Consider the following 97,330-nt stretch of genomic DNA (forward strand, 5'->3'; position numbering starts at 1 on the left):
GAGGCTTGCAGCGCTTGCTCGACATCTCCAACACTTGGCAACTTCTTCAACCCCACCCATCAACGTCAGATCAGTTGGAATTTGTGGGTAATGGATAGCTTGGGGGAGAGGGGTTGGGGTGAGGGCTGTTCTTGTCGGCCTTTTGCGCACCGAAATCATGCGCAGCGTGATAGCTCGCCCGTAGAATCGCGCACCCTGACCCCTTGGAGCTTTGCACCATGCCTCTGTTCTGGAAGCCCTACCAATCCGAAGCCACCCAGTTCATCGAATCGCTCAAAAAGCAAGATCCGACGCTGGAATCCCGCCAGATCGCGGGCCGTGCGTTGCTGTGGGAACAACCCGTGAGCCGGGAAGAGGTGCGTGAAGTGACCGCCGCACGTGTGGCTCAACAGCCCTACGTCTATCAAACCCACGCCTGAATCCACAGGACCGGACGCTGATCCGGCAGGGGCAGATCCCGTCGCCAAGGCCCGCCTCTACGGCGAGCCGATGTTTGCGCTGCCCCAGGACCTGTACATCCCGCCCGAAGCCTTGGAGGTGTTTCTCGAAACCTTCCAAGGTCCGCTCGACTTGCTGCTGTACCTGATTCGGCGGCAGAACTTCAACATCCTCGACATCCCGATGGCGGATGTGACGCGTCAGTACTTGGCCTACATCGACCAATTACGCGCGCACAACTTGGAGCTGGCCGGCGAGTACTTGCTCATGGCCGCCATGCTCATCGAGATCAAGTCGCGCATGCTGCTGCCGGTGCGCCGCGCCGATGAAGGCGCCGAAGCCGAAGACCCACGCGCGGAGCTGGTGCGTCGCTTGCTCGAATACGAGCAAATGAAGCAAGCTGCCCTCGAGATCGACGCCTTGCCGCAGCTCGGGCGCGACTTTTTGCCCACCGGCTTGTCCATCGAAACCGTGGCCTTGCCGCGCCTGCCCGAGGTTCGCAGTGAAGACTTGCAAGAGGCTTGGGCGGCGATCTTGGCGCGCGCCAAGCTGGTGGAGCACCACCACATCGCCCGCGAGGAGCTTTCGGTGCGCGACCACATGGGCCAAGTGCTACGCCGTTTGCAGCATTGCCGCTTTGCCGAGTTCAACACCCTGTTTGACCTGAGTCACGGCGTGCAAGGCTTGGTGGTGACCTTCATCGCCGTGCTGGAGTTGGCCCGCGAACAGCTGATCGAACTCACCCAAGCCGAAGCTTTCGCGCCGATCTATCTGCGGCTGGCGTTCCGCAGTTCCGCAGACTGAACCAGAACTGAACAAAAAGTCACAAAGCAGGTTCAGGCTGCGCCGGCTTAAGGCCCACAACATATCAGGAAAAACTTATATTTGCGCCCTTCAAACACGCCAACGTACCCGCCTTGGAGGAAGTCCCTTGACATCGCGCCTGCACTTTTCCGTTTGCCCCCATGACACCGCTAAAAACGTGGCGGGTTGGTTCCTGATCAATACCTACTTGCAACGACGTTTAGATCTGGCCATCCATTTCGAACCGTGTGACAACGTCAACGACGAGCGTGAACAGGTCTTGGCCGGGGGTTACGAGCTGGTGTATGCCAACCCGTATTCAGCGCTGCGCTACTGCGAACAACGCCAGTTCGTGCCCATTGCTCGTCCCACAGGTCTCTACGATGAAACCTTGCTGATTGCCCGCGCTGGCGAAGCCCTGCCCACCACACGTCCGGTGCAGATCGCTTCGGCCTCAGATCGGCTGATCGTGCATTTTCTGGGACTGACCTTGCTGGAGAAAGTCGGCCTGCGGGTTTCGGATTGCGAGTCCAAATTCGTCGGCAACCACCTCAAGGTGCTGCAAGCAGTCGTCAGCGGTCAGTGCGAGCTGGGTTTTTTGTTCAATGAAACGTGGCAAGGCTTGTCCGCCAAAACCCAATCGGGCCTTCAAATCTTGGAACAAACCCGCAATCAGCAAGCGTTCCACTGTTTCTGCGTGGGCCCGGCGTTGGCCGATCGGGCCGAAGAGGTGCAAGCCATTCTTTGCAGCATGAAAGACGACCCCCAAGGGCGCCGCATTCTGGAAGATCTACGCTTTGCGGGTTTTGAGCCCGTCACCATGGACGGACTGCATCATCTCAACACCTTGGTGGGCATGTCGGCATAGAACCTAGAATCGCGCGTCAGCCCGCCCTCAAGGACTTCTGGACTTCACGCGCTCATGAGCAGTCACGCCGAACCCGCTTCCCCCATCCCGGGCACCCGCCGTCCCCTGACCTTGCACCGCCTCCACGAGATGCACGCCCAGGGCGAGAAGATCACCATGCTCACGGCCTACGACGCCACTTTGGCGCGTTTGGCCGATGAAGCCGGTTGCGACACCCTCTTGGTGGGCGACTCGCTGGGCATGCTGATCCAAGGCCGCGACAGCACCTTGGGCGTGAGCTTGGACGACATGGTCTATCACACCCGCTGCGTCGCTCGGGGCCTGGCCGCTGGCGGCGGCACGGCGTGGTTGGTGGCCGATTTACCCTTTGGCAGCTATCACGAAAGCCGCGATCAGGCCATGCGCTCAAGTGCCGCCTTGATGCAAGCGGGCGCGCAGATGGTCAAGCTCGAAGGCGGCGGCTGGACGGCGGAGGTAGTGCGCTTCATCACCGAACGCGGGGTGCCGATCTGCGCGCACTTGGGCCTGACGCCGCAAAGCGTGCACGCCTTGGGCGGCTACCGCATTCAAGGCCGCGACGCTGAAGCGGCCAGCCGCTTGCGCCAGCACGCCCGCGAGCTGCACGAGGCCGGGGCCGGCATGATGGTGCTGGAGCTGATGCCATCGAGCGTGGCAGCCGATGTCCAAGCCGACAACCCGCAGCTCATCACCATCGGCATCGGCGCAGGCCCGGCCACCGCCGGTCAAGTGCTGGTGGTCCACGACATGCTGGGGCTGACACGCGGCAAGCTGCCGCGCTTTGTGCAGAACTTTCTGGCCGAGGTGGCCCAAGAAGGGGGCGATGTCGCCGCCGCCTTGCGCGCCTACGTCCAAGCGGTCAAAGACGGCCGCTTCCCCGACCCCACCCGCCACGCTTACTGAACAACGCAACCCTCTCATGGACATCTTCCAGACCCTGCCTGAACTGCGCGCGGCCTTGTCTCAACCCGGCCAAGAGCGGCCGGCTTTTGTGCCCACCATGGGCAACTTGCACGACGGCCATCTGGCGCTGATCCGTCAAGCGCGCCGCAGTGGGCGCACGGTGGTGGCCAGCATCTTTGTGAACCGGCTGCAATTCGGTCCGAACGAGGACTTTGATCGCTACCCGCGCACCTTGGCCCAAGACAGCGCCTTGCTGGCCGAAGCGGGCTGCGATGTGCTTTTTGCGCCCGACGAAACCGTGCTCTACCCCACGCCGCAGACCTACAAGGTGCAGCCCGATCCAGCCTTGGCCGACATCCTGGAAGGTCACTTCCGCCCGGGCTTTTTTATCGGCGTTTGCACCGTGGTGCAAAAGCTCTTTCAGTGCGTGCAGCCGGGCATGGCGCTGTTTGGCAAAAAGGACTACCAGCAATGGCTGGTGCTGCGCCAGATGGTCGAGCAGTTCGCCATGCCGATCACCATGGTGGCGGGCGAGACCGAACGCGCAGCCGACGGCTTGGCGCTGTCCTCGCGCAACGGCTACCTGAGTGCGCAGGAGCGCGCCGAAGCCCCGGAGCTCTACCGCGCCTTGCAACGCCTGGGTCAAGCGGCCCGCCAAGCCAGCCACCCAAGCGGGGCACACGCTGATCTGGCCGCCCTCGAAGCCCAAGCCATGGCCGATCTGGCCGCACGCGGCTGGCAACCGGATTACCTCACCCTGCGCCGCCGCAGCGATCTGCTCGCCCCCACGCCTGAAGATCAAGCCCAAGCCAGCCCGTGGGTGGTGCTGGGCGCCGCCCGTTTGGGCCGGACCCGATTGATCGACAACCTCGAAATCTGATGCGAGCTCGCCTCGGCGCCGTACCCACCATCGCCGCTGCGTTGACGACGGTGATGGGTTTAGCGGCCTTGGTGAGCTGTGGGGGTGGCAACGGCCCGCACATAACTGGCATCACGACGACCACGATCTGCGGCTTGGCCGAGCAAAAAAGCTGGCTGCTGGCCGATATGCAGGACGTGTATCTCTTTGCCGACCGCCTGCCCAGCGTCGATCCCGCGCCTTTTGGCACCATCGAAAGCTACTTCGACGCCTTGCTGGTCAAGAAGGATCTGGACGGCATCACGCCGCTGGATCAGTGGAGCTACGTTCAAGACAGCGCCAGCTACAACCTGAGCTTCTCGGCGGGCCAGACCTTGAACTACGGCGTGACGGTGGCCGGGCGACCCGAAGACCCGAGCCCCATCCGCATCCGCTACATCGCGCCCCACTCCCCCGCCGAGGCCGCTGGCTTGCAGCGCGGCATGGTGCTGGAAAGCATCAACGGCGTCCCCACCAGCACGATGCAAGCCGCCGGGGCTTTTCCACTGCTCACCCCCAGCGTCGTGGGCCAAAGCATCAACCTCAGTGTGCGCGACAGCGTCACCAGCCTCACCCCACGCAGCGTCCGGCTGACAGCGGCGGTCTATGACCTCTCGCCGGTCGATACGCGCTACAGCCGCGTTCTGCATCTGCCCCATCCAGCCAACCCCAGCGCCGCGCCGACCGCTGTGGGGTATGTGTTCTACAAGGATTTTCTCAACGGCTACAACCCCGACGGCAGCCTGCGGCCCGATCTGACGACGCAGCTGGCGCAGTTCAAAGCCCAAGGCGTGACCGAGCTGGTGCTGGACCTGCGCTACAACGGTGGCGGCTACATCAACTTGGCCCAAGAGTTGGCCTCGGCCATCGGCGGCAGCGCCCTCGACAACCGCATCTTTGGCAGCCTGCACTACAACGCCCGCCACAGCACCAGCAACGGCAACTACCTCTTCCAAGCCAGCGCCAGCACCGCGCTCAACCTGAGCCGCGTCTATGTCCTCACCGGCCGACGCACCTGCTCGGCCAGCGAATTGGTGATCAACGGCCTCAGCCCACACATCCAAGTCATCCAGATTGGCAACAGCAGCTGCGGCAAGCCCTTTGGTTTTCAGCCGCAAAGCTACTGCCAAAAAACCTACAGCGCCCTGCGCTTTGAAGTCTTCAACAGCGCCGCCCAAGGCCGCTACTACAACGGCCTCGCCCCCACCCCGGGCTGCACCGTGGCCGACAACTTCGATCTGCCCTTGGGCACCGACACCGAAGCCCTCACCCACGCTGCCCTCACCCACATCCAAACCGGCACCTGCCCCGCCGTCGCCAGCGCCAACCCAACCCCGCTCGGCCGCCGTACCCGCTCACAAACTCCGTCCACCTCACCGACCTTGCTTGAAGGTGATGGCACGCCGGGTGGGATGCGGTAAACATCCACCACCGTGGTTGCGAGGGTGCGGCGCTTGGTGGCTACGAATCAACCAACCCGCCTTCGTGAAAACCGAGGAGATCCGGGTTGAACCGCAGGTTAGCCATCGCGAATTTCGAATTACTTTGAATCCAACTCTGGACAAACCACTTCCTTTGCCGCTGCAACAAGTGGCTTCGCACGGTGTCCGAAGAATTCGGCATAGTTATCGATCATCATTCTTTCGGGCACACCTTGCTTCATCGCCTGACATGCACCGACCGCAAATTGGTAGTAGCTCCTCGCAAGGTTATCCGCACCTTCGCGAGAAACATACGCATCCCACTGGGTCCGTTCGGCGGTCCCAATTTTTCGATCAAAGGCTTGGAAAAATTCCTTTTCTTTTCCCGGTTCTTGAGATGAGGCAGTCAGCGGTACTGCAAGAAAAATGACAGCGCCGAGAGATGCGATCTTCATTTGCCCGCTCCCTTCAACACCACCCACTGACTCGCAGGAATCAGCTCGAACGGTGGTTGTGTTCCGGTCCTTCGATAGGCTCATGGCGCACGGACCAACGTGTGCTCCCCTCGCCCGATACATGCGGGAGAGTGGCTGGGGGTGAGGGCTATTCGCTTGATGCTTCGATCACCGCTGCTTGTGCTGCGGCCAGACGGGCGATGGGGACGCGGAAGGGCGAGCAGCTGACGTAGTCGAGGCCGGCGCGGTGGAAGAAGGTGATGGAGGCGGGGTCGCCGCCGTGTTCGCCGCAGACACCCAGCGAGAGATCGGGCCGGGTGGCGCGGCCTTGGCGGGCGGCCAGGGCAACGAGTTGGCCGACGCCTTCTTGGTCGATAGAGCGGAAGGGGTCGTGCTCGTAGATGCCGTGGTGCAAATAGGCCGGCAAGAAGCTGCCAGCGTCATCGCGTGAGAAACCCAGCGTCATCTGCGTCAGATCGTTGGTGCCAAAGGAGAAAAACTCGGCCCCTTGGGCGATGCGGTCGGCCACCAAAGCGGCCCGTGGGGTCTCGATCATGGAGCCGACGCGATACGCCACTTTGGCCCCTTGTTCGGCAAACACCTGTGCGGCCACGCGGTGGACGAGATCGGCTTGCAGGCTGAACTCGCGCAAAGTGCCCACCAGCGGAATCATCACCTCGGGTTCCACGGCCAACCCCTCAGCTTGGACGTTGAGCGCCGCTTCAAAAACGGCGCGGGCTTGCATCTCGGTGATCTCGGGAAAGCTGATGCCCAAGCGACAGCCCCGGTGGCCGAGCATGGGATTGAATTCATGCAGCGCCTCGACCCGCTGGCGGATCTGGGCGATGGGCAGACGCATCTGGCGCGCCATGGCTTGTTGACCGGCTTCGTCGTGCGGTAGGAATTCGTGCAGCGGCGGGTCCAGCAGGCGGATCGTCACCGGCAGACCGGCCATGGCGCGAAAGAGCCCGTCAAAATCACTGCGCTGCATGGGCAGCAACTGCGCCAACGCTTTACGCCGCCCGGCTTCGTCGTCGGCCAAGATCATTTCGCGCACCGCCCGGATGCGATCACCTTGGAAAAACATGTGCTCGGTGCGGCACAGGCCGATGCCCGTGGCCCCGAGGCGGCGGGCGACCAGCGCGTCTTGGGGGGTGTCAGCGTTGGCGCGCACGGCCAAGCGACGATGACGATCGGCCAGCGCCATCAGGGCGGCGAGATCGCCGCTCAAATCGCTCTCAAACACCGCCCGCGTGGGAATGCGCCCGTCAAAGACTTCGCCGGTGGAGCCGTTGAGCGAGATCCAGTCGCCCTCATGCCACGTCAGCGCGCCGATGCGCATGGTGCGAGCCTTCAGATCGACCTGCACCGCCCCGGCCCCCGAGATGCAGCACTTGCCCATGCCACGCGCCACCACGGCGGCGTGCGAGGTCATGCCGCCGCGCGCAGTCAGGATGCCTTGGGCCACGCTCATGCCGCGCAAGTCCTCGGGCGAGGTCTCTTGGCGCACCAAAATCACCGCCCGGCCGTCAGCCCGACCATCACCACGCTCGCCCTTGGCCCAAGCTTCGGCCTCGTCGGCAAAAAACACCACCTGTCCGGTGGCAGCGCCGGGCGACGCCGGCAACCCCCGGGCGATGGGCCGAGCGGCTTGCAGCGCTGCGGGCTCAAAGACTGGGTGCAGCAGATCGTTGAGTCGATCCGGCGTGACCCGCAACAGCGCGGTGGGCTCATCGATCAGGCCTTGGGCGAGCATCTCCATGGCGATGCGCACCATGGCCGCGCCGGTGCGCTTGCCATTGCGGGTTTGGAGCATCCAGAGCTTGCCTTCTTGGATGGTGAACTCCATGTCCTGCATGTCCTTGAAGTGGTTCTCCAGCAAAGTCTCGGCTTGCAAAAGCGCCTGAAAAATCGTCGGCATCAGCTCTTCCAGCGAGGGGTAGCGCGCTTGGCGCTCGACTTCATCCACCTGCGCCAGCTCAGCCCAGCGGCGTGAGCCGATCAACGTGATCTGCTGTGGCGTGCGAATACCGGCCACCACGTCTTCACCCTGGGCGTTGACCAGAAATTCGCCGTTGAACAAGTCTTCACCCGTGCCGGCGTCGCGGCTGAAGGCCACGCCCGTGGCGCTGTGCTCGCCACGGTTGCCAAAGACCATCGCCTGCACGTTCACCGCCGTGCCCCAAGACTCGGGGATGTCGTTGAGTTGGCGGTAAACCACCGCCCGCTCGTTGTGCCAGCTCTCAAACACCGCCAGCACCGCGCCACGCAACTGTTCCCACGGATCGGTCGGAAAGTCGCGACCGATGCGCGCGCGGATCAGCGCCTTGAAGCCCTGCACCAGTTCTTGCAGATCGGTGGTATCCAAGTCGGTATCGAGTTTGACGCCCTTGTGGGCTTTGACCCGGTCGATCACCACTTCAAAAGGATCGCTGTCTTCTTTAGAGGTGGGTTTGAGGCCCATCACCACATCGCCGTACATCTGGATAAAGCGCCGGTACGCATCCCACGCAAAGCGCTCGTTGCCGGCCTTGCGGCCCAACCCGATCACCGCCGCGTCGTTCAGCCCCAAGTTCAAGATGGTGTCCATCATCCCCGGCATCGAAGCGCGCGCGCCTGAGCGCACCGAAAGCAGCAGCGGATCGTTGGCATCGCCAAAGCGCTTGCCCATCTCGGCCTCGATATGCGCCAAGCCCGCGCGCACCTCGGCTTCGATGGCGGCCAGCAACACTCCCGCGCCATCTCGGGTCGAAAGCGCGCAAGCCTCGGTGCTGATCGTGAAGCCCGCCGGCACCGGCAGCCCCAAGCGGCACATCTCCGCCAAATTGGCCCCCTTGCCCCCCAGCACATCCTTCATCCCCGCCCCACCCTCGGTGCCTTGAGCCCCAAAGCGGTAAACGTACTTGGGGACATGCGGGGGTTGCTGGGCGGAAGGCGGCAGAGCGTGGATCGGGGTGTTCATGGGGAAACCTCCGTGTCTGGGAGCAAAGATTCAACAGGTTGAATCTGATCGTAGCCCGAACAGACAACAAAAAAGCACCGAGGTCAAAACCTGGGTGCTTGATTGGCGGAAGTACTGCTTGATGTGTCCTGGTGGGCGGTGCAGGGTTCGAACCTGCGACCCCTGCCGTGTGAAGGCAGTGCTCTACCGCTGAGCTAACCGCCCTTTTATCAACATCGTCACGGACATCGTTGATATCAGGAGAATGCGATTATAGAGCTATTTTTTGCCAAAGAGCTTTGCCCTTTGAAAATTTATCAAGTTCTTCGACCATCGCGCGGTGGGCAACGCGCTCAGCCTCGGTGGGCGGCTGAATGATCAGGGTCAAGGCGCTGAAATCAGCCAAGGCCCCGGCGCCACCCGCATGGCCGCCGTGAGCGTCGTCATCGTCCATGGCGAAGGTTTTTTGGCCGCGCGTCATGCGCAGGTAAACCTCGGCCAGCAACCCGGCGTCGAGCAAGGCGCCGTGCAGCGTGCGGCCGGTGCTATCCACGTCCAAGCGCTTGCACAGGGCGTCGAGCGAGTTGGCCTTGCCGGGGAACTGATCGCGCGCCATCAACAGGCTATCGACCACCGGCCCGGTATGGCTGGCAAACGTCGGCTTGCCCAAACGCTTCAACTCGGCGTTGAGAAAGCCCAGATCGAAAGCCGCGTTGTGGATGATGATCTCGGCGCCAGCGACGAAGTCGAGCAGCTCATCGACCACCGCCGCAAAGAGCGGCTTGTCGGCCAAGAACTCATCGGTCAGGCCGTGGATCTTGACGGCGTCTTCGTGGCTGGCCCGCTCGGGGTTGAGGTAGTGGTGAAAGGTGCGGCCGGTGAGCTGACGATTGTCCATCTCGATGCAACCGATTTCGATGACCCGGTCGCCTCGGTCTGGGTGCAGGCCGGTGGTTTCGGTGTCCAGAAAGACTTGTCGCATCTCAGTGCTTTTCTTTGGCGTGATTGATCGAGTAACGCGGGATCTCGATCACCAAATCGGTCTTGGCGACGATGGCTTGGCAGGCCAAGCGCGAATTGGGCTCCAGCCCCCAGGCACGATCGAGCAGATCTTCCTCGGTCTCTTCCATCTCACCCAGCGAGGCAAAGCCTTCGCGCACGATGACGTGGCAGGTGGTGCACGCGCAGCTCATCTCGCAGGCGTGCTCAAGCGCGATGCCGTTTTCAATCAAGGCTTCGCAGATCGAGGTGCCCACGGGCACCTGCACGCTGGCACCCATGGGGCAATATTCCTGATGCGGCAGGATCCGAATGATGGTCATGCGTCCGTGTTCCTGTTCAAACTTGGTCGATGTTGCGCCCAGCCAAGGCTTGGCGAATACCGCGATTCATACGCTCAGCCGCAAAAGCTTCGGTGCCGAGTGCCAAGGCTTTGGTGGCGATCTCGATCGGCTCGGGCACCTCGCCCTTGGCGGCTTGCTCGGCGCGGTCGATGAGGCGCTCGATGTCTTCACGGGCATCGCCGTCAAGCAAATCGCCGTCAGCGGCCAAGGCCGAACGGGTCGCCAGCACCAGCCGTTCAGCCTCGACGCGCGCTTCACGCAGCACGCGCAAATGCATATCGCTCTCCGCCGAGGCAAAACCGTCTTGCAGCATCTGCGCCACTTGATCATCGGCCAGCCCGTAGCTGGGTTTGACGACGATGGAGGCTTCGACGCCTGAGACCATTTCGCGCGCAAAGACCGAAAGCAACCCGTCGGCATCGACTTGGAAGGTCACGCGGATGCGCGCCACCCCGGCGGCCATCGGCGGGATACCGCGCAGCTCAAAGCGCGCCAGCGAGCGGCAATCGCTCACCAGCTCGCGCTCGCCTTGCACCACATGCACCGCCAACGCGGTTTGACCGTCCTTGAAGGTGGTGAAGTCCTGCGCCTTGGCCACGGGCAAGGTGGCGTTGCGCTCGATGATGCGTTCCACCAAGCCGCCCATGGTTTCCAAGCCAAGGGAGAGCGGAATCACATCCAGCAAGAGCAATTCGCCTTGGACCGAGTTGCCCGCCAACGCGTTGGCTTGGATGGCGGCGCCGATGGCGACCACTTCGTCCGGGTTCAGATTGGTCAGCGGCTCGCGGCCAAAGACCTTGGCCACGGCTTGGCGCACCTGCGGCATGCGGGTCGAGCCCCCCACCATCACCACGCCTTGAACCTCGTCCACCGTGACGCGCGCATCACGCAGCACGCGCTTGAGCAAGCTGACGGTGCGCTGGGTCAACGGAGCGGTCAAGGTTTCAAACGCCGCCCGGCTCACGGAAAGCGCCAAGGTACCGACGCGCAGCGCCAGCTCCACATCAAAGCTCTCGGCCACGGTGAGCCGCTCTTTGCAGGCCCGGGCCGCTGTTTGCAGCCGGCGCTTGTCCGAAGGGCTCAGGGTTTCAAGGGCGGGCAGCCCGGCTTGGGTCAGCAGACCTTGGGCCAAGGCTTCGTCGTAGTCATCGCCACCCAGCGCCGCGTCGCCGCCCACGCCCACCACCTCAAACACCCCGCGCGACAAGCGCAGCAGCGAGATATCGAAGGTGCCGCCGCCCAGATCGAAGACGGCGTAAAGCCCTTCGGACGCATTGTCCAGCCCATAAGCGATGGCGGCGGCGGTGGGCTCGTTGAGCAAGCGCAACACGTTCAGCCCGGCCAGACGCGCCGCATCTTTGGTGGACTGGCGCTGAGCGTCGTCAAAGTAAGCCGGCACGGTCACCACCGCACCGTACAGATCATCGACAAAGGTGTCCTCAGCCCGGTAACGCAGCGTGGCCAAGATCTCGGCCGAGACTTCGACCGGGTTTTTCAGGCCGTCGCGGGTCTCAATGGCCACCATGCCGGGTTGATCGACAAAGCGATAGGGCAACTTGTCGCGCCCAACCACCTCGGCCAAGCTGCGCCCCATGAAGCGCTTGACCGACACCAAGGTGTTTTCCGGGTCGTCGCCCTGCGCCGCCAACGCCGCCGCCCCGATCTCGCGCCGACCTTGGCCCAGATAACGCACCGCCGAGGGCAGGATCACCCGGCCTTCGGCGTCCGGCAAACATTCAGCCACCCCGTGGCGCACACACGCGACCAAGGAATGGGTGGTGCCCAAATCAATGCCCACGGCCACGCGCCGCTGATGGGGGTCCGGCGCCTGTCCCGGCTCGGAGAGTTGCAACAAAGCCATGAAGAATCAGGATTCCAAGAGATCAAGCTGCCGATGCACATCAGCGGCGAATTTGCGCACAAACATCCAAGCGCGCACCTGTGCAGCAGCGGCCGACCAGTCTTGGCGGGTGTCGATCACCTCGGCCAAGGTGGTTTGGAGCTGGCGCTCTTGCTGTGCCACGGCCTCGGCCAAACGGTCGAGCTCGGCGCTGTCACGCGCTTGCACGGCCTCATCCAAGGCTTCGCGCCAAGCCATTTGCTGCATCAAAAAAGCAACCGGCATGGCGGTGTTGGTTTCAGCACCCACCGAGACGCCATGCAGCAAGCACAACTGCGTGGCGCGCTGGATCGGGTCTTTGAGACGCTGATAGGCCTCGTTGACCCGCACCGCCCATTGCATGGCCACGCGCTGCGCGGCAGCCCCTTGGGCGGCAAAACGATCGGGATGGACCTCGGTTTGCAGCGCTTTCCAGCGTGCATCAAGGCTGGCGCGATCTTGGGCGAAGGCCCGAGGCACACCCAACAGATCGAAATCGTTGTCGTCGAGTTTCATCGCGCAGGCGCTCAGACCCGGAAGGATTCACCGCAACCGCAACGATCTTTCTCGCGCGGGTTGTTGAAACGGAAACCTTCGTTCAGGCCTTCGCGGACGAAATCGAGCTCGGTGCCGTCAAGGTACGGCAGGCTCTTCGGGTCGATCAAGATCTTGACGCCGTGATCCTCAAAGACTTTGTCCTCGGGGGCGATGTCATCGGCGTATTCCAGCTTGTAGGCCAGACCGGAACAGCCGGTGGTCTTGACCCCGAGACGCACGCCCACGCCCTTGCCCCGACGGGCGAGGTAACGCGTGACGTGCCGGGCGGCGGCATCGGTGAGCGTGATCATGCGGCGTGCCGAGCCTTGTAGTCGTCCACGGCCGCCTTGATGGCGTCCTCGGCCAAGATCGAGCAATGGATCTTGACCGGGGGCAGCGCCAGCTCTTCAGCGATGGCGGTGTTCTTGATCGTCAAGGCTTGGTCCAAGGTTTTGCCCTTGACCCATTCGGTGACGAGCGAGCTCGAAGCAATCGCTGAGCCACAGCCGTAGGTTTTGAACTTGGCGTCTTCGATCAAGCCGGTGGCCGGATTGACGCGGATTTGCAGCTTCATCACGTCGCCGCAGGCTGGAGCACCCACCATGCCGGTGCCCACGTTTTCATCGGTCTTGTCGAAACCACCCACATTGCGCGGATGTTCATAGTGGTCGAGGACCTTGTCGCTGTATGCCATGTCGTTCTCCTTCGCGGCTTAATGCGCCGCCCACTGGATGGCGCTGATGTCCACGCCGTCCTGATACATCTCCCACAGAGGGGAGAGTTCGCGCAGCCGCGACACCTGATCCTTGAGCACCGAGACCGCGTAATCGATCTCGTCTGGGGTGGTGAAGCGGCCCATCGTCATGCGCAAGCTGGAATGCGCCAATTCATCGCTGCGACCCAAGGCGCGCAGCACGTAGCTGGGCTCCAAGCTGGCCGAGGTGCAGGCCGAGCCGGACGACACCGCCAAACCCTTCACGCCCATGATGAGCGACTCGCCCTCGACGTAATTGAAGGAAATGTTGACGTTGTGCGGCACGCGCTGGGTCAAGTCGCCGTTGATGAAGGTCTGCTCGATGCCGGCCAAACCGTCGAACAAACGCTTTTGCAGCCCACGGATGCGTTCGAGCTCAGCCGCCATCTCAACGCGGGCAATGCGGAAAGCTTCGCCCATACCGACGATTTGATGCACCGGCAACGTGCCCGAGCGCATGCCGCGCTCATGGCCGCCGCCGTGCATTTGCGCTTCCAGCCGCACACGCGGCTTGCGCCGCACGTACAACGCCCCGATGCCCTTGGGCCCGTAGGTCTTGTGCGAGGCCAGGCTCATCAAATCGACCGGCAAGGTGGCCAAGTCGATCGCCATCTTGCCGGTGGCTTGGGCTGCATCGACGTGGAAGACGATACCGCGCTCCCGGCACAGGGTGCCGATGGCTGTCATGTCTTGGATCACACCAATCTCGTTGTTCACCGCCATCACCGAGACCAAGATGGTGTCGGGCCGCAGCGCCGCTTTGAAGGCGTCGAAGTTCAGCAAGCCGTCTTCTTGCACATCAAGGTACGTCACCTCGAAGCCTTGGCGCTCCAGCTCACGCATGGTGTCGAGCACCGCTTTGTGCTCGGTCTTGACCGTGACCAGATGCTTGCCGCGTGTCTTGTAGAACTGCGCTGCACCCTTGATGGCGAGGTTGTTCGATTCGGTCGCGCCCGAGGTCCAGACGATTTCGCGCGGATCAGCACCAATCAACGCCGCAACCTCGTGCCGGGCCTTTTCCACCGCCTCCTCGGCTTCCCAACCCCAAGCGTGACTGCGTGAAGCGGGATTGCCAAAGTGCTCGCGCAGCCAAGGAATCATGGCGTCCACCACACGCGGATCGCAAGGCGTGGTGGCACCGTAGTCGAGATAGATCGGGAAGTGAGGGGTCATGATCGGCAGAAATCGGTATTGCGCATCGCGCGTTGAGATCACTTGTTGAAGACGTTGCCCAAGGCAAAGACCGAATTGGGCGCGGTGATCTTGATCGGTTTGAGCACGGGCTGGCTGGAGATGGCGCGCTTGATCGCCGCCTCTTCCACCGCCACGCCCCGGGCGAGCTGGTCATCGACCAAGCTTTTGAGGGTGATCGAGTTGAGGTAGTCCAGCATGCGGGCGTTGAGGCTGGCCCAGAGGTCATGCGTCATGCAGCGCCCGGTTTCATCGCCCATGCAGTTCTCTTCACCGCCGCAGCCCGTGGCATCGATGGCTTCATCGACGGCCACGATGATGTCCGAGACGGTGATTTCCTCGGCCTTGCGCCCCAAGGAATAGCCACCGCCGGGACCGCGTGTGCTTTCAACCAGTTCGTTGCGACGCAATTTGCCAAACAACTGCTCAAGGTAGGAAAGAGAAATCTGCTGGCGCTGGCTGATGGCGGCCAAAGCCACCGGACCGCTATGCTCGCGCAGGGCCAGATCGATCATCGCCGTGACAGCGAATCGTCCTTTGGTGGTCAGTCGCATGAGAGAACTCCTTGAACCCGAGTGATTTAGTCAATTATAGGCGAGTCCGTCACGGGTTCCGGTTCGCCACCCACTGCGGGCTCACTTGGCTCGACCGGATAAAGCCGAGCGATCAGGCCATCACACGTCACCTCGATCAGATCCAAAACCCGCTCGAAGCCCGCTGCGCCGCCGTAATAGGGGTCAGGCACAGCTTGGGGCAAACCTTCCGGCGCGAAGTCCATGAAGCGATGGATCCGCCCTTGGAGTTCCTCGGGACAGCGCTCCATCAACTCACGCAGATTGTCGTTATCCATCGCCAAAATCAGGTCGAAGGTCTCGAAGTCACCATCGACCACCTTGCGGGCCTGAAGCGTGGACAGGTCATAGCCCCGGCGAGCCGCGTGGGCGATGCTGCGCTCGTCGGGCGATTTACCGACGTGATAAGCCTGCGTGCCGGCGGAATCGAGTTCCACCCGGTCCGCCAGACCATGGCGCAGCAGCCGGTGACGCAGCACAGCCTCAGCGGTGGGCGAGCGGCAGATGTTGCCCATGCACACCATCAAGATGCGCAACTTGACCGCCGAGCGGCGCGGAGAAGAGGAAGCCATAAATCACCTTAGCCTTGGCCCACAGCGGGCCGGGGGGTTGTCGGGGTTGTGAGGGGAAAAACCGTATCGCTGCCCGGCGCGCCAAAGGCCTGCTCACGCAGCAAAGCCAGTTGATCGCGCACCCGGGCGGCTTGTTCAAATTCGAGGTTGCGGGCGTGATCGAGCATCTGCTTTTCCAGCTGTTTGATACGCCGACCCAGATCCTTCTCTGACATCGACCCCACCTCCGCCGCCAACGCCAAGCGCCCGGCTTGCGACTCACCGGCGCTGGGCCGGTCGGCGGCGTAGACCCCGTCGATCAGCTCTTTGACCTCTTTGAGGATGCCGCGTGGCGTGATGCCGTGGGCAGCGTTGTGCAGCACTTGGCGCTCGCGCCGGCGCTCGGTCTCACCGATGGCGCGGCGCATCGACTCGGTCATGCGGTCGGCGTAGAGGATCGCTTGGCCGTTGACGTTGCGCGCCGCCCGACCCATGGTCTGGATCAGGCTGCGCTCGCTGCGCAAAAAGCCCTCCTTGTCGGCGTCCAAGATGGCCACCAGCGACACCTCCGGAATATCCAAGCCTTCGCGCAGCAAGTTGATGCCCACCAGCACATCGAACGCCCCGAGGCGCAGATCGCGCAGGATCTCGACGCGCTCGACGGTGTCGATGTCCGAGTGCAAGTAGCGCACCTTGACGCCGTTTTCATCCAGATATTCGGTGAGCTGCTCGGCCATGCGCTTGGTCAAGGTGGTGATCAGCACCCGCTCGCCGACCTTGACGCGCAGGCGGATCTCTTGGAGCACATCGTCTACTTGGTGCAAGGCCGGGCGCACTTCAACCAAGGGGTCCACCAAGCCGGTGGGCCGCACCAATTGCTCGACCACCGCGCCGGCGTGGGTCTTTTCGTAATCAGCCGGCGTGGCCGAGACAAACACCGCTTGGCGCATCTTGCGTTCGAACTCGTCGAACTTAAGCGGCCGGTTGTCGAGCGCGCTCGGTAGGCGAAAGCCGTATTCCACCAACGTGCTCTTGCGCGAGCGGTCGCCGTTGTACATGCCGCCAAACTGGCCGATCAGCACATGGCTTTCGTCCAAGAACATCAGCGCATCGGCGGGCATGTAATCGACCAAGGTCGGCGGTGGATCGCCCGGCTTCGCACCGGAGAGGTGGCGGGTGTAGTTCTCGATGCCTTTGCAGTGCCCCACTTCTTGGAGCATCTCAAGGTCAAAGCGGGTGCGCTGCTCGATGCGCTGCGCCTCCACCAGCTTGCCTTGGGCGACGAACTCGGCCAAGCGCTCGCGCAGCTCCAGCTTGATGCCCTCCATGGCGGCCAGCACCTGCTCGCGCGGCGTCACGTAATGGCTGGCTGGGTAGATGGTGAAGCGCGGGATCTTCTGCCGGATCTGGCCGGTGAGCGGATCAAACAGCGACAAGGTTTCAACCTCGTCGTCGAACATCTCGATGCGGATCGCCAGCTCCGAGTGTTCGGCCGGGAAGACGTCGATGGTGTCGCCACGCACCCGAAAAGCCCCGCGCGTGAACTCAATGTCGTTGCGGCTGTACTGCATACGCACCAGCTGCGCGATCACATCGCGCTGGCCCACACGGTCCCCAACGCGCACGATGAAGCGCATCTGGGTGTAGTCCTCGGGCTTGCCGATGCCGTAGATCGCACTGACCGACGCGACGATCACCGTGTCGCGCCGCTCCAGCACGCTTTTGGTGGCGCTAAGCCGCATCTGCTCAATGTGCTCGTTGATGGCCGAGTCTTTCTCAATGAACAGATCGCGCTGCGGCACGTAGGCTTCGGGCTGGTAGTAGTCGTAGTAGCTGACGAAATACTCGACGGCGTTCTTCGGGAAGAACTCGCGAAACTCAGCGTACAGCTGCGCGGCCAAGGTTTTGTTGGGCGCAAACACAATCGCTGGCCGACCCATGCGGGCGATCACATTGGCCATGGTGAAGGTCTTGCCCGAGCCGGTCACGCCCAGCAAGGTCTGAAAAGTCAGCCCGGCCTCAAGCCCCTCGACCAGCTGATCAATCGCTGCTGGCTGATCCCCTGCTGGTGCGTAAGGTTGAAAGAGCTGGAAAGGCGAGCCTTCAAAGCTGACAAAGCGCCCTTGCGCTTCGCTCACACCGACATCGCTTGTTGCCACGTTGAAACCCTTCTCTTTGTTCGCCATGAAACCGGATCCGCAGCCTACCGCATGGTTGGATCGGTAAAATCCGCGCCCATCCTTCGATCAACCTCGACAAGCATCGTCATGACACTCTTCTCCTCCGTCGAAATGGCCCCGCGCGACCCGATTTTGGGTCTGAATGAACAGTTCAACGCTGATCCGAATCCTGCCAAGGTCAATCTGGGCGTGGGTGTGTATTACGACGACAACGGCAAGCTGCCCCTGCTGGCTTGCGTGGCTGCCGCTGAAAAACAACTCCTCGAAGCGTCCAAGCCGAAGGGCTACTTGCCGATCGACGGTATCGCCGCTTACGACAAGGCCGTGCAAGGCCTGGTGTTCGGCGCCGACAGCGAAGCCGTGACCAGCGGTCGCGTCGCCACCGTGCAAGCCTTGGGCGGCACCGGCGGCCTGAAGATCGGCGCTGACTTTCTGAAGAAGGTCAACCCGAACGCGGAGGTGTTGATCTCCGACCCGTCGTGGGAAAACCACCGCGCGCTGTTCACCAACGCCGGCTTCAAGGTCGGCACCTACGCTTACTACGACGCGGACAACCGGGGCGTCAACTTCGCCGGCATGCTGGCTTCGCTGAACGCCGCTGCCGCTGGCACCGTGCTCGTGCTGCACGCTTGCTGCCACAACCCGACCGGCTACGACATCACGCCCGCACAGTGGGCTGAAGTGATCACCGTCATCAAGGCGCGCGGCTTGGTGCCCTTCCTCGACATGGCTTACCAAGGCTTTGGCGACGGCATCGCCGAAGACGGCAAGGTCATCGCTCAATTCTTGGCCTCAGGCCTGGAATTCTTCGTCTCGACCTCGTTTTCGAAGAGCTTCTCGCTCTACGGCGAGCGCGTCGGCGCGCTGTCGGTGGTCTGCACCAGCAAGGAAGAAACGGGCCGCGTGCTCTCGCAACTCAAGATCGCCATCCGCACCAACTACTCCAACCCGCCGACCTTCGGCGCTCAAGTGGTGGCCAATGTGTTGACCAATCCCGAGCTGCGCGCGCTGTGGGAGTCCGAACTGGCCGCCATGCGCGTGCGCATCAAAGAAATGCGCACCGCCTTGGTCGCCAAGCTGCAAGCCGCTGGTGTGACGCAGGACTTGTCCTTCATCACCCGCCAACAAGGCATGTTCAGCTACTCCGGCCTGAACAAGGACCAGATGGTGCGTCTGCGCGGTGAATTCGGCATCTACGGGGTCGATTCGGGCCGCATCTGCGTGGCTGCGCTCAACAGCAAGAACATCGACGCTGTGGTCGCCGCCATCAAAGCGGTGCTCTGAGCTTTCAGCGTCTGACATCAAAAGGCCCGCTGATGCGGGCCTTTTTCTTGAGCAGCCTTACCCGCTTTACCAGCCGTCGCCGCCACCACCATCGCCGCCCGAGCCACCGCCGTCATCACCCCATTCGTTGCCGGTGCCGAAGTCGATCTCTGGCTCAGCGTAGCCCGGCCCCGAAGGGCTGAAAAAGCCCGGCTCGGCACCCCCGGACAAACCGCTCGACGCGCCAGCCGCATGGCCTTGATCGGTGGCTGATGCGTTGGATGTCGCGCTGGAAGATGAGCCATGCATCATGTGCTCGGCCAACATGCCCAGCGCCACGCCACCGACCACCCCGCCCGCCACCGCCATGCCCGTGCTGATGCCCGAGCCTGAACCCATCGCACCGCCGTGCTGCTGCGGATAGCCGCCAACAGCTGCTCCGCCCGCCACACCGCCCGGCCAGCCCGTGCTGCCCATGTTGCCCGCCACCATGGCCGGTGAGGTCTGGAACGGCACTGCTTGCGGCCGCCGTGTCCAGCGCCAGAGCCCATAGCCCAAACCGGCCAGACCCAGCACCCACACCCAACTGGGGATGCCACCGCCGCTGCTATGCGCGCTGCCGGTATCGGCCGGATTCATGCGCTGCATCGGCTGTTGCATGGGCTGCGGCGATACCGCCACCGCTGGGGATGTGGCAGGGGGACGTTGCACCGGCTCGTTGAGCCGCGCCCGAAAAGCCTTGAACTTATCGGGCTGCGTGAAGCTGAGCGCCGGATCCAGCTGGGCCGCCTGATCGGCATGCCGACGCGCCTCATCCATCCGCCCGTTGTGCGCCAAGATTTCGGCATAAAGGTAATGCGCCCGCGCGCTTTTGGGCTTGGCCTCCAGCACGTCACGCATCATCACTTCGGCCCGGTCGTAATGGCCGGCATGCACTTCAGCCGCCACCTCTTCAACCTTTGGCAAAGCCCAAGCGCCCGTCGCTGCACCCGCCATCGCCGCCGCGATCAAGGCCCCACCCAGCACCGAACGCACGCCAGAACGCCAACCGTGTTTCATCACATTCGTCTCCATCAAAGCCAACCCCTCGGCCGGCTTGAATGCTCAAGATGAGGGCGGTCAGCGGAGAAATCAAGATCAGCCCGAACGGAGGGAGGAATCCTCACCCCCTAAATACGCCGCCTGCACCGCTGGGTCGTTGAGGAGGGTGGAGGCGGAGCCGGTGAGGGTGATGAGGCCGGAGTCCATGACGTAGCCGCGTGAGGCGAGGTGCAAGGCGCGGCTGGCGTTTTGTTCGACGAGGAGGATGGTCACGCCTTCGCGGTGGATCTGGGCGATCAGCTCGAAGATGGCATCGACCATTTGCGGGGCCAGGCCCATGGAGGGCTCGTCGAGCAGGAGCAAGGTGGGGCGGGCCATCAAGGCGCGGCCCATGACCAGCATCTGTTGTTCACCGCCGCTCAAGGTGCCCGCCAGTTGGCTGCGGCGCTCTTTGAGGCGCGGAAAGAGCGTGTAGACGCGCTCAAGATCAGCGTTGATCTGGGCGGTGTCGCGGCGCAGGTACGCGCCCATGGCGAGGTTCTCGGCGATGCTCATGCGCGTCAGGGTGCCACGCCCCTCGGGCACCATCACCAAGCCTTGGCGGGCCAGATCCCAAGCGCCCTGCCCGGCCAGACTGCGACCTTGCCAGCGCACCTCGCCATCCGCCAGCGGGTGCAGCGCGGTGATCGCCTTGAGCGTGCTGCTCTTGCCCGCACCGTTCGCACCGATCAGGCACACCAGCTCACCGGCGTGGACCGTGAACGACACGCCCTTGACGGCTTGGATGCCGCCATACGCCAGCTTGAGATCGCGCACATTCAACAAAGCGGTGGTCATCGGGCGGGCCCCAAGTAAGCGGCGATCACCGCCGGGTCGCGTTGCACCTCTTGCGGGGTGCCTGCGGCGATGCGTCGGCCTTGATCGAGCACCGTGACCCGGTCACACAGGCCCATCACCAGTTTGACGTCGTGCTCGATCAGCAAGACGGTGCAGCCATCGCGGCGGATGGTGTCGATCAACTGGCGCAGCACGACTTTTTCGGTGGCGTTCATGCCTGCGGCGGGCTCGTCCAGCGCCAGCAAAAGCGGCTCGGTGGCCAGAGCGCGGGCAATCTCCAGCCGCCGCTGATCGCCGTAACTCAAGGTGCGGGCTTTGTAATCAGCCAGATGCTCGATGCCCACGTGCGCCAGCAAAGCGCGCGCGCGCTCACGAATAGCGGCTTCCTCGGCGCGAAAAGCCCGGGTGCGCAGCAACGCGCCCCACACGCCGACATGCGTACGGCAGTGGCGCGCCACCGAGACGTTTTCCAGCGCGGTCATCTCGGCAAACAGCCGGATGTTTTGGAACGTGCGCGCCAAACCCGCCTGCGCCACCTGATGCACCGCCGTCGGCTCATAGGGCTTGCCGCCCAACGCAAACTGGCCCGCATCGGGCCGATAAAGCCCGGTGATGACGTTGAAAAAGGTCGTTTTGCCCGCGCCGTTCGGGCCGATCAAGCCATGCACCTCGCCTAGCTGGATGCTCAGATCCACGCCTTCCAAGGCCTGAACCCCGCCAAATCGTTTGGCCGCACCACGGACTTGCAGCACGGGGGGCGTCATCACGAGGGGCGTCATGACAGCACCTGCGGGGCGGCACGACCGTGTTCGGGCGCAGGCCACAGCCCCCGTGGACGCCAGAGCATCACGCCGATCATGGTGGCGGCGATCAGGAGCTGGCGCAGGATGGAGGCGTCGATGCGGCCGTCGGTCCAAGCGCGCAGATCACCGGCCACGTAACGCAGCGCCTCGGGCAAGATCGCCAGCAGCAACGCCCCAAGGATGACGCCCGGCAAGTGGCCGATGCCGCCCAGCACCACCATCGCCACGATCATCACCGACTCCATCAGCGAGAACGACTCGGGCGAGACGAAGCCTTGAAAAGCGCCAAACAGCACCCCCGAAACGCCACCAAAAGTGGCCCCCATGCCAAAGGCCAGCAGCTTGAGGTTGCGGGTGTTCAGGCCCATGGCGCGGGCGGCGATTTCATCTTCACGGATCGCCATCCAAGCCCGGCCGATGCGCGAATGCTCCAGCCGGTGGCACAGGATCACCGCCCCAACCACCAAGAGCAAAAAGGCATACAGATAGAGCGTCACCGGGGCCAAGGTGACCCCGCCCAACGATAGCGATAGAGATAGCGGCTGGCTGAAATCCAGCGGCCCCAAGCGGATCGGATCGATCTGACTGATGCCGCGCGGGCCGTTGGTCAGGTTGATCGGTTGCTCCAAGTTGTTCAAAAAGACCCGAATGATTTCGCCAAAACCCAAGGTGACGATGGCCAAGTAGTCGCCGCGCAGCTTGAGGGTCGGTGCGCCCAGCACGATGCCGGCCAAGGCCGCCAGCGCAGCAGCCAGCGGCAGGATCAGCCAGATCGGCACATGCAGCCCCCCGGGAAAGACGTCGTGGAGCGAGGGCACGTTGTCGCTCAAGTGCGGCGAGGCCAGCAGCGCCGCCACATAAGCCCCGATGGCATAGAAAGCGACGTAGCCCAGATCAAGCAGCCCGGCGTAGCCGACCACGATGTTCAGGCCCAGCGCCAGCAGCACATAGAGCAGCGCCAGCGCCAAGATCCGCACCCAGCCCTGCCCCATCAGTTCGACCAAAAAGGGCACGGCCACCAAACCCGCCGCAGCCAGCAAGGCCACGCCCAAACGTTGAGAAGGTTTCATCGACATCGCCATGGAAAAAACTCCGCCGCCGCCTCAGGCCCGGTCGGCGCTGCGCTCACCCATCAAGCCCGAAGGCCGCAGGGTCAGCACCAAGATCAACACGCTGAAGGCAAAGATATCGACATAGTTGCTGCCCAAAAGCCCCCCGGTCCACTGCCCCAAATAGCCCGCGCCCAAAGCCTCGATCAGCCCAAGCAACACCCCGCCGACCATCGCGCCGGTGAGGTTGCCGATCCCACCCAGCACCGCCGCCGTGAAGGCCTTGAGCCCCGGCAAAAAGCCCATCGAGTGCTGCACCATGCCGTAATTGGCCGCCCACATCACCCCCGCCACCGCCGCCAGCAGCGCGCCCAGCCCGAAGGTGATGGCGATGATCTGGTTGGGCCGCACCCCCATCAAGGCCGCCACCTGCGGGTTCTCAGCGGTAGCGCGCATGGCCCGGCCCAAGCGGGTGCGATGCACCAACCACGACAGCCCGGCCAGCAACAGCAGCGTCACCCCCAAAATGAGGATTTGCGTCGGCGTGATCACCGGGCCATCCACCCACAGGCTCAACGTCTCGTCCGACAGCAATTGCGGATACGGCTTGGGCGAGGGTTTCCAGAGGATCATGGCCAAGGTTTGCAGCGCCATCGACACGCCCATGGCGGTGATGAGCGGGGCCAAGCGCGGTGCATTGCGCAGCGGCCGATACACCAAACGCTCAATGGCCACGTTGAGCAGCGCGCAAACCGCCATCGACACCAGCATCGAGCCGCCCAGCAACACCCACCCAGGCAGATCCCACCCCGCGTCTTGAGCCATCGACACCACCGACCAACTCACCATCGCGCCCACCATCAGCACCTCGCCATGGGCAAAATTGATCAACCCCAAGATGCCATAGACCATGGTGTAGCCCAGCGCCACCAGCGCATACAAGCTGCCAAGCACCAAGCCGTTGATGAGCTGCTGTACAAAAATATCCACGCTGTGAGGCCCCGTTCAAACCGGCGCGGATTGTAGGGCGGTGGAAGCATGAGGTTCCAGCGCCTGTTGTGGGACTCGATAATGCCGCCGTGCCGACACAGGTTGTGCTCAACCTGCCCACCGTACTGGCAACAGCCCGGTGGGCATTCGATGCCTCACATGGTGGCGTGATCGCGTTTTTTGACGCGGGCGTTGAAGGTCATGTCGGGAAGGCTGTCGTGCATTTCAACCACGTCAGAAGAGGAACGCGCTACAGCGCCGTGTTGACGATGGGCGTGGTGCAACCTGAAAACGAAAACGCACGGGTACACCGTGCGTTAAAGCCCAAAGCGTGACGGGTCGCAGCCCGCTCCACACAGGTTTCCCTGTCCGCTCGGCGAATGGGTGAGGGTCTCGCGCCTTGGGAGCCTCAGTGTAAGCCACCTTCACGTGCCACCCGGCTTGCCCCGCCGTGCCGCTGCGTCGCGCTGGCGCAGGTCGGCGAGTTTGTCGCCGATGCGGATTTCCAGACCGCGAGGCACGGGGACGTAGTACTGGGTGGCGGGGTCCATGCGATCGGGGAAATACGCCACCCCAGCGGCGAAGGCGTCGGGCTCGTCGTGGGCGTAGCGATAAGCCTGGCCCGCGCCCAGCGCTTGCATCAGCGCCGTGGGGGCGTTGCGCAAATGCATGGGCACGGGCGCACTGCCCGCTTGTTGGACCGTGCGTTGGGCGGCCTTGAAGGCGTTGTAGACCGCGTTGGACTTGGGGGCCACCGCCAGATAGATCACCGCTTGGGCCAGGCTCAAATCGCCCTCGGGCGAGCCAAGACGCTCGTAGGCTTCCAAGGCGTCGAGCACCAAGCGCAAGGCGCGCGGGTCGGCCAAGCCGATGTCCTCGCTGGCCATGCGCACCAAGCGGCGGCCGATGTAGCGCGGGTCGGCGCCGCCGTCGAGCATGCGCATGAACCAGTAGAGCGCGGCGTCCGGGTTGCTGCCACGCACCGATTTGTGCAGGGCGGAGATGCTGTCAAAGAAGACGTCGCCGCCCTTGTCATAGCGACGCAACTGCGCCCCCAAAGCGCGCTCCAGCAAAGCGGCGTCGATCACCTCCGCCGCCGGGCCGGCCACGCGGGCGACGCTTTCAAACGCGTTGAGCAAGCGCCGCGCATCGCCGTCGGCGTAGGCCACCAACTGCTCAACAGCCTCAGGGCTCAAAGGCGGTGCAGCCAAGGCTTGGCGGCCCCGTTCGAGCAAAGCGGCCAGATCGGTCGCACCAATCGGTTGAAGCACATGCACGGTGGCCCGCGACAGCAAGGCCGAATTAAGCTCGAAGGATGGGTTCTCGGTGGTGGCACCGATGAAGGTAAAAAGCCCCGCTTCGACATGCGGCAAGAAGGCGTCTTGCTGCGACTTGTTGAAGCGATGCACCTCATCGACAAACACGATGCTGCGCCGACCTTGGGCTTGCCAAAGCCGCGCCTGTTCAACCGCTTCGCGGATCTCTTTGACCCCGCCCAGCACGGCGGAGATGGCGATCATCTCGGCCCCACAGGCTTGGGCGGTCAGGCGTGCCAAGGTGGTTTTGCCCACCCCGGGCGGCCCCCAAAGGATCATGGAAGAAAGCTGGCCGGTCTCGAACGCGACCCGTAGGGGCTTGGCCGGCCCGAGCAAATCAGGCTGACCGATCACCTCATCCAGCGACTGCGGCCGCAGCCGCTCGGCCAGCGGCACGCTGCTGCTACCAGCATGGTGACCACCGTGGCTTAGAGGCTGCACCGCCGGGTTCACTGCTTGAGCACGTCCACGCCCTTGGGCGGTGTCCACTGGAAACGCTGCGGGCTGAGCGTCGGATTGGTTTCGACGCGACTGAAATCGAGCCGCGAGTGCTGCCCAAAGGCGTCGGCGATGTCCATGGCCACCAGCGCCCCGGCCTTGAAGCCGATGCGCAGGTTGCGGATCGAGCCTTCGCTCACCTTGGGCGTGGCACGCACCCACTGCACGCCGTCCAGATCGGGCTCGGCTTGCAAGGTGAAATCGCGCTCGATGCCCGAGCCCGCCAGCACCGCCGCCGGGGTGGCCCCCAAAGCGGTGTCAAAAGCGCGCACCGTGACTTGGTTGAGGTCGGCGTCAAAGAGCCAAACCTGCTTGCCGTCGGCCACGATCAGCTGCTCGTAGGGCCGGGTGTAGTCGAAGCGGAAGCGGTTCGGCCGCTGGAACTCGAAGGTGCCGGCGGAGCTTTTCTTCTTGCTGCCGTCCGGCGCGGTCACCACTTGCACAAAGTTGGCGCGCGCGGCATGCACATCACGCCCAAAGGCTTTGAGCGCCTCGACCGCATCACCACCGCCGGCCCATGCGCCAAGGCTACTGAGGCTCAAGCCCAGCGCCCAAACCACCGTTTTGAAGTTCATGCCCATCCCCGTCATCGGCTCAGTCATCGGCTCAATCGTCGGCTTAATCATCAGCCTTGGCCGGCACCAGCAGATCGCGGTTGCCGTTGGTGGCCATGCCGGAGACCAGACCCGATTTTTCCATCTGTTCCAGCAAGCGCGCTGCCCGGTTGTAGCCGATGCGCAAGTGACGCTGCACCAGCGAGATCGACGCACGCCGATGCTGCATGACGATCGCCACCGCTTGGTCGTACATCGGATCGGCCTCGCCGTCACCGCCTTGAGCGCCCTCACCGGCCGAACCACCCCCGGCTTCGTTGTCGAGCGTGCCGCCCTCCAAGATGCCTTCGATGTAGTTCGGCTCGCCTTGGGCGCGCAGGGCGCTCACCACGCGGTGCACCTCTTCGTCACTGACAAACGCGCCGTGGACCCGCACCGGCAAGCCGGTACCGGGCGCGAGGTAAAGCATGTCGCCCTGCCCCAGCAAGGCTTCAGCGCCCATCTGATCAAGGATGGTGCGGCTGTCGATCTTGCTGCTGACTTGGAATGCAATGCGCGTCGGGATGTTGGCCTTGATCAGGCCGGTGATCACGTCCACGCTGGGTCGCTGGGTGGCCAAGATGAGGTGGATCCCCGCAGCGCGGGCCTTTTGGGCCAAGCGGGCGATCAGCTCTTCGATCTTCTTGCCAACCACCATCATCAAGTCGGCCAACTCGTCGATCACCACCACCACATGGGGCAACTCTTCCAAGGGCTCGGGCTGCTCAGGGGTCAGGCTGAAGGGGTTGGCGATCGACTCGCCGCGCTCTTTGGTATCAACGATCTTCTTGTTGTAGCCCGCCAGATTGCGCACGCCCAAACGGCTCATGAGCCGATAGCGACGCTCCATCTCGGCCACACACCAGTTGAGCGCGTTGGCCGCTTGCTTCATGTCGGTCACGACCGGCGCCAGCAAATGACCGATGCCTTCGTAGACACTCATTTCAAGCATCTTCGGGTCGATCAAGATCAGGCGCACTTCGCGCGGGCTCGACTTGTAGAGCAGCGACAAGATCATCGCGTTGATGCCCACCGACTTGCCCGAGCCGGTGGTGCCGGCCACCAGCAAGTGCGGCATGCGCGCCAAGTCAGCCACCACGGGCTGTCCCACGATGTCTTTGCCCAGGACCAAGGTGAGGTGCGAGGCTGATTTGCCGTAGGCCTCAGAGCCCACAATTTCGGACAAGCGGATGGTTTGTCGGCGCAGATTGGGCAACTCCAGCGCCATGCAAATCTTGCCGGGAATGGTCTCCACCACCCGGATCGAGGTGAGGCTCAGTGAGCGTGCCAAATCCTTGGCCAAGCCCACCACTTGGGAGCCTTTGACGCCGGTGGCGGGCTCAATCTCGTAGCGCGTGATCACGGGCCCCGGTTGGGCCAAGGTGACGCGCACCTCGACGCCAAAGTCGCTGAGCTTTTTCTCGATCAGCCTTGAGGTCATGTCGAGCGACTCTTGCGGTACCGACTCCACCTTGTTCGACGGCACGTCCAGCAAATCCAGCTTGGGCAAGGTCGAATGACGTCCCACTTGGTCGGCCATGGGCAGCACCCAGTCCGGCAAGGGCGCGTTGGGGGCCACCGCTGGGGGCGACGTCCAGCTTGGCATCGGCGGCAGCGCACCCGCCGGCATCAGCAGGGTTGCGGGCTCAAGGTCAACGGCCTGATTTGGTGCCTCCAAAATCTCGCCGGTGTGCGGGTCTGGGGAGACGGGAGAAACGAGGGATGCAGGGGATGCGATTTTTTCGTTCGCCAGCGGCTCAAAACTCGGTTCACGGGTGCGCTTGGACTTCAAGGCCAAGGCATCGTCAGGACCGATTCCGGGCTCAATCCGCCCCGACTTGGCTGGATCGGCGGGGCGTGCGGGCACGGCTTGACGCTCTTGATCCACCTCTCGCTCGCGAGCACGGAAGGCCTGCTCACCAATGCGCACATCCTCCGCTTGCTCTTTGCGCAGTTGCTGACGGGTGCGCAGGCGCTCCAGATTGGCACCAATCAGCTCAGCCACCGCCAGCCAAGAAAAACCAAAGGCATAGGCCATACCGGCCATACCCAGTGCGATCCAAAGCACCCCACTGCCCAAAAAGCCGAACCACACCATGCTCCATGGACCCAGGGTTGCACCCAGCGCCCCCCCGGCCTGAGCGCCCGCCAAACTGGGTTCAAACTGGTAAAGCCGCGTCCATTCCAAGGCGGTGCTGGCCAGCAACAAGACCGCCAAGCCCAGCAAGCGCTGGCTGATCGATAAACCCGACTTGAGCAAGGCCGGCGGCGCGGGTTCGGGTTCCAGATCATGCCGAACCAAACGTGCCACTTGGATCAACCAGACCCGCAACACAAACAGCACGATCCACCACGCCGAATAGCCCCACGCCACGTAAGAGAGGTCCGAGAGCCAAGCACCAAGCACACCGGCGCGATTACGCACCAGTGCACCATCACCAGAAGTTGAGAATGCAGCATCGCCCGGGTGGAAACTCAACAGAGCCAACACCCAAACCAGCCAAAACAGCCCCAAACAGAAAACACGCAGCTGGATCTTCCAGCGCCCCTCAGACGGCCGGGCACCGATTTGCGCAAACATCACTGCGTCGTCAACCGCTCAGTCAAAACAACCCAGCCGTTTTCTTGGGTTTCAATCAGACCACGCTCTTCGAGATCCTTCATGACCCGGCTGACCATCTCGCGCGAAGCACCGACCACCTTGGCCAGATCTTGGCGCGAGACCTTGCCACGGATGGTGCGCTGGCCGTTTTCTTCCTGCGCCATGTCAAGAAGTGCGCGAGCCACACGACCGTAGACGTCAAGCAACGCCAGCGATTCGATCTGGCGGTCGGCGTTACGCAGTCGCACCACCATGCCGCGCAGCACCGCATAAGCCAAGCTGGAGGCTTCAGGCAAGCAGATGCTGAATTCGGAGCGCCCCAACACAAGCGCATCGGTTTGAACTTCGGCCCGCACCGTGGCTGAATGCGGCTCGTTGTCGATCAGGCTCATTTCACCAAAATGGTCGCCCGCCTCGAAGACTGCCAAGATGACTTCTCGGCCTCGCGAGTCAGAAGTGACGACCCGAGCCCGACCCGAGAGGAGAATGAACAGCGCATCCGACTTCCTGCCCTGCTCAACGATCAGCTCACCCCGCCGAAACCGACGCTTGACCACCCCATCGGCAATCACTTGTGCCTGCTCGTTGGTCAGCATCGAAAACAGCGGCACTCGCCGGATCAGATCAAGATTGGAAAGCATCGCCATCGTGAACTCCTCTATTTCACCAAGTTATTCGTAAGGAACGGACAACAAAAAAACACCGTTCAAACCAAGGCCCCGTTTCTACAATCACCTGTGGCAAATGAGATCGATTCAGACGATGTTTAGTCATCTGTTACGTCACATTTTCACACTCCTGAGAGCATACGACGCGACGGCACTCTAACCGAAGCATGAGCGCCTTGAACAGGCTTGTATGCTCTCAGACAGCCCTGTTACATCCGAGCACGCCTGATGAGCAACACCACCAAACATTCCAACGTTCTGATTCTGGGCTCCGGCCCAGCTGGATACTCGGCCGCCATCTATGCAGCCCGAGCCAGTCTTAACCCGGTCATCGTCACCGGCATGGCCCAAGGGGGTCAATTGATGACGACCACGGAAGTGGACAATTGGCCGGCCGATGTGCATGGCGTGCAAGGTCCGGATTTGATGCAGCGTTTTCAGCAGCACGCCGAACGTTTCAACACCGAAATGATCGCGGACCACATCAACAAGGTGGATCTGTCGCAACGTCCCTTCCGACTCCAAGGCGATAACGGTAGCTACACCTGCGATGCCTTGATCATTGCCACCGGGGCCTCCGCCAAGTACTTGGGCCTGGCCTCGGAACAAGCCTTCATGGGACGGGGCGTGAGCGGCTGCGCGACATGCGATGGCTTTTTCTATCGGGGTGACGTTGTGGCCGTGGTCGGCGGCGGCAACACGGCCGTGGAAGAAGCGCTCTATCTGTCCAACATCGCCAGCAAGGTGCATCTGATTCACCGCCGGGACAAGTTCCGCGCTGAAGCCATCATGATTGAGAAAGTCATGGAGAAAGTTGCAGCGGGCAAGATTGAACTGCATCTGTTCAACAACCTCGACGAAGTCTTGGGCGATGAATCGGGTGTCACTGGCGTGCGCCTCAAGGACAACGACAGTGTCACCAAGGAGCTGGCCCTGAAGGGTTGCTTCATCGCCATCGGCCATCACCCGAACACCGACATCTTCCAAGGTCAACTGGCCATGAAGGACGGCTACATCGTCACTCGCGGCGGTCAAGACGGCTTTGCCACCATGACCAGCGTTGACGGCGTCTTTGCAGCCGGCGACGTTCAAGACCACATTTACCGTCAGGCCATCACCTCGGCCGGCACCGGTTGCATGGCCGCTTTGGACGCTCAACGCTTCTTGGAACAAAGCGGCAATCACTGATTGCTGTACCACGTTCGCGGCGCAGGCTATAATCTCCGTTTTGCCGTAAATCGGCTCGCCGGGTGAAGGGCGTTCAGCTCTTTGCCCGAGGAGACAGTCATCAAGCAAAAGCCTGACAAAGCGTATTTGTCAGAGTCCTGCTTGCTCTGCCTGTCGTTATGAACCAACCCTGGAGAAGCGTCATGGCACGCGTCTGTCAAGTCACGGGCAAGCGCCCGATGGTGGGCAACAACGTTTCCCACGCCAACAACAAAACGAAGCGTCGTTTTCTGCCGAACTTGCAGTACCGCCGCTTCTTTCTTGAGAACGAAAACCGCTGGATTCGTCTGCGGATCAGCAACGCTGCCCTGCGTCTGATCGACAAGGTCGGTATCGACCAAGTCGTGGCCGACATGCGTGCCCGTGGCGATCTGTGATCGAACGTCAACCACGTTGAACTGAGGAACAGATCATGGCCAAAGGCGCTCGCGAAAAAATCAAGCTCGAATCCACTGCTGGAACCGGGCATTTCTACACCACGACCAAAAACAAGAAGACCACGCCCGGAAAGCTGGAATTCTCGAAGTTTGATCCGAAGGCACGTAAGCACGTGATCTACAAAGAGATCAAGCTGAAGTAAATCGCTTCCGCGCACGAAAACCCGCCACGGTTCCGCTGTTGGCGGGTTTTTCCATGTCTGAATCACTGCTATCCGCCACACATTCACCCGGATAACACACCTGCCCTACAGTGATGTTCAACAAAATGAACGTCGGTGGGGAGGCTACCGTGGCAACCGCTTCTTGGCAGCGCATGGTGACAAGCATGGCCTTGTGCGTGTGCGCATCAACATCGGCTCCAGCCCAGTCGATCGAATTCACCCAAACACATCTCTTCATGGGACAGCCCTTAGCGCTTGAGCTTCGGGTGCGTTTCGGCGACATCCTCCCCCACCAAGCACTGAATTCGGACTGTGTTCAGATCCAGATTTATCAGGGTGAAGCCTCCTTGGCAGAGGAGCTTCATGTTCAACGGGCACAGCTTCAGGGCGTGGCATCAGATGCCGTCATTCAACTACGACTGCAAAGTCGGCACCCTCTCGCCGAGCCTTGGGTGCAAGGTCGCCTCAGCCTGCACTGTGGCTCACCGTTGACACGCGAATTCACGCTGCTGGTCAACCCTCCTTCTGCCGCCGCGCCCCCCATCCCACAACATTCCGTGAGACCTCAGCGGCCCACCAAGCCTGCCCACCGACACGTGGCCCCCAAAGCGCCCACAGCCGCTCTGTCACCACCAACGACCACGCCCACCCCACTGCTCACGGTGGCCGATGTGGCCAATCTTCAGCGCAGCCATCAACACCTGATCCGAGTGGTCGCGGCCCTCGAGGCCCGCCTGGACGAACAGGCTCTTCCTCGTGATCATCCCCCCATGAGCGAGCACGCGCCTGACACCGCAGCCCCACCCACGACTGAACCATCCTCGACAGAAGCATCACCACAGGTCACTGCGCCGCCCCCACAAACATCATGGTGGTGGCTGGGCAGCGTGATGCTGCTGGCCTGTGGCAGCTCATGGTTCCTGTACCGGCCGCGTCACACGCCTCGGCAATCTCACGCCCCCGACCCTGAAGAGATCCCCGCGATCCCCCCCACCACCATCCTCCGCGCCCAAACGCAGCCACCGGCAGAACGGGTCGTCGCATCACCTGAAGCGCCGGCCACCACGCATCTGCTTTGGCCAACGACATACGGTGGCGAGCCCTCCTTGGATGAACCCGAACTGGATGTTCCCATCAGCACCTTGGATCAGGCTGCCGCCGAGGGTTACTTGGGCGCAACGCTGGCCGTTTTGGAAAATACCTTGCAAATCCGTCGCAGTAAATCAGCCGATGTCCTGCTGCGCCTCCTTGATGGCTACGAGGCGCTTCAACAACCCATGAACCGTGCACGGGTTGCTTCACAACTGGAAGCGCTCTACAACGTACGCATCACGGACACAACCAGCGGCGAAGAAGAGATGCCTGCATCGATGGCCCAACAGCTCGTGAGCGCATGGCAACAACCCGACCGACCCTTGGCGCTGGCCAAGCTGCTATTGACCAAGGACGGCTCGGTAGCACCCTTGGACCTGGCCCCATTCCGGGAGGTTTTGTGGCTGCATCACCTCTGCTTGGAGGATGAGAAAGCCATGAAAAAAGGCACCGAAACCGATGCCTTGATTCCTTTGCATGCAAAGGCCGACGACTCTGCGCTGCGCCTAGCTGAGCTGCACTGACTTTAACTGTGCGGCAAAGCGTTGCAAGGCAGCGATACCACTGTCTTCGGCCTTCTTGCACCACACCTGAAGATCCGCCACCAGTTGATCGGCGGAGACATTGGTCTTGGTCCACAGCTGCCGCAACTCTTCGCGCATCGCCACCAACTCGGTCAGGATTTCGCTTTGACTCTTGGCTTTTTCAACCAAGGCGCGTAAATCGGTGGGGATTTTCTCGATATCGCGATGCAACCAACGCTTGGCCATGCGCATCTCAGCCCAGCGCTGCGAATTCACCTCGCCCTGCGCCTTCAACCGCGCCATTTCCGCCGTACAGGCGCGACGCAATTCAGCCGCGTAGCTGGCCATGACTTCGTAGCGATTGGCGATGATGGCTTCCAAGGTCGAGCCATCCGCCACCGGCTTGAGCTCACCCAGCATCATCTGTGGGGCCGTCTTGCGCACCTTCGCCCAACCAAGCAGCTCAAACATGCGGATGTAGCCCCAACCGATGTCGAACTCAAAAGGCTTGACCGACAACTTGGCCGAGGTCGGATAGGTGTGATGGTTGTTGTGCAGCTCTTCACCGCCGATGATGATGCCCCAAGGAAGGACATTCGTCGAAGCGTCCACCGCCTCGAAATTGCGATAGCCCCAATAGTGGCCGATGCCATTGATGATGCCGGCCGCCGTGACCGGAATCCAAAGCATCTGCACCGCCCAGACGGTCACACCCGCTGCGCCAAAGAGCAGCACGTCGATCAGCAACATCAACACCACGCCCATCTTGGAATGCTTGGCGTAGAGATGGCGCTCCAGCCAGTCATTGGGCGTGTTGTGGCCGTACTTCTTGAGCGTTTCTTGGTTCTTGGCCTCGGCACGGTACAACTCACTGCCTTCGAGCAAAACCTTCTTGATGCCACGCGCCACCGGGCTGTGCGGATCGTCCATCGTTTCGCACTTGGCGTGATGCTTACGATGGATCGACACCCACTCCTTGGTCACCATGCCCGAGGTCATCCACAGCCAGAAGCGAAACACATGCGATGGAACCGGGCCCAAATCAAGCGCCCGATGCGCTTGCGCTCGGTGCAAGAAAATCGTCACGGCTGCAATCGTCAGATGCGTAAAAGCAAGGGTGCAAAGGATGATCTGCCAGACGCTGGCATGCAGGAGGCCATGGGCCATCCCATCAAGCAAGGCACCGCCGATCTGAGAAATTTCAGGCATGAAAGGCTTTCAAGGGCGAGGGGAAAACGATTGCATCATTTTAAGGCAGTCACGTTCAGACCAACTTAACGTCGTTCCCACGCTGCGGCAAAGAACCCGTCGGTGCCGTGCCGATGGGGCCACAAGCGCAGGAACTCGTCTTGGCATAGATCAGCCGCCGCCGCCACTTTCTGGCGTGTCAAGATGTCGGCCACCGGCACCACGGTGAATTCATCGTGTTCGGCCGTGAAGGCGCGCGCGACATCCTCGTTTTCAGCAGTCAGTAGGCTGCACGTGGCGTAAACCAAGCGGCCGCCCGGCTTGAGCAGACGTGCCGCGCTGTGCAAAATGGCCTTTTGCTTGAGCACCAGCTCTTCAACCGCTGCCGGGGACTGCCGCCACTTCATGTCGGGATTGCGGCGCAAGGTGCCCAAACCCGAACACGGCGCATCCACCAACACCCGGTCGATCTTGCCGCTCAGGCGTTTGACACGCTCATCGCGCTCGTGCGAAATGCCCGCCGGGTAGACATTCGACAGGCCACTGCGCGCCAGACGCGGCTTCAAGGCATCCAGTCGATAGGCCGACACATCGAAGGCATAGAGCCGCCCAGTGTTGCGCATCATGGCGCCGAGCGCCAAGGTCTTGCCGCCCGCGCCAGCACAGAAATCAACCACCATCTCTGAGCGTTTCGCTTCGGTCAGCAGCGCCAGCAACTGGCTGCCTTCGTCCTGCACTTCGATCTGTCCGGAGACAAAGCAATCCATTTTGTAGAGCGCGGGCTTGCTCACAGTGCGCAAACCCCAAGGCGAATGCGGCGTGGGGTGCGTTTCGATGCCGGCCGCTGCCAGCGTGGCTTGAATGTCTTCGCGCTTGGCTTTTTGGGTGTTGACGCGCAAATCCAGCCCAGCAGGCCGATTCAGACTTTCCACCAGCGGCCAGAAATCGTCGCCCAAGGCGGGTTTAAGCGCTTGGGCCAACCAATCCGGCAGGTTGTGGCGCAGGCGCTCCGGCAAGGTGGAGCGGTCCATATCACGGGTCGATTCAAGCCAACGCAGCTCGTCGGGCGTGAGTGCGGCCCGCAAAAAAGCCTCCTGACCCGCCCAAGCCAAGATCACCAACCGGCGCTCCAACGGGCCAAAGCCCGACTGCGCCATGTTCTGCCACAGCAGGCGTTCACGCAGCAAGGCGTAAACGGTTTCAGCCAGAGCATGACGCTCACGCGAGCCCAACGTGCGGTATTGACGGAAAAAAGCCGACACCACGGCATCGGCCGGGATCTCGAAACGCAAGACCTCGCGCAAGAGATCAACAGCCAGATCAAGCAAGGCTTTCGGGTTCATATTCAGGACTCCAAGGGCGGAAAAATAGCAAAAACAAGGGCGATCATCACTCAGGGTGCGGCCCAGAGCCACTGCGGCTCCCCATGCTGGTGCCGTACGCGGCCCTCCGGCTCAAGGCGGAGTTCATCGGCTAAAAACCAGCGCACGGCACGCGGGTACACCACATGTTCACAGGCCAGCACGCGCGCAGCCAGACGGGCTTCATCATCACCCGGCAAGACAGGCACTGCGGCTTGAATCACCACCGGCCCATGATCGAGCGTTGGCGTCACGAAATGCACCGTGGCCCCCGCCACTTTGCAGCCGGCATCCAAGGCTCTTTGATGGGTATGCAAGCCCGCAAAGGCCGGCAACAACGAGGGGTGGATATTCATCAAACGGCCCTCAAAATGCCGCACAAAACCCTCGGTCAGGATGCGCATAAAGCCGGCCAAAACCACCAGATCGGGATCGTAACGATCGATTTCAGCCGCCAAGGCGGCATCAAAAGCCTCCCGGTTGGCAAAACCGGTGTGGTCGATCACGACGGTATGGAGACCTTGCTCGCGCGCCCAGTCCAGCCCCCCAGCATGTGGGCGATGACTGATCACGGCGGCGATACGCGCTGGCCAGCGCTCGGCAGCAAGGGCCGTGGCGATGGCTTGCATGTTGCTGCCTCGCCCAGAAATGAGCATCACAATTGTTTTCATCGGGCCGCGAGTGTAGCCACTGGGGCCACCCGTCCCCATAAGCAGGTCTTAGCGTCATGTTGCCTACAATGCCGAGCTTCCAAAAAGCACCCTCACGCCTCATGCCCGGCCTGCACATTCAAGATCTTGAAGCTGCCATCAATTGGTGGCGTGAGCGCCGCCCTTCTCAGGATGGCTTGATCGCTTGCGATGAGGTGCTGGCGTTGGCGGAGATCTACGCCGACATGGTCTACCGTCGGCACACCCACCTGCCTCAAACCCGACTGAAGCCCACCGCCTTGTCGGCTTGGCTGGCTTGGTATGCGACCACCCCGGATGCGCCCTGCATCGCCATTTGCTCAACCACGCAAGGCGACGCGGTCTGCAAGGGCTGTGGCCGCAGTTTCGATGAGATCCAAGATTGGACCGTCATGGATCCGTTCGAAAAACGTGCCGTCTGGCACCGGATCATCCACGAACAAACCGCTTGGCGCTTTAACCGTTATGCCGAACGGGCTCGGAGCCCGTCACAGGATGAAGTGGTAGCGTGAGCACAAAGCAGCTGCCGCCGCCCTCACGCGCTTCACAGCACACCGAGCCCTTGTGCCGCTGCGCGATCTGACGCACCAAACTCAAGCCAAGCCCCACGCCGCCAGCGCCTTCTGTGTGACCGGGGAGGCGATAAAAGGATTCGAAGATCCGTTCCCGTTCAGCTTCAGGCACCCCAGGGCCACGGTCACAGATCGCCAGCCGTAACGCTGTGGCGCTGGTTTCGAGATGCAGACTGACCTCGTCACCGCCATAGCGCCGGCCATTCTCCAGCAAGTTACGCAAGGCACGGCGCAATAAACGCTCATCACCATCCAGCTCTGGAGCCGCTGCCTGCGTTGCGCCCACCACCAACTCGGCACCAACACGGGCGCATTCTTCAGCGGCCAAACCGAGCAGATCAACACGCTCCACACTCAAGGCCGTCCGCGCTTCCAAGCGACTGGCCAGCAGCACCTCTTCGACCAAACTGTTCAGTTCATCGATATCGCGATCAATCTCGGCTTGCAAGGCCGGCCGACGGTGCTCTGGCGTGGTCGGCAACATGGCCAAGGCCATCTTCAAACGGGCCAAAGGAGAGCGGAATTCGTGACTCGCATTGGCCAACAACGATTGGTTGGCTCGCACCAGCTCTTCGATGCGCGAGGCGGCCAAGTTGAAGCTCTGGGCCAAGGCGGCAATTTCATCTCGCCCATCCACACTGACCCGCTGCCCCAAATGCCCGGCCCCGAAAGCTTCAACCCCTTTTTGCAGCGCTTCAAGGCGGCGCGTCAGGCGGCGCACGACGGGATAAGAACCCGCCGCGATGGCCAAGAACAGCAGCGCCAAACCACCCAACACCACCGACGCGCGCTCCTCAGGCGGGGGCAAATGCCGAGCACGTCCCCCATACTCACCGGCACCACCATTCAGCGGCCGCAGCCCACCACCGCGCAGAACCCACAAAACCCGTCCATCTGAAAGCACAAATCGGCTGCTCGGGCCCACATCGTCGTTGCTCATCACGTTTTGACGCTGCGCATAGAGCGCCGATGTGGCCAACCGATGGCCCGCAGCGTCATCCAGAGCGATCCCCATGCGCAATCGTTGCGCCCAGGTCAAAAGCGCCTGGGCCTGATCTTCAGACGGTGCCTCAGCGGGCGGCAGGCTGTGCTCCAACAATTCCACCCAAGCCGACATGCGCTCGTGGATCACGGCACGTTCGATCTGACCATGTTGCGCGGCGGTGTGATGGCGCACGATCAACATGGCCACCAAGGCAAACACCATCAGCACCAGCAACACCGTGACATAAATATTCAGGTAAAGGTGGCGTAGACGCATACGACCTCAACCCCCTCGGCCGTCCTGATCTTGATCGCGTGCAAACACATAGCCTGCGCCGCGCACGGTCAGGATGCGTCGGGGCACCTTCGGGTCATCCTCAATGGCTGCACGGATGCGCGACACATGCACATCGATGCTGCGGTCAAACACATCCATGGGATGGCCTTTGAGCGTATCCATGATCTGGTCACGACTCAGGACCCGGCCCGGGCTGCGGGCCAGCACCAAGAGCAGATCGAACTGCCAACTGGTCAGCTCACGAATCTGCGCATCCACCCGCACTTGCCGCGCACTGGGATCAATCTCAAGACGACCAAAGTGCAACACCGCGTCCAGCGCCGGTGGCGTGGCCCGGCGCAGCAAGGCCTTGACGCGGGCCAACAGCTCGCGGGGCTCGAAGGGTTTGGGCAAATAGTCGTCAGCCCCAAGTTCCAGCCCCAAAATACGGTCCATCGGTTCGCCCCGGGCGGTCAGCATCAGCAAAGGCAAGGTGGCCCAGCGCGGATCGGCACGCAGCTCACGCGTCAAGCCGAGCCCATCGCCATCAGGCAACATCAAGTCCAGCAAGAGGAGGTCAAAAGGATGGCGACCCAGCAAGTCACGCCCTTGGGCCAAGTTGGCGGCCAGCGTGACCACGAATCCTGAGGGTGCCAGATAATCGCGCACCATGGCCGCAAGACGAACATCGTCATCAATCAGAAGCAGTCGGTGATTCATAGCTGGCATCATCGCCGAAGCTTGGAGGGCGTGCGTGAAGGCCCTGTGAGCGTTTTGTGACCCCGATGTAAAGCCACCCCACCGATCCCCGCATGAATGACGACGACGAAAGTTCCCCGCCCCTGCCTCAAGGGACGCGCAACTACCTCACCCCGCAGGGCTATGCCCGGCTGCGCGCCGAGCTGATGAGCCTGCTGGACGAAGAACGCCCCAAGGTGGTGGAGATCGTGTCTTGGGCCGCCAAGAACGGTGACCGCTCAGAAAACGGCGACTATCTCTACGGCAAGAAACGCCTGCGGGAAATCGATCGACGTATCCACTTCCTCACGCGCCGACTCGATATCGCTGAGATCACCGACCCCACACGGCATCACGGCAGTGATCAGATCTTTTTTGGGGCCAGCGTCACTTGGTGCAACGCGCGGGGTGAGGAGCGCACCGTCACGATCAAGGGGATGGATGAAGCCGATAGCCTCGCCGGCGAAGTGAGCTGGGTGTCACCGATTGCGCGCGCGCTGCTCAAGGCCCACGAAGGCGATGAGGTCACGGTCATGACCCCCGCAGGACCCGAACGACTGGAGATCGTGCGCGTCAGCTATCCCAAGCCCGTCACGGCTTGACACGCAGGACCCGGACCACCGAGGGGCCGCGCCGCACCACGCGAAGGACATCGGCCAGATGTTGCCGGTCGCGCACAGAGAGCAGCAGCTTGAGCTCACTGGTCTCGTCGGTGGTCACGGGGTCCATATCGATGTGAACGATGTCAGCCTGCGCCGTGCTGACCGCTTGAGCCACCTCGGCCAGCACCCCCTTGCCGTTGCGCACCAGCACCGAAACACCGGTCTCAAAGGCCCGCACCGGCTGATCCGCCCACTCCACCCCCAGCCAGCGTTCGTTGTCACGTTCAAACAGGCGTTTGCCCACGGAACATTCGGCAGTGTGCACCGTCAAACCTTCGCCGCGCCCCAAATACCCGACGATCTCATCGCCCGGAATGGGCCGACAGCACGGGGCAAGCTGCACCGTGGCGTTTTCACTGCCATCAATGACCACAGCACCTTGAGAGAAGGCACTGCCATCGTCGTCAGCGGCAAAGTGGCCCATCGACAAGGTCAAGGCATCCGGTTTATGGCCCTTTTCGACCATCAACCGAGCCAACCGCTTGGCCACGATCGACGGAATCTTGCGGCCGAGCCCCAAGTCGATCAGCAATTCACGCCGATGGCGGTTGCCGCTCCAGCGCACCAAGACTTGCCACAACGCATCGTCAGCGTCCAAGCCTTCGGGGGGCAAGGTCAAGCCTTCGGCACGCAACGCTTGGGTGAGCAACTTGAGGCCGAGTTCATACGACTCATCGGCCTCCATATTCTTCAGGTAATGGCGAATCTTGGAGCGAGCCCGACCGGTGCGCACAAAGTTGAGCCATGCCGGATTGGGCCGAGCGGAGGACGACGTGACGATATCCACCACATCCCCCGAGGACAGCTCATACCGCAGCGGCACTGGCTCGCCATTGACATGGGCTGCCACGCAGTGGTCGCCCACACGCGAGTGAATGGCATAGGCGAAATCCACCGGCGTAGCGCCACGCGGCAGCGCCATGATCTTGCTTTTAGGCGTAAAGACATAGACCGAGTCGGGGAAGAGATCAATCTTGACGTGCTCTAGAAACTCGGCGGAATCGCGCGTTTCGTTTTGAATATCGATCAGAGACTGCAACCACAAGGTCCCGAGGCGCTGTGCATCCGGCACTTCTCCGGCTTCGCGCTCCTTGTACATCCAGTGCGCAGCAATGCCCTCCTCGGCCACCGCTTCCATGGCGTCCGTTCGAATCTGGAATTCAACCGCCGTCCCGACCGGGCTGGCCAAGGTGGTATGCAATGACTGATAGCCATTGGCCTTGGGAATGGCGATGTAATCCTTGAATCGACCGGGAATGGGCTTGTAGAGCTGGTGCAAGACACCCAAGCTCAAATAGCAATCAGGCAAGGACTCGACAACCACTCGAAAACCGAAGATGTCGCTGACTTGGGCAAAACTAAGCCGCTTATCGCGCATCTTGCGGTAAATAGAGTGCACCGTCTTCTCGCGTCCGTAGACTTGCGCCGGCACCCCCGCTTGGATCAATGCTTTTTCGACTTCGGTGCGCACCTGATCGACCACGTCGCGCCGATGTCCGCGTGCCCGCGCCACCGCGCGCGCCACCGCCGCATGCCGCCACGGCTGCATGTGCTGGAAAGACAGATCCAGCAACTCGTGATACGTCGCGTTCAGGCCCAGTCGATGCGCAATCGGGGCGTAAATCTCGGAGGTCTCGCGGGCGATACGAGCACGCTTGTGCTGCGCCATCGAGTCCATCGTGCGCATGTTGTGCAAACGATCGGCCAACTTGATGAGAATGACCCGCACATCGCGTGACATGGCCAAAAGCATCTTGCGAAAGGACTCAGCTTGCGTTTCTTCGCGGGTCGAGAACTGCAATTTATCGAGTTTGGTCAAGCCATCGACCAATTCAGCGGTCGGAGAACCAAAGCGCTCCACCAATTCAGCCTTGGTGACACCACAGTCTTCCATGGCGTCATGCATCAAAGCGGCCATGATGGCTTGGTCGTCCAGCTTCCAGTCGGCACACAAACCAGCCACCGCAATAGGGTGGGTGATGTAGGGCTCACCACTGGCGCGGAACTGCCCCAAGTGGGCTTGATCAGCAAATTTGTAGGCCTCAAGCACCCGCGCAACATCGGCCGGGGTGAGGTAACCCAATTTTCCCGTCAGGGCAGCAAAGGAGGCCGCACTCGGTTCCGGGGAGTTCAGCGCAGCGGCACTTGGCGCAGGGCCAGCCGCAACCCCCTCTTGGGCCAGCAAAGCGGCGGTGTCATGGTGGACGACCGCCTCATCCGATCCGGCAACGACAGGTGGACCCCGCCGCCCCCAAGTCGGGAAAAACATTCGACGCAGAACAGCAGCGGCACGTGAAGACATCCGCGCACTGTACCGCGCCTCAGCTCAGGTCGGAACCTTGCGCAGCATCTCAATACCGACTTCGCCAGCAGCGATCTCGCGCAAAGCGGTCACGCCGGGCTTGTTACGGGTCTCAATCTTGGGGCTGTGGCCTTGGCTGAGCATGCGAGCACGGTAGGTCGCTGCCAACACGAGTTGGAAACGATTGGGGATTTTTTGCAGACAATCTTCGACGGTGATACGGGCCATGACCAAACTCCAGTGCGACCCAAACCATCACGATCAGGTCAAGTCAATTGCAGGGCATCAAACACAACCTTGCGGCTGCGTTGCTGAGCCGAGTATTTTAGTCGTTGTGCATGAACGATGGTCTTGAGATCGAAAAGCGCGGTATCAAACAGCGCGTTCACCACCACAAAATCGAAGTGCCGCGCCTGCGCCACCTCGTGGTGGGCATTGATCATGCGCTGCTCAATCACCTCCGCCGCATCCTCGCCCCGGCGCATCAAGCGCTGGTGCAATTCTTCGTAGCTCGGGGGCAAGATGAAGATCAGCACCGCACGGGGGAACAATTTTTTGATCTGCACCGCCCCTTGCCAGTCAATCTCCAGCACCACGTCTTCGCCGCCTTGCAAACGCGCTTCGATGGCATGACGTGACGTACCGTATAGGTTGCCGTGCACATGGGCCCATTCGACAAAGCCGTCCTGATCGACCATGGCTTGGAACTGCGCCTTGTCGATGAACCAATACTCGCGCCCGTTTTGCTCCTGCCCACGCGGTGCGCGGGTGGTGTGCGAGATCGAGACTTGCAGATGCGCATCAAGTTCCAGCAGCGCTTTGACGAGGCTGGATTTGCCAGCCCCCGAGGGGGCAGCCACCACAAACAGGTTGCCGGGGTAATCGTGATTCATGGCCATTCAACGTCATTCCAAGTTCTGAACCTGCTCACGCATTTGTTCGATCAGCACCTTCATGTCCACCGAGATGCGGGTCAGATCCATCGCTGCCGACTTCGAGCCCAACGTGTTGGCCTCGCGGTGCAGTTCTTGGATCAAGAAATCAAGTCGCTTGCCAACCTCGCCGCCCACGCGCAAAAGTCGATCGATCTCGTCCAGATGCACCCCGAGTCGCGACAGCTCTTCGGCGACGTCGATGCGCAAGGCAAAGGCGGCTGCCTCCGCCATGGCTCTTTCGGCCAAAGTCTGCTGCGAAGCAGGCGCCGCACTGGCACCCCCAGCCGATTGCAAGGCCTGCGCCCAGCGCTCCAAAAAACGCTCCTGTTGCCGCGCCACCACCTGCGGCAACAACGGCGCGGCCTCACGGGTCAAGGCACGCAGCTTGGTCACACAGACTTGCAAGACCTCCGCCAACCGAGCGCCTTCGCGTTCGCGCGCTTCACGCAATTGCACGATGCACTGGCGGGCCACGGTCAGGACTTGCTCATCGGCCACCACCACCGGCTTGGTGCTGCGACACCACTGCAAGACCTCATGCACGCTGAGTGCAGCGGCGTTGGGCATCCAACTTTGGATCGAGGCCTCCATGCGCGCCAGTTCGCTGAGCTGTGCGGCCGGCACGGGCTGAAGCCAACCAGCTCCTGAATCAGCCGATGCAGATCGATCCACCGTGAGCCGCAACTCCACTTTGCCGCGCCGAATACCGCTGCTGAGCACGTCGCGCAGGGCAGGCTCCAAGGCTCGGAACTCGTCGGGAAGCCTAAAAGCGACATCCAAAAAGCGACTGTTGACGGAACGCACGTCGATGCTGATCGCGCCCCCCTTAGCGGCGCCTGATGCGACGCCCGCTTCGACCGATTCGCGAGCTTCGGCCACAGGAACCACGGCTTGGGCGTAGCCGGTCATGCTGTACACTGACATTGCAGATCTCGATAGGCCAAAGTTCGATTATGTCAAAGCCCAAACCGGCACCACTGCCCCCGGGCACCGTGGTAGGGGGCTACCAAGTCGTCCGCAAGCTGGCAGCAGGGGGCTTCGGCGTTGTTTACTTGGCCGAAGACGAAGAGCGGCGTCTGGTGGCTCTGAAAGAATATCTCCCGTCATCGCTCGCTGAGCGTTCGCCGGGCGAAATGATTCCGCGTGTCAAACCGGAAAAACAGCCCCTTTATCGCTTGGGTCTGAAGAGCTTCTTCGAAGAAGGTCGCTCGCTCGCGCAGATCAGTCATCCGAGTGTGGTTTCGGTGCTGAATTTCTTCCGCGAAAACGAAACTGTTTACATGGTGATGAACTACCTTCAAGGCGATACCTTGCAGGATTTCATCGTCACAGCACGGGATCTCAAGCGCGACAAAGTTTTCCGTGAATCGTCGATTCGCTCGCTCTTCGATGAGATCTTGCGGGGCTTGCGCATCGTGCATCAGCACAAGATGCTGCATCTGGACATCAAGCCCGCGAATATCTTCATCACCAACGACAACAAGGCCGTGATGCTCGACTTCGGCGCAGCGCGCGAAGTCCTGAGCAAAGAAGGCAACTTCATCCGGCCGATGTACACCCCCGGCTTTGCCGCGCCAGAGATGTATCGCCGCGACGGCACGCTGGGACCTTGGACCGACATCTACGCCATCGGCGCATGCATCTACGCCTGCATGCAGGGCTATCCACCCAACGACGCTCCGCAGCGGCTCGAAAAGGATCGCCTGAGCTTGTCGTTGTCGCGCCTACGCAACGTCTACTCCGACAATTTGATCGAAGTGACCGAGTGGTGCATGTCCACCGACGCCTTGGCGCGGCCGCAAAGTGTCTTTGCCTTGCAAAAGGAACTGGCTCGCGAAGCCGAGCGGCGCTACACCAAGTTGAGCTTCAGCGAACGCCTCAAACTTCAGATCGAAAATCTGAAAACGGGTGCGGCCAAGGCCTGACCCTGACCCCTTGGGATCCTTTTTCCATGCGTTTTTCGGTATATCAGATCAGCCGCCGGGGTGGCCGCGAGAAGAACGAAGACCGGATGGGCTATTGCTACACCCGGACCTCTGGTTTGTTCGCTTTGGCTGACGGCATGGGCGGACACCCTGAAGGCGAAGTCGCTTCGCAGATGTCCTTGCAAATGCTGGCCACCAGCTTTCAGCGCGAAGCCAAACCCCAATTGCGTGATCCGCGTCGCTTCCTGCATGACGGCATCATGGCCGCGCATCACCAACTGCTGCGCTACGCCACCGAACGCTCCTTGCTCGACACGCCACGCACCACCATGGTGGCCTGCGTCTTGCAACAGCGCGAAGCCTACTGGGCACATTGCGGCGACTCGCGTCTGTACTTGGTGCGCGGCAACAAGCTCATCACCCGCACCCGCGACCACTCCTACGCTGAGCTGCAAGAAACACTCTCAGGCGTGATTCCTTTGGGCGACAAAGTGAACCGCAATGTGCTCTTCACCTGCTTGGGCAGCCCGGGCAAGCCGGTGATCGACATCGTCGGCCCGATGGTGATGCAACCTGGCGACCGCTTTTTGCTCTGTTCAGACGGACTCTGGGGCAGCATCGACGACGAAACCATCGCCAGCTATCTGGCAGGACGACCCATCATTGATGCGGTGCCCGAGCTGGTGGAGCGCGCCTTGCGTGTGGCCGGCGAGAAAAGCGACAACGTCACCGTTTTGTCGGTCGAGTGGGAAGCGGCCGAAGACGATGACATGGCCTCCGACACCGAAGCCGACACCCTCGGCAACGAGATGTTCGCCTCGACCATCCAAGCGGGCGGCGTCAACGACGATGAAGACGTGCTCGACGACGCCGAGATTGAACGCTCCATCCGCGAAATCAACGAAGCCATCCAGCGCAGCGGCTCACAGCGCCGCACCTGAGCCCCTTTTCTCTCTCTTCGAGACCTTCCCCATGAGCTTTGAACGCAGCGCCCAGCGCAGTCCGGATCAGATGCGCCCCGTGCGCATCACCCGCCATTTCACCTGCCACGCCGAGGGTTCGGTGCTGATCGAGTTTGGCGACACCAAGGTGCTCTGTACCGCCTCGGTCGAAGAGAAAGTGCCACCGCATCAAAAGGGCAAGGGCGAAGGCTGGGTCACGGCCGAATACGGCATGCTGCCGCGCTCGACCCACACCCGCAGCGCCCGCGAAGCCGCCAAAGGCAAGCAAAGCGGCCGCACCCAAGAAATCCAACGCCTCATCGGCCGCTCGATGCGCTGCATCTTCGACCTGAAGGCTCTGGGTGAACGCACCATCCACCTCGACTGCGACGTGCTCCAAGCCGACGGCGGCACCCGCACCGCCGCCATCACCGGCGCTTATGTGGCAGCGCACGACGCCGTGAGCTGGCTTTTGGCCAAGGGCCTGATCAGCCAGTCACCGCTGATCGACGCCGTGGCCGCCATTTCGGTCGGCATCGTGCAAGGCACGCCCTTGCTGGATCTGGAATACATCGAAGACTCAGCCTGCGACACCGACATGAATGTGGTCATGACCGGCTCGGGTGGGTTTGTGGAAGTGCAAGGCACCGCTGAAGGCGTGGCTTTTCAGCGCGCCGAGATGGACGCCCTGCTGGCCTTGGCCGACAAAGGCATCAAGGAGCTGATCGCCGCCCAAAACGCCGCGCTCGGCCTGTAACACCGCCCGCTGAATCGTCCGCTGAGATCCCATGGAACTGATCCTTGCCTCCAACAACGCCAAAAAGCTCAAAGAACTCTCGGCCCTGCTGGCACCGCTCTCGATTGAGCTGATCAGCCAAGGCACGCTCGGCATCCCCGAAGCCGAGGAGCCGCACCCGAGCTTTGTCGAGAACGCTTTGGCCAAGGCGCGCCACGCAGCGCTGTTGAGCGGCAAAGCCGCCCTCGCCGACGATTCCGGCCTGTGCGTCGATGCGTTGGGTGGGGCCCCGGGCGTGCATTCAGCGCGCTACGCCCAAACTGCGGCCGAAGCCGTGGAACGCGACATGCCGCGCGAGACACAACGCGAGCACCAAGACGCGGCCAACAACGCTCGCTTGCTCAGCGCCTTGGCGGCCTACCCGCTGCCGGCGCAGCGCAGCGCCCGCTTTGTCTGCGCCTTGGTGGCCGTGCGCCACGCCACCGACCCCGAGCCGCTGATCGCTTTTGGCCGCTGGGAAGGCCGCATCCTTGACCAACTGCAAGGCCAAGGTGGTTTCGGCTACGACCCACTGATGTTCATCCCCACGCTGGGCCACACCGCCGCCGAACTGCCCGCCGAGATCAAAAACGCCCACAGCCACCGCGCCTTGGCCGTGGCGCAGTTGCTGAGCCTGATGCGCACGGTCTGGTCCCTGTGAGCCAAGCCACCCTTGACGCCTTGGCGCGCTACCAGCGCCCCGGCACCCTGAACCTCGCCGGCTTGCCGCCGCTTTCGCTCTACATCCACTTGCCGTGGTGTCTGCGCAAGTGCCCATACTGCGACTTCAACTCGCACGCCAGCCCGAGCCTGCAAGACGGCGGCCTGCCCGAGACGCGCTACCTCGACGCACTCTGCGCGGATCTGGAAGCCGCCTTGCCGCTGATCTGGGGCCGCAGCGTGCAAAGCATTTTCATCGGCGGCGGCACGCCCAGCCTGTTCAGCCCCCAAGGCATCGAGCGCTTACTGCAAGACGTGCGCGCCCGCCTGCGCTTGGTGGCTGATTGCGAAATCACCCTCGAAGCCAATCCCGGCACCTTCGAGCGCGAGCGCTTTCGCGCCTTCCGCTCAGCCGGGGTGACGCGCCTGTCGATTGGTGTACAGAGCTTTCATGACGGCCAGCTCAAAGCCCTGGGCCGGGTGCATGACCGCCAGCAAGCCTTGGCCGCCGCCGAAGAAGCCGCCCAAGCCTTTGACACCTTCAACCTTGACCTGATGTACGCCCTGCCGGGCCAGACCTTGGCCGAGAGCGCCGAGGATCTGCGCACTGCGCTGGCGCTGGGGCCGACGCATCTGTCGCTCTATCACCTGACCATCGAGCCCAACACCGCCTTTGCGCTGCACCCGCCCGAAGTCCCGGGCGATGACGACGCGGCCGCCATGCTCGATCAGCTGATCGAGATCACCGCCGCTGCGGGGCTAGAGCGCTACGAAGTCTCGGCCTACGCCCGCCCCGGCCACCGCAGCCGTCACAACCTCAACTACTGGCAGTTCGGCGACTACCTCGGCATCGGCGCCGGCGCGCACAGCAAGCTGAGCTTTGCGCATCACATCGTGCGCCAAGTACGCTGGCGCGAACCCGCCGCTTACATGACGCAGGCCCTGCAAGGCCAAGCCGTCTCCAACGACGAAGAGATCAGCCGCCGCGCCCTGCCCTTTGAATTCATGCTCAACGCCCTGCGCCTCAAAGCCGGGTTCAGCTTGGACGACTTCTTGGAGCGCACCGGCTTGCCGCCCTCCAGCCTCGAAGCCGGTCTGCAAGAAGCCGTGGCACGCAAGCTTTTAGTGCGCGAAGGCCGCCACATCGCGCCCACCGCTCACGGCTTCGATTTCCTCAACGATCTGCAACAGATCTTCCTTTGACCGTAGACCCGTAACCCCGTAGAGCCATGGCTGCCAGCGACGACGACACCCCCGCCCAACTGGGCCCCACCCCGTTCGACTTGGTCGGCGGCGAAACCCGCGTGCGCGAGATCGTGGACCGTTTTTACGATCTGATGGACTTGGAGCCCAGCTTCAAAGAACTACGCGCTGCCCACGGCAGCACCTTGGACGATGCACGCGACAAGCTGTTCTGGTTCCTCTGCGGCTGGCTCGGCGGCCCCCAGCACTACATCGAACGCTTCGGCCACCCCCGCCTGCGCGCCCGCCACATGCCCTTTGCCATCGGCATCTTGGAACGCAACCAATGGCTGATCTGCATGCACCAAGCCATGGTGGACATCGGCCTCGACACCCCTTTGGTCGATCGCCTCGACCAAAGCTTTTTCACCACGGCGGATTGGATGCGGAATCAGTGATCCGACCTGTGGTCGCCCTCACCCCAACTCCCTGCAACACACCCGTTTCCCTTTTGCCCGTTCGCCCTGAGCTCGGTCGAAGGGCCTAAGCACCACACCCCCGTTCGGGCTGAGCCTGTCGAAGCCCAGCAGCCTGCTTGGCACACCGGCCCTTCGACAAGCTCAGGGCGAACGGGTCATGGGACGCCCCTCGCCCGCGACTTGCGGTAGACCGGAAGATACAAGGGGCCGGGGTGAGGGCTCGTGCCGCCAGCGCAACAGAAGAGCCTCACTCCAACCGCAGCAACACCAACAGCGCGCCCGCGCCGCCTTCGGCAGCGGGGGCTTGGACGAAGGCGCGGACGTGGGGGGATTGGACGAGCCAGCTGGGGACGCGGGCTTTGAGGATGGCGGTGCCGCTGGGGGAGCTCCAGCCTTGGCCGTGGATGATGCGCACGCACCGCCAGTGGCGGTGGTGGGCTTCGGCCAAGAAGGCGACCAGCAGCTCGCGGGCTTGATCGCGGCTCAGGCCGTGCAGATCGACTTGGCCTTGGGGACGCCAAACGCCGTGGCGCAGTTTGACCAGCACATCGGTGCCGACGCCTTCTTGGCCGTAAGCGATGGGCGTGTCGGTGGCGGCGGTGTGATCGCCGCGCCATGCAGGATCAAAGCCGTCTGAGAGCGCTTCTTGCATCGAGCGGGGCTCCGCCAAGCTGCGGAAGGCGGAGGGCGGCAAGGGCGACCATGCGGGCGGCGGCGGGGCGTGGATCACGCGGTGGGCCGTGCCACGCCGCAAGGGCTGCACCGCGCCGATGGCTTGGTGAAACACCTCGCGCTCGCGAGCCGCGGTGTTGCGGGCTGCCGCCCGCTCAGCAGCCAACCGAGCGGCGTGCTCACGCTCCTGCGCCTCGCGCGCTTTGCGCTGCTCACGCAGCAGTTGGCGCAAATCAGCCAACGTACCGGCCAACGTCCCCGCCAAGGGCGCCGCCGAGGGACTCAGCCCATGTTTCTTCTTACCCACAACCCGACTCACAACAAACCTCGCTCCACAAACGACACCACCGTGCCTTGTCCCACCACCAGATGATCCAACACCCGCACATCCACCAAGGCCAAGACCGTCTTGAGTTGCTGGGTCAGAAACTCATCGGCCCTGGAGGGCTCGGCCACGCCCGAGGGGTGGTTGTGCGTCAGGATCACCGCCGCTGCATTCAAACTCAGGGAGCGTTTGAGCACCTCGCGCGGATAGACGCTGGTCTGACTCAAGGTGCCGCGAAACAGCTCCTCAAAGGCGATCAGCCGATGCTGCGTGTCAAGAAACAACACGCCGAAGACCTCGTGCCCCAGGCCACTTAAGTGCAACTGCACATATTGGCGCACCGCCTTGGGTGAATCAAACACCGGGCTCTGTCGCAACTGGACGTGCAAAGCGCGCCGGGCCAATTCAAGCACCGCCAGCAATTCGGCCCGCTTGGCCGAGCCGCCCAAACCCTTGATGGCGGCCAGCGCCTTGGCGTCGGCTTGGAGCAATCCGCCCAGATGGCCAAAGCGATCGAGCAGGTTTTGCGCCATTTGCAGCACCCCCACGCCCGTCACCCCGGTGCGCAAGATGATGGCCAGCAATTCGGCGTCGGCCAGACTCTGGGGCCCATGCGCCAACAGCTTCTCGCGCGGCCGCAACGCAACAGGGATGTCCTTCATGATCTGCCCCCCTAGAATTGCGCCCAGTCTAACGATGACAGGATGTTCCCGTGGCCCAGGTTCGACCGGATTCTTTTTTGACCTTGCATTACCGCTTGAGCGGTCTCGATGGCACGGAGATCGTCAATACCTTCAACGACCAGCCCGCCACGCTCACGCTTGGCCAAGGCGAGTTGGCACCCGCCATTGAAGCGCGCTTGATCGGCCTTGAAGAAGGCTGCCGCACCACCCTCGCCTTGGAGGCGGGTGAAGCCTTTGGTCAGCGCAACCCCGAGCTAGTGCAAAAACTGCGGATGTCGGAGCTGCGCCAAATGGGCGACCCCAACGAGGTCTACAGCGTGGGCGATGTGGTGCAGTTCCCCACCCCCGACGGCCAAGGTGCTTTTGCCGGCATCTTGCGTGAGCTCGGTCCTGTCGAAGAGGACTGGGCGCTGTTTGATTTCAACCACCCACTGGCCGGCCAAGCGCTGAGCTTCGAGATCCAACTGATTGGGGTGCTGTGATGGGGCTCACGGACATCGTGCTGGCGCAGCCCCGGGGCTTTTGTGCCGGGGTGGACCGCGCCATCGACATCGTCGAACAGGCCTTGGCACGCTTTGGCAAGCCCATTTATGTGCGCCACGAGATCGTGCACAACACCTACGTGGTGAACGATCTGCGCACCAAAGGCGCCATCTTCATCGAAGAGCTGAGCGAAGCACCCACCGGCTCAACGGTGATTTTCAGCGCCCACGGCGTGAGCCAAGCGGTGCGCCGTGAGGCCGACGCCTTGGGCCTGCGCGTGTTTGACGCCACCTGCCCGCTGGTCACCAAGGTGCACATCGAGGTGGCCAAACTGCACCGCGAGGGCTACGAATTCGTCATGATCGGCCACAAAGGCCACCCTGAAGTCGAAGGCACGATGGGCCAGTTGAGCGAAGGCATCCATCTGGTCGAATCGGTCGAAGACGTGGCCCGGATCCAGCCCAAGCAGCCGGACCATCTGGCGGTGGTCACCCAAACCACCCTGTCGGTGGACGACGCCCGCGAGATCATGGACGCCCTGCGGGCGCGCTTTCCGGCCTTGCGCGAACCCAAGAAACAAGACATCTGCTACGCCACCCAAAACCGCCAAGACGCCGTCAAAGTCCTCTCGACCGAAGTCGATGTGGTGGTGGTGGTGGGCAGCCCGACCAGCTCGAACAGCAACCGCCTGCGCGAACTCGCTGAGCGCCGAGGCCTACCGGCGTACATGGTGGATCGGGCCGAAGATCTGCGCGCCGAATGGTTCCAAGACCGCTCGCGTGTGGGCCTGACCGCCGGTGCGTCGGCCCCCGAGATCTTGGTGCAGCAAGTCATTACTCGCCTGCGCACCCTCGGTGCCGTGAGTCTGCGCACCCTGCCGGGGATCGAAGAGACGATGCAATTTCCCTTGCCCAAGGGCCTCAAGGACAGCCCGACCCCTCCGAAAGATAGCCATGCTTGATTTGAACCAACTGCGCAAAAACCTCGATGACGTCGTCCAACGTCTGGAAAAGCGCAAGTCCCCCCAGCCTTTCCTCGATATCGAGCGTTTCCAAGGTCTGGAATCCGAGCGCAAGCTGATCCAGACCCGCACCGAAGATCTGCAAGCGCGGCGCAACCAGCTCTCCAAGCAAATCGGCCAACTCAAGGCCAAGGGCCAAGACACCAGCGCCGTGATGGCGGAAGTGGGCGGCCTCGGTGATCACCTCAAAGCCAGCGCCGAGCGGCTGGAGGTGATCCAGGCCGAGTTGGGCGAGATGCTGATGCATGTGCCCAATCTGCCCGCTGACGTCGTGCCCGTGGGCACGGATGAGAGCGCGAATCAGGAAGTGCGCCGCTGGGGCACGCCGCAGAGCTACGACTTCGCGGTCAAGGATCACGTCGATCTGGGCGCGCCGCTGGGCCTCGACTTTGAAACCGGCTCCAAGCTTTCGGGCTCACGCTTCACCTTCATGAAGGGCCCGATCGCCCGCTTGCACCGTGCGCTGGCTCAGTTCATGTTGGACGTGCAAACCAGCGAGCACGGCTACACCGAGTGCTACACGCCCTACATCGTCAACCGCAACGTGCTTGAAGGCACCGGCCAGCTGCCCAAGTTCAAGGACGACATGTTCTGGGTGCTGCGCGGTGGCGACGAAGACCAGCCCGAGCAGTACCTGATCTCGACGGCGGAGATTTCGCTGACCAACAGCGTGCGCGAGCAAGTGCTGAGCATGGATCAACTGCCGATCAAGCTCACCGCCCACAGCCCATGCTTCCGCTCCGAAGCTGGCTCGGCCGGGCGCGACACGCGCGGCATGATCCGCCAGCATCAGTTCGACAAAGTCGAGATGGTGCAAATCGTCCACCCGGATGAAAGCAGCGCCGCCTTGGAAGCGATGGTCGGCCACGCCGAAGCGATCCTGCAAAAGCTGGAACTGCCCTACCGCGTGGTGCTGCTGTGCAGCGGCGACATGGGCTTCGGCGCCACCCAAACCTACGACTTGGAAGTCTGGCTGCCCGCGCAAAACACCTACCGCGAAATCAGCTCTTGCTCGAACTGCGACGCCTTCCAAGCCCGCCGGATGCAAACCCGCTTCAAGAATGCCCAAGGCAAGAACGAGTTCGTCCACACCCTCAACGGCTCCGGCTTGGCCGTGGGCCGGGCCTTGGTGGCCGTGCTGGAGAACCATCAAAACGCCGACGGCAGCATCACCGTGCCCCAAGCCCTGCGCCCCTACTTGGGTGGCGCTGAGCGACTCACCGCCTAACCCTTTGCCCTTTGCCCTTTTCCGCCTGAGAACCTGCCCCCATGGACTACCCCCGCTACAACCCCGATTCGCCCAACGATCCGCTGTCCGAGGAGGAGTTGCAGGCGCTGGATACGTTGTTGCAAGACCTGCCCAGCGAAGCAACCATGCCCATCGACGCCATCGATGGCTTTTTGACCGCTTTGCTGGTCGGCCCAGCCGAGGTGCTCGGCAGCTTGCCGACCGCTGACTGGCTGCCCTTGGTCTGGGGCGGTGACGGCGACAACGGTGCGCCCTTCCCCAGCAACCAAAAGCGCAAGCGCACGACCGTGCTGATCCTGCGTCATCTGCAATCGATCGCCTGCCAACTGCGCGATGCCCCCGAAGCATGGGAGCCGATCTTCAGCGTGGCCGACGACGGTGAGCGCGAATGGGCCGATGCCGGCGACTGGTGCACCGGCTTCCTCCAAGCCACCGACCTCGCCCCGGATGCCTGGGCGCCCTTCTTCGACCACCCCACCCTCGGCCCAGCCCTGCTGCCCATCGCCTTGCTGGGCGGTGACGTCGAAGCCGACGCTGCCACCGACCTCGACAACCCCGAAGTCCGCGACCAACTCAGCCGCGCCGCCGCCGATGCCGTCATGCAACTGATGCAAGACCCGTCGTAAACATCATCCGGCCTTATCCGGTTTGAACCAAGCCTCCGTAGAAGGGGCGGTTTAACGCCAAAAACGGTGCGTGCCAGCGTGCTGTCATCAAGATGCGCTCTAGTTGCACATTCGCGGCACAGATCAGCCCTTTCGGTTCATCATGCTCGGCGGCTTATCAAGCAACATCATGCGGCACCTCTTGTCTCTCCCTCGTCCCCTGGTTCGGCTTTTTGCTGTGGGCGTACTCACTGCGGCGGGCTTGCCTGCTGCCATGGGCGTGGGCATCACGATGGATTGTGATCATGACGAACCCACCGTCCTGAGCGCCCAAGCCCAGCAAGGCCGGGCGCGGGCCGAGCGCACGGCGGACACCTTGCTCGTTCAATGGGAAAAAGGAAAGCAACGCTTCGAGGATCGCATTCCCGTGGTGGAAAAAAACTTCGACGAAGAGCACTACTTCTACTGCGGCTACAACCCCTTGGCTCGGCTGCATTTGGTCCGCAAAGACACGGTCGATCTGTTCACCGGCTTGCTGATCAACGATCACACCGGCCAGATCATCCCGGCCGGCTACACCGTGATCTTCTCCCCCGACCTGAGTCGCTTTCTGGCCATCCGGCAACCCGAGTACACGGAGGGTGAGGTCTGGGTGATTTCTAACTTTGACGGCACACCGCTGTGGGAAGGCCGCGCCGGCATGACGGCTGAGGGGGATGACAGCGAAGATGCCGATCTGATCGCCGAACTCGATAACCCCTACTGGCTGCCCAGCGGTGAACTGCAAGCCACACATACGTGCTTGGGCACCGATGAGGTCAAATCCACCCGCGTGACTTTGAAGCGCGTTCGCATCCCCGGCAAACCCAAAGGAGCAACCTATCAGTGGTTGCCCAAGGTAAGTTGCCCAACACTGCCATGAATCCACGGCTCAACGCATGGGGAACCATGGCCTTGGCGGCCATGATCGGGATGTTGGGCTGCACGCCCACGTGGGCGGATGTACTACCTTTCGAGGTGTATCAAGCCCAACAGCGCTTGGAAGCACATCCCGATCGCTACGACCGCGCTGATCAGTTCTGCCGTGGCAAACGGCTCCATGCGCGATGCACCATCCCCGACAGCATTTTTTCGGGGGGGGGCCCTGGAACGTGTCGGATCCAGATTGATCCAAGCCTGTACAGCATCGACTTGAGCTGTGTCTTGCATGACGAAGCCGTCGTTGAGCGTGATCTGCCCAAGGGCGGTTATCAAGCCCCCGACGATCTCTGCCACGACGGCCCCTCGCCCGTGGACGGCATCGACTGCGACTCGGCCAAATCGGCCCACATGCCTGTTGATCGGTTCTGCCGGAGCCACTTTGTGGGCGAGCGCTGCGAAGTGTCCTTCGTGCATCTGGGCCAAACCCTGCGCGACAGCGGCACCTGTCAGGTCGTCACCGAAGAGCGTCCGTTCTACTTCCGGGGGCGCCGCAAAGCCTTGCGCAACGTGCTGCGCTGTGAACCCATCCAGCCCGTTCAGCGACAGTTCACACCCACAAGCTGGTGGGAACGCGTGCGTCCCAAGACAAGGACCGAGTCGGCACCTTGAGCCCCCCCCAGACGCAAGCCCTGCTGCTGACCTTGCTCTGCGAGGTGCCGCTGATCCTGTGTTTGGCCGCCCCGGCCCCTTGGCGACGCCTCGGCGTGATTGCCTTGGTCGCCATCAGCGCCTCCCTCCTTACCCACCCCATGGCTTGGTGGCTGGCGGGCACGCTGGCCCCATGGGAAGTTCGGCCCGGTTTACTGCTGATCGAAACCGGGGTCGTGGTGCTTGAGGCGCTGTGGTACGCCCTTTGGCTGCGTCTTGGCGCGTGGCGCGCCGTGGCTTGGTCCCTGGCTGCCAATGGGCTGTCTTTCTGGGTCGGATCATGAAGCACCGTGGGTTCGGGCTCGGGATGGGACTCGGGCTGCTGGTCAGCACGGCGTTGCTGCTGCCACTGCCGCTCTACATCTGCGCGCTGGCGCTTTTTGGGCTGCCGCATGTGCTCTGGGAACTGGCTTGGCTGCGGCAGCGCTACGCCGGGCATCAACCACGCAGCTGGTGGTGGGCGGTGGGCGGCGTGCTGCTGTTGCAATCTGGCTCGCGGCTGGCGATTTGGTGCGACGTGCTCGACCCCCGAGCCGGGCCCGTGATTGATTTGACCAGCCTCGGCCTGCTCGGCGCAGCGGTGCTGCTGGGGCCACGCAGCAGCCGACCCACACGCTTGGCCGGCATGCTCTTGGCCATCGTCATGGGATGGGCCTTCACCAACGACCATGTCCTGATCGTGCTGCTGAGCTTGGCCGTGCTGCATAACTTCAGCCCGCTCGCCTTGGCCTGGGACTTGGCCCGCGAGCAACCCGCCCAACGCGCCACCGCATGGTTCATCAGCATCTTGTTTGCCCTGCCGCTGCTGATCGCCGTGCTACCCGCACCGCTACCGTGGTGGCTGTTGGATCTCCAAGCCACGTTGGGCGACGCCCTGAACCAGGGGCTGCACAGGTTGGCCCTGCCGCTGCCGAATCCTGACTTGCTGGACGGTCAACTCGCCCCCGGCTGGGGTGACGACAGCGGGCGGCGTCCAACGCTGCTCAGTGCGCTGGTGCTGGCGCAGTGCCTGCACTACCTGAGCGTGATCCATCTCTTGCCTGCCACGGGGCGGCCGCGGAGTGATGCACCGCTGCTCAGCCCACGCCAGCACGCCTTGGCGCTCGGGCTGAGCACCGCGCTGGTGATCGGTTTCATGATCGACTACCGCAACGCCCGAGGGCTCTACGCGGTGGCTTCAGGTCTGCACGCTTGGCTTGAATGGCCCATTCTGCTGTTGGCGATCACGGCACGACCCACGCGGGCTTGCCAGCCGCAAAATTGACGCTACAATGCGCGACTTAGCTTATTGCGAGACCACGCCCGAATCAGGAAAGGTGGCAGAGTGGTCGAATGCGCCGGACTCGAAATCCGGTATACGGTTATACCGTATCGAGGGTTCGAATCCCTCCCTTTCCGCCAAGTCAAAACGCCCAAGTCACTTCACCGACTTGGGCGTTTTTTCTTCCAGGATCGATCATGAATGCTGATGCGAATACTTCCCCCCTACTGGCAGGGCTGCGCGTCGTCTCGCTGGCGCTGAACTTGCCTGGGCCCGCCGCCCTGCGCCGACTGCGCGAACTGGGTGCAGCGTGTCTGAAGCTAGAGCCGCCCAGCGGCGACCCGATGCTGAGTTACGGCGCTGGCTTTTTTGCCTGGCTGCACGAAGGCATCCGCATCGAAACGGTCGATCTGAAAAGCACGGCGGGTCAAACGCGGCTGCATGCGGTCTTGGCGAACGCCGATCTGCTCATCACCTCCAGCCGTCCGGCCGCGTTAAGCCGTCTGAACATTCATGCGGAACGTCTTGAGCGTGATTTCCCCCGCCTCGGCTGGGTGGAGATCGTCGGCGACCATGCGCCCCATGACAACGAGGCCGGGCACGATCTGACCTATCAGGCGCAAGCGGGCTTGATTCGGGACCAGCTTCCCACCACCTTGCTGGCGGACATGGGCGGGGCGTTGCTGGCGGTACAGGCCGCGCTGGAGTTGGTGATCCGCCGAGGTGGTCATCGTCGCGTGGCCTTGGCCGAAGCGGCGCGCTATTTGGGGCTGCCCCAAACGTGGGGGCTGACCACACCGGGCGCGGTGCTGGGCGGTGGTCACCCCGGCTACCAAGTGCTGCGCTGCCGTGATGGCTGGGTGGCGTTGGCCGCGCTGGAGCCGCATTTTCAAGCGGCCTTGGCGCAGGCTGTTCAAGCCCACCCCAGCGCAGCCGATTGGTGCGCGGCGTGCGACGCTGCCACCCTCAACCAGACGGCGCAACGGCTGGATTTGCCGCTGCTAGCCTGGGTCGCTTGATCCAATCAGCGGATCAAGCGTTGAGCAGATCCACTTCAAACACCAAGGTGGCGTTGGGCGGAATCACGCCACCGGCACCACGTGCGCCGTAGCCAAGCTGGGGCGGGATCACCAGAACACGGGTGCCGCCTTCTTGCATGCCTTGCACGCCTTCATCCCAACCCGCGATGACCATGCGCGCGCCCAGATTGAAGACAAAGGCTTGACCACGGTCCTTGCTGGAATCAAACTTGCGACCCCGGTTGCCCGCTTGGGTGGGGTCATAGAGCCAGCCGGTGTAATGCACCGACACGGGACGGCCCGCTTTGGCCACCGCACCGCTGCCGGTCACGGTGTCTTCGTATTGCAAGCCAGAAGGCGTGGTCGTCATCGTCATTCGAGTCACCTCACAAGAATCAAAAAAGGTCGCGCATCATGCCATCGCGCCAGACACTCACGGCCTGGGCTAACCATGCCCCCACCGTGGCTGCGGGCGGAACGACCAACCCCAAATGCCTTGCCGCCGCCTGCAAAACCACCAACGGCGCAGACACATCCACCGCCTGTGCGCCATTTTGTTTCGAGAGCTTGTCGCCATCCGGCCCGAGCACCAACGGCAGATGGGCATAACGCGGCGTCGGCAGCCCCAGACAACGCTGCAACCAGATCTGCCTTGGGGTGTTATCGACCAAGTCTTGGCCTCGCACCACGTCGGTGATGCCTTGCGCGGCATCATCGACCACCACCGCCAGCTGATAGGCCCAAAGGCCATCGGAGCGCTTCAGCACAAAGTCGCCCACGTCGCGGCTGAGGTTTTGTTGACGAGGCCCCCAGCGCCGGTCGTGCCAGTCGATACAAACCGCCTCGCCAGCCGCCTGACCTGCCCCATCGACGGTACGCAAGCGCCACGCCACCGGGCCATCCTCGGCCACAGCACGGCCACGACAGGTACCGGGATACACCCACTCCCCGTGCCGGGAGGGCTCACGGCCCGCCGCTTGCAGCGCCAGCCAAAGGGTTTTGCGCGTACACCCACACGGGTAAGCCAAGCCTTGAAGGCGCAGCTGATCGAGGGCGGCTTGATACAAGTCAGAACGCTGGCTTTGCCAAACCGGTGGCTCGTCCGGGATCAAGCCGCAGGCGGCGAGCTGCGCCAAGATGAGGCGATCCACCCCAGGTTTGCAACGCAGCCCATCGACATCCTCGATCCGCACCAACCACTGCCCCCCCGCAGCGCGGACATCCAGCCATGAGGCCAACGCCGCCACCATGGAGCCCGCATGCAACGGGCCCGTGGGAGATGGCGCAAAGCGCCCGCGCATCAGCACGTCACCTTCAGCATCAAAACAGCCCTTGAGCGTGTTGATCGAGCAGCGCTTGACGGGTGCGCGGGCGCTCCAGTTGCTGCAACCACCACGTCAAGGCCCGACCATGCATCGCGCTGCGTCGCCAAGCGTAGTGAAGGTGGGAGGACTCGGTCGGCATCTCGGTGGGCACGAGCACCAAGCGCCCGGACGCCAGATAGGGTCGCACCAACGGCTCAGGCAGCCGGCCGCAGCCGAGGCCTCGCAGCTGCGCTTCCAACTTGGCCGCCAACGAGGGCACGCTGAGCACGTCCTGTCCCGCTTGGATACCGAAGGTGTGCGGCTCAAGATGCTGCGCCGTATCGGCAATCGCCACGATCCGGTGGGTGGACAACACTTCTGAGCGAATCGGCCCAGTCATCTTGGCTAAAGGATGATGCGAGGCCACCACCAGCACCATCTTGACCGCTCCAAGCACCGCCGTCTGAATGTCTTCGACCGCCGACACCGGAGGCTGCACCCCAATAGCCAAGTCCACCGCCCCGCTCAAAAGGGCTTCCCACGTGCCGTTGAGCACCTCGTTGCGCAGCTTGAGCCGTGTCAGCGGGGCCGCGTCTTCGAGGGCATAGAAACTTTCCATCAAATCGAACAGCGCAGTCGGTGCCACGATGCCGTCGAGCGCAATCGCCAACTCGGGCTCCCAGCCGGTGGCGACACGCTGCACGCGGTGCGCCACGGTGTGCATCTGCTGCAAAAGCCGCCGCCCTTCACGCAGCAACTCATGCCCTGCGTCCGTCAACTGGGCCTGACCCCGTCGATCAAAGAGCAGCGCATCAAGGGCCAGTTCGAGTTGCTTGACGTTGTAGGTCAGCGCTGAGGGCACCTTGCCCAACTCGCGCGCAGCTGCCGCGAAGCTGCCAGTGCGGGCAATGGCATCAACCATCTCAAGGGCTTCAGGGGTCAAAGCCAAGTAACGCGATGACGAGCGAAGAGTCATGGATAAGGCTGGTGACGCAAGCGTGACCTACGTAACAAAAAGATGGGATGAAAAACACCTAAAACATCGCATTGTCAAGGCAAGCCGAGACCAGCGATGGCAAGTGTTGTGAAAAACACATCTTTTTGCGTCTGAATGTGGCCCTTGGTCGGCGATCACCGCAGAGCGTGCGATTCCGCACACATCGGCTTTTCGTTACATCCCTCACATCCTAAGGAATCAGAGTTCACATCGTTACAGTGATTTCTCTATGCATTCAGCCCCGCTTTGGCGGTTAACCCTTCTAGTAATGTGGCTTCTAAGCGCCTGTGGTGGTGGTGGCAGCAGTCCTGCGCCGACCGCCAAACTGCCGCTGTCGGAGCTGGATATGTTGCGCACACAAATCGCGCAACAAGAGCAGCACGTCAGAGCCTTGGCCGTGGACAGCCCCTGCGACAGTCATGCGGATTGCCGCATGGTGGCCATTGATCCCCAAACGGGCTGCGCCACGCCAGCGGCCCTGCCCTATTCGCTGCGCAGTACCGACATCTTGCAACTGGGCAACGCCGCCTTTGATCTGACGCTCCTCAAACAACGGTTGTGGATTCAAGAAAACCCCAACACCGTTTGCCCGGCGGTGATCTATCCACTGCCCAACGCCATCTGCGTCAACACGCGTTGCGTCGCAGGGCCGTAAAGCCCTGACAAAATGGGCGTATGACCCGCCCCCATGCCCCCGTTTTCGTTCACCTGCGAACCCACACTGAGTTTTCCGTCATTGATGGCACCTTGCGCATCGATGACATGGTCAAAGCCGCAGCCCGTGATGGTCAGCCGGCCTTGGCCATCACCGATCTGGGTAACCTTTTTGGTGCCATCAAGTTCTACAGTGCGGCCCGCAAATCGGGCGTACAGCCCATCTTAGGGGCCGACCTCTGGCTGGAACCCGACACGGCCAGCGCCGATCCGCGCCAAGCCAACCGCCTGCTGCTCTTGGTCCAAGATCGTCAGGGCTACCTGAATCTATGCGAGCTGATCTCAAGAGCCTGGATCCAGAACGTGCAGCGCGGCAACCAAGCTTGGATCAAGTGGTCGTGGCTGGAAGAACTCAGCGGCGGACTGATCGCGCTCTCAGGGGCGCAGATGGGTGCCATCGCACAAGCTCTTGGGGTGCAAGACAGCGCGCGGGCCACCGAGCTGGCCCAGCGGCTGGCAGCTCTTTTCCCGCAGCGCTTCTACATCGAGCTGCAACGCGCTGGCTTACCGGGACAGGAGGCCTATGTCCGCGCCGCTGTGCCCTTGGCTGCTGAGCTGTGCCTGCCGGTCGTCGCCACCCATCCAGCCCAGTTTCTGAGCCCGGATGACTTTGATGCCCACGAAGCACGGGTCTGCATCGCGGAGGGCGAGACCATCGCCAACCCCAAGCGCATCAAACGTTTCAGCCGTGAGCAGCATTTCAAAAGCCAAGCCGAGATGGCCGAACTGTTTGCCGACCTGCCCTCGGCCTTGGCCAACACGCACACCATTGCCCAGCGCTGCCACCTCCACTTGGTGCTGGGCAAGCCGCAGCTACCCAACTTCCCCACCCCGCAGCTCGGCGACGGCTCCTTCATGCCCATGGCGGATTACTTCCGCCAACTCTCGGTCGAAGGCCTAGAGCAGCGCTTGGCCATGCTCTACCCCGATCCTGGCCGCCGCGACAAGGAGCGCCCACGTTACGCCGAACGGTTGGAATTCGAGATCGGCACGATCTTGAAGATGGGCTTTCCGGGTTACTTCCTGATCGTGTCCGACTTCATCCGCTGGGCCAAAGCGAACGGCTGTCCGGTCGGTCCCGGCCGGGGCTCCGGCGCAGGCTCACTGGTGGCCTACGTGCTCTCGATCACCGACCTTGATCCGCTGCACTACAACTTGCTGTTCGAGCGCTTCCTGAACCCGGAACGGGTCTCGATGCCGGACTTCGACATCGACTTCTGCCAAGGCAACCGCGACCGGGTGATCGACTACGTCAAAGAACGCTATGGCCGCGCAGCGGTCAGCCAGATCGCCACCTTCGGCACCATGGCGGCCAAGGCGGCGCTGCGCGACATCGGCCGCGTGCTGGGTATGGGCTACGGTCATGTGGATTCGATCGCCAAACTCATTCCGGCCCCGCCGGGCAAATCGGTGACCTTGGCGCGCGTCCCTGATGAGCCCGAAGGCAACGTGATCTACGCCCGCAAGGAAGCGCCTGAGCTGGAAGAGCGCGAAAAAAACGAAGAAGAAGTGGCCGAGCTGCTCAGCTTGGCGATGCGGGTCGAGGGCATGGTGCGCAACATCGGCATGCACGCCGGTGGCGTGCTGATTGCGCCGGGCAAGATCACCGATTTTTGCCCGCTCTACCAGCAGCCCGGCAGCGACTCGGCGGTGAGCCAGTTCGACAAAGACGACGTGGAAGCCATCGGCTTGGTGAAGTTCGACTTCTTGGGTCTGGCGACCCTCACCATCTTGGAGTTGGCCAAGGACTTCATCGTCAGCCGCCACGCTGAGCAAAAAAACTTTGCCTTCGAGACCATCCCGCTCGATGACGCCCGGGTCTACAAGCTGTTCTCCGATGGCCTGACCGAATCGGTCTTCCAGTTTGAATCCGGCGGCATGCAGCGCATGCTCAAAGATGCCAAACCCAGCCGGCTTGAAGACCTGATCGCCCTGAATGCGCTCTACCGCCCCGGCCCAATGGACCTGATCCCGAGCTTCGTGGCCCGCAAGCACGGCCGCGAAGTGGTCGAATACCCCCATCCGCTGGTCGAAGGCGTGCTGGCCGAGACCTACGGGATCATGGTCTACCAAGAACAGGTGATGCAGACCGCGCAGGTGCTGGGTGGCTACAGCTTGGGCGGCGCCGACATGCTGCGCCGCGCGATGGGCAAGAAAAAGGCCGAGGAGATGGCCGAGCACCGGGCGATCTTTCGCAAAGGTGCCGCAGGCAAAGGCATCAACGAGGCCAAGGCCGATGAAGTCTTTGACCTGATGGAAAAGTTCGCCGGCTACGGCTTCAACAAGTCGCACGCCGCCGCCTACTCGCTCTTGGCCTATCACACCGCTTGGATCAAGGTGCATTACGCGGCCGAGTTCTTTGCCGCCAACATGACCATTGAGCTTGACGACACCGACAAGCTCAAGGTGCTGCGTGAAGACGCCCTCAAATTCAACATCGAATTCGACGCCCCCGATGTCAATCTGGGCGTCTACCGTTTCGAGCCGGCACCAGGCCCTGCGGGCAACAAGCGCATCCGCTATGGCTTAGGGGCGGTCAAGGGCACGGGTCAAGGCGCGATCGAAGCGATCATCCGCGCCCGCAGCGAGGGCGGCCCGTTCAGCTCCATCTTTGATTTCGCCGCACGGGTGGATCGCAAAAGCATCAACAAGCGCGCGGTGGATGCGCTCATCAAAGCCGGTGCTTTCGACAAAATTCACCCCAAAAACATCGACGGCCGGGCCGAATTGCTGGCCAGTTTGAGCTTGGCCTTCGAATACGCCGACACCCAAGCCGCGCATGCCGATCAAGGCGGTTTGTTTGACTTTGGCAGCGACGACGATCACGGCAGCTCCACCCGTGAACCGGATTACGTGGCGACACCGGCTTGGGACGTCAAGACTCGCCTCACCCATGAGAAGGTAGCCTTGGGCTATTACTTCTCGGGCCACCTGTTCGATCAAGTCGCGGCCGAAGTGCGCCAATTTGCCAAACGCGCCGTGGCCGACGTGAGCGACACGCGCGAGCCGCAGATGCTGGCCGGCATCATCACGGACCTGCGCATCGTCAACGGTCAGCGCGGCAAGGTGGCGCTGTTCAAGCTTGACGACCACAGCGGCACGATTGAATCGGTCATCAACGAAGAGTTGCTCAACAGCGCCAGCCACGTCTTGAAAGACGATGAATTCATCGTCGCTCAAGGTCGAGCGCAACCGGACCGGTTTTCAGGAGGGTGGCGCTTCAACATCCACCAAGTCTGGAGCTTGGCCGACGCCCGATGCCGCCATGGGCAGTACTTGCGCCTGAGCCTTGGCGCCGAAAATACCCCACCCCCCTTTGATCTCATCTTGCGCGATCACCCCGCCAAACATCAAATCAGTGATCAGGGCGAGGTGGTGCAAGGGCTGCCGATCCGGGTGGCTGTGCGCCGCCCCACGGCCATGGCCGAGCTGGATCTGGGCGCGACCTCACGCTTTTACCCCAGTGATGCGGCCTTGGCCCTGTGGTCACAATGGGCCCAGCAAAGCGAGGAAACCGTGGAATTGGTTTACGCTGGTAACCAAGATGGCATGTTGTCCTCCTGATGCGCTGCCAAGCGTTATAGATGAAGGTTTCCACCGCAAGGAGTTTTGATGTATCCCCGTTTTCTTACCATCGGCGCAGCACTGATCGCACTGACGGGTCTGTCGAGCGCTTGGGCCGCGACCGATGTGGGTGTCTCGGTCCAAGTCAATCAACCTGGTGTCTATGGCCGCATCGACATCGGTAACACCTCCCGCCCTGCGGTTGTGAACACGGCGCCAGTCATCATCATGGCGCCACAGCCTCAACCACAACAACGCCAAGTTCAGGCGCCAGAACCGGTGTACATGTGGGTTCCGCCGGGCCATCAACGGAACTGGAAGCGCCACTGCCGCGAATACAACGCCTGCAACAAGCCGGTCTATTTTGTTCAGGACCAGTGGTACAACGACAACGTTCGAGGCTCGGGTCAAGCCCAAGGTCGCGACCATGAAGAGCGCCGCCATGAGGAACACCGTCGGCACGATCGCGAAGAGCGCCGCGATGAAGGCGACCGGGGTGATCGCGGTGAACGGGATCACGACAAACATCACGGTCGCGACTGATCTGCGTTGGTTGCGCCCAACCCGCCTCGTATTGGTTTGGTCCTGACCGGCGGTGGGGCCCGTGCCGCTTACCAGATTGGGGTCTTGAAGGCCTTGGCTCGCATGGCGCCCCATGCGGGTCCAGAAGCCCCCAGCCAGCGACGCAGTCTGCCCTTTCGCATCGTCTCAGGCACCTCTGCGGGTGCTCTGAACGCAGCCACCTTGGCCGGTCAAGCCGACGACTGGGATGCCGCCCTCGACACGCTGACCCAAGTCTGGGAGAACATCCACGCTGAACAGGTCTACCGCACCGATATCCCCGGTTTGCTGCGAACCGGGCTACCGTGGCTGCTGATGTTGATTCCCGGCTGGGGGCTGGCCTCGCGCTGGTCACGCGTACAGCCCCGGTCCTTGCTCGACAATCGTCCCCTGGCAGAACTGCTACGCCGGATGACCCGCCTTGATCGGGTCCCTGACATGCTGGCGCAGGGGCATCTGGACGCGCTGGCCGTGACGGCATCAAGCTACACCACAGGACTGCACGTCACGTTCTACGACAGCTTGCACGCGATCAGCCCATGGACACGCTCGCAGCGCATGGCCTTGCATACACCGCTATCGTTTGATCACCTTCTGGCCTCTGCCGCCATTCCGTTCCTCTTCCCCGCTGTGCAGTTAACCACCGAAGCCCCGCATCTTTGGCCCATGCAATGGTTTGGAGATGGCGCGATGCGCCAAGTTGCACCGATTGCCCCCGCCATTCATTTGGGTGCAGAACGGATCATGGTGATTGGCTCAGGACGGCTGGAAGAACCCCTTGAGCCCTATGATCATCACCATCCGGGGGGTTATCCCAGCGTGGCTCAAATGGCGGGGCATGCGTTATCGAATATTTTTCTTGACTCTCTGGCGGTCGATATCGAGCGGCTACAGCGCATCAACACCACCTTGACCTTGATTCCGCCAGAAGCCCGGGCCCATACGCCGCTGCGTCCTATTCAAGCGTTGATCATTGCACCCAGCGAACGCCTTGATGACATTGCAGCACGCCATCTGCACAGCCTGCCAAACACCATCCGCGCGCTCTTGCGTACCGCAGGAGTGACGCGATCCTTGGGGGGACCTCGTGAAGGAACCGGAACCGCTTTGGCCAGTTATCTGCTGTTCGAAAGCTCGTACACCCGTGAATTGATTCGCATGGGTGAGCGAGATGCCCAAGCCCGACATGCAGACATCGACGCTTTTTTTAACTGGTAAGAAAACGGGCCCGTCTGTCCAGTCTGTCAAGACAGCACAGGCCCGTGAACACGCCCTTCTCCCTGACAAGGGTCGTGTGGTCTCAATGGTTCATTTCTGAGCGGGTTTGCCCGCCTTGGCCACCACCGCAGGGGCAACATACGTCGCGGCCCCCACCGTCAACCCAGCCTCTGACAACCGGGCGGCATTGGTTTTACCCACCCCTTGGACGCGATCAATCAGATCTGACCAATCCTTGAACGTCGCTTTTTGGCGCTCGGTCAGAATGCGCCCAGACAGCGCAGGCCCCACCCCTTTGACGGATTCCAGTTCGGACTGGGTGGCCTTGTTGACATCGACCCCAGCCCATGCTGCCGTCATGCCCAGCACCAACGCCAGGCCTAGCAACCATGATTTCGTTTTCATCATGTCCTCCGACTCGTTGCAGTTTTGACCAACCCTGCACCTCTGACTTTGAACGGGTGGCGAGGGTTGGCTTGACTGTAGGTCGCAGGAGAAACGAAATCGTTCACCCAAAAGGGGGGGATTGAGGATTTTTTTGGGGGGGTCCACGCCTATGATGCAATCCCGTTTCGTCGATATGGATCGACGGAACGGCTTGAGAGGTTTCCATGGAAGAACTGGTCGAACTGATCGCAGTTTTTGGTGCCCTGATGGCTTCGTGGCGCTTTTTGCTGTGCGCTTTGCCCACCTCAGGGGCGGTTTGGGCCGTCGTGAACTACGTCGAGGCCGAAGAGATGCAGTGGCTGATCGGCCTGCCCATCGCCCTGATCGGTTTGGGGATTGGATTGTTCTGGGAGTGGCGCGGTAAGTAGCCGCGCATTCACCCCCCACCAGCACGGGCCTAGCCCGGCTGCCCCGCCAGCCATGCAACGTATTGCGCCACGCCGCTGGCCACATCGGCAAAGACGTGATCGCACCCCGTGGCACGTAGCCGAGCCAAGTCAGCTTCGGTGTGGCACTGGTACTTACCGCGCAGGGCATCGGGAAAGTCGATGTAACTCACCAAGCCTTGCTCGATTTGTTCTTGCAAGCTCAAGCTGAACTGGTTTTGCTGTTGGCGGCAAGCATTCACCACCGCATGGGCCACATCGTTGAAGGGCTGGGCACGGCCTGAGCCAAGATTGAAGATGCCGCTTTGCTCAGGATGCTGCAAGAACCACAGGTTCACCGCCACCACGTCGTCCACAAAGACGAAATCGCGCGACTGCATCCCAGGGGCGTAGCCGTTGTACTCGCCGAACAGCTTGACTTGGCCGGTGCTGCGGAACTGATTGAAGTGATGAAACGCCACGCTGGCCATGCGAGCCTTGTGCTGCTCACGCGGGCCGTACACGTTGAAATAGCGAAAGCCAACGATCTGGCTGGATGCGGTGGGCAGATAGCGCCGCACCACTTGGTCAAAAAGGAGCTTGGAGTAGCCGTAGACGTTCAGCGGCGCTTCAAAGGCCGGCTCCTCGCGGAAGGTTTCACTACCGCCATAGGTCGCCGCTGAGCTGGCGTAGAGCAGCCGGGTACCTTGGGCCAAACAAGCATCCAGCAAGGTTTTGGAGCAGCGGTAGTTGTTCTCCAGCATGAACTTGCCGTTGTGCTCCATGGTGTCGGAGCAAGCGCCTTCGTGCAAGATCGCGTCGATCTTGCCCAACTCGCCAGCGGCAAAGCGGCTGTAGAACTCGTCCTTGTCGAAGTAGTCGCTCAAGGTCGCACCGAGCAAATTGCGGTACTTGGGGCCATCGGTCAGGTCATCGACGGCGATCACCTCCTTGGCCCCGAGCCGATTCAAGCCATGCACCAGATTGCTGCCGATCATCCCGGCGGCCCCGGTCACCACGATTCTCATGTTGTCTCCTTGGCAAACAGTTCTTCATAGCTGCAACTGGCGGTGCCGAACTTGCCGACCACGATGCTGCCAGCCCGATTGGCCAGCGGCAAAGCCTCGCGCAACCCCAAACCACACGCCAGCATGGCAGCCAGCGTGGCGATCACCGTATCCCCCGCACCCGTGACATCAAACACTTCGCGGGCCTGGGCCGGCACATGCTGATGCGCAAGCTTGGCCGGATCGTTGCCCGCCAGATCGAACAGCGACATGCCGTCTTCAGAACGTGTCAGCACCAACCCTGCCAAACCCAACTCTTCGCGCAGCGCGTGGGCCCGGCGATGCAAATCGGCCTCGTCGCGCCAAGAGCCCACCACCTGCGCCAATTCAGCACGATTCGGTGTGAGCGTCGTCGCACCCTTATAGCGGCTGTAATCGCTGCCCTTGGGATCGACCAGCACGGGCTTGCCCGCCGCACGGGCCAGCTCAATCATGCGCGGAATGTGCGTCAAGCCACCTTTACCGTAGTCAGAAAACAGCACGGCGTCAAAGTCGGGCAACACGCGCTCGTAATCGGTCAACATCTGCTGAAGCACTTCGTGCTCCGGCTGATTCTCGAAATCAATCCGCATCAGCTGCTGTGAGCGACCAATGACGCGCAGCTTGACGATGGTGTAGAGCTTGGGATCACGGCCCAGCACCGTGCTCACGCCCTGCTCTTCGAGCAACTGACGCAAACGACGGGCCGGCTCGTCGTCACCGACCACCGTCAGCAAGGTGCACTGCGCACCGAGCGTCTTGACGTTGAGCGCCACATTGGCCGCGCCACCGAGGCGCTCTTCCTCCCGCGTGACGCGCACCACTGGCACGGGGGCTTCGGGCGAGATGCGATCGACCGAGCCAAACCAGTAGCGATCCAACATGGCATCACCCACCACCAGCACACGGGCTTGGGCAAGACGTTCGGGCGTGAGAAGAACAGAGGAGGACATGGCTCGGAGACAGCGATAATCGCGCCAAAACGGCGCGCCATTCTGCCACCTCGGCACTTGGCTCGGGGCTTGGGGCCCGCGCCTTAGCCCGGATGGAACTCTGCTATGAATGAACCTGCCGTCACTGCTGCTGCGCTTGTCGAGTTGCACGACACGCTGCTGAGCCAAGCCACTTGGCCTCAAACCGAACCCAGCCCGGCGCTGGCTCCGGACAACGTCTGGCACTGGATCAGCGCCAACCATCGCTTCAACAGCCTGCTGTGGGCGGAAGAAGACTTGGCGCGACGCACGCGGGTCAGCGACAGCGATATCGCCACCAACAAGCGCGCCATCGACGGTTTCAACCAAGCCCGCAACGACGCCACGGAACGCGTCGATGAACTGCTGCTGATCGAGTTGGGGCTGGTCGATGCGACCTCGGCCCGTACCGATGCCCCGGTCTCCATGGCACCGGCCACCGCCCGACTGAACAGCGAAACGGCGGGGGCCATGATGGATCGGCTCTCGATCATGGCGCTCAAGGTGCATGCCATGCGCGCCCAGTGCTTGCGCACCGATGTCGATGCTGAACACATCGCCAGCAGCCGCATCAAGCTGGACCGGCTCCTGACCCAACGCACCGATTTGGCCGCCTGCCTTGATGCCTTGCTGCGTGACTGCCGCACCGGGCAGGCTTATTTCAAGGTCTATCGCCAATTCAAGATGTACAACGATGCGCGCTTCAATCCGGCGTTGGTCGCCGAACAACGATGCGCATCCTGATCGTCAAGACCTCGTCGATGGGCGACGTGGTTCACGCCTTGCCCGCCATCACCGACATGCACCGTGCGCTGCCGGATCTCACCGTGGACTGGGTGGTGGAGCGTCCCTTTGCGGCCTTGCCGGCCTTGCACAAGGGTGTGCGCCGCGTCTTGCCGATGGCGTGGCGCAAATGGCGGCGCCAGCTCGGTCAGCGCAAAACGTGGGACGAGATCAAGGCCTTTCGCACCGAGCTGCAACGGGAGCCCTACGACCTTGTGATCGACATGCAAGGCCTGCTCAAGAGCGTGATGTGGGGCTTGCAGGCCCATGGTCCCATGGGCGGCTTTGATCGCACCAGCTTGCGGGAGCCGCTTGCCGCGCTTTTCTATCGCCACACCGCCCACGTCGCCCGGCCACAGCAGGCCGTAGCGCGCTGCCGGCAATTGACCGCACAGTTGCTCGGCTATCCCCTTGACCCGCAATCCAAGCCTGATTTCGGCCTGCGCGACTCCCCGCTACCGGCGTCACCTTGGCGACCCAACCGGCCTTATGCCGCGTTGATTCCCTGCGCCAGCCGGCCAGAGAAGTTCTGGCCCGACGCCGACTGGATCGCGGTGGGGCACGCGCTGCAAGCGCGGGGCTGGCAACCCGTGGTGCTGTGGGGCAGTCCGCAAGAAGAAACCATGGCCAAGCGCATTGCCGCAGGCTGTGACGGCGCAGTGCCGCCCTTTCTCAAGGTGGGTGAGATGGCCACGGTCTTGGCCGGTAGCCAGCACATCATCGGCTTGGATACCGGCTTCACCCACTTGGGTGCGGCTTACGGCATCGACACTTTAGGCATTTACTGCGACCACGAACCCGGTTTAGCGGGAGTCACGGGCTCCGGACAGGTCAGCAGCTTGGGCGGCAAGGGCCAACGGCCCAGCTTTGAGGCCGTGATGAACGCGCTGCAAGCGCAGTGGGCCGCGGCAGAAGCCGCCGTTCAGTGAACTTTTGTCAGTGATCTTCCAGCCGACGCGGCGGGTAGGTATCCCAGCCTTGGCAGCCGGGGCATTGCCAGAAGTACTGCTGCGCCTCAAAGCCGCAAGCCGCGCAGCGATAGCGCTGCAACGGTCGAGCTGCCTCGCTCAAGGCCTGCTGAATCGCTTGCGCTTCATCCGGCTGCGCTGAAGGGCCCAAACCGATCTCGCGCAACAGCGCTTGGGTGGCGGTCAGGGTGGGATGCAGCTGCAAATGCTCGTGCAGCGTCTCACGACGCTCCGTGGGATCGGTCTCCAGCTTGAGAAGCGCAGCCAACACATCGGTCGATGGGGTTTGACGCTGGACGGCACGCAGACACTCACGCGCCACATCCTCTTGCCCGCAAGCTTTGGCACTGGCGCCGTAATCGCGTGCAATGACTGAAAAGACCCCTGGGTGAATCGTCATCAACGGGGTCCAAAGCGTCAGGGCTTCTGCATGCTTGCCTTGGCGCGCCAAACGCTGGCCCGCCAAGACCCATGGTCTGGGCGATTGCGCCGAAGCTTCCCGGGCGCGTGCCAAAGCGGTTTCGGCTTCTTCCGCTTGACCGCGTGCGTCGGCCTCAAGGGCCAATTCACAGGCGTAGTGCGCAATGCGGGAACCAAAAGAGCCGCCAGCGACCGACTCCAAGCTGCGGGCCACCTCGATGGCGGACTTCCAGTCGCGAGCGCGCTCATGCAGCGTCAAGGTGGCAAGGCGAGCTTCGGTGGCGAAATCGGTGCCTTCCAGCATCTTGAAAGCCTGCTCCGCCCGATCGAACAAACCCGCTTTGTGATAGTCCTGCGCCAAGGCGAACTGCGCCCGATCGCGCTCAGAAGCCGGCAAATCACCCCGCATCACCAAATGCTGGTGCACCCGCACGGCACGTTCGTACTCGCCCCGGCGACGGAACAAGTTGCCCAAAGCAAAGTGCAAATCGGAGGAACCGGGGTCGTGCTGGACCGCTTCGATGAAGGCGTCGATGGCCTTGTCTTGTTGCTCGTTGAGCAACAGGGTCAGCCCTTTGAAGTACGCCTGAGGGGCGTCATGTTGAACCCGCCGCCACTGCCGAACATCGATGCGAGAAGCCATCCAGCCCAAGCCGAAGGCCACGGGCAAAGCCCAAAGAAGCCACTCAAAGTCCATCACGAGGCGGATGCTCCAGAACAGGGGCACGGGCTGCAGGATCGCTCTGGCCTTTGGCCTTGGTGGACACGGTGGCCGCAGGATGACCCTGCGTCGCGCTCTTGGCCGCCATGTCACGCACACAGCGTCGCAAACGCCACCAACTGGGGAGCATGACCAACACGCCCAGCACACAGCCGACCGAGAGAATGGTCAACACGATCAGCACCATCGGGGCGCGCCACTCGAAGCCGAAAAACCATTTCAACGGCACTTCGTGTCCGTTGTTCATGGCGAAGGCAAAGAGGACGAAAAAAAGAAAGGCTCGAAGGAGCCAAGTTAGAACGTACATGGCGCGGCGATTCTAGCCGGCCGTATCGGCTGCATCGACAGCCTCACGCAAGGCTTTGCCCGGCTTGAAATGGGGAACGCGCTTTTCAGGCACGGTCACTTGCTCACCCGAGCGTGGATTGCGACCCACACGCGAAGGGCGTTGGGTCACAGAAAAGCTGCCAAAGCCACGGATTTCGATGCGATGGCCTTCGGCCAGCGCATCCCCCATCGCCTCCAGCATGGCCCGAACAGCCAGCTCGACATCGCGATGGGGCAGCTGTCCGAACTCGTCGGACAGCAAGGCAACCAGCTCAGAACGGGTCATGACAACACCGAGGTGAACAAGGCAGCTTCTTCTTGCACAACAGCCTTCAAGTCAGATCAGTGGTTCTGATCAAACTTGGCCTTGAGCAGCGCGCCCAGGCTGGTGGTGCCGGCGTTTTCGCGGTTATCGGCCGCCAAACGTTGCATCACTTCTTGCTGTTCCACGACATCCTTGGCCTTGATGGACAGTTGGATGGAGCGGGTCTTGCGATCGATGTTGACGATGATCGCCGACACGTCGTCGCCTTCCTTGAGCATGTTGCGTGCGTCTTCCACGCGCTCACGGGCGATTTCAGAAGCGCGCAGGTAGCCGGTCACTTCTTCGGTCAGTTGGATCTCAGCGCCACGAGCATCCACGGTCTTGACCTTGCCCACCACGGTGGCGCCACGGTCGTTGAGCGAGGTGTAGCTGGTGAACGGATCAGCGTCGAGTTGCTTGATGCCGAGGCTGATGCGCTCGCGCTCAACGTCGATACCCAACACCACGGCCTCAACGTCTTGACCCTTCTTGTAGTTGCGCACAGCGGCTTCGCCGGGCTCATTCCAAGACAGATCCGACAGATGCACCAAACCGTCGATGCCAGCAGCCAAGCCGACGAACACGCCGAAGTCGGTGATCGACTTGACCGGGCCCTTGACCTTGTCACCGCGCTTGAAGTTCTGCGCGAATTCGTCCCAAGGATTGGCCTTGCACTGCTTCATGCCCAAAGAAATACGACGCTTGTCTTCGTCGATTTCCAAGACCATGACTTCGATCTCGTCGCCCATGGAGACGATCTTGTTCGGAGCCACGTTCTTGTTGGTCCAGTCCATTTCGGACACGTGCACCAAGCCTTCGATACCGGGTTCGATTTCAACGAACGCGCCGTAGTCAGCAATGTTGGTGGCCTTGCCGAAGATGCGGGTGCCGGCCGGGTAGCGGCGCGAAACGCCGATCCACGGATCGTCGCCCATTTGCTTCAGGCCCAAGCTGACGCGGTTCTTCTCGGCGTCGAACTTCAAGACCTTGGCGGTCAGTTCTTGACCGACCGTCACCACTTCGCTCGGGTGACGGACACGGCGCCATGCCATGTCGGTGATGTGCAGCAGGCCGTCGATACCGCCCAGATCCACGAACGCACCGTATTCGGTGATGTTCTTGACCACGCCGGCCACGATCGCGCCTTCGCGCAGGGTTTCGAGCAGCTTGGCGCGTTCTTCGCCCATCGAAGCTTCCACCACAGCACGGCGCGACAACACGACGTTGTTGCGCTTGCGGTCGAGCTTGATGACCTTGAATTCCATGGTCTTGCCCTCGTACGGGCTCATGTCCTTGACCGGACGCGTATCCAGCAGTGAGCCCGGCAAGAAGGCGCGGATGCCATTGACCAACACGGTCAGGCCGCCCTTGACCTTGCCCGACACGGTACCGGTGACGAAGTCGCCCGATTCCAGCGCCGTTTCCAGCGACAGCCACGAAGCCAAACGCTTGGCCTTGTCGCGCGACAGGATGGTGTCGCCGTAGCCGTTTTCGATGGCGTCGATCGCCACCGACACGAAGTCGCCCACTTGGACTTCGAGTTCACCTTGGTCGTTCTTGAACTCTTCCAAAGGCACATAGGCCTCGGACTTCAGGCCGGCGTTGACCACCACAAAGCTGTGTTCAACACGCACGACTTCAGCGGAGATGACCTCGCCGGTGCGCATGTCAGCGCGTTGCAGAGATTCCTCGAAGAGGGCGGCAAAGGACTCCATGGCCGAGCCGGCCATTGCTGCTTGAGACATCGGAAACTTTCTAACCGGCCACGCCGGCATACGGACCACAAGTCCCCCACAAAGGGGACCCATGGGGGGTTCAGGTTGAAGAACCGGTGCCCGATATATGCCTTGCGGCACGGCAGGAGGACACCGGACCCACACACGGCGCCGTTACTGGAACGACGCCGGACGACGCTGCTGCCACCAAGCCAGAACCTGTTCCACCGATGCTTCGATGCTCAGGGTCGAGTTGTCCAACAGCAACGCCTCTTCAGCCGGCTGGAGGGGGGCAACTGCGCGCGTTCGATCGCGTGCGTCACGAGCTTCCAAATCCGTCCGAAGGGCCGCGAGGTTAGCAGGAAATCCTATGGAAATCAATTGCTTATAGCGCCGCTCAGCGCGCGCTGTGGGCGTTGCCGTGAGGAAAACCTTCAGCGGCGCATCGGGGAAAATCACGGTCCCCATATCACGCCCGTCAGCCACCAAGCCGGGTAAACGCCGAAAGCAATGCTGCAAATCGGTCAAAGCGGCCCGAACCGCCGGCCAGGCCGAAATCTTTGAAGCCATGACGCCGATGCTTTCTTCGCGCAACTGATCGCTGACTTCGTTGCCCGCCAAATAAAGACGCGTGCCTTCAAAACGCAGATCCAAGCCCTCAGCAACCTGCGCCAAACCCGCTTCGTCCTCGGCGACCACGCCTTGCATTTGTGCAGACAAGGCGGTCACACGATAGAGCGAACCCGAATCGAGGGTGTGATAGCCAAGCCGCTCGGCCACCGCCGCCGCCAACGTCCCTTTGCCCGAAGCGGTCGGACCGTCCAAAGTCAGCACCGGCACATGGTCGGGCTCGGTCGCGGCCAGCTCGAAGAACGCCTCGAAGTAATCGGGAAAGGTCTTGGCCACGCATTTCGGATCCAAGATCCGCACCGCCACCGGCGCACCTTGGGTCGCCAAAAGCGGATTGAAAGCCGCCAAGGACAAGCACATCGCCATGCGATGGTCGTCGTAGGTATGGATCGCCGCCGCTTGCAGTCGCTTGGGCGGGATGATGACGAGGAAGTCGGCACCCTCTTCGACCTCAGCGCCGAGTTTGCGCAACTCGGTGGCCATGGCGGCGATACGGTCAGTCTCTTTGACGCGCCAGCTGCCGATGTTGGTCAGCAAAGTCGGCGAATCGGCGTAGAGCGCCATCACCGCCAACGTCATGGCAGCGTCAGGGATGTGGTTGCAATCGAGCGTCACGCCGCGCAAGGGCCACATGCCTCGGCGAATTTCCAGCCAGTTCGGTCCGCTCGCGATCTGCGCGCCCATGGCTTGGGCCGCCTCAATGAAGCGAATATCCCCTTGGATCGACTCGGTGCCCAAGCCCTCAATACGCACTGGCTCATCCACAGCGGCCAAAGCCCCCATGGCGATGAAATACGACGCCGACGAAGCATCTGCCTCGACATGCACCCGACCGGGGGTGCGATAGCGGCTGCCGGCAGGAATGGTGAAGCGCTGCCAACCCTCACGCTCGACCCGGATGCCAAAGCGGGCCAGCAAGTTGAGCGTGATCTCGATGTACGGCTTCGAGATCAACTCACCCACCACTTCGATCACCGCCGGAGCGTGCGCCACCCCCAACGGCAAAGCCAACAGCAAGGCGGTCAGAAACTGGCTCGACACGTCACCACGCACTTGCACCGGCGCACTCAGGTCCAAACTGCCTCCAGCCAGCCGTAGCGGTGGAAAGCCTTCCTTGCCCAAACAATCGACCACGCAGCCCAAAGCGCGCAAGGCATCGACCAAGTCGCCAATCGGGCGCTCGTGCATGCGCACGACACCACGCACCGTGTAGTTGCCCCCGAGGCGAGCCGCCAAGACCGCCAAGGCAGCCGTCAGCGGCCGCATGGCGGTGCCGGCATTGCCGAGAAACAGATCCGCTGTCGCCACCGCTGGCCGCCCGGCCAAGCCGGTGATGCGGGTGATGCGCCCCTCGCGCTCGATCACACAGCCCAAGGCCGTCAACGCGGCCAACATCACGTGGGTGTCATCCGAGTCGAGCAGATCGATCAGCTCGGTCTGTCCCTCGCTCAAACCCGCCAGCAACAGCAGCCGATTGGAAATACTCTTTGAGCCAGGCAACTGGACACAGCCGCCGGCAGAAGTCACGGCGGGGAGATCAAGAAAGGGAATCGCGTACATGCCGGATGCGGCGGGCCCGGTCAGGAGCCCCCGAAAGAAGCCAAAAACAAGGAAAGAACCGGTCGCCTAGCGTGGTCAACGCTGACTGCCGGGACGAGAACTCATCTGCCAACTGGCGCGCGCCGTCGAAGCGTGGCGGATCAAGTCTTCAAGCGCCTCCAGATTACCGGACTTGAGCACATGCTCAAAGGCATCCAAGGCGTGTCGAAAACGTTGCGACTGCTTGAGCACCTCTTCGCGGTTGCTCATCAAGATATCGCGCCAAACCGTTGGATCGCTGGCGGCGATCCGGGTGAAATCACGAAAACCCGGCCCCGCCAGAGAGAGGAACTCCCGCCCTGCGGGCTGCGACACCATGGCGTTGAAATAGGCAAAGGCCAAAGCGTGCGGCAGATGGCTCACGGCGGCAAAAGCCGCGTCGTGGTTCTCAGGCGTCATGCGCAACACTTGGCAGCCGATGGCTGACCAAACATCGGTGGCGCGCTGGACTTGCTCGGGATCGGTTTGCTGCAAGGGTGTCAGGATGACTTGCCGACCTTGATAAAGCTGCGCATCGGCGTGTTCGACACCGGCCACTTCCTTGCCAGCAATCGGATGCGCCGGCACAAAGTTACGAATCTTGTCCTTGAGGACGCGGCGCGCGGCATCGACCACATCGCGTTTGGTCGAGCCAACATCCATGAACAGCGTCTTGCTGTCGCCCAAATGGCGAATGGCCTTGAAGGTCGCTTCCGTCGCCGACACGGGCACCGCCAGCAGCACCAAATCAGAGCCAGAAACGGCCAACAAAGCCGACTCAGCCGCCACATCAATGACGCCCAGTTTCTTGGCCCGCTCAGTGGTTGACGGCGACTTGCTGTAACCCACCACCCACTTGACCAGCCCAGCGCGTTTAAGCGCCAGCGCAAAACTGCCGCCCATCAGGCCACAACCAATCACGCCAAGCTGTTTGAACATCTGATTTATCCGCAAATCCCGAAAAGACCGACGATGGCGTTCATGTCAGTGCACATCGATCGGGTACGTGCCCAAAAGCTTGAAGAAAGCGCACACCGCACGCAACTCCTTGAGGGCAGCAGCCACGGCGGGATGATCGGGATGCCCCTGCAAATCCATGTAGAAGTAGTACTCCCACTGACCCGAACGCGCCGGGCGCGATTCGAGCCGCGTGAGTGAAACGCCGTGCTGCTTCAGGGGCACCAGCATGTCGTGCACCGCTCCCGGCTGATTCACCACGGAGACCACCAAACTGATGCAATCATGGCCTGAAACCGCAGGAACACTTTGCCGATCCGGATGCGCCACGATCGCAAAACGCGTCCGATTGCTCGGATCGTCTTGGATGGCGGGCTCAACCACGTGCAGACCCCACTCACTGGCGGCCCGCTCGCTGGCCAAAGCCGCCAAGCTTGGATCCAGACTCGCCAGTCGAGCACCTTCGGCATTGCTCGACACCGGACGCCGCTCCACATGCGGCAGATGGGTGCTGAGCCAGCCGTGACACTGCGCCAAAGCTTGGGGATGTGCGCAAACCGCCGTGATGCTTTGCAAGGCGTCAGGACCGGTTTGCTTGCACAACAAGTTGTGCCGCACCGCCAGACTCGTCTCGCCCATGATGAACAAAGCGGTGTTCAGGAACAAATCCAGCGAACGGGCCACCACCCCTTCGGTGGAATTTTCCACCGGCACCACGCCAAAATCAGCCGCACCAGCGGTCGTCGCCCGAAACACCTCGTCGATGCTCGGACACGGCACACGCACGATGGATGAGCCGAAATAGCCCAAGGCGGCTTGCTCGCTGAAGGTGCCAGCGGGACCGAGATAGGCCACCCGAATCGGGGTTTCCAAAGCCCGGCAAGCGCTCATGACTTCACGCCAGATCGGCGCAATGCTGTCGCTCTTGATCGGACCGGCGTTGAGTGCCTTGAGGCCGTCAATCACCTGGGCCTCGCGCTCGGGCCGGAACACCACCGAGCCTTCGTGCTTCTTGACCTCACCCACCGTCTGCGCCAACCGGGCGCGCCGGTTGAGCAGCGCCAACAAATCAGCATCGACTTGATCAATCTGCTGGCGCAATTGGGCCAGCGTGGGCAACGGCAAAGAGCTCGACAAATCAGCCATGCGACACCGTGAATTCACGCATATAAGCCACCAAGGCGCGCACACCCTTGACGGGCATCGCGTTGTAAAGGGAAGCCCGCATGCCGCCCACACTCTTGTGACCGCGCAACTGCACCAAGCCCTTGGCGCGAGCACCCGCCAAGAACGCTTCGTTCAGACTTTCGTCACGCAGCGCAAAGGGCACATTCATGCGCGAACGGGCTGCCGGAGCGACCCGATTGACGTAGAAGTTAGACGCATCTATGAACTGGTAAAGCAAGTTGGAGCGCTCAATCGCGCGCCGCTCCATCTCAGCCACACCCCCTTGACGCTTGACCCACTGGAACACCAACCCGGCCATGTAGATGGCGTAGGTCGGGGGCGTGTTGTACATCGACCCGGCCTCGGCCACCTTCTTGTAGTTGAAGACCGTGGGGCAGATCGACATCGCCCGACCAAGGAGATCCTCACGCACGATCACGATGGTCAACCCTGCGGGGCCGATGTTCTTCTGGGCCCCTGCAAAGGCCAAGCCCACCTTCGACCAATCGATCGTGCGCGACAAGATGTGCGAGGAGCAATCGATCACCAACGATGCGTTTGAGCCCAAGGCGGCCAGATCAGGCAGCTGCTGGAACTCAATCCCATCGATGGTTTCGTTGCTGCACAGATGAACATACGAAGCTTGGGGGCGCAACACCCACGAAGCAGGATCAGGGATGGAGAGATGTGCCCCCGATTCGGTGGCCGCAGCAATGCCCGCTTGGCAGTAACGCGCAGCCTCTTCGGCTGATTTCTGCGACCAAGAGCCGGTCACGATGAAATCAGCTTCGGCGCCACGCGAAAGGTTCATGGGGACGATGGCGTTCTGCCCCAGACCGCCCCCTTGCATGAACAGGATGCGGAAATGCTCCGGCACCGCCAGCAAGTCGCGCAAATCAGATTCAGCCTGCTCGCAGATCGAGAGAAACTCCCGACCCCGATGGCTCATCTCCATCACGCTCATACCGGCACCGTGCCAATCGAGCATTTCATCAGCCGCCTGGCGCAGCACCTCTTCCGGCAATACAGCCGGGCCGGCAGAAAAGTTATACGGGCGGTTAGCCATGATCTTGATGCGCTGGGCGACCTTTTTCGTTATTTGCTTGCGGCAGGCGCAGCAGATGCGGCAGGCGCAGCGGCAGCTTGTGACTGCACGCCCAGATGCTCACCCATGGTTTTGTGCAACTCAAGCAGCTTGGGCTGCAACGCTGGGCCCATGTCCTTGAGCAGAGCATCGGCCAAGGCACGCTGGATATCCGGCGACACATGTTGGTACTTTTGAGCCACGGGAGACTCTAGCCAAGCCACCAACTGTTGCAGCTCTTTTTCGTCGAACTGCTCTTCGAGGGTTGCGCCAAAGGTGCTTGGAGCCAACTCGACGATCTTCTTCTTCCACGTCGGCACGTTGTCTTTGACGTATTTTTGGAAGTCAGCCTGCAAAGCCTTGACCGCAGCATCGCGCTTTTCGGCCGGGAACTGAGCCGCAAACTGCAAGCCTTGCTGCAACATGCCGCCAGCCGGGTTTTCCACCAAAGCCTGAGCCATGCTTTCAATGCCCGATTGTTGAAGCTTCAAGGCCTTTTGCACCAACGCTTTTTTGGCCGGTGATGATTTGGCTGCCGGCTTTGCAACCGGCTTCGTGGCCTGCTTAGCGGCAGGCTTGGTGTCCATAGCGCCGGTCTCTGCGGCCATGGCCACACCCACAGCAGAGACACACAAGGCAACAGCGGTGATCAGATCGCGAATGGTCATACGTTTTCCCCTCCGGTATCCCCGGACATATCAATTTCCGACTCTGTGTCGGGTGAAGACGCATCGTTTTCAACAATGCGCTGCAAGCCACAAAGCTGCGAGCCGGCATCGAGCGCCATCAAGGTCACCCCTTGTGTGGCCCGGCCAAGCTCACGAATTTCAGCCACCCGGGTGCGTACCAAGACGCCCCGATCGGTGATCAACATGATCTCGTCTTCCGGGCGAACCAAGGTCGCAGCCACCACGCGGCCATTTCGCTCGCTTTGCTGGATCGCGATCATGCCCTTGGTTCCACGCCCATGACGGGTGTAGTCGCTGATGGAGGTCCGTTTTCCAAAACCGTTCACGGTTGCGGTCAGCACGCTCTGGGTTTCGTCCTCCGCCACCAGCATGGCAATCACGTTCTGGCCCTCTTCAAGCGCCATACCGCGCACACCGCGCGCTTGGCGGCCCATCGGCCGAACATCGTTTTCGTCGAAGCGCACCGCCTTGCCGCCGTCTGAGAACAGCATCACGTCGTGCTTGCCATCGGTCAGCGCTGCACCGATGAGGTAGTCGGACGGATCAAGATCGACCGCGATGATGCCGGCCTTGCGCGGGTTGCTGAAGTCATCCAGCGCGGTCTTTTTGACCGTGCCCAGCGCCGTGCACATGAAGACGTAGTGATCGGCCGGGAAGCTGCGGAACTCGCCCGTGAGCGGCAAGACAACGGTGATCTTTTCGTCGGGTTGCAGCGGGAACATGTTGACGATCGGCTTGCCTCGGCTGGCGCGACCGCCTTGGGGCACTTCCCAGACCTTCAACCAGTACACCCGACCGCGATCACTGAAGCACAGGATCCAGTCATGGGTGTTGGCGATGAAGAGCTGATCGATCCAGTCGTCATCCTTGGTCGTTGCCGCCTGCTTGCCCCGGCCCCCGCGCTTTTGCGAGCGGTACTCGGCCAGCGGCTGGCTCTTGATGTAGCCGGTGTGCGAAAGCGTCACCACCATGTCGGTCGGGGTGATGAGGTCTTCGGTGCCCAAGTCTTGGGCGTTGTGCTCGATCACACTGCGACGCGTGCCGAGTTTGGTCTGTGCAAACTCCAGCTTCAGCGCAGTCAACTCTTGCGCAATGATGCCGGTGACGCGCTCGGGCTGCGCCAAGATGTCGAGCAGATCAGTGATCTGCGCCATCACGTCTTTGTATTCGCCCACGATGCGGTCTTGCTCAAGGCCCGTGAGGCGTTGCAAACGCATCTGCAAGATTTCACCCGCTTGATCGTCCGAGAGCCGGTACAACCCGTCGTCTTGCAAACCGAAATGCTGCGGCAGCCCTTCGGGGCGGTATGCGGCTCGCCCGCCCATGGCGTGGCCTTCGGCCCGGGAGAGCATCTCGCGCACCAAGGAGGAATCCCAGCCCTTGCTCATCAAGGCCGCCTTGGCCACGGGTGGTGTGGGCGACTGCTTGATGGTTTCGATGAATTCGTCGATGTTGGCCAGTGCCACGGCCAGCCCTTCAAGCACGTGGCCGCGCTCACGCGCCCGGCGCAACTCGTACACCGTGCGCCGCGTCACCACCTCGCGGCGGTGCTCCAAGAAGATATCCAGCAACTGCTTCAGGTTGCACAGTTTGGGCTGACCATCGATCAACGCCACCATGTTCATGCCGAAGCTATCTTGAAGCTGGGTCTGTTTGTACAGGTTGTTCAGCACCACCTCGGGCACTTCACCACGCTTCAACTCAATCACCACCCGCATGCCGGACTTGTCCGACTCGTCTTGCAAGTGACTGATGCCGTCAATCTTCTTTTCGTGCACCAGCTCGGCGATGCGCTCAAGCAGCGTCTTCTTGTTCACTTGGTACGGGATTTCATCGACGATGATCGCTTGGCGCGAGCCCCGGTCGATGTCCTCAAAATGCACCTTGGCGCGCATCACCACCCGACCTCGGCCGGTGCGATAGCCTTCGCGCACGCCGGTCAGGCCATAAATGATCCCAGCCGTCGGGAAGTCCGGCGCCGGGATGATCTCCATCAACTCGTCGATGGTCGCCTCCGGCACCTTGAGCAGGTGCAAACACGCATCCACCACTTCGTTCAAGTTGTGCGGCGGGATGTTGGTGGCCATGCCCACGGCAATGCCCGACGAACCATTCACCAACAGATTGGGCAAGCGGCTCGGCAGCACCAGCGGCTCTTTTTCCGAGCCGTCATAGTTGGGCCCGAAATCGACCGTTTCCTTGTCGATATCGGCCAGCATCTCGTGCGCGATCTTGGCCAGACGGATTTCGGTGTACCGCATCGCTGCCGCGTTATCACCATCGACCGAACCGAAGTTGCCTTGGCCATCGACCAGCATGTGGCGCAACGAAAAGTCCTGCGCCATCCGCACGATGGTGTCGTACACCGCCGTGTCACCGTGGGGGTGATATTTACCGATGACGTCACCGACGATACGGGCCGACTTTTTGTACGGTCGGTTCCAGTCGTTGTTGAGTTCGTGCATCGCAAACAGCACGCGCCGATGCACCGGCTTCAAGCCGTCGCGCGCATCCGGCAAAGCCCGCCCAACAATCACGCTCATGGCGTAGTCAAGGTACGAGCGCCGCATCTCCTCTTCGAGGCTGATCGGCAGAGTCTCTTTGGCAAATTGGGTCATGCGATGAAGAAAGCGATTCCAGATAGCCGGTAAGCCCCCCCGGGCATGCACCCGGAGGAGGGCGTGTGAGCTCGCGATTCTACGAGGCCAGACCCTCAAATGCGGGACAGGCCCATGAAATTGCTGCGTGGCAGAATCGCAACCTCGGCCAGCAGATGTGTTTTTTTCGCGCCAGCTGTGATTTTTTCCTTTTGTCACCCCCTTTCGGAGACCACCAATGACGACGATGAGCCCCAAAACCCGCGTTCTGCTGCTTGTGAATGCCCTCGCCCTGACCGCCTGCGCCACCGGCGTCGCACCCAGCACCGCCCCAGCCCGCATCGACAACTGGCGCGCCACGGACGGCACCGTCTGGCGCAATGGCACCAACGAATACTGCTGGCGTGATGCCAACTGGACCTCAGCCACCGCTGCGGCCACCTGTGATGGCGCCCCAGCACCCGTGGTCGCAGCAGCCCCGGCACCCGCCCCCGCTCCGGTCGTTCCAGCTCCGGCTCCCAAGCCAGCACCGGCCCCTGCTCCGGCACCTGCACCCGCCCCTGCCCCCGCTCCTGCGCCAGTCGTGGTGCCTGTGGTGGTGCCAGCCCCGGTGGTCGTGGCCCCTGCCCCCGCTCCAGCCCCTGCGCCTGTAGCGGCCCCGAAGCCCATCGCTCCGTTTGCGCTTGAAGGTGACAGCTCCTTCGCCAAGGGTCGCTCTGATCTGACCGCCGACGCCAAGAGCAAGCTTGACAGCCTCGTTGCCAAGCTCAAGGACGTCAAGGTGGACAAGATTGTCGTGACCGGCCACACCGACAACACCGGCAAGGAAGCCATGAACGAAAAGCTCTCCAAGGCCCGCGGTGAATCGGTCAAGAAATACTTGGTTTCCAAGGGTGTGGATGCCAAGTTGGTCCACACCGAAGGCATGGCCGCCAAGCAGCCGATCGCGGACAACAGCACGCCGCAAGGTCAGGCCAAGAACCGTCGCGTTGAGTTCGACGTCACCGGCACACGCAAGCCCTGATCGAAGAATCAAGGGGGCTCTGTTTGGTGTCACGCCACAGCCGATGAATAATCGGCCGTGGCGCGTTGCGTCGATGAGCTTTTGACATCGCTAGGAAATCCTCCATGAAACGATTCAGCCCCCTTGCCTTGACCTTGACCTGCGCGGCCGTGCTCACCTCGACCGCCGCCCCCTCTTGGGCTGCTGGCGCGAAAGTGAACAGCCAAGCGGCAGCACTCGAAGAGCAGGTTGTGGCCCGGGAGAAATCCCCGGCCTCCAAAACGGCTGCGCCGGCAATCCCCGATGGGCCCACAAGCCCTGACGGACCGAATGCCGATCTCCCGATCGCCGCCCCACCCGCTGGAAAATCTGCGGGGCTTCCCAAAGTCCTCGATCCCTCTCACGTGGTCTTTGCGGCGGACTCCTTCTTCGCTTTTGACCGTTCGGATCTGCGCGTTGATAACGTGCGCACGCTCAAAAAAATCGTCACTGAAGAAGAGCGTCAAGCCGTCGATGTTGCCCGTCGCAAGCTCGATTTGCTGGCTGACCGTCTCAAGGACATCCGTATCGAGTCGGTGGGCATCTACGGTCACACCGATTCCGATGGTCCCGAGAGTTACAACCAAAAGCTCTCACAACGCCGGGCCGAATCGATTCGGCAATACCTGATTTCACGCGGCGTGCCCGCTGAAAAAATCAAGTCCTACGGCGAAGGCGAACTCAAACCCATTGCCGACAACGCCACCCGCGAAGGTCGTGCCAAGAATCGGCGTGTCGAGATCGAGATCAATGGGGCCATGGCCACCAAAAAATAACTGGCGGTACCGCTCATGAGCACTTCGAACGTTGATCTCAAAGAACTGGCCAAGTTCAGTGAACTGGCCCACAAGTGGTGGGATCCGCAAAGCGAGTTCCGTCCTTTGCACCAGCTCAACCCCTTGCGCCTCGGCTGGATTGAGCAGATCGCCGGCCCCCTGACCGGCAAGAAGGTGCTGGATGTGGGCTGTGGCGGCGGCATTCTGAGCGAATCCATGGCCCGCCAAGGCGCCGAAGTGCTCGGCATCGATCTGGCGCAGCGCTCCTTGCGGGTGGCGCAGTTGCATGCCATGGAGCAGCAAGTCGGACACCTCCACTACCGTGAAATCGCGGTCGAAGCACTGGCCGATGCCGAGCCGGGGCAATACGACATCGTGACGTGCATGGAAATGCTGGAGCACGTGCCGGACCCGGCTTCAATCGTTCACGCCTGTGCGGCCTTGGTCAAACCGGGCGGTCACGTCTTTTTCTCCACCATCCACCGCAGTCCCAAAGCCTTTTGGCTGGCCATCGTCGGCGCAGAGTACGTGCTCAACATGCTGCCGCGTGGCACCCATGAATACGCCCGTTTCCTGCGCCCCAGCGAACTGGCCACGCTGTGCCGCGACGCCGGACTGGACGTCGAACAGCTCAAAGGCATGCGCTACAACCCCTTCACCCAGCGCTTCAGCCTAGAGATGGATGTCGGTGTGAACTACCTGCTGCACAGCCGCCGACCCGTGCTGAACGGATGAGCCGCGCCGTTTTATTCGACCTTGACGGCACCTTGGTCGATAGCGCGCCCGACTTGGCCGCTGCCGCCAACCATGTGCGCGCCTTGCGAGATCTGCCGCCCTTGCCCACCGCGCTCTATCGCCCCATGACCGGTGCCGGGGCGCGGGGCTTGCTCGGTGTAGCCTTGGGTCTCACGATGCTGGATGACGATTTCGAAACCTGCAAACAGCAGTTTCTCGACACCTACGAGCGCAACTTGGCCCAGCACACCCGTTTGTTTGAGGGCATGGACGCGGTGCTGAGGCATCTCGAACACCACGGCCAGCCTTGGGGCATCGTCACCAACAAAGCCGAGCGCTTCGTCAGCCCGTTGCTGAGCACCTTGGATCTGCACCGCCGCGCCAGCGTCGTCATCTGCGGCGACACCACGCCACGTCCCAAGCCCGCGCCCGATCCCCTGCTTGAGGCCGCTCGCCGCTTGGGCCTGCGCCCACAAGACGCGCTCTATGTGGGCGACGATCTGCGCGACATCCAAGCCGGCCACGCCGCCCACATGCCCACCATCGCCGCCGCTTGGGGCTACCTTGGCGCAGGCGAATCCATCGACGCTTGGGGGGCTGCGCACATCGCCCACACCCCAGCCGATCTGCTACCGCTTTTGAAGCTGTACTAGAATCGCCTCTCCCTTCTGGGGCCGACCTGGTTTCGACGTGGGTGCGGAATTGGAGTAGGGCATGCCGAGCACCAGTCCGCTCGTAAAACCACTGGAAACAAAGTAACTGCAAACGACTCTACGTTCGCTCTCGCCGCTTAATACCGGTGAGCCTCTCAACGGTTGGCCGATGGGCCGGGCTCGCAAGAGCTGAGAGGTAATTCACATGGGCTGGTAGGCGATGGGGTCACTCAGTCGTCTACAAGAAATAGTGACTGGCGTTGTCTGAAGGGTGTTCCTGCCCGCCAGCAGCGTAAGACTCAAATCAGAGAACTACGCATGTAGAACTGCCTGAGGATGGCTTGCGGACGCGGGTTCGATTCCCGCCGGCTCCACCAAATCAAGGTCTCACGACCAATCAGAACGGATCAAGCCCCTAGGCAAACACACTGCTTAGGGGCTTTTTTCTTGTCAGGTTGAATCAGGATCACTCTTTACAGCACACGGCAATGCGGGGAACAATGCGGGGAACAAAGCCGCCCTGCCCCACAAAAACCGTTGCTATTCCCCTCCATGCGTGTGAGTCTTCCCCGTGCTTACCGATGCCGATTGCCACCATCCGGCCTGTCTTGCTAAGCGAACGGCTCCGTGATCCTCGACTTCACCACTCTCGACGCACTACGCACTCACCACCCCGCGTGGCGGTTGCTGGTCTCACCGCACGCGCCGCTGGTAGTGAGCTTCCTACACCGTGTGTTTGTGGTTCCCAATGTGCGGGTGATGGCTGCCGCCGATCTGGCCGAGATGCTGGAAGACGAACTGTATGCTTTGCGCCTGCAACTGGATAACAAGGGCGAGACCGCTTTCCCCAAGCCTGCTCTCGACTACCTGAACGATTGGGCTGCTGCCGACAAAGGCTGGCTACGCAAGTTCTACCGCTCTGGCACCGACGAGGCGCAATTTGATCTGACTCCAGCAACTGAAAAAGCCATCGCTTGGTTGGCGCAATTGTCTGAGCGACAGTTCGTCGGCACCGAATCGCGCTTGCTGACGTTGTTTGATTTACTCAAGCAGATGAGCGCGGGCAGCGAGGCCGACCCAGCCAAACGCATCGCCGAGTTGCACAAGAAACGTGACGAAATCGATGCCGAGATCGCGCAGGTACTATCGGGCGATGTGCCCCTATTGGATGACACGGCACTGAAAGATCGCTTCCAGCAGTTCATGCAGGGTGCACGGGAATTGCTGGCTGACTTCCGCGAGGTGGAGCACAACTTCCGCCAGTTAGACCGACGCGTACGCGAGCGCATTGCTTTGTGGGAAGGTAGCAAGGGCGCATTGCTGGAAGACATCATGGGCGAGCGCGATGCAATTGCCGACTCGGACCAAGGCAAGAGCTTCCGCGCGTTTTGGGACTTTCTGCTGTCCAGCCGTCGACAGGAGGAATTGACCGAATTACTGGATCACGTCTTGGCACTACCTGCCGTGGCAGAGCTGAAAACCAACGGCCGAATGCGCCGCGTGCACTACGACTGGATGGAAGCTGGTGAGCATGCCCAGCGCACGGTTGCCGCTTTATCGCAGCAATTGCGGCGCTTTCTGGATGATCAGGCGTGGCTGGAAAACCGCCGCATCATGGACATCCTGCACGGCATTGAGAGCAAGGCCCTCGCTCTGCGTGACGTACCGCCAACGGGCACCGTGATAGAGATCGCGCAAGCTCAGGCCGACATCGACTTGGCCATGGAGCGCCCTTTGTTCACCCCAGTGATCAAGCCGGTCATCGCCCATCTGACCCTCCAAGCAGAAGAAGAGGACATCGACCCTTCGTCGCTCTTCGATCAAGTCGTAGTGGACAAAGCACGTTTGACACGCCATATCCGCCACGCCTTGCAGAACCGGGCGCAGATCACCCTGAGCGAACTGGTCTCCAGCCAGCCCTTGCAACAGGGCTTAGCCGAGCTGGTGACCTATCTTCAATTGGGTAGTGAGCTTCCCAACACCGTAGTGGATGAAGCCACACCTGAGCCCATCCGGTGGGAGACCGTGGCAGCTGATGGTGGGGCGCTGACCCGCTGCGCCCGGCTACCTCGGGTGATTTTCATGCGTTGAACAAGAACAAGATTTGAGGCTAGGGATGGAAGAAAAATTATCAAAGAAAACAACCACAGCGCATCCGATAGTCGCGCCCATCCCTGATTTATCGGTCTTGCTGATCGGGCTGCTCAAAAGCGTGCTCTACCGTGATGATGACGAACATCAATGGGCGGCACTCCTGAATCTGCAAGCACGGGTGCGTGACTACGTCGTGGTGCTAAACCTTGATTTGGTGCTAGACGAAGCCGAGGGCTATGCCTTTCTCAAAGGCCGGCCAGAGCCTGCTGACGACGACCCAGCGCCCCGATTACCGCGCTTGGTAGCACGCCGACCCTTGTCCTTTCCGGTGAGTTTGTTGCTTGCCTTGCTGCGCAAGAAGCTGGCGGAATTCGACGCTGGCAGCGGCAGCACACGGCTGGTGATGAGCCGCGACGACATCGTGGAACTGGTGCGGGTGTTCCTCCCCGACGGCCCGAACGAAGCGAAGCTGATCGACCAGACTGAAACCACAATCAACAAGGTGGTTGAGTTGGGATTTTTACAAAAACTCAAATCTGTCGGCGGGGCTTTATCTGGCCCGGCAAGCTACGAAGTGCGACGCATCCTGAAGGCTTTTGTCGACGCTCAATGGCTGGCCGAATTCGATGCCCGGCTGGCGGTCTACCAGTCCGCTTTGTCGGGTACAGGGTCCCACAAGGAGGCGCGGGATGAGTGAGGCATCGTCCTTAGGGTTGGACTTTGTGGCCGACGATGCCTTGTCGGGTTTCCGGCTCACCCGGCTGGAAGTGTTTAACTGGGGCACCTTCGACGGCCGAGTGTGGGCACTGCCATTGGATGGCAAGAATGGCCTGCTCACGGGCGACATCGGTTCCGGCAAGTCCACGCTCGTGGACGCCATCACCACCTTGCTGGTGCCAGCCCACCGAATCACCTACAACAAGGCAGCTGGCGCTGACAGCAAGGAGCGGACCTTGCGCTCCTACGTGCTTGGGCACTACAAGTCCGAGCGCAACGAGACCACGGGGGCCGCCAAGCCGGTGAGCTTGCGCGACCAGAATGGCTACTCGGTCATCTTGGGTGTCTTTCACAACGCGGGTTACGACCAGACGGTGAGCCTAGCGCAGGTGTTCTGGATGAAAGACATGCAGGGACAGCCGGCACGTTTCTTTCTGGGTGCAGAGCGCGCGCTGTCAATTGCCTCCGATTTCGCTAACTTCGGTTCCGATATGGCCCAGTTGCGCAAGAAGCTGCGTGGCTTGAGTGCCGATCTGCACGACAGTTTTCCACCCTATGCGGCTTGGTTTCGTCGGCGTTTTGGTATTGAGAATGATCAAGCGTTGGAGCTGTTTCACCAAACAGTGTCGATGAAGTCGGTCGGCAACCTAACCGACTTCGTGCGTAGTCACATGCTGGAGCCTTTCGAAGTTGCACCGCGTATTCAAGCGTTGATCGGGCATTTCGATGACCTCAACCGCGCCCATCAGGCCGTACTCAAGGCCCAACAGCAGGTGGCGTTGCTCACACCACTGATCGCCGATTGTGGCCGCCACAGTACGTTGGTCACCGACGTCGATGATTTACGCAGATGCAGGGATAGTCTTCGATCTCATTTTGCCAACCTCAAGCTCGGCCTGATCGACAAGCGCCTAGGCCTGCTGCACGAAGAATGGGAGAAGATTGACGCGCAGGTACGTCGGCTGGACAACACACGCGAAGATCAAGGCAGCCAAGTCGATGAACTAAAGCAGGCGATCAACGACAACGGCGGCGACCGCCTAGAACGGCTCGCGGCCGACATCCGAAAAAAAGAACAACTCCGGGATACACGCAAAATCAAAGCCGGGCGTTACCACGCATTGGCAACCGTGCTGGGCGAGGCCACGGCGCCCGACGACACCGCATTTACTGCGCAGCGGGCGCAGTTCAAAAACTGGCGCGAAGAGGCCCGAAACCGTGATGCCGACCTGCAAAACACCCTGACCGAACACGGCGTGACCTTGCGTCATGGCAAGCAGGAACACACGCAACTGACGACTGAAATCGACAGCCTTAAACGCCGACGCAGCAACATCGACGATCAGCAGATCCGCATCCGCTCTGCGCTGTGTACTGCACTGGGGCTGGATGTGGACGACATGCCTTTTGTCGGCGAATTGATCCAAGTGCGGGAAAACGAACGCGATTGGGAAGGTGCAGCCGAACGACTAATGCGAAATTTCGGTCTGGCCTTGCTGGTGCCCGATATGCACTACAAGGCGGTGGCCGAATGGGTGGATAGCAGCTCTCTGCGTGGGCGCTTAGTCTACTTTCACGTCCGTGCCCGCAAGACGTCCGAACTACCGGAACTGCACCGCGACTCATTGGTGCGCAAGCTCGCCGTCAAGCCAGATTCACCCCACTATGACTGGCTGGAACGCGAGCTTGGTGCCCGCTTTGATATGGCGTGTTGCGCCACGCAGGAGCAATTCCGTAGAGAGACGCGCGCCATTACCTGCGCGGGACAGATTAAAGAGCCGAGCGGGCGTCACGAAAAAGACGACAGACATCGTCTTGATGATCGCAGCCGATACGTGCTCGGCTGGAGCAATAGCGCCAAGATTGCTGTGCTGGAAGTCAAGCGTCGTCAACTCGAAAGCCACCTCGGTGACGTGGGTAGCCATATCAGCAAGATCGACGCTGAGCGCAAGAAGTTACAGGACCGGCTCGATGCACTGACAAGGCTCGAAGAGTTCACGAACTTCGACGAACTCGATTGGGCCAGCGTGGCAGCGGCCATTGCCGCTTTGGCGGATGAACACCGAAAACTAGAACAGGCTTCCGACGTCCTCAAACCATTGCATGAGCGCCTGCGGGAGCTGCAACAAGCACTCAGGAGCACTGAAAATGACCGGCAATCTGCACGTGACCGGCGTGCCAAGGTGGAGCAGCGCCGCTCGGATGCCCAAGATCTGCGTCAGCGGACGGCATTGCTGGTTGTTCAGGACGTCGCCATCGATGCCGTCCTCTTCGGCACCATGGAATCAATACGTACACAGGCCTTGGGCGAGCATCCACTGACTGTGGAATCCTGCGACAACCGTGAGCAGGACGTACGCACTTGGCTACAAACACAAATTGACGCACAAGATCTGAGACTCAAACGCCTAGCCGAGAAAATCATCAAGGCGATGGCGTCGTTCAAGGAGGCCTTCAAGCTCGAAACGGCCGACATCGACGCCAGTTTGGAAGCTAGCTTCGAATATGAAGGCTTGCTCACTCAGTTGAACCAGGACGACCTGCCGCGTTTCTTGGCCCGGTTCAAAGAACTGCTGAACGTCAACACCATCAACGAGATCGCCAACTTCAACGCTCAGTTGGCCCGTGAGCGCGAGACCATCAAAGAGCGCATCCATCACATCAACAAATCTCTGAGCCAGATCGACTACAACCCGGGGCGCTACATCGTGTTGGAATCTCAAGCCAATCACGATGCCGAGATCCGTGCCTTCCAGCAAGAATTGCGGGCCTGCACAGAGGGGGCGTTGACAGGTTCGATGGGGAGTACGGATGACACCCAGTACTCCGAAACCAAATTCCTGAATGTCAAGACGATCATCGACCGTTTTCGAGGACGGGAGGGGCTGTCAGAACAAGACCGTCGTTGGACCACCAAAGTCACGGATGTGCGCAACTGGTTCCTATTTGCCGCCAGCGAACGCTGGCGTGAGGATCACAGCGAACACGAGCATTACTCGGACTCCGGTGGCAAGTCAGGGGGTCAGAAGGAGAAGCTGGCTTACACCATTTTGGCCGCCAGCTTGGCCTATCAATTCGGACTGGAATGGGGTGCGGTGCGCTCGCGCTCGTTTCGTTTCGTGGTGATCGACGAGGCTTTTGGTCGCGGCTCGGACGAATCCGCGCAATACGGCCTGAGGCTTTTCCAGCAACTCAACCTGCAACTGCTCATCGTGACGCCGCTGCAGAAGATCCACATCATCGAGCCATACGTATCCAGTGTTGGCTTCGTCCATAACGAGGACGGGCGGGCCTCCAAACTACGCAACTTATCCATTGAAGCGTACCGGGAGCAGAGGGCCTTGACGCAGCAGCAACAAGCCAAGCGGGAGTTGGTGCAATGACACCGTGGACCAACCCGAAGGCATTGAAAATGCAATTGATGCGACTGTGGGAGCGCGGCGAACTCCTACGAGATGCGGTCACGGGTCATGTGCGCTTTCCTTTGCGCATGACACTTAAGTCCCCAAATTCAGCGGACATCACCGATCACTTTGATGCTGTTCGCGCTTGGACCGCTGAATGGACAACTGTGGATTCGGTCCGTATAGAGTGGCAGGAGGTTCGACACCGCGTCCAAGGGGCACAGAAACTGCCCGCGAGCGCTTGGGTCGAAACCATGGCGGATGCGTTGGCTTGGCTGGGCAAACGCCGCGAGTGGGATCTCTTTTGGGCGCAAGTCTCAGCAACCCGGCAAACGCACCCCGCCTTGCTGTCTTGGCTGGAAAAGCGCCCCTTGCAGGCACTAGAACTGTGCACCGAATGGCCCCGATTGCTGGCGGTTGTGGCTTGGATTGTTGATCATCCGCGCCCGAGCATTTACTTGCGACAGGTGGACTTGCCAGGCATGCACAGCAAATTCATCGAAACCCATCGCAGCGTTCTGGCCGATTTGTTTGACTTGGTGCTACCCCCGACTGCGATAGACGCGACCAAAACCGGTGTGAACCAGTTTGCTGCCCGTTACGGCTTTTTAGACAAGCCACTGCGGGTTCGCTTCCGAGTGCTTGACCCAGCGATTCAAGCCATGCCCGGCTCAACATGCCCCGATGTGACTCTGGATGCTGACAGCTTCAGCCGCTTGACACTCCCGGTGAAGCACATTTTCATCACCGAGAACGAGACCAATTTTCTAGCATTTCCCCAGGTTCGTGAAGCCATCGTCATCTTCGGCGCGGGTTACGGTTGGGAGGCCTTAGCCCGCAGCCATTGGTTAAAGAACTGCTCCATCCACTACTGGGGCGATATCGACACCCACGGCTTCGCCATCCTAGACCAACTGCGAGGCCACTTCTCCCATGTCGAATCCCTCCTGATGGATAGATCCACACTGGAAGCTCATAGCCCCTTCTGGGGGCGGGAAGACGCGCCACAACGGAGCAACCTACATCGGCTCACACCAACGGAGCTGGGCCTGTACAACGATCTGCGCGATAACTGCATCCGTGAAGGACTGCGACTAGAGCAGGAGCATCTAGGCTTTGGATGGGTAAACAAGCGAATGGATGGGTGGCTGGTAGAAGACTAGCCAGGCTGACAAAAATCTTTCAAAACAGCGTCAACCGAGGCTGATCGAGCCGCGTTGTGTGAGTACCTCCTACCAAACTCACCCCCAGGAAACCATCATGAACAAGATCCTCGCTGCCCTGATTGCCTCCGTGTTCGCCATGGGCGCCTTCGCCGCTGATATGGCTCCCGCTGCTGCCAAGGCTCCGGAAGTGGCTGCTGCTCCGGCCAAGGCCAAGGCTAAGCACAAGAAGCACGCTGCCAAGAAGAAGTCGGCCAAGGCTGCTGCCGCTTCGGCCAGCAAGTGATCTGACGCCTGCGGGCGTTTTGATTCAAGAAAGGGCCCTTCGGGGCCTTTTGCTTTTGGGCCTCCCAAACGATCATCAGACGTCGAAGCATTCGCTTGTCAACCGAATCGGTCCGTTCAGCGTTGTGTGAGTACCTCAACCTAAATGACATCTGTCACTTGATCATGAACAAACTTCTTGCTGCCCTGATCGCTTCCCTGTTCGCCGCTGGCGCTTTCGCCGCTGACGCACCGGCCAAGTCTGCTGAGGCAGCCTCCGCTTCGGCCAAGGTCGAAAAGAAGGAAGAGAAGAAGGCTGCTGCTCCGGCCGCTGCACAAGCTCCGGCCAGCGCTGCTTCGAAGGCTGCTAAGCACGCCAAGAAGGAAAAGGCTGAAGCTCACGAAGCGGCTGCTTCTGGCGAAAAGGCTGAAAAGAAGGAAGCCAAACACGCTAAGAAGGAAAAGGCCGAGAAGCACGAACACGCTGCCAGCAAGTGATGGCTGCATCCCGCAAGGGATGGCTTTCATCGCTCGCGTGACGACGCAAGCGATATCAAAAAGGTCCTTCGGGGCCTTTTTGTTTGGACGTCCCTCTTTCAGGAGTCTCCCCATGTCCATCACCCCTGAGACTTTCGTCCACACCGTGCGCGCCACCTTGGTGCCCTTGGCTGATGCCGAGCGGGCGGTGGGCATGCGCGCCTATATGCGCGACCAGTTTCCCTTTCTGGGTGTGAACACCCCACTGCGACGCCAAGCCACGAAGACGCTGGTGCGCGACCTCGCCAAGGATTCATCCAAGATGTCTGGCGCTGAGCTGCTGGCCCACGTCCAAGCCCTGTGGGCGCTGCCTGAACGGGAATACACCTATGTCGGCATCGATGTTCTGGCTCGGCAGGTGAAGCATCTGGGCTTGGATGAGATCGAGGGGCTGCTGGCCTTGGCGCAACAACGCTCTTGGTGGGATTCGGTCGATGGCCTCGCGAGCGTGGTGGGTGATGTGGTCCGCGTGGCGCGGCGCACCCACCCCGACGCGCAGCGCTGCATGGATGCCGCCTTGGAACACCCCTCGCTGTGGGTGCGACGCATCGCCATGATTCACCAGTTGGGTTGGCGCACTGAAACCGACACGCGGCGGCTTTATCGCTTTGCCCGCCAACTCGCCCCAGAGCGTGATTTCTTCATCCGCAAAGCCATCGGCTGGGCTTTGCGCGACCACGCTCGCCACGACCCCGAAGGCGTGCGGCGCTTCTTGGATCAAGAAAGCACTCGCCTGTCAGCCTTGAGCGTGCGCGAAGCCGCTAAACATCTGGCCTGAAACCAGCGTCAGCACGCCCAGCACCGCAAAAATCGCCGCTGCGATGCCGTGAACCAGCTTGACTGGGATGCGATGGGCGATGCGCTCCCCCAGCAAAACCGCTGGCACGTTGGCGATCAGCATGCCCAAGGTGGTGCCGGCCACCACCGCCACGATGGCTTGGTACTGCGCCGCCAAGGCCACCGTCGCCACCTGGGTTTTGTCGCCCATCTCGGCCAAGAAGAACGCCACCAAGGTGGTGCCAAACACGCCGCCCAACGATGCGAGCTTGGCGTCATCCTCGTCAAAGGTGTCGGGGACCAAGGTCCACAGCGCCATGGCGATGAACGAGCCCCCCAAGACCCAGCGCAACACATTGGGGCTGAGCAAGGACGTCACCCAAGACCCCAACGACGCCGCCAAAGCGTGATTGGCCAGCGTCGCCACCAAGATGCCCAAGATGATCGGCACCGGCCGGCGAAAGCGCGCCGCCAAGATCAACGCCAGCAGTTGGGTCTTGTCGCCGATTTCGGCCAAAGCCACGATGCCCGTGGAGAGAAGAAAAGATTCCATGCGACGACTGACGCCTAGCAAGTGTTGATTTGGCGCCACAGTGTGCAACACACCATGCCATGAAACGATTCTTTCTACGCGCGAAGGCCGAACTGTCGCGTTCACGAGCCTTCGATTTACGGCATGTTGTGCACCCTCATGCTTGATCAAGCAGGTCACATCTTTCGTTCATTTTTCTGACACGACACCCTAAGCGTTGTCGGTTAGTCTTGCAAAAATTCGTTGGAACAAGCCCGCACGTCCGTCTTTCCGAGCCAAAACATGAACGAGTCCACAGTCAATCCGTCCGTGATGCCCGCCGCCGTCCCGACACAGGGTTCGAATCATGGTGGTTTACCAGTGACGCCACCGCGCCACGAAGGCCATCCCACGGCGCCGGTGACACCAGCAGCACGCCATCGTCTGGGACAGACCCCTGACACGGACGGGACGGACGAGGACTTGATCGCGACGAACTCGGTCGAGACGGCAGAAACCCTCGATGAGGACACCTTCGGCGCCGACATCTCGGATGGCGCAGAGGCCGTTGATCCGGGCACGATGGGCCATGAATCGGCCGGCCGCGAAGACAGCCTGCGCTACTCGGCCTTGCACGAACCCGCCATGATGCTGACAGTCGCCGATGCCACGTTCATTGCCAGCGACCCAGCGCCTCTCGCTCTGGCCCAGCCGATGGAGTACCTGGGCAGTGCTGTCGCAAGCGGTAGCAGTGATGCAAGTGTCGCCGCCGGTAGCACGGTCATGGGCGAATTGATGCCCATGTTGGGTGCGGTAGCTTTCGGCGTGGTCGCGGCCACGTCCATGAACAACGCCACACAACCTCCAAATACGAACTCATCCCTATCTCCAACCGCGACGGGCACCACGCCGCCATTGGTCTTCTCGATCAGTCACGCGGCTGGGGCACCACATGTCATGGTGGTGGACGTCACGCTGCCGAGCACGATGGTTGCCGGCCAAACCCTGACGTTCTCGGTGGCCCAAAGTGGCACGGCTCTTGAAACGGTCAACTACGTCCTGACTCAAGCGGATATCAACGCAGGATCCATCACCAAGTTTCTGGGCTCCAACAATCTGACGGACAACACCTATCAGATCAGCGTCAACCAAGCCGGCACCACCGCCTTGGCCAGCAACACGAGCAGCTTCCATCTCGACGTCACCGCCCCATCGGCGCCCCAACTGAATCTCAGCCCCAACGGTAACGGCACCACCGTCAACGTGAGCCTGCCCATAGATGCGGTGGTGGGCGACTCACTGACGCTGACGCTGCGCGATCAAACGGGCTCAACCGTACAAACAGTGACACAAGCCGTCACGGCGCTGAATCTGAGCACGCACACGCTGCAGTTGTCCCTGAATACCGGCACGCTCCCTCCCAACACCACCTATCAGGCTCTGGCCAGCCTCACAGACGCGGCGGGCAACACCTCCAGCTTCTCAACGCCAGCAGCCCTGACCACGCCCGGCGCACCCACTCCCGGGATCACCCTGAGCCAAGACTCCGGCACCGTGGGCGACCACATCACCAATCAAGCAGGCATCAGTCTCTCTGGCATCCTCACCGGCGCGATCGTCGAATACAGCCTGAATGGCGGCGCATGGTCCGCAAGCTATACCGCCCCCACACAAAATGGCAGCTACACCCTCCAAGTTCGCCAGATCGACACCAGCACCGGCCATGTTTCCAACCCGGGCACCCTGAGCTTCACCCTTGACACCGTCGCTCCCGCTGCCTTGGGCTTGGCCTTGGCCAACGGCGCCAATGGCCTCACCAACAGCGCCGCTCTTGCAGCCTTGACCCCCGAAGTCGGCGCTTTGGTCGAGTACCGCGTCGATGGCGGCGCTTGGGCTTCGAGCTACACCGCACCCACCGCCAACGCTGCACACACCGTCGATGTCCGCCAGACCGATGCCGCCGGCAACGTCTCGCCCACCGCCTCGCTCAGCTTCACCCTCGATACCGTTGCTCCCGCTGCCTTGGGCTTGGCTTTGGCCAACGGCGCCAATGGCC

97 protein-coding genes, 2 tRNA genes, 1 other RNA gene and 1 pseudogene are annotated in these 97,330 nt (G+C 61.6%); 50 read left to right on the forward strand and 51 right to left on the reverse strand.

Annotation, left to right across the window (positions count from 1 at the left end; genetic code table 11):
- Positions 1-218 precede the first annotated feature (218 nt).
- The 6 genes from AB3X39_RS09190 (at position 219) to AB3X39_RS09215 (ending at position 5,350) form a co-directional block, all read left to right on the forward strand.
- A complete protein-coding gene (locus AB3X39_RS09190; RefSeq protein WP_369417073.1) occupies positions 219-419 on the forward strand; it encodes a DUF3460 family protein in 201 nt (66 codons plus the stop codon).
- Positions 403-1,242 carry a segregation and condensation protein A gene (locus AB3X39_RS09195; RefSeq protein WP_369417167.1) on the forward strand — a complete coding sequence of 280 codons (840 nt, stop codon included), beginning with the start codon at positions 403-405 and terminating at the stop codon, positions 1,240-1,242. The genes AB3X39_RS09190 and AB3X39_RS09195 overlap by 17 nt, the downstream gene beginning before the upstream one ends.
- 127 nt (positions 1,243-1,369) lie before the next feature.
- Positions 1,370-2,110 carry a PhnD/SsuA/transferrin family substrate-binding protein gene (locus AB3X39_RS09200; protein ID WP_369417074.1) on the forward strand — a complete coding sequence of 247 codons (741 nt, stop codon included), beginning with the start codon at positions 1,370-1,372 and terminating at the stop codon, positions 2,108-2,110.
- 54 nt (positions 2,111-2,164) lie between these two features.
- Positions 2,165-3,031, forward strand: a complete 867-nt coding sequence (gene panB / locus AB3X39_RS09205) for a 3-methyl-2-oxobutanoate hydroxymethyltransferase (RefSeq protein ID WP_369417075.1) — start codon at positions 2,165-2,167, stop codon at positions 3,029-3,031.
- Between the two features lie 16 nt (positions 3,032-3,047).
- Entirely contained in the window at positions 3,048-3,911 is an 864-nt protein-coding gene (gene panC, locus AB3X39_RS09210; protein ID WP_369417076.1) for a pantoate--beta-alanine ligase, read from the forward strand.
- Positions 3,911-5,350: a S41 family peptidase gene (locus AB3X39_RS09215; RefSeq protein WP_369417077.1), complete on the forward strand. Its 1,440-nt coding sequence runs from the start codon at positions 3,911-3,913 to the stop codon at positions 5,348-5,350. The genes panC and AB3X39_RS09215 overlap by 1 nt, the downstream gene beginning before the upstream one ends.
- 119 nt (positions 5,351-5,469) lie before the next feature.
- Here AB3X39_RS09215 and AB3X39_RS09220 read toward each other — a convergent pair whose 3' ends face one another.
- The 13 genes from AB3X39_RS09220 to uvrB all read right to left on the reverse strand — a co-directional run bounded on the left by AB3X39_RS09220 (position 5,470) and on the right by uvrB (position 17,759).
- Positions 5,470-5,805, reverse strand: a complete 336-nt coding sequence (locus AB3X39_RS09220) for a hypothetical protein (protein ID WP_369417078.1) — start codon at positions 5,803-5,805, stop codon at positions 5,470-5,472.
- A gap of 148 nt (positions 5,806-5,953) precedes the next feature.
- The gene (gene ppdK, locus AB3X39_RS09225) at positions 5,954-8,767 is read right to left on the reverse strand and encodes a pyruvate, phosphate dikinase (RefSeq protein WP_369417079.1); all 2,814 of its coding nucleotides are present in this window, start codon (positions 8,765-8,767) and stop codon (positions 5,954-5,956) included.
- Between the two features lie 129 nt (positions 8,768-8,896).
- A tRNA-Val gene (locus AB3X39_RS09230) sits at positions 8,897-8,971 on the reverse strand.
- A 46-nt stretch (positions 8,972-9,017) separates the two neighbouring features.
- The gene (gene dnaQ / locus AB3X39_RS09235) at positions 9,018-9,728 is read right to left on the reverse strand and encodes a DNA polymerase III subunit epsilon (RefSeq protein WP_369417080.1); all 711 of its coding nucleotides are present in this window, start codon (positions 9,726-9,728) and stop codon (positions 9,018-9,020) included.
- Between the two features lies 1 nt (position 9,729).
- Complete coding sequence (fdx, locus tag AB3X39_RS09240; protein ID WP_369417081.1) at positions 9,730-10,068, reverse strand: ISC system 2Fe-2S type ferredoxin; 339 nt, start codon at positions 10,066-10,068, stop codon at positions 9,730-9,732.
- Between the two features lie 16 nt (positions 10,069-10,084).
- Positions 10,085-11,950 carry a Fe-S protein assembly chaperone HscA gene (hscA, locus tag AB3X39_RS09245; protein WP_369417082.1) on the reverse strand — a complete coding sequence of 622 codons (1,866 nt, stop codon included), beginning with the start codon at positions 11,948-11,950 and terminating at the stop codon, positions 10,085-10,087.
- A 6-nt stretch (positions 11,951-11,956) separates the two neighbouring features.
- Positions 11,957-12,484, reverse strand: coding sequence for a Fe-S protein assembly co-chaperone HscB (gene hscB, locus AB3X39_RS09250; protein WP_369417083.1), 528 nt, complete (start codon positions 12,482-12,484; stop codon positions 11,957-11,959).
- 11 nt (positions 12,485-12,495) lie between these two features.
- The gene (gene iscA, locus AB3X39_RS09255) at positions 12,496-12,816 is read right to left on the reverse strand and encodes an iron-sulfur cluster assembly protein IscA (protein ID WP_369417084.1); all 321 of its coding nucleotides are present in this window, start codon (positions 12,814-12,816) and stop codon (positions 12,496-12,498) included.
- On the reverse strand, positions 12,813-13,199 hold the full coding sequence (gene iscU, locus AB3X39_RS09260) for a Fe-S cluster assembly scaffold IscU (RefSeq protein WP_369417085.1): 387 nt from the start codon (positions 13,197-13,199) through the stop codon (positions 12,813-12,815). Before iscU ends, iscA begins: the two co-directional genes overlap by 4 nt.
- An 18-nt stretch (positions 13,200-13,217) precedes the next feature.
- The gene (locus AB3X39_RS09265) at positions 13,218-14,432 is read right to left on the reverse strand and encodes an IscS subfamily cysteine desulfurase (RefSeq protein WP_369417086.1); all 1,215 of its coding nucleotides are present in this window, start codon (positions 14,430-14,432) and stop codon (positions 13,218-13,220) included.
- Positions 14,433-14,470: 38 nt separating this feature from the next.
- The gene (gene iscR / locus AB3X39_RS09270) at positions 14,471-15,004 is read right to left on the reverse strand and encodes a Fe-S cluster assembly transcriptional regulator IscR (protein ID WP_369417087.1); all 534 of its coding nucleotides are present in this window, start codon (positions 15,002-15,004) and stop codon (positions 14,471-14,473) included.
- Positions 15,005-15,030: 26 nt separating this feature from the next.
- Positions 15,031-15,594 carry a low molecular weight protein-tyrosine-phosphatase gene (locus AB3X39_RS09275; RefSeq protein ID WP_369417088.1) on the reverse strand — a complete coding sequence of 188 codons (564 nt, stop codon included), beginning with the start codon at positions 15,592-15,594 and terminating at the stop codon, positions 15,031-15,033.
- 8 nt (positions 15,595-15,602) lie between these two features.
- Complete coding sequence (gene uvrB / locus AB3X39_RS09280; RefSeq protein WP_369417089.1) at positions 15,603-17,759, reverse strand: excinuclease ABC subunit UvrB; 2,157 nt, start codon at positions 17,757-17,759, stop codon at positions 15,603-15,605.
- A gap of 81 nt (positions 17,760-17,840) precedes the next feature.
- Here uvrB and AB3X39_RS09285 point away from each other — a divergent pair, with 81 nt between their 5' ends.
- Positions 17,841-19,037 (forward strand): amino acid aminotransferase, encoded by a 1,197-nt coding sequence (locus AB3X39_RS09285; protein ID WP_369417090.1) that lies wholly within the window; start codon positions 17,841-17,843, stop codon positions 19,035-19,037.
- A gap of 66 nt (positions 19,038-19,103) precedes the next feature.
- Here the strand turns inward: AB3X39_RS09285 and AB3X39_RS09290 are convergent, their stop codons facing one another.
- From AB3X39_RS09290 to AB3X39_RS09310, 5 genes are all read right to left on the reverse strand, one after another.
- A complete protein-coding gene (locus AB3X39_RS09290) occupies positions 19,104-20,075 on the reverse strand; it encodes a tetratricopeptide repeat protein (protein WP_369417091.1) in 972 nt (323 codons plus the stop codon).
- Between the two features lie 78 nt (positions 20,076-20,153).
- The gene (locus tag AB3X39_RS09295; protein ID WP_369417092.1) at positions 20,154-20,894 is read right to left on the reverse strand and encodes an ABC transporter ATP-binding protein; all 741 of its coding nucleotides are present in this window, start codon (positions 20,892-20,894) and stop codon (positions 20,154-20,156) included.
- A complete protein-coding gene (locus AB3X39_RS09300) occupies positions 20,891-21,673 on the reverse strand; it encodes an ABC transporter ATP-binding protein (RefSeq protein WP_369417093.1) in 783 nt (260 codons plus the stop codon). The genes AB3X39_RS09295 and AB3X39_RS09300 overlap by 4 nt, the downstream gene beginning before the upstream one ends.
- A complete protein-coding gene (locus AB3X39_RS09305; protein WP_369417094.1) occupies positions 21,670-22,767 on the reverse strand; it encodes a branched-chain amino acid ABC transporter permease in 1,098 nt (365 codons plus the stop codon). Before AB3X39_RS09305 ends, AB3X39_RS09300 begins: the two co-directional genes overlap by 4 nt.
- Before the next feature lie 33 nt (positions 22,768-22,800).
- On the reverse strand, positions 22,801-23,736 hold the full coding sequence (locus tag AB3X39_RS09310; RefSeq protein ID WP_369417095.1) for a branched-chain amino acid ABC transporter permease: 936 nt from the start codon (positions 23,734-23,736) through the stop codon (positions 22,801-22,803).
- Positions 23,737-23,804: 68 nt separating this feature from the next.
- On the opposite strand from AB3X39_RS09310, the gene AB3X39_RS09315 reads away from it, so the two are divergent.
- The gene (locus tag AB3X39_RS09315; protein ID WP_369417096.1) at positions 23,805-24,071 is read left to right on the forward strand and encodes a hypothetical protein; all 267 of its coding nucleotides are present in this window, start codon (positions 23,805-23,807) and stop codon (positions 24,069-24,071) included.
- Positions 24,072-24,161: 90 nt separating this feature from the next.
- Here the strand turns inward: AB3X39_RS09315 and AB3X39_RS09320 are convergent, their stop codons facing one another.
- The 4 genes and pseudogenes from AB3X39_RS09320 to AB3X39_RS09335 all read right to left on the reverse strand — a co-directional run bounded on the left by AB3X39_RS09320 (position 24,162) and on the right by AB3X39_RS09335 (position 29,392).
- Complete coding sequence (locus AB3X39_RS09320; protein ID WP_369417168.1) at positions 24,162-25,448, reverse strand: replication-associated recombination protein A; 1,287 nt, start codon at positions 25,446-25,448, stop codon at positions 24,162-24,164.
- Positions 25,449-25,501: 53 nt separating this feature from the next.
- Entirely contained in the window at positions 25,502-26,152 is a 651-nt protein-coding gene (lolA, locus tag AB3X39_RS09325; RefSeq protein WP_369417097.1) for an outer membrane lipoprotein periplasmic chaperone LolA, read from the reverse strand.
- Positions 26,153-26,168: 16 nt separating this feature from the next.
- A pseudogene (locus AB3X39_RS09330) lies at positions 26,169-28,658 on the reverse strand (DNA translocase FtsK); the annotation flags it as partial.
- A 65-nt stretch (positions 28,659-28,723) separates the two neighbouring features.
- Positions 28,724-29,392: a Crp/Fnr family transcriptional regulator gene (locus AB3X39_RS09335; protein WP_369417099.1), complete on the reverse strand. Its 669-nt coding sequence runs from the start codon at positions 29,390-29,392 to the stop codon at positions 28,724-28,726.
- A gap of 249 nt (positions 29,393-29,641) precedes the next feature.
- Between AB3X39_RS09335 and trxB the strand changes: the two genes are divergently transcribed.
- The 3 genes from trxB (at position 29,642) to rpmG (ending at position 31,220) form a co-directional block, all read left to right on the forward strand.
- Positions 29,642-30,601 carry a thioredoxin-disulfide reductase gene (gene trxB / locus AB3X39_RS09340; protein ID WP_369417100.1) on the forward strand — a complete coding sequence of 320 codons (960 nt, stop codon included), beginning with the start codon at positions 29,642-29,644 and terminating at the stop codon, positions 30,599-30,601.
- A 182-nt stretch (positions 30,602-30,783) separates the two neighbouring features.
- Positions 30,784-31,017 carry a 50S ribosomal protein L28 gene (gene rpmB / locus AB3X39_RS09345; RefSeq protein WP_369417101.1) on the forward strand — a complete coding sequence of 78 codons (234 nt, stop codon included), beginning with the start codon at positions 30,784-30,786 and terminating at the stop codon, positions 31,015-31,017.
- Between the two features lie 35 nt (positions 31,018-31,052).
- On the forward strand, positions 31,053-31,220 hold the full coding sequence (gene rpmG, locus AB3X39_RS09350; protein ID WP_369417102.1) for a 50S ribosomal protein L33: 168 nt from the start codon (positions 31,053-31,055) through the stop codon (positions 31,218-31,220).
- Here rpmG and AB3X39_RS09355 read toward each other — a convergent pair.
- Complete coding sequence (locus AB3X39_RS09355; protein WP_369417103.1) at positions 31,207-31,461, reverse strand: hypothetical protein; 255 nt, start codon at positions 31,459-31,461, stop codon at positions 31,207-31,209. The genes rpmG and AB3X39_RS09355 overlap by 14 nt on opposite strands.
- A gap of 16 nt (positions 31,462-31,477) precedes the next feature.
- On the opposite strand from AB3X39_RS09355, the gene AB3X39_RS09360 reads away from it, so the two are divergent.
- Positions 31,478-32,857, forward strand: coding sequence for a hypothetical protein (locus AB3X39_RS09360; protein WP_369417104.1), 1,380 nt, complete (start codon positions 31,478-31,480; stop codon positions 32,855-32,857).
- On the opposite strand, the gene AB3X39_RS09365 is transcribed toward AB3X39_RS09360, so the two are convergent.
- The 3 genes from AB3X39_RS09365 to purN form a co-directional block, all read right to left on the reverse strand.
- Positions 32,840-34,066: a DesA family fatty acid desaturase gene (locus AB3X39_RS09365; RefSeq protein ID WP_369417105.1), complete on the reverse strand. Its 1,227-nt coding sequence runs from the start codon at positions 34,064-34,066 to the stop codon at positions 32,840-32,842. The genes AB3X39_RS09360 and AB3X39_RS09365 overlap by 18 nt on opposite strands.
- A 65-nt stretch (positions 34,067-34,131) precedes the next feature.
- The gene (locus AB3X39_RS09370) at positions 34,132-35,388 is read right to left on the reverse strand and encodes an RsmB/NOP family class I SAM-dependent RNA methyltransferase (protein ID WP_369417106.1); all 1,257 of its coding nucleotides are present in this window, start codon (positions 35,386-35,388) and stop codon (positions 34,132-34,134) included.
- A gap of 50 nt (positions 35,389-35,438) precedes the next feature.
- Complete coding sequence (gene purN, locus AB3X39_RS09375; RefSeq protein ID WP_369417107.1) at positions 35,439-36,077, reverse strand: phosphoribosylglycinamide formyltransferase; 639 nt, start codon at positions 36,075-36,077, stop codon at positions 35,439-35,441.
- A gap of 101 nt (positions 36,078-36,178) precedes the next feature.
- Between purN and AB3X39_RS09380 the strand changes: the two genes are divergently transcribed.
- Complete coding sequence (locus tag AB3X39_RS09380) at positions 36,179-36,607, forward strand: DUF3717 domain-containing protein (RefSeq protein WP_369417169.1); 429 nt, start codon at positions 36,179-36,181, stop codon at positions 36,605-36,607.
- Here the strand turns inward: AB3X39_RS09380 and AB3X39_RS09385 are convergent.
- Both AB3X39_RS09385 and AB3X39_RS09390 read right to left on the reverse strand, forming a co-directional pair.
- The gene (locus tag AB3X39_RS09385; protein WP_369417108.1) at positions 36,552-37,928 is read right to left on the reverse strand and encodes a sensor histidine kinase; all 1,377 of its coding nucleotides are present in this window, start codon (positions 37,926-37,928) and stop codon (positions 36,552-36,554) included. The two genes, AB3X39_RS09380 and AB3X39_RS09385, sit on opposite strands and share 56 nt — an antisense overlap.
- 6 nt (positions 37,929-37,934) lie before the next feature.
- Complete coding sequence (locus tag AB3X39_RS09390) at positions 37,935-38,648, reverse strand: response regulator (RefSeq protein ID WP_369417109.1); 714 nt, start codon at positions 38,646-38,648, stop codon at positions 37,935-37,937.
- A gap of 92 nt (positions 38,649-38,740) precedes the next feature.
- On the opposite strand from AB3X39_RS09390, the gene greB reads away from it, so the two are divergent.
- The gene (gene greB / locus AB3X39_RS09395; RefSeq protein WP_369417110.1) at positions 38,741-39,268 is read left to right on the forward strand and encodes a transcription elongation factor GreB; all 528 of its coding nucleotides are present in this window, start codon (positions 38,741-38,743) and stop codon (positions 39,266-39,268) included.
- Here greB and AB3X39_RS09400 read toward each other — a convergent pair.
- Genes AB3X39_RS09400 through AB3X39_RS09415 form a run of 4 tightly spaced genes read right to left on the reverse strand, consistent with a single transcriptional unit; the run spans position 39,258 to position 43,489 of the window.
- Positions 39,258-41,630, reverse strand: coding sequence for a RelA/SpoT family protein (locus AB3X39_RS09400; RefSeq protein ID WP_369417111.1), 2,373 nt, complete (start codon positions 41,628-41,630; stop codon positions 39,258-39,260). The two genes, greB and AB3X39_RS09400, sit on opposite strands and share 11 nt — an antisense overlap.
- A 24-nt stretch (positions 41,631-41,654) precedes the next feature.
- Entirely contained in the window at positions 41,655-41,858 is a 204-nt protein-coding gene (gene rpoZ / locus AB3X39_RS09405) for a DNA-directed RNA polymerase subunit omega (protein WP_369417112.1), read from the reverse strand.
- A gap of 38 nt (positions 41,859-41,896) precedes the next feature.
- The gene (gene gmk / locus AB3X39_RS09410; RefSeq protein WP_369417113.1) at positions 41,897-42,523 is read right to left on the reverse strand and encodes a guanylate kinase; all 627 of its coding nucleotides are present in this window, start codon (positions 42,521-42,523) and stop codon (positions 41,897-41,899) included.
- Positions 42,524-42,535: 12 nt separating this feature from the next.
- Positions 42,536-43,489, reverse strand: coding sequence for a YicC/YloC family endoribonuclease (locus tag AB3X39_RS09415; protein ID WP_369417114.1), 954 nt, complete (start codon positions 43,487-43,489; stop codon positions 42,536-42,538).
- Between the two features lie 29 nt (positions 43,490-43,518).
- On the opposite strand from AB3X39_RS09415, the gene AB3X39_RS09420 reads away from it, so the two are divergent.
- The 6 genes from AB3X39_RS09420 to AB3X39_RS09445 are packed head-to-tail and all read left to right on the forward strand — an operon-like array spanning position 43,519 to position 48,506.
- On the forward strand, positions 43,519-44,490 hold the full coding sequence (locus AB3X39_RS09420; RefSeq protein WP_369417115.1) for a serine/threonine protein kinase: 972 nt from the start codon (positions 43,519-43,521) through the stop codon (positions 44,488-44,490).
- A 26-nt stretch (positions 44,491-44,516) separates the two neighbouring features.
- Positions 44,517-45,431 (forward strand): PP2C family protein-serine/threonine phosphatase, encoded by a 915-nt coding sequence (locus AB3X39_RS09425; protein WP_369417116.1) that lies wholly within the window; start codon positions 44,517-44,519, stop codon positions 45,429-45,431.
- Positions 45,432-45,462: 31 nt separating this feature from the next.
- On the forward strand, positions 45,463-46,188 hold the full coding sequence (rph, locus tag AB3X39_RS09430; protein ID WP_369417117.1) for a ribonuclease PH: 726 nt from the start codon (positions 45,463-45,465) through the stop codon (positions 46,186-46,188).
- Positions 46,189-46,219: 31 nt separating this feature from the next.
- Positions 46,220-46,867: an RdgB/HAM1 family non-canonical purine NTP pyrophosphatase gene (gene rdgB / locus AB3X39_RS09435; RefSeq protein ID WP_369417118.1), complete on the forward strand. Its 648-nt coding sequence runs from the start codon at positions 46,220-46,222 to the stop codon at positions 46,865-46,867.
- Positions 46,864-48,069 (forward strand): radical SAM family heme chaperone HemW, encoded by a 1,206-nt coding sequence (hemW, locus tag AB3X39_RS09440; protein WP_369417119.1) that lies wholly within the window; start codon positions 46,864-46,866, stop codon positions 48,067-48,069. The genes rdgB and hemW overlap by 4 nt, the downstream gene beginning before the upstream one ends.
- A 26-nt stretch (positions 48,070-48,095) precedes the next feature.
- Positions 48,096-48,506 (forward strand): group II truncated hemoglobin, encoded by a 411-nt coding sequence (locus AB3X39_RS09445; RefSeq protein WP_369417120.1) that lies wholly within the window; start codon positions 48,096-48,098, stop codon positions 48,504-48,506.
- Between the two features lie 268 nt (positions 48,507-48,774).
- Here AB3X39_RS09445 and AB3X39_RS09450 read toward each other — a convergent pair whose 3' ends face one another.
- Together AB3X39_RS09450 and radC are read right to left on the reverse strand one after the other, a co-directional pair.
- Positions 48,775-49,518 (reverse strand): Smr/MutS family protein, encoded by a 744-nt coding sequence (locus tag AB3X39_RS09450; protein WP_369417121.1) that lies wholly within the window; start codon positions 49,516-49,518, stop codon positions 48,775-48,777.
- Positions 49,515-50,186: a RadC family protein gene (gene radC, locus AB3X39_RS09455; protein ID WP_369417122.1), complete on the reverse strand. Its 672-nt coding sequence runs from the start codon at positions 50,184-50,186 to the stop codon at positions 49,515-49,517. The genes AB3X39_RS09450 and radC overlap by 4 nt, the downstream gene beginning before the upstream one ends.
- A gap of 50 nt (positions 50,187-50,236) precedes the next feature.
- On the opposite strand from radC, the gene AB3X39_RS09460 reads away from it, so the two are divergent.
- From AB3X39_RS09460 to AB3X39_RS09505, 10 genes are all read left to right on the forward strand, one after another.
- Positions 50,237-50,689 carry an FKBP-type peptidyl-prolyl cis-trans isomerase gene (locus AB3X39_RS09460; RefSeq protein WP_369417123.1) on the forward strand — a complete coding sequence of 151 codons (453 nt, stop codon included), beginning with the start codon at positions 50,237-50,239 and terminating at the stop codon, positions 50,687-50,689.
- Positions 50,689-51,651: a 4-hydroxy-3-methylbut-2-enyl diphosphate reductase gene (gene ispH / locus AB3X39_RS09465; RefSeq protein WP_369417124.1), complete on the forward strand. Its 963-nt coding sequence runs from the start codon at positions 50,689-50,691 to the stop codon at positions 51,649-51,651. Before AB3X39_RS09460 ends, ispH begins: the two co-directional genes overlap by 1 nt.
- A complete protein-coding gene (gene serS / locus AB3X39_RS09470) occupies positions 51,644-52,939 on the forward strand; it encodes a serine--tRNA ligase (protein ID WP_369417125.1) in 1,296 nt (431 codons plus the stop codon). Before ispH ends, serS begins: the two co-directional genes overlap by 8 nt.
- Before the next feature lie 41 nt (positions 52,940-52,980).
- Complete coding sequence (locus AB3X39_RS09475; protein ID WP_369417126.1) at positions 52,981-53,586, forward strand: UPF0149 family protein; 606 nt, start codon at positions 52,981-52,983, stop codon at positions 53,584-53,586.
- 217 nt (positions 53,587-53,803) lie between these two features.
- Positions 53,804-54,487: a hypothetical protein gene (locus tag AB3X39_RS09480; RefSeq protein WP_369417127.1), complete on the forward strand. Its 684-nt coding sequence runs from the start codon at positions 53,804-53,806 to the stop codon at positions 54,485-54,487.
- The gene (locus AB3X39_RS09485) at positions 54,484-55,155 is read left to right on the forward strand and encodes a hypothetical protein (RefSeq protein WP_369417128.1); all 672 of its coding nucleotides are present in this window, start codon (positions 54,484-54,486) and stop codon (positions 55,153-55,155) included. Before AB3X39_RS09480 ends, AB3X39_RS09485 begins: the two co-directional genes overlap by 4 nt.
- Positions 55,152-55,478, forward strand: a complete 327-nt coding sequence (locus tag AB3X39_RS09490; RefSeq protein ID WP_369417129.1) for a hypothetical protein — start codon at positions 55,152-55,154, stop codon at positions 55,476-55,478. Before AB3X39_RS09485 ends, AB3X39_RS09490 begins: the two co-directional genes overlap by 4 nt.
- Entirely contained in the window at positions 55,475-56,458 is a 984-nt protein-coding gene (locus AB3X39_RS09495; RefSeq protein ID WP_369417130.1) for a hypothetical protein, read from the forward strand. Before AB3X39_RS09490 ends, AB3X39_RS09495 begins: the two co-directional genes overlap by 4 nt.
- A 46-nt stretch (positions 56,459-56,504) precedes the next feature.
- A tRNA-Ser gene (locus AB3X39_RS09500) sits at positions 56,505-56,595 on the forward strand.
- 57 nt (positions 56,596-56,652) lie between these two features.
- Positions 56,653-57,474, forward strand: a complete 822-nt coding sequence (locus tag AB3X39_RS09505; RefSeq protein WP_369417131.1) for a CoA transferase — start codon at positions 56,653-56,655, stop codon at positions 57,472-57,474.
- Between the two features lie 13 nt (positions 57,475-57,487).
- Here AB3X39_RS09505 and AB3X39_RS09510 read toward each other — a convergent pair whose 3' ends face one another.
- The 3 genes from AB3X39_RS09510 to AB3X39_RS09520 are packed head-to-tail and all read right to left on the reverse strand — an operon-like array spanning position 57,488 to position 59,754.
- On the reverse strand, positions 57,488-57,850 hold the full coding sequence (locus AB3X39_RS09510; protein ID WP_369417132.1) for an FKBP-type peptidyl-prolyl cis-trans isomerase: 363 nt from the start codon (positions 57,848-57,850) through the stop codon (positions 57,488-57,490).
- A gap of 19 nt (positions 57,851-57,869) precedes the next feature.
- Entirely contained in the window at positions 57,870-58,775 is a 906-nt protein-coding gene (gene gluQRS / locus AB3X39_RS09515; RefSeq protein WP_369417133.1) for a tRNA glutamyl-Q(34) synthetase GluQRS, read from the reverse strand.
- A gap of 19 nt (positions 58,776-58,794) precedes the next feature.
- Complete coding sequence (locus AB3X39_RS09520; protein ID WP_369417134.1) at positions 58,795-59,754, reverse strand: LysR family transcriptional regulator; 960 nt, start codon at positions 59,752-59,754, stop codon at positions 58,795-58,797.
- Positions 59,755-60,043: 289 nt separating this feature from the next.
- Here AB3X39_RS09520 and AB3X39_RS09525 point away from each other — a divergent pair, with 289 nt between their 5' ends.
- From AB3X39_RS09525 to AB3X39_RS09540, 4 genes are read left to right on the forward strand one after another with little or no spacing between them, the layout of a single operon-like run.
- Entirely contained in the window at positions 60,044-60,430 is a 387-nt protein-coding gene (locus AB3X39_RS09525; RefSeq protein WP_369417135.1) for a hypothetical protein, read from the forward strand.
- A 20-nt stretch (positions 60,431-60,450) separates the two neighbouring features.
- Positions 60,451-64,053 (forward strand): DNA polymerase III subunit alpha, encoded by a 3,603-nt coding sequence (gene dnaE, locus AB3X39_RS09530; protein ID WP_369417136.1) that lies wholly within the window; start codon positions 60,451-60,453, stop codon positions 64,051-64,053.
- Positions 64,054-64,101: 48 nt separating this feature from the next.
- The gene (locus AB3X39_RS09535) at positions 64,102-64,596 is read left to right on the forward strand and encodes a hypothetical protein (protein WP_369417137.1); all 495 of its coding nucleotides are present in this window, start codon (positions 64,102-64,104) and stop codon (positions 64,594-64,596) included.
- Positions 64,597-64,602: 6 nt separating this feature from the next.
- Positions 64,603-65,832 (forward strand): patatin-like phospholipase family protein, encoded by a 1,230-nt coding sequence (locus tag AB3X39_RS09540; protein ID WP_369417138.1) that lies wholly within the window; start codon positions 64,603-64,605, stop codon positions 65,830-65,832.
- A gap of 90 nt (positions 65,833-65,922) precedes the next feature.
- On the opposite strand, the gene AB3X39_RS09545 is transcribed toward AB3X39_RS09540, so the two are convergent.
- Entirely contained in the window at positions 65,923-66,237 is a 315-nt protein-coding gene (locus tag AB3X39_RS09545; RefSeq protein WP_369417139.1) for a ComEA family DNA-binding protein, read from the reverse strand.
- Positions 66,238-66,443: 206 nt separating this feature from the next.
- Between AB3X39_RS09545 and AB3X39_RS09550 the strand changes: the two genes are divergently transcribed.
- A complete protein-coding gene (locus AB3X39_RS09550) occupies positions 66,444-66,647 on the forward strand; it encodes a hypothetical protein (RefSeq protein WP_369417140.1) in 204 nt (67 codons plus the stop codon).
- Positions 66,648-66,676: 29 nt separating this feature from the next.
- On the opposite strand, the gene rfaD is transcribed toward AB3X39_RS09550, so the two are convergent.
- Together rfaD and rfaE1 are read right to left on the reverse strand one after the other, a co-directional pair.
- Complete coding sequence (gene rfaD, locus AB3X39_RS09555) at positions 66,677-67,672, reverse strand: ADP-glyceromanno-heptose 6-epimerase (protein WP_369417141.1); 996 nt, start codon at positions 67,670-67,672, stop codon at positions 66,677-66,679.
- Positions 67,669-68,643, reverse strand: a complete 975-nt coding sequence (gene rfaE1, locus AB3X39_RS09560) for a D-glycero-beta-D-manno-heptose-7-phosphate kinase (protein WP_369417142.1) — start codon at positions 68,641-68,643, stop codon at positions 67,669-67,671. Before rfaE1 ends, rfaD begins: the two co-directional genes overlap by 4 nt.
- 105 nt (positions 68,644-68,748) lie before the next feature.
- Here rfaE1 and AB3X39_RS09565 point away from each other — a divergent pair, with 105 nt between their 5' ends.
- Positions 68,749-69,405 (forward strand): DUF4254 domain-containing protein, encoded by a 657-nt coding sequence (locus tag AB3X39_RS09565; protein WP_369417143.1) that lies wholly within the window; start codon positions 68,749-68,751, stop codon positions 69,403-69,405.
- Entirely contained in the window at positions 69,393-70,373 is a 981-nt protein-coding gene (waaC, locus tag AB3X39_RS09570; RefSeq protein WP_369417144.1) for a lipopolysaccharide heptosyltransferase I, read from the forward strand. The genes AB3X39_RS09565 and waaC overlap by 13 nt, the downstream gene beginning before the upstream one ends.
- A gap of 7 nt (positions 70,374-70,380) precedes the next feature.
- Here waaC and lapB read toward each other — a convergent pair whose 3' ends face one another.
- From lapB to gyrA, 10 genes are all read right to left on the reverse strand, one after another.
- Entirely contained in the window at positions 70,381-71,559 is a 1,179-nt protein-coding gene (gene lapB / locus AB3X39_RS09575) for a lipopolysaccharide assembly protein LapB (RefSeq protein ID WP_369417145.1), read from the reverse strand.
- Positions 71,519-71,800 carry a lipopolysaccharide assembly protein LapA domain-containing protein gene (locus tag AB3X39_RS09580; protein ID WP_369417146.1) on the reverse strand — a complete coding sequence of 94 codons (282 nt, stop codon included), beginning with the start codon at positions 71,798-71,800 and terminating at the stop codon, positions 71,519-71,521. Before AB3X39_RS09580 ends, lapB begins: the two co-directional genes overlap by 41 nt.
- Before the next feature lie 72 nt (positions 71,801-71,872).
- A complete protein-coding gene (locus AB3X39_RS09585) occupies positions 71,873-72,166 on the reverse strand; it encodes an integration host factor subunit beta (RefSeq protein ID WP_369417147.1) in 294 nt (97 codons plus the stop codon).
- Between the two features lie 56 nt (positions 72,167-72,222).
- Positions 72,223-73,929: a 30S ribosomal protein S1 gene (gene rpsA, locus AB3X39_RS09590; RefSeq protein WP_369417148.1), complete on the reverse strand. Its 1,707-nt coding sequence runs from the start codon at positions 73,927-73,929 to the stop codon at positions 72,223-72,225.
- A gap of 144 nt (positions 73,930-74,073) precedes the next feature.
- The gene (locus tag AB3X39_RS09595) at positions 74,074-76,089 is read right to left on the reverse strand and encodes a bifunctional 3-phosphoshikimate 1-carboxyvinyltransferase/cytidylate kinase (RefSeq protein WP_369417149.1); all 2,016 of its coding nucleotides are present in this window, start codon (positions 76,087-76,089) and stop codon (positions 74,074-74,076) included.
- A 75-nt stretch (positions 76,090-76,164) separates the two neighbouring features.
- Complete coding sequence (locus AB3X39_RS09600) at positions 76,165-77,046, reverse strand: prephenate dehydrogenase (protein ID WP_369417150.1); 882 nt, start codon at positions 77,044-77,046, stop codon at positions 76,165-76,167.
- 45 nt (positions 77,047-77,091) lie between these two features.
- Positions 77,092-78,210, reverse strand: a complete 1,119-nt coding sequence (gene pheA / locus AB3X39_RS09605) for a prephenate dehydratase (protein ID WP_369417151.1) — start codon at positions 78,208-78,210, stop codon at positions 77,092-77,094.
- Positions 78,203-79,297, reverse strand: coding sequence for a 3-phosphoserine/phosphohydroxythreonine transaminase (gene serC, locus AB3X39_RS09610; protein WP_369417152.1), 1,095 nt, complete (start codon positions 79,295-79,297; stop codon positions 78,203-78,205). The genes pheA and serC overlap by 8 nt, the downstream gene beginning before the upstream one ends.
- Positions 79,298-79,326: 29 nt before the next feature.
- Entirely contained in the window at positions 79,327-79,983 is a 657-nt protein-coding gene (locus AB3X39_RS09615; RefSeq protein ID WP_369417153.1) for a DUF2059 domain-containing protein, read from the reverse strand.
- Positions 79,980-82,622 carry a DNA gyrase subunit A gene (gene gyrA, locus AB3X39_RS09620; RefSeq protein WP_369417154.1) on the reverse strand — a complete coding sequence of 881 codons (2,643 nt, stop codon included), beginning with the start codon at positions 82,620-82,622 and terminating at the stop codon, positions 79,980-79,982. The genes AB3X39_RS09615 and gyrA overlap by 4 nt, the downstream gene beginning before the upstream one ends.
- Positions 82,623-82,839: 217 nt before the next feature.
- Between gyrA and AB3X39_RS09625 the strand changes: the two genes are divergently transcribed.
- The 12 genes from AB3X39_RS09625 to AB3X39_RS09680 all read left to right on the forward strand — a co-directional run bounded on the left by AB3X39_RS09625 (position 82,840) and on the right by AB3X39_RS09680 (position 94,764).
- A complete protein-coding gene (locus AB3X39_RS09625; RefSeq protein ID WP_369417155.1) occupies positions 82,840-83,625 on the forward strand; it encodes an OmpA family protein in 786 nt (261 codons plus the stop codon).
- Between the two features lie 104 nt (positions 83,626-83,729).
- A complete protein-coding gene (locus AB3X39_RS09630) occupies positions 83,730-84,419 on the forward strand; it encodes an OmpA family protein (RefSeq protein ID WP_369417156.1) in 690 nt (229 codons plus the stop codon).
- A 15-nt stretch (positions 84,420-84,434) separates the two neighbouring features.
- Complete coding sequence (gene ubiG / locus AB3X39_RS09635) at positions 84,435-85,154, forward strand: bifunctional 2-polyprenyl-6-hydroxyphenol methylase/3-demethylubiquinol 3-O-methyltransferase UbiG (RefSeq protein WP_369417157.1); 720 nt, start codon at positions 84,435-84,437, stop codon at positions 85,152-85,154.
- The gene (gph, locus tag AB3X39_RS09640) at positions 85,151-85,807 is read left to right on the forward strand and encodes a phosphoglycolate phosphatase (protein WP_369417158.1); all 657 of its coding nucleotides are present in this window, start codon (positions 85,151-85,153) and stop codon (positions 85,805-85,807) included. The genes ubiG and gph overlap by 4 nt, the downstream gene beginning before the upstream one ends.
- 17 nt (positions 85,808-85,824) lie before the next feature.
- Positions 85,825-86,184: a transfer-messenger RNA gene (gene ssrA / locus AB3X39_RS09645) on the forward strand.
- A gap of 250 nt (positions 86,185-86,434) precedes the next feature.
- Entirely contained in the window at positions 86,435-87,898 is a 1,464-nt protein-coding gene (locus tag AB3X39_RS09650; protein WP_369417159.1) for a DUF3375 domain-containing protein, read from the forward strand.
- Between the two features lie 25 nt (positions 87,899-87,923).
- On the forward strand, positions 87,924-88,598 hold the full coding sequence (locus tag AB3X39_RS09655; protein ID WP_369417170.1) for a DUF4194 domain-containing protein: 675 nt from the start codon (positions 87,924-87,926) through the stop codon (positions 88,596-88,598).
- Positions 88,591-92,001, forward strand: coding sequence for an ATP-binding protein (locus AB3X39_RS09660; protein WP_369417160.1), 3,411 nt, complete (start codon positions 88,591-88,593; stop codon positions 91,999-92,001). The genes AB3X39_RS09655 and AB3X39_RS09660 overlap by 8 nt, the downstream gene beginning before the upstream one ends.
- Positions 91,998-93,185, forward strand: coding sequence for a DUF3322 domain-containing protein (locus tag AB3X39_RS09665; protein WP_369417161.1), 1,188 nt, complete (start codon positions 91,998-92,000; stop codon positions 93,183-93,185). The genes AB3X39_RS09660 and AB3X39_RS09665 overlap by 4 nt, the downstream gene beginning before the upstream one ends.
- Before the next feature lie 97 nt (positions 93,186-93,282).
- Positions 93,283-93,471 carry a hypothetical protein gene (locus tag AB3X39_RS09670; RefSeq protein WP_369417162.1) on the forward strand — a complete coding sequence of 63 codons (189 nt, stop codon included), beginning with the start codon at positions 93,283-93,285 and terminating at the stop codon, positions 93,469-93,471.
- Positions 93,472-93,635: 164 nt separating this feature from the next.
- Positions 93,636-93,947 (forward strand): cell envelope biogenesis protein TolA, encoded by a 312-nt coding sequence (locus AB3X39_RS09675; RefSeq protein ID WP_369417163.1) that lies wholly within the window; start codon positions 93,636-93,638, stop codon positions 93,945-93,947.
- Between the two features lie 112 nt (positions 93,948-94,059).
- Positions 94,060-94,764, forward strand: coding sequence for a DNA alkylation repair protein (locus AB3X39_RS09680; RefSeq protein ID WP_369417164.1), 705 nt, complete (start codon positions 94,060-94,062; stop codon positions 94,762-94,764).
- Here AB3X39_RS09680 and AB3X39_RS09685 read toward each other — a convergent pair.
- Positions 94,723-95,316, reverse strand: coding sequence for a TMEM165/GDT1 family protein (locus AB3X39_RS09685; RefSeq protein ID WP_369417165.1), 594 nt, complete (start codon positions 95,314-95,316; stop codon positions 94,723-94,725). The two genes, AB3X39_RS09680 and AB3X39_RS09685, sit on opposite strands and share 42 nt — an antisense overlap.
- Positions 95,317-95,577: 261 nt before the next feature.
- Here AB3X39_RS09685 and AB3X39_RS09690 point away from each other — a divergent pair.
- The coding region (locus AB3X39_RS09690; RefSeq protein ID WP_369417166.1) for an Ig-like domain repeat protein at positions 95,578-97,330 on the forward strand (1,753 nt) is incomplete at its 3' end.

Origin of the sequence: Leptothrix ochracea, from assembly GCF_041083635.1 — a bacterium.
Taxonomy (GTDB): Bacteria; Pseudomonadota; Gammaproteobacteria; order Burkholderiales; family Burkholderiaceae_C; genus Sphaerotilus; species Sphaerotilus ochraceus.

Excerpts from the sequence above, each read along its gene's own strand:
- AB3X39_RS09190 (WP_369417073.1), top strand. The coding sequence starts at position 219 with ATGCCTCTGTTCTGGAAGCCCTACCAATCCGAAGCCACCCAGTTCATC.
- panB (WP_369417075.1), top strand. The coding sequence starts at position 2,165 with ATGAGCAGTCACGCCGAACCCGCTTCCCCCATCCCGGGCACCCGCCGT.
- panC (WP_369417076.1), top strand. The coding sequence starts at position 3,048 with ATGGACATCTTCCAGACCCTGCCTGAACTGCGCGCGGCCTTGTCTCAA.
- AB3X39_RS09215 (WP_369417077.1), top strand. The coding sequence starts at position 3,911 with ATGCGAGCTCGCCTCGGCGCCGTACCCACCATCGCCGCTGCGTTGACG.
- AB3X39_RS09220 (WP_369417078.1), bottom strand. The coding sequence starts at position 5,805 with ATGAAGATCGCATCTCTCGGCGCTGTCATTTTTCTTGCAGTACCGCTG.
- ppdK (WP_369417079.1), bottom strand. The coding sequence starts at position 8,767 with ATGAACACCCCGATCCACGCTCTGCCGCCTTCCGCCCAGCAACCCCCG.
- dnaQ (WP_369417080.1), bottom strand. The coding sequence starts at position 9,728 with ATGCGACAAGTCTTTCTGGACACCGAAACCACCGGCCTGCACCCAGAC.
- fdx (WP_369417081.1), bottom strand. The coding sequence starts at position 10,068 with ATGACCATCATTCGGATCCTGCCGCATCAGGAATATTGCCCCATGGGT.
- hscA (WP_369417082.1), bottom strand. The coding sequence starts at position 11,950 with ATGGCTTTGTTGCAACTCTCCGAGCCGGGACAGGCGCCGGACCCCCAT.
- hscB (WP_369417083.1), bottom strand. The coding sequence starts at position 12,484 with ATGAAACTCGACGACAACGATTTCGATCTGTTGGGTGTGCCTCGGGCC.
- iscA (WP_369417084.1), bottom strand. The coding sequence starts at position 12,816 with ATGATCACGCTCACCGATGCCGCCGCCCGGCACGTCACGCGTTACCTC.
- iscU (WP_369417085.1), bottom strand. The coding sequence starts at position 13,199 with ATGGCATACAGCGACAAGGTCCTCGACCACTATGAACATCCGCGCAAT.
- AB3X39_RS09265 (WP_369417086.1), bottom strand. The coding sequence starts at position 14,432 with ATGACCCCTCACTTCCCGATCTATCTCGACTACGGTGCCACCACGCCT.
- iscR (WP_369417087.1), bottom strand. The coding sequence starts at position 15,004 with ATGCGACTGACCACCAAAGGACGATTCGCTGTCACGGCGATGATCGAT.
- AB3X39_RS09275 (WP_369417088.1), bottom strand. The coding sequence starts at position 15,594 with ATGGCTTCCTCTTCTCCGCGCCGCTCGGCGGTCAAGTTGCGCATCTTG.
- uvrB (WP_369417089.1), bottom strand. The coding sequence starts at position 17,759 with ATGGCGAACAAAGAGAAGGGTTTCAACGTGGCAACAAGCGATGTCGGT.
- AB3X39_RS09285 (WP_369417090.1), top strand. The coding sequence starts at position 17,841 with ATGACACTCTTCTCCTCCGTCGAAATGGCCCCGCGCGACCCGATTTTG.
- AB3X39_RS09290 (WP_369417091.1), bottom strand. The coding sequence starts at position 20,075 with ATGAAACACGGTTGGCGTTCTGGCGTGCGTTCGGTGCTGGGTGGGGCC.
- AB3X39_RS09295 (WP_369417092.1), bottom strand. The coding sequence starts at position 20,894 with ATGACCACCGCTTTGTTGAATGTGCGCGATCTCAAGCTGGCGTATGGC.
- AB3X39_RS09300 (WP_369417093.1), bottom strand. The coding sequence starts at position 21,673 with ATGACGCCCCTCGTGATGACGCCCCCCGTGCTGCAAGTCCGTGGTGCG.
- AB3X39_RS09305 (WP_369417094.1), bottom strand. The coding sequence starts at position 22,767 with ATGAAACCTTCTCAACGTTTGGGCGTGGCCTTGCTGGCTGCGGCGGGT.
- lolA (WP_369417097.1), bottom strand. The coding sequence starts at position 26,152 with ATGACTGAGCCGATGACGGGGATGGGCATGAACTTCAAAACGGTGGTT.
- AB3X39_RS09335 (WP_369417099.1), bottom strand. The coding sequence starts at position 29,392 with ATGGCGATGCTTTCCAATCTTGATCTGATCCGGCGAGTGCCGCTGTTT.
- trxB (WP_369417100.1), top strand. The coding sequence starts at position 29,642 with ATGAGCAACACCACCAAACATTCCAACGTTCTGATTCTGGGCTCCGGC.
- rpmB (WP_369417101.1), top strand. The coding sequence starts at position 30,784 with ATGGCACGCGTCTGTCAAGTCACGGGCAAGCGCCCGATGGTGGGCAAC.
- rpmG (WP_369417102.1), top strand. The coding sequence starts at position 31,053 with ATGGCCAAAGGCGCTCGCGAAAAAATCAAGCTCGAATCCACTGCTGGA.
- AB3X39_RS09360 (WP_369417104.1), top strand. The coding sequence starts at position 31,478 with ATGGGACAGCCCTTAGCGCTTGAGCTTCGGGTGCGTTTCGGCGACATC.
- AB3X39_RS09365 (WP_369417105.1), bottom strand. The coding sequence starts at position 34,066 with ATGCCTGAAATTTCTCAGATCGGCGGTGCCTTGCTTGATGGGATGGCC.
- AB3X39_RS09370 (WP_369417106.1), bottom strand. The coding sequence starts at position 35,388 with ATGAACCCGAAAGCCTTGCTTGATCTGGCTGTTGATCTCTTGCGCGAG.
- purN (WP_369417107.1), bottom strand. The coding sequence starts at position 36,077 with ATGAAAACAATTGTGATGCTCATTTCTGGGCGAGGCAGCAACATGCAA.
- AB3X39_RS09380 (WP_369417169.1), top strand. The coding sequence starts at position 36,179 with ATGCCCGGCCTGCACATTCAAGATCTTGAAGCTGCCATCAATTGGTGG.
- AB3X39_RS09385 (WP_369417108.1), bottom strand. The coding sequence starts at position 37,928 with ATGCGTCTACGCCACCTTTACCTGAATATTTATGTCACGGTGTTGCTG.
- AB3X39_RS09390 (WP_369417109.1), bottom strand. The coding sequence starts at position 38,648 with ATGAATCACCGACTGCTTCTGATTGATGACGATGTTCGTCTTGCGGCC.
- greB (WP_369417110.1), top strand. The coding sequence starts at position 38,741 with ATGAATGACGACGACGAAAGTTCCCCGCCCCTGCCTCAAGGGACGCGC.
- AB3X39_RS09400 (WP_369417111.1), bottom strand. The coding sequence starts at position 41,630 with ATGTCTTCACGTGCCGCTGCTGTTCTGCGTCGAATGTTTTTCCCGACT.
- rpoZ (WP_369417112.1), bottom strand. The coding sequence starts at position 41,858 with ATGGCCCGTATCACCGTCGAAGATTGTCTGCAAAAAATCCCCAATCGT.
- gmk (WP_369417113.1), bottom strand. The coding sequence starts at position 42,523 with ATGAATCACGATTACCCCGGCAACCTGTTTGTGGTGGCTGCCCCCTCG.
- AB3X39_RS09415 (WP_369417114.1), bottom strand. The coding sequence starts at position 43,489 with ATGTCAGTGTACAGCATGACCGGCTACGCCCAAGCCGTGGTTCCTGTG.
- AB3X39_RS09420 (WP_369417115.1), top strand. The coding sequence starts at position 43,519 with ATGTCAAAGCCCAAACCGGCACCACTGCCCCCGGGCACCGTGGTAGGG.
- AB3X39_RS09425 (WP_369417116.1), top strand. The coding sequence starts at position 44,517 with ATGCGTTTTTCGGTATATCAGATCAGCCGCCGGGGTGGCCGCGAGAAG.
- rph (WP_369417117.1), top strand. The coding sequence starts at position 45,463 with ATGAGCTTTGAACGCAGCGCCCAGCGCAGTCCGGATCAGATGCGCCCC.
- rdgB (WP_369417118.1), top strand. The coding sequence starts at position 46,220 with ATGGAACTGATCCTTGCCTCCAACAACGCCAAAAAGCTCAAAGAACTC.
- AB3X39_RS09445 (WP_369417120.1), top strand. The coding sequence starts at position 48,096 with ATGGCTGCCAGCGACGACGACACCCCCGCCCAACTGGGCCCCACCCCG.
- radC (WP_369417122.1), bottom strand. The coding sequence starts at position 50,186 with ATGAAGGACATCCCTGTTGCGTTGCGGCCGCGCGAGAAGCTGTTGGCG.
- ispH (WP_369417124.1), top strand. The coding sequence starts at position 50,689 with ATGGGGCTCACGGACATCGTGCTGGCGCAGCCCCGGGGCTTTTGTGCC.
- serS (WP_369417125.1), top strand. The coding sequence starts at position 51,644 with ATGCTTGATTTGAACCAACTGCGCAAAAACCTCGATGACGTCGTCCAA.
- AB3X39_RS09475 (WP_369417126.1), top strand. The coding sequence starts at position 52,981 with ATGGACTACCCCCGCTACAACCCCGATTCGCCCAACGATCCGCTGTCC.
- AB3X39_RS09485 (WP_369417128.1), top strand. The coding sequence starts at position 54,484 with ATGAATCCACGGCTCAACGCATGGGGAACCATGGCCTTGGCGGCCATG.
- AB3X39_RS09495 (WP_369417130.1), top strand. The coding sequence starts at position 55,475 with ATGAAGCACCGTGGGTTCGGGCTCGGGATGGGACTCGGGCTGCTGGTC.
- AB3X39_RS09505 (WP_369417131.1), top strand. The coding sequence starts at position 56,653 with ATGAATGCTGATGCGAATACTTCCCCCCTACTGGCAGGGCTGCGCGTC.
- AB3X39_RS09510 (WP_369417132.1), bottom strand. The coding sequence starts at position 57,850 with ATGACGATGACGACCACGCCTTCTGGCTTGCAATACGAAGACACCGTG.
- gluQRS (WP_369417133.1), bottom strand. The coding sequence starts at position 58,775 with ATGCGCGGGCGCTTTGCGCCATCTCCCACGGGCCCGTTGCATGCGGGC.
- AB3X39_RS09520 (WP_369417134.1), bottom strand. The coding sequence starts at position 59,754 with ATGACTCTTCGCTCGTCATCGCGTTACTTGGCTTTGACCCCTGAAGCC.
- AB3X39_RS09525 (WP_369417135.1), top strand. The coding sequence starts at position 60,044 with ATGTGGCTTCTAAGCGCCTGTGGTGGTGGTGGCAGCAGTCCTGCGCCG.
- dnaE (WP_369417136.1), top strand. The coding sequence starts at position 60,451 with ATGACCCGCCCCCATGCCCCCGTTTTCGTTCACCTGCGAACCCACACT.
- AB3X39_RS09535 (WP_369417137.1), top strand. The coding sequence starts at position 64,102 with ATGTATCCCCGTTTTCTTACCATCGGCGCAGCACTGATCGCACTGACG.
- AB3X39_RS09545 (WP_369417139.1), bottom strand. The coding sequence starts at position 66,237 with ATGAAAACGAAATCATGGTTGCTAGGCCTGGCGTTGGTGCTGGGCATG.
- AB3X39_RS09550 (WP_369417140.1), top strand. The coding sequence starts at position 66,444 with ATGGAAGAACTGGTCGAACTGATCGCAGTTTTTGGTGCCCTGATGGCT.
- rfaD (WP_369417141.1), bottom strand. The coding sequence starts at position 67,672 with ATGAGAATCGTGGTGACCGGGGCCGCCGGGATGATCGGCAGCAATCTG.
- rfaE1 (WP_369417142.1), bottom strand. The coding sequence starts at position 68,643 with ATGTCCTCCTCTGTTCTTCTCACGCCCGAACGTCTTGCCCAAGCCCGT.
- AB3X39_RS09565 (WP_369417143.1), top strand. The coding sequence starts at position 68,749 with ATGAATGAACCTGCCGTCACTGCTGCTGCGCTTGTCGAGTTGCACGAC.
- waaC (WP_369417144.1), top strand. The coding sequence starts at position 69,393 with ATGCGCATCCTGATCGTCAAGACCTCGTCGATGGGCGACGTGGTTCAC.
- AB3X39_RS09580 (WP_369417146.1), bottom strand. The coding sequence starts at position 71,800 with ATGAACAACGGACACGAAGTGCCGTTGAAATGGTTTTTCGGCTTCGAG.
- AB3X39_RS09585 (WP_369417147.1), bottom strand. The coding sequence starts at position 72,166 with ATGACCCGTTCTGAGCTGGTTGCCTTGCTGTCCGACGAGTTCGGACAG.
- rpsA (WP_369417148.1), bottom strand. The coding sequence starts at position 73,929 with ATGTCTCAAGCAGCAATGGCCGGCTCGGCCATGGAGTCCTTTGCCGCC.
- AB3X39_RS09595 (WP_369417149.1), bottom strand. The coding sequence starts at position 76,089 with ATGTACGCGATTCCCTTTCTTGATCTCCCCGCCGTGACTTCTGCCGGC.
- AB3X39_RS09600 (WP_369417150.1), bottom strand. The coding sequence starts at position 77,046 with ATGTTCAAACAGCTTGGCGTGATTGGTTGTGGCCTGATGGGCGGCAGT.
- pheA (WP_369417151.1), bottom strand. The coding sequence starts at position 78,210 with ATGGCTGATTTGTCGAGCTCTTTGCCGTTGCCCACGCTGGCCCAATTG.
- serC (WP_369417152.1), bottom strand. The coding sequence starts at position 79,297 with ATGGCTAACCGCCCGTATAACTTTTCTGCCGGCCCGGCTGTATTGCCG.
- AB3X39_RS09615 (WP_369417153.1), bottom strand. The coding sequence starts at position 79,983 with ATGACCATTCGCGATCTGATCACCGCTGTTGCCTTGTGTGTCTCTGCT.
- gyrA (WP_369417154.1), bottom strand. The coding sequence starts at position 82,622 with ATGACCCAATTTGCCAAAGAGACTCTGCCGATCAGCCTCGAAGAGGAG.
- AB3X39_RS09625 (WP_369417155.1), top strand. The coding sequence starts at position 82,840 with ATGACGACGATGAGCCCCAAAACCCGCGTTCTGCTGCTTGTGAATGCC.
- AB3X39_RS09630 (WP_369417156.1), top strand. The coding sequence starts at position 83,730 with ATGAAACGATTCAGCCCCCTTGCCTTGACCTTGACCTGCGCGGCCGTG.
- ubiG (WP_369417157.1), top strand. The coding sequence starts at position 84,435 with ATGAGCACTTCGAACGTTGATCTCAAAGAACTGGCCAAGTTCAGTGAA.
- gph (WP_369417158.1), top strand. The coding sequence starts at position 85,151 with ATGAGCCGCGCCGTTTTATTCGACCTTGACGGCACCTTGGTCGATAGC.
- AB3X39_RS09655 (WP_369417170.1), top strand. The coding sequence starts at position 87,924 with ATGGAAGAAAAATTATCAAAGAAAACAACCACAGCGCATCCGATAGTC.
- AB3X39_RS09660 (WP_369417160.1), top strand. The coding sequence starts at position 88,591 with ATGAGTGAGGCATCGTCCTTAGGGTTGGACTTTGTGGCCGACGATGCC.
- AB3X39_RS09665 (WP_369417161.1), top strand. The coding sequence starts at position 91,998 with ATGACACCGTGGACCAACCCGAAGGCATTGAAAATGCAATTGATGCGA.
- AB3X39_RS09670 (WP_369417162.1), top strand. The coding sequence starts at position 93,283 with ATGAACAAGATCCTCGCTGCCCTGATTGCCTCCGTGTTCGCCATGGGC.
- AB3X39_RS09675 (WP_369417163.1), top strand. The coding sequence starts at position 93,636 with ATGAACAAACTTCTTGCTGCCCTGATCGCTTCCCTGTTCGCCGCTGGC.
- AB3X39_RS09680 (WP_369417164.1), top strand. The coding sequence starts at position 94,060 with ATGTCCATCACCCCTGAGACTTTCGTCCACACCGTGCGCGCCACCTTG.
- AB3X39_RS09685 (WP_369417165.1), bottom strand. The coding sequence starts at position 95,316 with ATGGAATCTTTTCTTCTCTCCACGGGCATCGTGGCTTTGGCCGAAATC.